The 115343-nt window shown below is 44.2% G+C and carries 101 protein-coding genes, 2 tRNA genes, 1 riboswitch and 4 other annotated features (1 of these 108 cut by a window edge); of the genes, 94 read left to right on the plus strand and 9 right to left on the minus strand.

Going from position 1 to position 115343, the window contains the following annotated elements; all coding sequences use genetic code 11:
* Positions 1 to 59 precede the first annotated feature (59 nt).
* The 5 genes from accD (at position 60) to ACSQ2E_RS07070 (ending at position 5571) form a co-directional block, all read left to right on the plus strand.
* Complete coding sequence (gene accD, locus ACSQ2E_RS07050) at positions 60 to 935, plus strand: acetyl-CoA carboxylase, carboxyltransferase subunit beta (RefSeq protein WP_034756926.1); 876 nt, start codon at positions 60 to 62, stop codon at positions 933 to 935.
* Positions 929 to 1909: an acetyl-CoA carboxylase carboxyl transferase subunit alpha gene (gene accA, locus ACSQ2E_RS07055; protein ID WP_435989902.1), complete on the plus strand. Its 981-nt coding sequence runs from the start codon at positions 929 to 931 to the stop codon at positions 1907 to 1909. The genes accD and accA overlap by 7 nt, the downstream gene beginning before the upstream one ends.
* A 330-nt stretch (positions 1910 to 2239) precedes the next feature.
* On the plus strand, positions 2240 to 3199 hold the full coding sequence (pfkA, locus tag ACSQ2E_RS07060; protein ID WP_435989903.1) for a 6-phosphofructokinase: 960 nt from the start codon (positions 2240 to 2242) through the stop codon (positions 3197 to 3199).
* 30 nt (positions 3200 to 3229) lie between these two features.
* Positions 3230 to 4990, plus strand: coding sequence for a pyruvate kinase (gene pyk / locus ACSQ2E_RS07065; RefSeq protein WP_435989904.1), 1761 nt, complete (start codon positions 3230 to 3232; stop codon positions 4988 to 4990).
* 194 nt (positions 4991 to 5184) lie between these two features.
* A complete protein-coding gene (locus ACSQ2E_RS07070) occupies positions 5185 to 5571 on the plus strand; it encodes an FxsA family protein (protein ID WP_435989905.1) in 387 nt (128 codons plus the stop codon).
* 34 nt (positions 5572 to 5605) lie between these two features.
* Here the strand turns inward: ACSQ2E_RS07070 and ytvI are convergent, their stop codons facing one another.
* On the minus strand, positions 5606 to 6712 hold the full coding sequence (gene ytvI, locus ACSQ2E_RS07075) for a sporulation integral membrane protein YtvI (protein ID WP_435989906.1): 1107 nt from the start codon (positions 6710 to 6712) through the stop codon (positions 5606 to 5608).
* Between the two features lie 158 nt (positions 6713 to 6870).
* Between ytvI and ACSQ2E_RS07080 the strand changes: the two genes are divergently transcribed.
* From ACSQ2E_RS07080 to ACSQ2E_RS07205, 26 genes are all read left to right on the plus strand, one after another.
* The gene (locus ACSQ2E_RS07080) at positions 6871 to 7329 is read left to right on the plus strand and encodes a DUF441 domain-containing protein (protein WP_435989907.1); all 459 of its coding nucleotides are present in this window, start codon (positions 6871 to 6873) and stop codon (positions 7327 to 7329) included.
* 326 nt (positions 7330 to 7655) lie between these two features.
* Positions 7656 to 8774, plus strand: coding sequence for a citrate synthase (gene citZ, locus ACSQ2E_RS07085; protein ID WP_435989908.1), 1119 nt, complete (start codon positions 7656 to 7658; stop codon positions 8772 to 8774).
* A 116-nt stretch (positions 8775 to 8890) separates the two neighbouring features.
* Complete coding sequence (icd, locus tag ACSQ2E_RS07090) at positions 8891 to 10165, plus strand: NADP-dependent isocitrate dehydrogenase (RefSeq protein WP_435989909.1); 1275 nt, start codon at positions 8891 to 8893, stop codon at positions 10163 to 10165.
* Positions 10166 to 10243: 78 nt separating this feature from the next.
* The gene (gene mdh, locus ACSQ2E_RS07095) at positions 10244 to 11182 is read left to right on the plus strand and encodes a malate dehydrogenase (protein ID WP_435989910.1); all 939 of its coding nucleotides are present in this window, start codon (positions 10244 to 10246) and stop codon (positions 11180 to 11182) included.
* 570 nt (positions 11183 to 11752) lie between these two features.
* Positions 11753 to 12229: a MaoC family dehydratase gene (locus ACSQ2E_RS07100; protein ID WP_060671058.1), complete on the plus strand. Its 477-nt coding sequence runs from the start codon at positions 11753 to 11755 to the stop codon at positions 12227 to 12229.
* Positions 12230 to 12451: 222 nt separating this feature from the next.
* The gene (locus ACSQ2E_RS07105; protein ID WP_435989911.1) at positions 12452 to 13171 is read left to right on the plus strand and encodes a response regulator transcription factor; all 720 of its coding nucleotides are present in this window, start codon (positions 12452 to 12454) and stop codon (positions 13169 to 13171) included.
* A complete protein-coding gene (gene pnpS, locus ACSQ2E_RS07110; protein ID WP_435989912.1) occupies positions 13168 to 14967 on the plus strand; it encodes a two-component system histidine kinase PnpS in 1800 nt (599 codons plus the stop codon). Before ACSQ2E_RS07105 ends, pnpS begins: the two co-directional genes overlap by 4 nt.
* 271 nt (positions 14968 to 15238) lie before the next feature.
* A complete protein-coding gene (hflK, locus tag ACSQ2E_RS07115; protein WP_435989913.1) occupies positions 15239 to 16201 on the plus strand; it encodes an FtsH protease activity modulator HflK in 963 nt (320 codons plus the stop codon).
* Complete coding sequence (hflC, locus tag ACSQ2E_RS07120; RefSeq protein WP_435989914.1) at positions 16194 to 17129, plus strand: protease modulator HflC; 936 nt, start codon at positions 16194 to 16196, stop codon at positions 17127 to 17129. Before hflK ends, hflC begins: the two co-directional genes overlap by 8 nt.
* Before the next feature lie 139 nt (positions 17130 to 17268).
* Positions 17269 to 19899, plus strand: coding sequence for a DNA polymerase I (gene polA / locus ACSQ2E_RS07125; protein ID WP_435989915.1), 2631 nt, complete (start codon positions 17269 to 17271; stop codon positions 19897 to 19899).
* 24 nt (positions 19900 to 19923) lie between these two features.
* A complete protein-coding gene (mutM, locus tag ACSQ2E_RS07130; RefSeq protein ID WP_435989916.1) occupies positions 19924 to 20748 on the plus strand; it encodes a DNA-formamidopyrimidine glycosylase in 825 nt (274 codons plus the stop codon).
* Between the two features lie 68 nt (positions 20749 to 20816).
* Complete coding sequence (ytaF, locus tag ACSQ2E_RS07135) at positions 20817 to 21449, plus strand: sporulation membrane protein YtaF (RefSeq protein ID WP_435989917.1); 633 nt, start codon at positions 20817 to 20819, stop codon at positions 21447 to 21449.
* A gap of 30 nt (positions 21450 to 21479) precedes the next feature.
* A complete protein-coding gene (gene coaE / locus ACSQ2E_RS07140; protein WP_435989918.1) occupies positions 21480 to 22085 on the plus strand; it encodes a dephospho-CoA kinase in 606 nt (201 codons plus the stop codon).
* Between the two features lie 459 nt (positions 22086 to 22544).
* Positions 22545 to 23573, plus strand: coding sequence for a glyceraldehyde-3-phosphate dehydrogenase (locus ACSQ2E_RS07145; RefSeq protein ID WP_435989919.1), 1029 nt, complete (start codon positions 22545 to 22547; stop codon positions 23571 to 23573).
* 653 nt (positions 23574 to 24226) lie between these two features.
* Positions 24227 to 24607, plus strand: a complete 381-nt coding sequence (gene speD / locus ACSQ2E_RS07150; RefSeq protein ID WP_034756998.1) for an adenosylmethionine decarboxylase — start codon at positions 24227 to 24229, stop codon at positions 24605 to 24607.
* A 133-nt stretch (positions 24608 to 24740) separates the two neighbouring features.
* On the plus strand, positions 24741 to 25121 hold the full coding sequence (locus ACSQ2E_RS07155; protein ID WP_435989920.1) for a cytosolic protein: 381 nt from the start codon (positions 24741 to 24743) through the stop codon (positions 25119 to 25121).
* Positions 25122 to 25203: 82 nt separating this feature from the next.
* On the plus strand, positions 25204 to 25659 hold the full coding sequence (gene nrdR, locus ACSQ2E_RS07160; RefSeq protein WP_034757001.1) for a transcriptional regulator NrdR: 456 nt from the start codon (positions 25204 to 25206) through the stop codon (positions 25657 to 25659).
* Positions 25660 to 25726: 67 nt separating this feature from the next.
* Positions 25727 to 27115, plus strand: coding sequence for a replication initiation and membrane attachment family protein (locus ACSQ2E_RS07165; RefSeq protein ID WP_435989921.1), 1389 nt, complete (start codon positions 25727 to 25729; stop codon positions 27113 to 27115).
* 12 nt (positions 27116 to 27127) lie between these two features.
* On the plus strand, positions 27128 to 28060 hold the full coding sequence (gene dnaI, locus ACSQ2E_RS07170; protein WP_435989922.1) for a primosomal protein DnaI: 933 nt from the start codon (positions 27128 to 27130) through the stop codon (positions 28058 to 28060).
* 136 nt (positions 28061 to 28196) lie between these two features.
* The gene (locus ACSQ2E_RS07175) at positions 28197 to 29063 is read left to right on the plus strand and encodes a putative sporulation protein YtxC (RefSeq protein ID WP_435989923.1); all 867 of its coding nucleotides are present in this window, start codon (positions 28197 to 28199) and stop codon (positions 29061 to 29063) included.
* Positions 29064 to 29115: 52 nt separating this feature from the next.
* Positions 29116 to 29368, plus strand: a binding site (T-box leader).
* 59 nt (positions 29369 to 29427) lie between these two features.
* Positions 29428 to 31359 carry a threonine--tRNA ligase gene (gene thrS, locus ACSQ2E_RS07180; RefSeq protein ID WP_435989924.1) on the plus strand — a complete coding sequence of 644 codons (1932 nt, stop codon included), beginning with the start codon at positions 29428 to 29430 and terminating at the stop codon, positions 31357 to 31359.
* Positions 31360 to 31565: 206 nt separating this feature from the next.
* Positions 31566 to 31705, plus strand: a sequence feature (ribosomal protein L20 leader region).
* Between the two features lie 89 nt (positions 31706 to 31794).
* The gene (gene infC, locus ACSQ2E_RS07185) at positions 31795 to 32298 is read left to right on the plus strand and encodes a translation initiation factor IF-3 (RefSeq protein ID WP_060671022.1); all 504 of its coding nucleotides are present in this window, start codon (positions 31795 to 31797) and stop codon (positions 32296 to 32298) included.
* A 24-nt stretch (positions 32299 to 32322) separates the two neighbouring features.
* On the plus strand, positions 32323 to 32523 hold the full coding sequence (gene rpmI / locus ACSQ2E_RS07190; RefSeq protein WP_032087387.1) for a 50S ribosomal protein L35: 201 nt from the start codon (positions 32323 to 32325) through the stop codon (positions 32521 to 32523).
* A gap of 28 nt (positions 32524 to 32551) precedes the next feature.
* On the plus strand, positions 32552 to 32911 hold the full coding sequence (gene rplT / locus ACSQ2E_RS07195) for a 50S ribosomal protein L20 (protein WP_034757014.1): 360 nt from the start codon (positions 32552 to 32554) through the stop codon (positions 32909 to 32911).
* A 90-nt stretch (positions 32912 to 33001) separates the two neighbouring features.
* Positions 33002 to 33280, plus strand: a complete 279-nt coding sequence (locus ACSQ2E_RS07200; protein WP_435989925.1) for a DUF1294 domain-containing protein — start codon at positions 33002 to 33004, stop codon at positions 33278 to 33280.
* A 96-nt stretch (positions 33281 to 33376) separates the two neighbouring features.
* Entirely contained in the window at positions 33377 to 33946 is a 570-nt protein-coding gene (locus tag ACSQ2E_RS07205; protein WP_435989926.1) for a TVP38/TMEM64 family protein, read from the plus strand.
* Positions 33947 to 33968: 22 nt separating this feature from the next.
* On the opposite strand, the gene ACSQ2E_RS07210 is transcribed toward ACSQ2E_RS07205, so the two are convergent.
* Positions 33969 to 34367 carry a sigma-w pathway protein ysdB gene (locus ACSQ2E_RS07210; RefSeq protein WP_430340398.1) on the minus strand — a complete coding sequence of 133 codons (399 nt, stop codon included), beginning with the start codon at positions 34365 to 34367 and terminating at the stop codon, positions 33969 to 33971.
* Positions 34368 to 34514: 147 nt separating this feature from the next.
* Between ACSQ2E_RS07210 and ACSQ2E_RS07215 the strand changes: the two genes are divergently transcribed.
* A complete protein-coding gene (locus tag ACSQ2E_RS07215; protein WP_435989927.1) occupies positions 34515 to 35003 on the plus strand; it encodes a dUTP diphosphatase in 489 nt (162 codons plus the stop codon).
* A 106-nt stretch (positions 35004 to 35109) separates the two neighbouring features.
* Positions 35110 to 36195 carry a M42 family metallopeptidase gene (locus ACSQ2E_RS07220; RefSeq protein WP_435989928.1) on the plus strand — a complete coding sequence of 362 codons (1086 nt, stop codon included), beginning with the start codon at positions 35110 to 35112 and terminating at the stop codon, positions 36193 to 36195.
* A 46-nt stretch (positions 36196 to 36241) separates the two neighbouring features.
* On the opposite strand, the gene ACSQ2E_RS07225 is transcribed toward ACSQ2E_RS07220, so the two are convergent.
* A complete protein-coding gene (locus ACSQ2E_RS07225) occupies positions 36242 to 36787 on the minus strand; it encodes a cysteine hydrolase family protein (protein ID WP_435989929.1) in 546 nt (181 codons plus the stop codon).
* Positions 36788 to 36922: 135 nt separating this feature from the next.
* The gene (gene sspI, locus ACSQ2E_RS07230; protein WP_435989930.1) at positions 36923 to 37147 is read right to left on the minus strand and encodes a small acid-soluble spore protein SspI; all 225 of its coding nucleotides are present in this window, start codon (positions 37145 to 37147) and stop codon (positions 36923 to 36925) included.
* Between the two features lie 124 nt (positions 37148 to 37271).
* Here sspI and ACSQ2E_RS07235 point away from each other — a divergent pair, with 124 nt between their 5' ends.
* The 3 genes from ACSQ2E_RS07235 to pheT all read left to right on the plus strand — a co-directional run bounded on the left by ACSQ2E_RS07235 (position 37272) and on the right by pheT (position 42075).
* On the plus strand, positions 37272 to 38033 hold the full coding sequence (locus tag ACSQ2E_RS07235; RefSeq protein WP_435989931.1) for a TrmH family RNA methyltransferase: 762 nt from the start codon (positions 37272 to 37274) through the stop codon (positions 38031 to 38033).
* A gap of 59 nt (positions 38034 to 38092) precedes the next feature.
* Positions 38093 to 38332 (plus strand) — a binding site (T-box leader).
* A gap of 263 nt (positions 38333 to 38595) precedes the next feature.
* Entirely contained in the window at positions 38596 to 39633 is a 1038-nt protein-coding gene (gene pheS, locus ACSQ2E_RS07240) for a phenylalanine--tRNA ligase subunit alpha (protein WP_435989932.1), read from the plus strand.
* Positions 39634 to 39660: 27 nt separating this feature from the next.
* Positions 39661 to 42075, plus strand: a complete 2415-nt coding sequence (pheT, locus tag ACSQ2E_RS07245; RefSeq protein ID WP_435989933.1) for a phenylalanine--tRNA ligase subunit beta — start codon at positions 39661 to 39663, stop codon at positions 42073 to 42075.
* Between the two features lie 257 nt (positions 42076 to 42332).
* Here the strand turns inward: pheT and rnhC are convergent, their stop codons facing one another.
* Complete coding sequence (gene rnhC / locus ACSQ2E_RS07250; RefSeq protein WP_435989934.1) at positions 42333 to 43256, minus strand: ribonuclease HIII; 924 nt, start codon at positions 43254 to 43256, stop codon at positions 42333 to 42335.
* 132 nt (positions 43257 to 43388) lie between these two features.
* Here rnhC and zapA point away from each other — a divergent pair, with 132 nt between their 5' ends.
* From zapA to ACSQ2E_RS07360, 22 genes are all read left to right on the plus strand, one after another.
* Complete coding sequence (gene zapA / locus ACSQ2E_RS07255) at positions 43389 to 43649, plus strand: cell division protein ZapA (protein WP_435989935.1); 261 nt, start codon at positions 43389 to 43391, stop codon at positions 43647 to 43649.
* 6 nt (positions 43650 to 43655) lie between these two features.
* Positions 43656 to 44195, plus strand: a complete 540-nt coding sequence (locus ACSQ2E_RS07260) for a CvpA family protein (protein ID WP_034757049.1) — start codon at positions 43656 to 43658, stop codon at positions 44193 to 44195.
* Between the two features lie 182 nt (positions 44196 to 44377).
* Positions 44378 to 46087 (plus strand): DNA polymerase/3'-5' exonuclease PolX, encoded by a 1710-nt coding sequence (gene polX / locus ACSQ2E_RS07265; protein ID WP_435989936.1) that lies wholly within the window; start codon positions 44378 to 44380, stop codon positions 46085 to 46087.
* Between the two features lie 20 nt (positions 46088 to 46107).
* Positions 46108 to 48462 (plus strand): endonuclease MutS2, encoded by a 2355-nt coding sequence (locus ACSQ2E_RS07270; protein ID WP_435989937.1) that lies wholly within the window; start codon positions 46108 to 46110, stop codon positions 48460 to 48462.
* A 21-nt stretch (positions 48463 to 48483) separates the two neighbouring features.
* Positions 48484 to 48891 (plus strand): DUF350 domain-containing protein, encoded by a 408-nt coding sequence (locus tag ACSQ2E_RS07275; protein WP_098439680.1) that lies wholly within the window; start codon positions 48484 to 48486, stop codon positions 48889 to 48891.
* Between the two features lie 330 nt (positions 48892 to 49221).
* Positions 49222 to 50919: an AMP-binding protein gene (locus ACSQ2E_RS07280; RefSeq protein ID WP_435989938.1), complete on the plus strand. Its 1698-nt coding sequence runs from the start codon at positions 49222 to 49224 to the stop codon at positions 50917 to 50919.
* Positions 50920 to 51054: 135 nt separating this feature from the next.
* Entirely contained in the window at positions 51055 to 51642 is a 588-nt protein-coding gene (locus ACSQ2E_RS07285) for a TetR/AcrR family transcriptional regulator (RefSeq protein WP_435989939.1), read from the plus strand.
* A gap of 21 nt (positions 51643 to 51663) precedes the next feature.
* Positions 51664 to 52434 (plus strand): enoyl-CoA hydratase, encoded by a 771-nt coding sequence (locus ACSQ2E_RS07290; protein WP_435989940.1) that lies wholly within the window; start codon positions 51664 to 51666, stop codon positions 52432 to 52434.
* Between the two features lie 133 nt (positions 52435 to 52567).
* Positions 52568 to 53341 carry an electron transfer flavoprotein subunit beta/FixA family protein gene (locus ACSQ2E_RS07295; protein WP_034757067.1) on the plus strand — a complete coding sequence of 258 codons (774 nt, stop codon included), beginning with the start codon at positions 52568 to 52570 and terminating at the stop codon, positions 53339 to 53341.
* Between the two features lie 43 nt (positions 53342 to 53384).
* Positions 53385 to 54365 (plus strand): electron transfer flavoprotein subunit alpha/FixB family protein, encoded by a 981-nt coding sequence (locus ACSQ2E_RS07300; protein ID WP_435989941.1) that lies wholly within the window; start codon positions 53385 to 53387, stop codon positions 54363 to 54365.
* 223 nt (positions 54366 to 54588) lie between these two features.
* Positions 54589 to 54903 carry a thioredoxin gene (gene trxA, locus ACSQ2E_RS07305; RefSeq protein WP_435989942.1) on the plus strand — a complete coding sequence of 105 codons (315 nt, stop codon included), beginning with the start codon at positions 54589 to 54591 and terminating at the stop codon, positions 54901 to 54903.
* Between the two features lie 677 nt (positions 54904 to 55580).
* The gene (gene ltrA, locus ACSQ2E_RS07310) at positions 55581 to 57017 is read left to right on the plus strand and encodes a group II intron reverse transcriptase/maturase (protein ID WP_435989184.1); all 1437 of its coding nucleotides are present in this window, start codon (positions 55581 to 55583) and stop codon (positions 57015 to 57017) included.
* 247 nt (positions 57018 to 57264) lie between these two features.
* Positions 57265 to 58452, plus strand: a complete 1188-nt coding sequence (locus ACSQ2E_RS07315) for a hypothetical protein (protein WP_435989943.1) — start codon at positions 57265 to 57267, stop codon at positions 58450 to 58452.
* A gap of 160 nt (positions 58453 to 58612) precedes the next feature.
* On the plus strand, positions 58613 to 59566 hold the full coding sequence (locus tag ACSQ2E_RS07320) for an NAD-dependent epimerase/dehydratase family protein (protein ID WP_435989944.1): 954 nt from the start codon (positions 58613 to 58615) through the stop codon (positions 59564 to 59566).
* Positions 59547 to 60479 (plus strand): lysylphosphatidylglycerol synthase transmembrane domain-containing protein, encoded by a 933-nt coding sequence (locus ACSQ2E_RS07325; RefSeq protein WP_435989945.1) that lies wholly within the window; start codon positions 59547 to 59549, stop codon positions 60477 to 60479. Before ACSQ2E_RS07320 ends, ACSQ2E_RS07325 begins: the two co-directional genes overlap by 20 nt.
* Positions 60480 to 60485: 6 nt before the next feature.
* The gene (locus ACSQ2E_RS07330) at positions 60486 to 61946 is read left to right on the plus strand and encodes an alkaline phosphatase family protein (RefSeq protein WP_435994440.1); all 1461 of its coding nucleotides are present in this window, start codon (positions 60486 to 60488) and stop codon (positions 61944 to 61946) included.
* On the plus strand, positions 61939 to 62706 hold the full coding sequence (locus ACSQ2E_RS07335) for a glycosyltransferase family 2 protein (RefSeq protein WP_435989946.1): 768 nt from the start codon (positions 61939 to 61941) through the stop codon (positions 62704 to 62706). The genes ACSQ2E_RS07330 and ACSQ2E_RS07335 overlap by 8 nt, the downstream gene beginning before the upstream one ends.
* A gap of 119 nt (positions 62707 to 62825) precedes the next feature.
* On the plus strand, positions 62826 to 63575 hold the full coding sequence (locus ACSQ2E_RS07340; RefSeq protein WP_435989947.1) for a hypothetical protein: 750 nt from the start codon (positions 62826 to 62828) through the stop codon (positions 63573 to 63575).
* A 44-nt stretch (positions 63576 to 63619) separates the two neighbouring features.
* Positions 63620 to 64540 (plus strand): FTR1 family iron permease, encoded by a 921-nt coding sequence (locus ACSQ2E_RS07345; RefSeq protein WP_435989948.1) that lies wholly within the window; start codon positions 63620 to 63622, stop codon positions 64538 to 64540.
* A gap of 134 nt (positions 64541 to 64674) precedes the next feature.
* A complete protein-coding gene (locus tag ACSQ2E_RS07350) occupies positions 64675 to 66153 on the plus strand; it encodes a hypothetical protein (protein ID WP_435989949.1) in 1479 nt (492 codons plus the stop codon).
* Positions 66150 to 67919: an excinuclease ABC subunit UvrC gene (gene uvrC, locus ACSQ2E_RS07355; protein ID WP_435989950.1), complete on the plus strand. Its 1770-nt coding sequence runs from the start codon at positions 66150 to 66152 to the stop codon at positions 67917 to 67919. The genes ACSQ2E_RS07350 and uvrC overlap by 4 nt, the downstream gene beginning before the upstream one ends.
* A 100-nt stretch (positions 67920 to 68019) precedes the next feature.
* Positions 68020 to 68198, plus strand: a riboswitch (Lysine riboswitch).
* 187 nt (positions 68199 to 68385) lie between these two features.
* Positions 68386 to 69624, plus strand: a complete 1239-nt coding sequence (locus ACSQ2E_RS07360; protein ID WP_435989951.1) for an aspartate kinase — start codon at positions 68386 to 68388, stop codon at positions 69622 to 69624.
* 59 nt (positions 69625 to 69683) lie between these two features.
* On the opposite strand, the gene ACSQ2E_RS07365 is transcribed toward ACSQ2E_RS07360, so the two are convergent.
* On the minus strand, positions 69684 to 70121 hold the full coding sequence (locus ACSQ2E_RS07365) for a YslB family protein (protein ID WP_435989952.1): 438 nt from the start codon (positions 70119 to 70121) through the stop codon (positions 69684 to 69686).
* A 351-nt stretch (positions 70122 to 70472) separates the two neighbouring features.
* On the opposite strand from ACSQ2E_RS07365, the gene ACSQ2E_RS07370 reads away from it, so the two are divergent.
* The 24 genes from ACSQ2E_RS07370 (at position 70473) to ACSQ2E_RS07485 (ending at position 94476) form a co-directional block, all read left to right on the plus strand.
* On the plus strand, positions 70473 to 71081 hold the full coding sequence (locus ACSQ2E_RS07370) for a succinate dehydrogenase cytochrome b558 subunit (RefSeq protein ID WP_098439694.1): 609 nt from the start codon (positions 70473 to 70475) through the stop codon (positions 71079 to 71081).
* 73 nt (positions 71082 to 71154) lie between these two features.
* The gene (sdhA, locus tag ACSQ2E_RS07375; RefSeq protein ID WP_435989953.1) at positions 71155 to 72918 is read left to right on the plus strand and encodes a succinate dehydrogenase flavoprotein subunit; all 1764 of its coding nucleotides are present in this window, start codon (positions 71155 to 71157) and stop codon (positions 72916 to 72918) included.
* The gene (gene sdhB, locus ACSQ2E_RS07380) at positions 72918 to 73685 is read left to right on the plus strand and encodes a succinate dehydrogenase iron-sulfur subunit (RefSeq protein ID WP_060671328.1); all 768 of its coding nucleotides are present in this window, start codon (positions 72918 to 72920) and stop codon (positions 73683 to 73685) included. The genes sdhA and sdhB overlap by 1 nt, the downstream gene beginning before the upstream one ends.
* A 112-nt stretch (positions 73686 to 73797) precedes the next feature.
* Entirely contained in the window at positions 73798 to 75393 is a 1596-nt protein-coding gene (locus ACSQ2E_RS07385; RefSeq protein WP_435989954.1) for a bifunctional metallophosphatase/5'-nucleotidase, read from the plus strand.
* 136 nt (positions 75394 to 75529) lie between these two features.
* Positions 75530 to 76000, plus strand: coding sequence for an acyl-CoA thioesterase (locus ACSQ2E_RS07390; protein ID WP_435989955.1), 471 nt, complete (start codon positions 75530 to 75532; stop codon positions 75998 to 76000).
* A 146-nt stretch (positions 76001 to 76146) separates the two neighbouring features.
* Positions 76147 to 76371: a helix-turn-helix domain-containing protein gene (locus tag ACSQ2E_RS07395; RefSeq protein WP_032087424.1), complete on the plus strand. Its 225-nt coding sequence runs from the start codon at positions 76147 to 76149 to the stop codon at positions 76369 to 76371.
* 259 nt (positions 76372 to 76630) lie between these two features.
* Complete coding sequence (locus tag ACSQ2E_RS07400) at positions 76631 to 77089, plus strand: MarR family winged helix-turn-helix transcriptional regulator (protein ID WP_435989956.1); 459 nt, start codon at positions 76631 to 76633, stop codon at positions 77087 to 77089.
* Between the two features lie 9 nt (positions 77090 to 77098).
* Positions 77099 to 77899 (plus strand): glutamate racemase, encoded by an 801-nt coding sequence (gene racE, locus ACSQ2E_RS07405; protein ID WP_435989957.1) that lies wholly within the window; start codon positions 77099 to 77101, stop codon positions 77897 to 77899.
* A gap of 118 nt (positions 77900 to 78017) precedes the next feature.
* Positions 78018 to 79094, plus strand: coding sequence for a GerMN domain-containing protein (locus ACSQ2E_RS07410; protein ID WP_435989958.1), 1077 nt, complete (start codon positions 78018 to 78020; stop codon positions 79092 to 79094).
* A 122-nt stretch (positions 79095 to 79216) separates the two neighbouring features.
* Entirely contained in the window at positions 79217 to 79954 is a 738-nt protein-coding gene (rph, locus tag ACSQ2E_RS07415; RefSeq protein ID WP_435989959.1) for a ribonuclease PH, read from the plus strand.
* A gap of 16 nt (positions 79955 to 79970) precedes the next feature.
* Positions 79971 to 80567, plus strand: a complete 597-nt coding sequence (locus tag ACSQ2E_RS07420) for an XTP/dITP diphosphatase (protein ID WP_435989960.1) — start codon at positions 79971 to 79973, stop codon at positions 80565 to 80567.
* 13 nt (positions 80568 to 80580) lie between these two features.
* Positions 80581 to 81090 carry a metallophosphoesterase gene (locus ACSQ2E_RS07425; protein ID WP_435989961.1) on the plus strand — a complete coding sequence of 170 codons (510 nt, stop codon included), beginning with the start codon at positions 80581 to 80583 and terminating at the stop codon, positions 81088 to 81090.
* A 165-nt stretch (positions 81091 to 81255) separates the two neighbouring features.
* Positions 81256 to 81332, plus strand: a tRNA-Arg gene (locus ACSQ2E_RS07430).
* 134 nt (positions 81333 to 81466) lie between these two features.
* Positions 81467 to 81543: transfer RNA gene (locus ACSQ2E_RS07435), tRNA-Arg, on the plus strand.
* Between the two features lie 108 nt (positions 81544 to 81651).
* Positions 81652 to 82656, plus strand: a complete 1005-nt coding sequence (locus tag ACSQ2E_RS07440; protein WP_435989962.1) for a tetratricopeptide repeat protein — start codon at positions 81652 to 81654, stop codon at positions 82654 to 82656.
* A 160-nt stretch (positions 82657 to 82816) separates the two neighbouring features.
* Positions 82817 to 84103 carry a trigger factor gene (gene tig, locus ACSQ2E_RS07445; protein WP_435989963.1) on the plus strand — a complete coding sequence of 429 codons (1287 nt, stop codon included), beginning with the start codon at positions 82817 to 82819 and terminating at the stop codon, positions 84101 to 84103.
* A gap of 552 nt (positions 84104 to 84655) precedes the next feature.
* Positions 84656 to 85927 (plus strand): ATP-dependent protease ATP-binding subunit ClpX, encoded by a 1272-nt coding sequence (gene clpX / locus ACSQ2E_RS07450; protein WP_435989964.1) that lies wholly within the window; start codon positions 84656 to 84658, stop codon positions 85925 to 85927.
* 77 nt (positions 85928 to 86004) lie between these two features.
* A complete protein-coding gene (locus ACSQ2E_RS07455) occupies positions 86005 to 86721 on the plus strand; it encodes a diphthine--ammonia ligase (protein WP_435989965.1) in 717 nt (238 codons plus the stop codon).
* A gap of 445 nt (positions 86722 to 87166) precedes the next feature.
* Positions 87167 to 88819 (plus strand): ATP-dependent protease LonB, encoded by a 1653-nt coding sequence (gene lonB, locus ACSQ2E_RS07460; protein ID WP_435989966.1) that lies wholly within the window; start codon positions 87167 to 87169, stop codon positions 88817 to 88819.
* A gap of 172 nt (positions 88820 to 88991) precedes the next feature.
* A complete protein-coding gene (gene lon / locus ACSQ2E_RS07465) occupies positions 88992 to 91313 on the plus strand; it encodes an endopeptidase La (protein WP_435989967.1) in 2322 nt (773 codons plus the stop codon).
* Complete coding sequence (gene yihA / locus ACSQ2E_RS07470; RefSeq protein WP_224519403.1) at positions 91313 to 91897, plus strand: ribosome biogenesis GTP-binding protein YihA/YsxC; 585 nt, start codon at positions 91313 to 91315, stop codon at positions 91895 to 91897. The genes lon and yihA overlap by 1 nt, the downstream gene beginning before the upstream one ends.
* A gap of 307 nt (positions 91898 to 92204) precedes the next feature.
* Positions 92205 to 92987 (plus strand): transporter substrate-binding domain-containing protein, encoded by a 783-nt coding sequence (locus ACSQ2E_RS07475; protein ID WP_435989968.1) that lies wholly within the window; start codon positions 92205 to 92207, stop codon positions 92985 to 92987.
* A gap of 84 nt (positions 92988 to 93071) precedes the next feature.
* Entirely contained in the window at positions 93072 to 93719 is a 648-nt protein-coding gene (locus ACSQ2E_RS07480; protein WP_034757145.1) for an amino acid ABC transporter permease, read from the plus strand.
* 16 nt (positions 93720 to 93735) lie between these two features.
* Positions 93736 to 94476, plus strand: a complete 741-nt coding sequence (locus ACSQ2E_RS07485) for an amino acid ABC transporter ATP-binding protein (RefSeq protein ID WP_435989969.1) — start codon at positions 93736 to 93738, stop codon at positions 94474 to 94476.
* Between the two features lie 43 nt (positions 94477 to 94519).
* Here the strand turns inward: ACSQ2E_RS07485 and ACSQ2E_RS07490 are convergent, their stop codons facing one another.
* Positions 94520 to 95005, minus strand: coding sequence for a LiaI-LiaF-like domain-containing protein (locus tag ACSQ2E_RS07490; protein WP_435989970.1), 486 nt, complete (start codon positions 95003 to 95005; stop codon positions 94520 to 94522).
* Positions 95006 to 95403: 398 nt separating this feature from the next.
* Between ACSQ2E_RS07490 and hemA the strand changes: the two genes are divergently transcribed.
* From hemA to ysxE, 8 genes are all read left to right on the plus strand, one after another.
* Positions 95404 to 96756: a glutamyl-tRNA reductase gene (gene hemA, locus ACSQ2E_RS07495; RefSeq protein WP_435989971.1), complete on the plus strand. Its 1353-nt coding sequence runs from the start codon at positions 95404 to 95406 to the stop codon at positions 96754 to 96756.
* A 15-nt stretch (positions 96757 to 96771) separates the two neighbouring features.
* Positions 96772 to 97605 carry a cytochrome c biogenesis protein gene (ccsA, locus tag ACSQ2E_RS07500; RefSeq protein ID WP_060670925.1) on the plus strand — a complete coding sequence of 278 codons (834 nt, stop codon included), beginning with the start codon at positions 96772 to 96774 and terminating at the stop codon, positions 97603 to 97605.
* Positions 97606 to 97622: 17 nt separating this feature from the next.
* The gene (gene hemC, locus ACSQ2E_RS07505) at positions 97623 to 98555 is read left to right on the plus strand and encodes a hydroxymethylbilane synthase (protein WP_435989972.1); all 933 of its coding nucleotides are present in this window, start codon (positions 97623 to 97625) and stop codon (positions 98553 to 98555) included.
* Positions 98555 to 99337 carry a uroporphyrinogen-III synthase gene (locus ACSQ2E_RS07510; RefSeq protein WP_435989973.1) on the plus strand — a complete coding sequence of 261 codons (783 nt, stop codon included), beginning with the start codon at positions 98555 to 98557 and terminating at the stop codon, positions 99335 to 99337. Before hemC ends, ACSQ2E_RS07510 begins: the two co-directional genes overlap by 1 nt.
* A gap of 26 nt (positions 99338 to 99363) precedes the next feature.
* Complete coding sequence (gene hemB / locus ACSQ2E_RS07515) at positions 99364 to 100338, plus strand: porphobilinogen synthase (RefSeq protein WP_435989974.1); 975 nt, start codon at positions 99364 to 99366, stop codon at positions 100336 to 100338.
* Positions 100339 to 100393: 55 nt separating this feature from the next.
* Positions 100394 to 101686, plus strand: a complete 1293-nt coding sequence (hemL, locus tag ACSQ2E_RS07520) for a glutamate-1-semialdehyde 2,1-aminomutase (protein ID WP_435989975.1) — start codon at positions 100394 to 100396, stop codon at positions 101684 to 101686.
* A 136-nt stretch (positions 101687 to 101822) separates the two neighbouring features.
* Entirely contained in the window at positions 101823 to 103031 is a 1209-nt protein-coding gene (spoVID, locus tag ACSQ2E_RS07525) for a stage VI sporulation protein D (RefSeq protein WP_435989976.1), read from the plus strand.
* A 138-nt stretch (positions 103032 to 103169) separates the two neighbouring features.
* Positions 103170 to 104198, plus strand: a complete 1029-nt coding sequence (gene ysxE / locus ACSQ2E_RS07530; RefSeq protein ID WP_435989977.1) for a spore coat protein YsxE — start codon at positions 103170 to 103172, stop codon at positions 104196 to 104198.
* A gap of 35 nt (positions 104199 to 104233) precedes the next feature.
* On the opposite strand, the gene ACSQ2E_RS07535 is transcribed toward ysxE, so the two are convergent.
* The gene (locus ACSQ2E_RS07535) at positions 104234 to 104422 is read right to left on the minus strand and encodes a hypothetical protein (RefSeq protein WP_034760497.1); all 189 of its coding nucleotides are present in this window, start codon (positions 104420 to 104422) and stop codon (positions 104234 to 104236) included.
* 164 nt (positions 104423 to 104586) lie between these two features.
* Positions 104587 to 104813, plus strand: a binding site (T-box leader).
* A gap of 53 nt (positions 104814 to 104866) precedes the next feature.
* On the opposite strand from ACSQ2E_RS07535, the gene ACSQ2E_RS07540 reads away from it, so the two are divergent.
* The 4 genes from ACSQ2E_RS07540 (at position 104867) to ACSQ2E_RS07555 (ending at position 113800) form a co-directional block, all read left to right on the plus strand.
* Positions 104867 to 107518, plus strand: a complete 2652-nt coding sequence (locus ACSQ2E_RS07540) for a valine--tRNA ligase (RefSeq protein ID WP_435989978.1) — start codon at positions 104867 to 104869, stop codon at positions 107516 to 107518.
* 130 nt (positions 107519 to 107648) lie between these two features.
* Positions 107649 to 108959 carry a bifunctional folylpolyglutamate synthase/dihydrofolate synthase gene (locus tag ACSQ2E_RS07545; RefSeq protein WP_435989979.1) on the plus strand — a complete coding sequence of 437 codons (1311 nt, stop codon included), beginning with the start codon at positions 107649 to 107651 and terminating at the stop codon, positions 108957 to 108959.
* A 109-nt stretch (positions 108960 to 109068) separates the two neighbouring features.
* A complete protein-coding gene (locus ACSQ2E_RS07550; RefSeq protein ID WP_435989980.1) occupies positions 109069 to 110781 on the plus strand; it encodes a sensor domain-containing diguanylate cyclase in 1713 nt (570 codons plus the stop codon).
* 136 nt (positions 110782 to 110917) lie between these two features.
* On the plus strand, positions 110918 to 113800 hold the full coding sequence (locus ACSQ2E_RS07555) for a vWA domain-containing protein (protein WP_435989981.1): 2883 nt from the start codon (positions 110918 to 110920) through the stop codon (positions 113798 to 113800).
* A 40-nt stretch (positions 113801 to 113840) separates the two neighbouring features.
* Here the strand turns inward: ACSQ2E_RS07555 and ACSQ2E_RS07560 are convergent, their stop codons facing one another.
* A protein-coding gene (locus ACSQ2E_RS07560) for a polymer-forming cytoskeletal protein (RefSeq protein WP_435989982.1) crosses the window boundary here: on the minus strand, positions 113841 to 115343 show its 3' portion. Its footprint extends 378 nt past the window's final position; only the last 1503 of its 1881 coding nucleotides appear in the window; the start codon falls outside the window, past its right edge — the gene reads right to left on this strand; its stop codon occupies positions 113841 to 113843.

A 115343-nucleotide genomic window follows, 5' to 3' on the forward strand; every position in this document is an offset into this window, starting at 1 on the left:
TGTAAGGGAATATTTCCCCGCTGAAGCAAGCTAGTGTCATTCGGTAAGGAGGTTTCACCTTGCTAAAGGAACTTTTTAACAAATCAAAAAAAGAAAAGAAAAAATATGCAACGATTCCTTCTGAAGCGGCCAAACATGACGTTCCGGAAGGCATCATGACAAAATGTCCTGATTGCAAAAAAATCATGTACACGAAAGAACTTCAAAAAAACTTAAAGGTGTGCATCCATTGTGGATACCATCATGGCATGAGCTCACCAGAGAGAGTCGATAGTTTTATAGATGAGGGCACGTTCAAGGAGCTCGATCATGACCTGACTTCAGGTAACCCCCTGAACTTTCCTGATTATGAAAGTAAAGTGGAAAAGGACCGTAAGAAGACGGGCATGAATGAAGCCGTCCTGACAGGTTCAGGAAAGGTTAATGGAGTGGAAGTCGTGACAGCCATCATGGATTCCCGTTTCCGGATGGGAAGCATGGGATCGGTGGTCGGAGAAAAAATCACGAGAGCCATTGAAGAAGCAGATAAACGGAAGGTACCATTCATCATTTTCACGGCTTCAGGCGGAGCGCGTATGCAGGAAGGTGTCCTTTCCTTGATGCAGATGGCGAAGACCAGTGTAGCGTTGAAACGTCTGAGCGATAACGGTGGGCTCTTCATCTCGATCATGACCCACCCTACGACAGGCGGAGTATCCGCGAGTTTCGCATCCGTCGGGGATTATAACTTTGCGGAGCCGGGAGCACTGATTGGATTTGCAGGCAGAAGGATCATCGAGCAGACGATCCGTGAAGACCTGCCGGAGGACTTCCAGACATCCGAATTTTTATTAAAGCATGGACAACTTGACGGAGTCATCTCGAGACTCGAGTTGAAAGAGAAAATCGGGACAATACTTGATATACATCAGTGGGACGGTGATCTGCCATGGTAAATGAGATGGAATTTGAAAAGCCTGTATACGAACTCAAGAAGAAAATTGCCGAACTGAAGGAGTTCACCCAGAAGTCGGACGTCGATTTATCGAAGGAAATCGAGAAGCTTGAGAACCGTCTCACAAAGCTTCAAAATGATATCTACGAAAACATGAAGCCATGGGAAAGGGTCCAGGTGGCCCGTCATCCGGAGCGTCCGACGACTCTGGATTATATCAAATATCTCTTTACGGACTTCATTGAAATGCACGGAGACCGTCTGTATGGGGATGACGAAGCGATTGTTTCAGGCGTCGGGAAGTTTCACGATGTCCCTGTGACGATCATCGGTCACCAAAGAGGGAAAGATACGAAAGAAAACATCCGCCGGAACTTCGGGATGCCTCATCCTGAAGGGTACCGAAAAGCACTCCGCTTGATGAAGCAGGCGGACAAGTTCAATCGGCCGATCATCTGCTTCATCGATACAAAGGGTGCGTATCCCGGGAAAGCGGCAGAAGAACGCGGTCAGAGTGAAGCCATTGCACGGAATCTTGTGGAGATGGCCGGACTCACGGTTCCCGTCATCTGCATCGTCATCGGTGAAGGCGGAAGCGGCGGTGCATTGGCCCTTGGAGTGGGAAATCATATTCATATGCTTGAAAACTCCACCTACTCCGTCATCTCACCTGAAGGGGCAGCGGCCATCCTCTGGAAAGATTCCACCCAGGCGAAACGCGCGGCTGAATCCATGAAGATCACGGCTCCCGATCTTAAGGAGCTTGGGATCATCGATGACATCATCACGGAAGTAAAAGGTGGAGCCCATAAAGATGTAGAGGAACAGGCGAAGTATATCAACGACGTCCTTAAGAGCTCATTGAAAGAGTTGGTTCCGATGAAAAAGGAAGAGCTAATCCAACATCGTTATGAAAAATTCAAGGCGATGGGTGAATATTCGGTTTTAAATGATCTTATCGGGGTAAAATCATAACAAACGATGGACTGACAAATAGGAGATACCATTTGTCAGTCTTTTTCATTCAAACGTTAAAAATAAACGGTTTGTGACGATATTTTGAAGGTTTTAACAATTAAAACGCTTCCATTTAATAGATTATTTCGTCTTTTGCTTTTCCTCCTAGTAACTTGTTGAGAACCTTGAACCTTCGTGTTATTTTAGAAATAATCCAAAGTCTATTGGTCCATAATAATGTAATGAATGAAACCTGTAATTTTCCTTTTCTTTGATTTATGTGAAACGATTAACAAGTAGTCCCATTCATTTACATATAAAGGCATATTTCTTAATGAGGTGATCGTAGTGAAAAAGATTGGTGTATTGACGAGTGGTGGAGATTCACCCGGTATGAATGCAGCCGTCCGTGCAGTTGTGCGTAAAGCCATTTTCATGGATATAGAGGTATACGGTATATATCAAGGGTATAATGGATTAATCAACGGGAACATCAAGAAGCTTGAGCTTGGTTCTGTCGGTGATATCATCCATCGTGGCGGAACAATGCTTTATACAGCCCGCTGTGAAGAATTCAAAACAAAAGAAGGCCAGAAAAAAGGGATCGAGCAATTAGAAAAACACGGCATTGAAGGACTTGTTGTCATCGGTGGGGACGGTTCTTACCAAGGGGCAAAAGCCTTGACGGAATGGGGATACCCATGTGTCGGTGTACCGGGAACGATTGATAATGATATTCCCGGGACTGAGTATACAATCGGTTTCGATACAGCGCTGAATACGGTTATCGATGCGATCGATAAAATCCGTGATACGGCTACATCCCATGAGCGGACGTTCATCATTGAAGTAATGGGACGCAACGCGGGGGACATCGCTCTATGGTCAGGTCTTGCCGGTGGAGCTGAAACGATCCTGATCCCTGAGGAGAAATTCGATCTTGATGACGTTGTCGGTCGTTTGAAAAAAGGACAGGAACGCGGAAAGAAACATAGTGTGATCATTGTTGCAGAAGGTGTCATGTCTGCAAATGAATTTGCGAACCGCTTCACAGAAGAAACAGGAATGGATACGCGTGTCTCCGTCCTTGGTCATATTCAGCGCGGTGGAACACCGACAGCTGCAGACCGTGTCCTTGCAAGCCGCTTAGGGGCTCATGCCGTTGAGCTATTGGCCCAGGGTAAAGGCGGAAGAGCGGTAGGAATTGAGAAAAATCAATTAGTTGATTACGATATCATTGAAGCACTTGCCAAGCCACATCAAATTGATTTAAACATGTACAGACTTTCCAAAGAGCTTTCAATCTAAATTGTTGTAAGATTTCAGGAGGTAAAGAAAATGAGAAAAACGAAAATAGTATGTACGATCGGTCCTGCCAGTGAAACTGTAGAAAAGTTATCACAACTGATCGAAGCCGGAATGAACGTTTCCCGCTTGAACTTTTCACATGGTGACCACGATGAGCACGGACAGCGTATCATCAATATCCGCGAAGCAGCAGAAAAAGCCGGTAAAACAGTCGGGATCCTGCTTGATACAAAAGGTCCGGAAATCCGCACAAACAATATGCAGGACGGAGCTATCGAATTAACACAAGGATCCAACATCATCGTTTCCATGAAAGAAGTACTGGGAACAACTGAGAAATTCTCCGTTACATACGAAGGATTGATCGATGATGTTCATGTCGGTTCCAAAATTCTTCTTGATGACGGTTTAATCGGTTTGGAAGTGACGGAAATCGACAAAGCGAACGGCGAAATCCATACACATGTTGCCAACAGCGGCACCCTTAAAAATAAAAAGGGTGTAAACGTACCGGGCGTATCTGTGAACCTGCCGGGAATCACTGATAAAGATGCCAGCGATATCGTATTCGGTATTGGACAAGGCGTTGACTTTATCGCAGCATCATTCGTACGTCGTGCATCCGATGTACTTGAGATCCGTCAATTATTGGAAGAGCACAATGCTTCACATATTCAAATCATCCCTAAGATCGAAAACCAAGAGGGTGTAGACAACATCGATGAAATCCTTGAAGTATCTGACGGATTGATGGTTGCACGTGGAGACCTTGGTGTGGAAATCCCTGCTGAGGAAGTACCACTTGTGCAGAAAATGCTGATCAAGAAATGTAATTCTCTTGGTAAGCCTGTCATCACAGCGACTCAAATGCTTGATTCTATGCAGCGCAACCCAAGACCGACAAGAGCCGAAGCAAGTGACGTAGCCAACGCCATATTTGATGGTACAGATGCGATCATGCTTTCTGGTGAAACGGCAGCAGGTACTTACCCTGTAGAAGCGGTTCAAACGATGCATAACATCGCGTCGAGAGCAGAAACGGCGCTAGATTACAACGCGATCCTATCTTCTCGCAGCAAAGACAGCGAGCACAATATGACGGATGCCATCGGTCAATCCGTTGCCTATACAGCTCTAAATCTTGATGTGAATGCCATTGTCGCTCCGACTGAGAGTGGCCACACGGCACGCATGATCTCTAAATACCGTCCGAAAGCACCAATCGTAGCCGTGACTGGTACAGACTCTGTATCACGCCGCCTGGCACTTGTATGGGGCGTATACCCTACAGTCGGCCGCAAAGTGACGACAACCGATGAAATGCTTGATATGGCAGTAGAAGAGAGCGTCAACTCAGGTATGACGAAGCACGGAGACCGCATCGTCATCACAGCGGGTGTTCCGATTGGTGAATCCGGAACGACGAACCTGATGAAAATCCACGTAGTGGGCGATGTCGTTGCAAAAGGTCAAGGAATCGGACGTAGATCTGCATACGGTAAAGCAGTCGTTGCCACATCAGCTGAAGAAGCTGTGAAGAACATGACTGACGGTGCCGTCCTTGTCACAATCGGCACGGATAAAGAAATGATGCCTGCCCTTGAAAAATGTTCAGCACTGATCGTTGAAGAAGGCGGTCTGACAAGTCATGCAGCCGTAGTCGGAATCAACCTTGGAATTCCTGTCGTGGTCGGAGTCGATCATGCCACCTCATTATTCAAGAATGGCCAGGAAATCACGGTGGATGCGACTCATGGCGTGATTTATAATGGGTATGCGAGCGTATTGTAAGTAGATATTTATGGGGAAACCAGAGTCTTTATAAGGGCTCTGGTTTTTTGTATTAGGTGGAGTGTTGTGGAGGCAACACTTCAAAAGCACCGTAACAAGGATAACCCGTACGCACTCAACCAACATAAAACACAACTTCCCTAATATGCTATAATAAATACCAGCAAGTACTAAACCAAGTGGAGGAATCCATCATGAGATATATGCTTTTACTATTGATTATCATACCTGCGCTTGAAATTGGATTATTGGTCCTTTCCGGACAGGCCATTGGTCTGGTCCCGACCGTGTTATTGATTATTACGACAGGGATCCTCGGAGCGTACCTGGCCAAGAAGCAGGGGATCGAGACGATAAGAAAAGCGCAGCGGGACATGCAGTATGGGCAGATGCCTGGGGAGGCCATCATGGATGGTTTGTGTATCCTTGTGGGAGGTATCCTCCTGTTGACTCCGGGATTCGTTACCGATGCCTTTGGATTTTTATTATTACTCCCACCTACTAGAAGAATGTTCAAGCCATACTTTTTCCGGTTATTCAAACGTTGGATCAATAAAGGGAACGTTATTATATATCGATAATGAAGAAAGCACTGCTCACGAGCAGTGCTTTTCCCTATTTTACACCCATAATGAATTTCCACGTATCTTCAAACACTCCTGCCCGCTTCAAAGTGGATAGGATCACGAGTACAACAGGGCCGACGATCAGTCCGAGAAAACCGATAAGCTTAAACCCGACGAATAGAGCGATCAGGGTAGCGAGGGGATCGAGACCGATGCTTGAAGACAATACTTTCGGCTCCATGATCTGCCGTTGGACGACAACGACCAGGTACAGGACCGACAGGCCGATCCCCAATCCTGTATTGCCCGTAATGAATTCATAGATGATCCAAGGCACGAATACTGCCCCTGTCCCGAGATAAGGGAGGATATCCACGAGACCAGTCACGAGTGCAATGGTGATAGCGTAATCTACTCTGAGGATGATCAACCCGATCAACACGATGATGGCCGTGATGGAGATGAGAGTGAATTGAGCACGGATGAACCCGAACAGTGCCCGTTTTAAGTCGAAGAACACTTTCCTTCCACTGCTCATTGCCTTACCCGGAATGATTTTCTCCGCTTTGGAGGATAATGTATACCAATCCTTGCTGATGAAGAATGTGGCGAGTGCCGCGAAGATCAGGACCGATGCGGCATTTGGGATCCACGAGATCAGCTGCGGCAGTTTGGTAAAAAAGTTCTGCAGGAAATCACCAGCCGACGTCGCGATTTTCGTTCCGGCTGTCTGGACATTTTCAAGTATCGTATCCTGCTGACCGGCTTCAAGATTTTTAAATAATCCGGCAAGCTGATTGTAGAGGGGGATAACGTGTTCCACGATGATATCCTCTGCATATGAAACAAGAGTTTGAACATGCTTAGGCAGCTCTTCTGCTAAATAATTGGCTCCGGAGACGATCTCCGCAATCAATAACGTGATGAGCCCTGCAAAAATGGCGACGATCAAGATGAGGGACACAGTGACGGCCCATATCCTTGGCAGCCATTTCTCCAGCCCGTTCACCAGGGGATTGATCAACAAGGCGATGGCAACGGCGATAATGAATGGATAAGCAAGTTTCCATATGTAATAGAGTGAAATCAATGAGAAAATGATGATCGAGAGAACGATCAGAAAGCGGATCGTTCGATAAACATAATCTAAATTCAAGGGTTTCCCTCCTACCGGGTCTAGTACTTCTATTTTATAGGAGACAGGAAATGAAAGGAAGATATATTTGCAGTGGTTGGAGCATTTTATGAATGAAGTGAAAAGTTGATATGGTAGGATAATGATTGGAGTACATAAAGGAGAGGCAGGGGAATGATATGATTCAGCCATTCATGTTTTTACTGCTTTTATTGGGAATCGGGCTGATGGCGAAAAATCAATCCATCATTATAGCCGTAGCATTTCTAATTGTACTAAAGCTGATTGGGCTTGATGAGAAAATTTTCGCGACGATCCAGTCGAAAGGCATTAACTGGGGGGTGACGATCATTACGATTGCCGTACTCGCACCGATTGCGACCGGGGAAATCGGCTTTAAGGATCTCGTTGATTCGTTGAGGTCCCCTTATGCCTGGATTGCACTCGCCTCCGGGATGGCAGTGGCATTGATTGCGAAGAATGGGTTGATTCTATTGGAAGATGACCCCCACCTGACGACGGCCCTCGTCCTTGGTACAGTGTTAGCCGTCGCTCTCTTTAAAGGGGTGGCAGTCGGGCCGTTGATCGGAGCCGGTATCGCGTATCTTGCTATGAAACTGTACGAATTATTTCTGTAAACATGAATGGGGGTGATCCTCCGGTTCGATCCTCTTTTTTTTAATGGTTTATTTTTCTAGAAAAATAATTTTTATAGAAATTGGTGCGTTTCCGTTCACAAAAGTCAGATAATTGTTTATAATAGGAAATGTAAGCGCATCCCAAGCTCTCATGATATTATAGGAAGAGCCGGGAATCATTTTTTGTATAGGAATTGAGCAATCGCTCAGCGTTTTTTTACGTTCTTTTTAAACAAGCCTACTAGACTTGATAGATCGTTCTGTAGGGTTTTATACTCATATGAAAATGGGTAAAAGAGAAATATATAACTAAAGGAGAGGTTATTATGACAGCAACTCGCGGATTAGAAGGAGTTGTAGCGACGACATCGTCCATCAGTTCGATCATTGACGATACCCTTACATATGTTGGCTACAACATTGATGATTTAGCAAATAATGCAAGCTTCGAAGAGGTAATTTACCTATTATGGCATCTGAAACTGCCTAATGCATCAGAACTTAAGGAATTTACAGAGCTGTTAGCAGCTAACGCTGAATTGCCTAAGGAAGTCATCGAGCATTTCAAGATGTACAACATCAAGGAAGTCCACCCAATGGCCGCTTTACGTTCAGCTGTATCCCTACTTGGATTGTATGATGATAAAGCAGACGTGATGGAAGAGAAGGAAAACTATCTGAAAGCCGTTCGCCTTCAAGCGAAGATCCCGACGATCGTCACGAGCTTTGCACGTATCCGCAACGGTCAGGAACCGATTGCACCACGCCAGGATTTAGGTTTTGCAGCTAACTTCCTATACATGCTGACAGGGAAAGATCCTGAGCCTGTTGAAGTCGAAGCATTCAATAAAGCACTTGTCCTTCATGCGGACCATGAGTTAAACGCTTCCACGTTCACAGCACGTGTGTGCGTTGCGACTCTATCTGACGTCTATTCAGGTGTTACCGCTGCGATCGGTGCCTTAAAAGGACCGCTTCACGGTGGGGCAAATGAGCAGGTTATGAAGATGCTTACTGAAATTGGTTCTGTTGATAAAGCAGAAGAGTACATCCTCGATAAATTAGAGAAGAAAGAAAAAATCATGGGCTTCGGTCACCGCGTTTATCGTCAGGGAGATCCACGTGCCAAGCATCTGAAAGAAATGTCCAAGAAATTAACTGAATTAACGGGACAAAGTAAATACTACGAAATGTCCGTTAAGGTTGAAGATGTATTCACATCAAATAAAGGTCTACCGCCAAATGTTGATTTCTACTCAGCATCTGTCTACCACAGCTTAGGCATCGATCATGATCTATTCACGCCGATCTTTGCAGTAAGCCGTGTATCCGGCTGGTTGGCACATATCCTTGAACAATATTCCAACAACCGCCTGATCCGCCCTCGTGCTGATTATGTAGGGCCTGGCAAGCAGGAATATGTACCTGTTGATCAAAGAGGTTAATCATCAATATTTACAAACAGTAAAAATATTGGTGTAATAATAAGAGAAGGGGAATGACTCAACATGCTTAACAAATGGGTCATCCCCTTTGATAATGAAAAAATGGAGGTTACATAATGACACAAGGTGAAAAAATTACAAACGAGAATGGCCAACTTAATGTGCCTAACAATCCAATCGTCCCATTCATTGAAGGTGACGGAACGGGTCCAGATATTTGGGCATCAGCGAAGCGCGTCCTGGATGCTTCTGTAGAGAAAGCATACAAAGGCGAACGCAAGATTTCATGGAAAGAAGTATATGCTGGGGAAAAGGCATTCAACAAAACAGGCGAATGGCTTCCAAACGATACGCTTGAAGCAATCCGTGAATACTTCATCGCGATCAAAGGTCCACTTACGACTCCTGTCGGCGGCGGAATCCGTTCATTGAACGTTGCGCTCCGCCAGGAATTGGATCTTTTCACATGCCTGCGTCCAGTACGCTACTTCGAAGGTGTTCCTTCACCGGTTAAGCGCCCTGAAGACACTGACATGGTCATCTTCCGTGAAAACACTGAGGATATCTATGCAGGTATTGAGTACGCAAAAGGTTCTGATGAAGTGAAAAAATTAATCACTTTCCTTCAAGATGAAATGGGTGCTAACAAAATCCGTTTCCCAGAAACATCCGGTATCGGAATCAAGCCTGTTTCTGAAGAAGGGACAAATCGTCTTGTGCGTGCAGCGATCAATTACGCGATCACAGAAGGCCGTAAATCAGTAACGCTTGTTCACAAAGGGAACATCATGAAGTTCACTGAAGGAGCTTTCAAAAACTGGGGTTACGAGCTTGCTGAGAAAGAATTCGGCGATAAAGTATTCACTTGGGCTCAATATGACAAGATCAAAGATGCTGACGGATTGGAAGCAGCGAACAAAGCTCAATCTGATGCTGAAGCAGCTGGTAAGATTATCGTGAAAGATTCAATCGCTGATATCTTCTTACAACAAATCCTTACTCGTCCTGCTGAGTTCGATGTTGTCGCAACAATGAACTTAAACGGGGATTACATCTCTGATGCACTGGCTGCTCAAGTAGGTGGAATCGGTATTGCTCCTGGAGCAAATATCAACTACGAATCAGGACATGCGATCTTTGAGGCAACTCACGGAACGGCTCCTAAATATGCAGGTATGGATAAAGTGAATCCTTCATCTGTCATCCTTTCAGGTGTACTTATGCTTGAACACCTTGGTTGGACAGAAGCTGCTAACCTGATCACAAAATCAATGGAAAAAACAATCGCTTCTAAAGTGGTAACATATGACTTCGCCCGTCTGATGGATGGAGCGACAGAAGTGAAATGCTCTGAGTTCGGTTCTGCGTTAATCGATAACATGGAAGCATAATAATTAGACATAAGGTTGGGGTGCTTCGTATAGGAGCACTCCTTCCTTTACATAATGAGACGAATAGGAGGAATCATGATGGCAATTAAACGTAGAAAAGTATCTGTGATCGGTGGGGGTTTCACCGGGGCGACAACGGCATTGATGCTCGCCCAGAAAGAGCTTGGAGATGTTGTATTGGTTGATATTCCGCAAAACGAGGATCCAACGAAAGGGAAAGCACTGGATATGCTTGAGGCAAGTCCTGTACAGGGGTTTGATTCAACCATCATCGGTACGTCCAATTATGAAGATACTAAGGGTTCAGATATCGTTGTCATCACTGCAGGGATTGCCCGTAAACCAGGTATGAGCCGTGATGATCTGGTTCAGACCAATCAAAAGGTCATGAAATCAGTGACTCAGCAAATCGTGAAGCATTCACCTGACTGTTACATCATCGTCCTGACCAATCCCGTGGATGCCATGACCTATACAGTGTTCAAGGAATCCGGTTTCCCGAAAGAGAGAGTGATCGGTCAATCAGGAGTCCTGGATACAGCCCGCTTCCGGACGTTTGTCGCACAGGAATTAAACCTGTCCGTAAAGGATATAACAGGCTTCGTCCTGGGTGGTCATGGTGATGACATGGTTCCTCTTATTCGTTACTCATACGCTGGAGGAATCCCTCTGGAGACATTGATCCCTAAAGAACGCCTGGACTCAATCGTTGAGCGCACCCGTAAAGGCGGAGGCGAAATTGTCGGGCTACTCGGGAACGGAAGTGCCTACTACGCCCCGGCCGCTTCCCTCGTCCAAATGGTCGAAGCCATCCTTAAAGACCAGCGACGCGTCATCCCGGCCATCGCCTACCTCGAAGGCGAATACGGATTCGAAGGCATCTACCTCGGCGTCCCAACCATCCTAGGTGGAAACGGCCTCGAGAAAATCATCGAACTCGAACTCACAGAAGACGAAAAAGCAGCACTATCCAATTCAGCTGACGCAGTTAAAAACGTCATGGCTTCATTGGCTTAACGACATAACTAAAAACTGACTTCCATTACGGGGGTCAGTTTTTTTATTGTTTTAACTCTATTTAAGACTGCGTTTATTTTAGGATTATTAGAAGGGGACTAGATTATAATAGATTTTGAAGTAGTATAAACATATGCCCCGATAGTTGATTGAAGCGGAAGGTGTTCGACTCCTGCGGGGAACAACGAAAAGCGGAGGCGGCTTGCTCAGCCCCGACAAGCATAAGATGAATGAGCCGGGAAGGCGTTTTTTGCCTTCATGGACCATTTAGCTTATGACCTCGAGGGGCTAGCCGCCGTAGCTGGACAAGGTAGGACACCACTTGCAGCCGAGGAGGCTCACCGCCAGCCCCGCGGAAAGCGAGCACCTGCAGCGGAAATCAACCAGCACATGCTCCGTATAATTTCACAAAAAAATATCAGCCATTCAGAGAACATGAATTTCCCACACCCACGCGTAAAAATTCTTTGTATGGTAACCCTAAAAATGATAAAATACTAATAGACAGACAATAAAAACAATTTTTATTATTTAAAATTGTAATCGTTTACATACTTGGAGGTGCTTCTTATGTTATTAGGGAAAAAGAGAAAACTGGGAAGGAAAATCGACGAAATGACGGTCGGTGAAAAACTGACCCTCACAGAAAAAATTGAAGACAATGAACTTCTTCTATACCTTGGGCTCACAAATGATGCCAATCCATTATATATCCAGCACGACTATGCGTCACAAACGCCGTTTAAAAAGCCGATCGTTCCATCAATCATGCTGACGGGGATCATTACATCGGCCGTATCCAAATATCTGCCGGGGCCGGGCTCCCATATCGTGGAGCAAACCATTGAATTTCCAAAACCGGTCTATCATTACGCAACGGTTCAATTCCTTTTTGAAGTGACAGAAGTAAATCCACATAATCATCTGGTTACCATCCAGGTATCGGCCACGAACGAGGAAGATGAAAAGGTGATTAACGGAACCATCAAAGTTTGCCCGCCTCACCGCCTGGAAAAAATGAATAGTCATGCATTGGAAAACTTCTAATGCCGGGAAGGAGCTATGACACATAGCTCTTTTTTTTTATGCATGAAAAATGATAAAGAAAATGATCGAAGTGCATCCTATAAATAAGTAAAATGAAAAACTAAAAAGGATTAAATCTCTCTAAATGATGGTAAGCCCCGAGAATTATATTATAATGAGGATACAATTACATAAACAGTTTGGATGTTGGGGTTAATTTTCTTTGGTATGGAGGCACAACAAATGAGCAAAAAAATCTTGGTAGTCGACGATGAACAGTCCATTGCAACACTCTTGAAGTACAATCTGGAGCAATCCGGATATTCGGTGACAACGGCACATGACGGAGCAGAGGGAAGGGACCTGGCGATTGAACAGTCCCCGGACCTGATCGTCCTTGACCTGATGCTTCCGTCCATGGATGGCATCGAGGTATGCAAAGAACTGCGTCAGCGAAAAATCAATATCCCGATTCTGATGTTAACGGCTAAGGATGATGAATTTGATAAAGTCCTAGGCTTGGAGCTTGGAGCTGACGACTATATGACAAAGCCGTTCAGCCCCCGTGAAGTGGTTGCGAGGGTGAAGGCGATCCTGAGACGCAGCCAGGCCATTCGGGAAACGGCAGAAGCGGCTGCCGAGGAACCTACCGATTATAAGGAAGTCGGGGAACTAAAGGTGTATCCTGAACAATATGAGGCGTATTTTCAGGGGGAATTACTAGAACTGACACCGAAGGAATTCGAGCTTTTATTATATTTGACGGATAATAAAGGAAGAGTTCTGACAAGAGATCAGCTACTGAGTGCTGTATGGAACTATGATTTTGCCGGAGATACGAGAATCGTGGATGTGCATATCAGCCATCTGCGTGAAAAGATCGAATCCAATACGAAAAAACCTATTTATATCAAAACCATCCGTGGTCTCGGGTATAAATTGGAGGAGCCTAAAAATCGATGACCAAATTTAGAACAAAGCTCCTATTTGCTCTAATTACTCTGATCATCGCTGTCTTAATAGGGCTGGGTCTGCTTTTGGGCCAGATTTTCAAGAACTTCTATTTAGATACCTTTAACTCCAGGATTCAAAAGGAGGCCAGGTTACTGGCGAGCTCCATTGAAGAAAACGGAGCACCGAAAGAAATCAATCCCGATATGATTAAAGAATTGAGCGACATACTGGATGTCCGGATTACGGTACTTGACAAGGCCGGTGATGTGGTCCACGACACGGACACGTCTGATTCACTGGTCGGTCCCCAGCAAAAGAGGATCGTACAGGAAATCCAAAAGAACTGGGATGTGAAAGAGAAGCATAAAAAACTTGTCACGTCGGGAAATGAATACCGATATTATTGGTATCCATTAAAAAATACCAATGATGAAATGATGGGTCTTCTCATTATGGGCACGGAAGTAGAAGCCTTGCAAAAAGGGAACCAGCAAATCTGGTTTGTCTTATCCGTTTCATTGGGCCTTGCCCTGGTCCTCATCATCATCCTGGGTTCACGGATTACGGTGAGATACACAAAGCCCATCGAATCAGCGACCAATGTGGCCATGGAGCTTGCCAAGGGGAATTACCGTGCGAGGACATACGAGGATCGTCTGGATGAAACGAGTATGCTCAGTACTTCCATCAATATTCTGGCGAGAAACCTTCAGGAAATGGTGAATGCCCAGGAAATGCAGCAAGACCGCTTAACGACTTTGATTGAAAATATGGGGAGTGCTCTCCTATTGATCGATCACCGGGGTTTTGTCGTCTTAACGAACAGGACGTTCAGGGAATTCTTTAACCTGGAGGAAAGCCAACTGAAAAAAGTACGGTATCATGAGGTGATTCACTATTCGGAAGTGAATAAGCTCGTAGAGGAAATCTTTATGACGGAGGAGCGATTGCGAAAGCAGATTCTCCTTCCGTACAAGCTTGATCGAAAGCACTATGAAGTGTATGGTGCACCTATTATCGGCAACAATGACGTGTGGAAAGGGATCGTCGTCGTATTCCATGACATAACGGAGCTAAAAAAGCTTGAACAGATGCGTAAAGATTTTGTGGCGAACGTGTCACACGAATTAAAAACGCCAATCACCTCGATCAAAGGATTCTCAGAAACACTATTGGACGGAGCAATGCAGGAGCCTGAAACGCTGAAATCTTTTTTAGACATCATTCTAAAAGAAAGTGACAGGCTGCAATCCCTCATTCAGGATTTGCTGGAGTTGTCTAAAATAGAGAAGCAGGGATTCCAGCTATTTATTGAAGAGGTTGAAGTGGCAGGGCTGATAGAAGATGTGATCCCTATTTTAAAAGAAAAAGCGAAGCCGAAGGACATTTCACTTCAAGCCGATTTCAAATCAAGGGGAATGGCAGATGTGGATTCATACCGGTTAAAGCAGGTCTTCATCAACCTGATCAGCAATGCGATCGTGTATACTCCAAAAGGCGGAAATGTGTCGGTCACGGTAAAGGAAGATCAGGATATGGTCTATGTACAAGTAAAGGATAACGGAATGGGAATCAGCCAGGAAGAGCTCCCCCGCATCTTTGAACGTTTTTACCGGGTGGATAAAGCGAGAAGTCGCAATTCAGGTGGAACCGGTTTGGGCTTGGCCATTGTCAAGCACATCATTGAAGCTCATGAAGGTGATATTGAAGTGGAAAGCGAACCGGATAAAGGAACGACTTTCACTGTCACATTGAATAAACGATCTTCATCCATCGCTCACCGTGGAAATCAAGGAAAACCTTAGTCGTTTTTCACCTTATTTACATTGTTTTTACAATAGCTTTAAATTCAATTAACAATGGGGTGGTACGATACTAAGTGAAACCCCTTCATCCAAGGTGTTACGAAAAGACGAGAACCAACCCCGTTCTCGTCTTTTCGCTATTAAATTATGAAAGCGCTTTCTTATTATCTCTTGTCATCTTCTCTTAATATTCTTGAAACCTTTTTGTCTTACGCCCGTATATCTTAGTAAGCAGAAAATAAGATATAGAGATGGAAAAGGGAGGGTGCATATGAGCTTGAAGCGTGTTTATACTCTTGCAGGAATGGTGCTCACAGCCATTATTTTAATTGTTGTCCTACTGACATCGTGGTATACCGTCGACGAATCAGAACAGGCACTGGTGTTGACGTTCGGGGATGCAGGCGAACCGGTTGTCGAGCCTGGACTGCATTTCAAGGTGCCGTGGCCGGTACAGTCAGTGGAAGTCTTGTCGAAAGAAACCTTCAGTCTTCAATTTGGATATGAAGAAAAAGACGGGAAAATCAAGGACTTTCCAAAAGAAACAAAGATGATCACGGGGGATGAGTACATTGTGCTGGCTGATCTTGTGGTTCAGTGGAAAATCACGGATCCTGAAGGTTATTTATTCAACTCGGATAATCCTAAAGAAATCCTGTACGATGCAACTTCATCTTCGTTAAGAAGCATTATCGGAAGCTCCTTGATCGATGATGCCTTAACGTCAGGAAAAGCCGAAATCGAGGCAGATGTAAGGGATTTATTGACTGAGTTGATCGATGATTACGATATTGGAATCTCCATTCTTGCGGTGAAGCTGCAGGATGTTGAGTTGCCGAATGCAGAGGTCCGCTCGGCGTTTACAGCCGTAACGGATGCAAGGGAAACGATGAATACGAAAATCAATGAAGCCAAGAAATACCGAAATCAGCGGACTAACGAAGCCCAGGGTGAAAAGGATGCCATCATATCAAGAGCCAAAGGGGATAAAATTGCACGTGTGGAGCAGGCGCGTGGAGATGTAGCGGTATTTGATAAATTGTACAATGAGTATAAGTCAAATCCCGAGATTACAAGAAAGCGTCTCGTGTTGGAAACACTTGAAAATGTCCTGCCGAATGCAGAAATCTACATTATGAAAGACAGCGGGGACACATTGAAATATTTCCCGATCCGTCAAATGGAGAATCAGACTCCTCCGGCGAAACAGGAAGGAAGTGATGAGAATGAGTGATCAAAACGTATTTGATATCAACACAAAGAAAAAAGAACCGATCGAGTGGAAACGTTATACGAAATTAGGTATCTTTTTCGTGATTCTCATCGCTGTCCTCCTTATCCTGTTTACGAGTCTCTTCATTGTCAAAGAAGGAGAATACAAAGTCGTCCGTCAATTTGGGGAAGTGGTACGAATCGATAAGGAACCGGGTATGAAATATAAGATCCCCTTCATCCAATCCGTCACTACCTTACCGAAGCATCAAATGACGTATGACGTGACAGAAGCAGAGATCAATACGAAAGATAAAAAGCGGATGCTCATCGACAATTATGCCGTGTGGCGCATTGAAGACCCTCTTAAAATGATCAAAAATGCCAGAACGGTGATCAATGCAGAGACAAAGATGGAAGAATTCATCTATTCCGTTGTCCGCTCAGAGCTTGGTCGATTGGAATATGATGAAATCATCAATGATGAGAAGTCTTCAAGAGGAAGCTTAAACGATAAAGTGACAGACAAGGTGAATGAGCTGTTGCAGCGGGACAATTATGGAATCGTCGTTCAGGATGTTCGCATGAAGCGGACGGATCTTCCTGAAGCGAATGAAAACTCCGTCTATACCCGTATGATCTCGGAACGTGACTCCAAAGCACAGGAATACCTGTCCATGGGGGATGCCGAGAAACAAAGGGTGACAGCTGAGACCGATCGTGAAGTAAAAGAGCTGCTTGCAAAAGCCGGTGCCGAAGCCAATGTAATCCGGGCGGAAGGAGAATCAGAAGCGGCGCAAATTTATAACAAATCCTTCTCGAAGGATCCGAGCTTCTATGACCTTTATAAAACGCTCGAAACCTATAAGAAAACCGTGGATGATAAAACCGTCATCATTTTACCATCGGATTCACCGTATGCACGGCTGTTGATGGGGTATACGGAATAACGTGAAGAAACTCTTGGGATGGGTAGTTTACCTGATTTCCGAGAGTTTTTTTCTTGGATAAGGTCCCCGTTTTTCCTTTCATTCCTCAACATGATAGAATGACTATATAGAAACAGAAGCCTTTACAGGAGGTACTTATATGTCCAAAAAATTAGTCCTGATTGACGGTAACAGTATTGCTTACCGTGCATTCTTTGCCCTGCCTTTATTGAATAACGACAAGGGTGTACATACAAATGCAGTGTACGGCTTTACCACCATGCTGCAGAAAATATTAGAAGATGAAAAGCCGTCTCATATCCTGGTGGCCTTTGATGCGGGAAAAACGACTTTCCGTCATAAGACATTCACGGAATACAAAGGCGGCAGGCAGAAGACCCCGCCTGAGTTGTCCGAGCAATTCCCTTATATTCGGGAACTGTTGGATGCTTACGGGATCAAACGGTATGAAAAAGAAAACTATGAAGCGGACGATATTATCGGAACCCTCTCCCTTCAGGCTGAGTCCGACGGGTTCGAAGTGAAAGTGTATTCAGGGGATAAGGATTTAACCCAGTTGAGTTCCAAAGATACCACGGTGTGCATCACGAGAAAAGGAATCACGGATATCGAGGTGTATACACCCCAGCACATTAAAGAAAAATGGGAGATCACCCCTGACCGGATCATTGATATGAAAGGCTTGATGGGGGACAGCTCTGATAATATCCCTGGTGTACCCGGTGTCGGTGAGAAAACGGCGATTAAGCTCTTGAAGGAATTCGATTCCCTTGAAAAACTTCTGGAGTCGATCGACAAAGTGAGCGGTAAGAAACTGAAAGAGAAGCTTGAAGAAAATAAAGATCAGGCGATCATGAGTAAAGAACTGGCAACGATTCTGAGAGAAGCTCCCATCGAAGTCACGGTTGAAGAACTGAATTATGATGGATGGGATGAAGTGAAACTGAAGGAAGTGTATCGGGACCTTGGATTCAACTCCCTTCTTGAGAAAATGGGTGAATCCGTTCAAGAGGAGCCCCAGGAGCTGGACGATATCTCCTATGAAGTGGTGGAAACCATTACAGAAGAGCAGCTTTCAAGTGAGAGCTACCTATACATCGAAATGCTTGAAGAGAATTATCATCTTGGTAAAGTCATCGGCATGAGTCTTCATAATGATAATGGGACGATTTTCTTTACCCTTGAAACGGCATTGAATTCAGAAGCCTTTAAAAAATGGGCAGAAGACGAATCGAAGTCGAAGAACGTCTACAACTCGAAAGAGACCGTCGTTGCCCTGAAACGCCAAGGGATCGACATCAAGGGGATCGAATTTGACCTGCTGCTTGCGTCTTATATCATCAATCCTTCTGAATCGAGTGAAGACTTTGCCTCCATTGCGAAAGGGCATGGTCAGCCATCCATCGAATCGGATGAAGCGGTGTATGGAAAAGGGGCCAAGCAGAAAGTCCCTTCCACGGACGTATTATCCGAGCATCTGGCAAGAAAGGCCTTCATCCTTCAAGACTTGAAGGACACATGCATAAAAGAGCTGGAAGAAAATGATCTCTATGATTTATACATGAATCTGGAATTGCCTCTTGCCCTTATCCTGGCCGAGATGGAATTCACCGGTGTAAAAGTGGATCAGGAACGTTTGATGACCATGAAGGAAGAGCTTGCCCTCCGACTGGAAGAATTGGAAAAGAACATTCATGAACTGGCAGGGGAGAGTTTCAACATCAATTCACCGAAGCAGCTCGGCGTGATCCTTTTTGAAAAACTGGGTCTACCGGTTGTGAAGAAAACGAAGACTGGTTACTCCACTTCTGCTGACGTATTGGAAAAACTGCAGTCCAAGCATGAAATCATTGACCATATCCTTCATTACCGTCAGTTAGGAAAGCTGCAATCCACTTATCTGGAAGGGTTATTGAAGGTCGTTCATAAAGATTCAAGCAAGATCCATACGCGGTTCAACCAGGCCCTTACCCAAACAGGCCGGCTAAGCTCAACGGATCCGAACCTGCAAAACATTCCGATCCGCCTTGAAGAAGGCAGGAAGATCCGTCAGGCGTTCATTCCTTCTGAAAAGGGATGGGTCATGTTCGCAGCCGATTATTCCCAGATCGAACTTCGGGTACTCGCCCATATAGCGGGGGATGAGAAATTGGTGGAAGCCTTCCGTAATGATATGGACATCCATACGAAAACGGCCATGGACGTCTTTGGAGTGGAGAAGGGCGAGGTCACGTCCAATATGAGAAGGCATGCGAAAGCCGTTAACTTCGGGATCGTGTATGGAATCAGTGACTACGGACTGTCACAAAGCCTTGATATAACACGAAAAGAAGCAGGGGAATTCATTAAGAAGTACTTAGAAAGCTTCCCCGGCGTGAAAGAATATATGGATGATATCGTACAGGATGCGAAACAGAAGGGGTATGTGACAACACTAATGAACCGACGCCGTTACCTTCCTGAAATCACAAGCCGTAATTTCAATTTACGGAGCTTTGCAGAACGTACAGCGATGAACACACCGATCCAGGGAAGTGCAGCAGATATCATCAAGAAAGCTATGATCGATATGGCGGCCCGTTTAAAGGAAGAGAAACTTCAAACACGGATGCTCTTACAGGTGCACGATGAATTGATCTTCGAAGCTCCTGAGGATGAAATCGAAACATTGAAGAAAATTGTTCCTGAAGTGATGGAAAACGCAATGGAGCTCGAAGTTCCATTAAAGGTTGATTACTCTTACGGACAAACATGGTATGACGCGAAGTAGTTTTATGAAGAAGGAGGTGGCCTCATGCCAGAGCTGCCTGAAGTAGAAACGGTCAGAAGGACATTGGAGCTTCTTGTATCAGGGAAGAAAATAAAGGATGTCAGTGTGTTTTGGCCAAAAATGATCAAGAATCCACTTGAAACGGATGAATTCATCCATAGCTTGAGAGGTCAGGAAATTCATGAAATGAGAAGAAGAGGGAAGTTCTTGATCTTCTATTGTGATGATGTTGCCCTCGTTTCCCATTTAAGAATGGAAGGGAAGTATAATCTGGCTGAACAGGGGAATCCCATTGAAAAACACACCCATGTTATCTTCCACTTTACGGATGGAACGGAACTCAGATACCGTGATGTCCGGAAGTTTGGAACGATGCATCTGTTTAAGAAGGGGGAAGAACTACTCCACCTTCCCCTCCTTCAGTTGGGGCCGGAGCCGTTTCTATCGGAGTTTACACCAGACTATCTGGCTGAAAAGCTCAGCAGGACGGAGAGAATCGTGAAGGCCACCTTATTGGATCAAACGGTGTTGGTGGGCCTTGGAAATATCTATGTAGATGAAGCTCTATTCCGTGCAGGCATACATCCCGACCGGAAATCAAAGTCCCTGTCACAGGAAGAAATCGAACGGCTCCACAGTGAAATCATCCACACGTTGACAGAAGCGGTGGAAATGGGTGGCAGCACGATCCGGTCTTACGTGAATTCTCAGGGACAGATGGGAATGTTCCAACAGAACCTTTATGTTTACAGCAGGAAAGAAGAGCCGTGCCGGAACTGCGGTACAGCCATCGAGAAGAAAGTAACGGCTGGGCGGGGGACCCATTATTGCCCTCGCTGTCAGCGGTAGAAAGAACGTTTAACATTTGATAAGCCCTTACCATATAGTATTGTAATGATTTTCGGGGGGGCTATTAGATGAGTGAAACAATCTCCTTATTACTGCTGGCGTTCGCTGTAAGTCTCGATAGTTTTAGTACCGGTTTAACTTATGGATTGCGAAAAGTGAAAATCCCTACAAAATCAATCAGCATCATATCGATCTGTTCAGCGAGCTCTTTATTGCTTGCGATGTTACTCGGTCAAACCATCGGGTCCATCATCACCCCGGTCTGGGCAGGAAGAATCGGCGGACTGATCCTTGTCGTGATTGGCGCAGCCGTTCTTTATCAGTTCTTCAGGCCGCAAAAAGAAACGGTACTGTCACATGAAAAAACATTGATCAATTTTGAAATTAAATCCATAGGTTTAGTGATTCAAATATTAAGAAGACCGCTCACGGCGGACTTTGATAAATCGGGCACGATTACCGGAATCGAGGCATTCATGCTTGGAATCGCCTTGTCACTGGATGCCTTTGGTGCCGGAATCGGTGCCGCATTATTACATTTCTCGCCACTACTACTGACCCTGGCGATTTTTATGATGAGCTTTGCGTTCTTATTTTCCGGATTAAAGATGGGGGAATTCTTCTCTCACCTGCGCTGGATTCACCGCGTTTCATTTCTTCCGGGCGTTCTGCTCATCCTGATCGGGATCCTGAGGTTCTAGTGCCCGGCGAGTATTGGAAAGGACACGATCATGGCACGTATTATAGGATTAACAGGTGGAATTGCAAGTGGTAAAAGTACAATCTCAACCATGTTACATGAAAAAGGATATACTATAATCGACGCAGACCTCGCAGCCCGTATGGTGGTCGAGGTGGGGCAGCCTGCATATCTTGCGATAGTCGAAGAATTTGGTGAAGGCATCCTCCACGAAAACGACGCGACCATCAATCGCGAAAAACTCGGTCAAATCATCTTCAACTCTGAAGAGAAAAGGAACGTGCTGAACAGCATCGTGCACCCTGCCGTCAGAAGCATGATGCTCCAGCATAAAGACGAAGCTATCGCATCCGGCAAGAACACCATATTCATGGATATTCCCTTGCTATTCGAAAGCGACCTCACGTGGATGGTAGAACGTACCCTCCTCGTTTACGTAAACGAAAAAACCCAGCTATCACGCTTAATGGAACGCAATCACTTAAAACGTGAAGATGCAGAAGCGAGGATCGCGTCCCAATTCCCACTAAAAGACAAAGTCAACCTCGCCGACGCAGTCATCGACAACAACGGAACCCTGAGTGAAACAAAACAGCAGCTTGAATCCCTATTAACAGAATGGGACCTGCACCCATAACATCACAAATGACCGACAAGAAACCCTTGTCGGTTTTTTAATGTTGTAATATATGTATTAATGAATATTAAATCTTTCTTTCAATGATCCTATACCTAAAAAGAAATTAACTGTTGTTTAATCTTCTTACATGTTGACCTTTGATAGAAATAAAGAGTGGATTGGAGCGGAAGGCACTTCCTCCCCGCGGAAAGGAAGTGCCTGGAGCGAAAAGGAACGGTCGATTATTCACACCCAGTCCCATTTATAATTAACATTCATGACATGAAATGTTAGGGATGGTTACAAATCAAGTATGTTTCCAAACCACAAAAATATACATACAATAAGCCTATTTGTCAGAATAATAAAACATTTAAAATCCGCAAAATACTTATTAACTAATTCTCTAAATATGTTATACTATTTTTAGCAAATAAACATATAAGTATAACATTAATATAGAGGGGAGCCGGATTTATGAAGGCGAAAATTGCAATCAATGGTTTTGGACGTATTGGAAGAATGGTTTTCAGAAAAGCAATATTAGAGGAAAACTTAGAGGTTGTAGCCATTAACGCAAGCTACCCGGCTGAAACATTAGCCCATTTAATAAAGTATGACACAAATCATGGTACATTCCAGGCAGATGTAGTGGTGGAAGATCATGCACTCATCGTCAACGGAAAACGTGTCCTACTATTAAGCAATCGTGATCCTAAAGCGTTACCTTGGAATGAACTGAACATCGATATCGTCATCGAAGCGACGGGGAAATTCAATTCAAAAGATAAAGCGAGCCTTCACTTGGAAGCGGGAGCGAAAAAAGTCATCCTGACGGCCCCTGGTAAAAATGAAGACGTTACCATTGTGATGGGCGTAAATGAAAGCGCATTAAATATAGAAGAACACAGCGTTATCTCGAATGCTTCCTGCACGACGAACTGTCTGGCTCCTGTAGCGAAAGTGCTGGATGAGCAGTTCGGAATTGAAAACGGTCTCATGACGACCGTGCATGCTTACACGAATGATCAGAAAAATATCGACAATCCACATAAAGATCTAAGAAGAGCAAGAGCATGCGGACAATCGATCATCCCGACGACAACGGGTGCTGCGAAAGCATTATCATTAGTACTTCCTCAATTAAACGGGAAGCTTCATGGCATGGCGCTGCGCGTACCGACTCCGAACGTTTCATTAGTGGATCTGGTCGTGGATGTGAAAAGGGACGTAACCGTTGAAGAAATCAACGAAGCATTCGTCACGGCATCCCTTGGTTCCCTGCACGGAGTCCTGGAATATACGACAGAACCACTGGTCTCAATCGATTTTAATACGAACCCTCATTCTGCCATCATCGACGGCTTGTCCACCATGGTCATGGGCAACCGAAAAGTGAAAGTCCTTGCCTGGTACGACAACGAATGGGGCTACTCATGCCGCGTCGTCGACCTGGCAAAATTCGTCGCCAGCAAATTGAACGCCAAACAAGAAGTCAACGTTTGAAAGAACCAACATAAATCATAAAGCAAAACCTTAGAACGTACCTTTTTCAGGTGCGTTCTTTTCTTTTTATAAATGGACAGAGTAAGTTTTCTTAAAAATGAAGGAATCTAGAGGCTATCGTGTAATGTCTGTTTGTAAGTTTTAAAAAGAGTTGATTTCCACTATCTGTAAAAATGTAAAGCTAGTGTAGTACCACAGAGTGGAATGAAGCGGAAGGCACACGACTCCTGCGGGAATAGCGGGACAGTTCGAAATGCGGAGGCGGCTCGCTCAGCCCCGACAAGCATAAGATGAATGGACTAAGAAGGCGTTCTTTTGCCTTCTTGGGCCATTTAGCTTATGACCTCGAGGGGCTCACCGCCAGCCCCGCGGAAAGCAAGTGCCTGCAGCGGAAAGGAACGGTCATGGTTTTTACACCATAGCCAAATCAGATAACCTACCCATATAAAAAACTTTATAAAAATTTATTGCAAAAGAGTTTTAAACAAAGTATACTATTTTTCGTGAACTTCTTATTAGCAAATGAATACTGATTTAACTACTTAAAGGGTTAGGACCTCTTCGGACTAACTTTCCCCCGTGGTAGTTAAGATTTTGCCAAAGGATACGTTCATTTTGACGAAAAAAATTATGTCAAAGGGGGAAATACGAAAATGGAAACAATGGGTCGTCATGTAATCTCAGAATTATGGGGTTGCGATTTTGAAAAATTAAACGATGTAGTAGGAATTGAGAAAACATTCGTAGATGCTGCGCTTAAGTCAGGTGCAGAAGTGCGTGAGGTAGCTTTTCATAAGTTTGCGCCTCAAGGTGTTAGTGGAGTAGTGATTATCTCAGAATCACACTTAACGATCCACAGTTTTCCTGAACATGGTTATGCCAGTATTGATGTATATACTTGCGGTGATTTAGATCCTAATATCGCAGCTGAATATATTGCAGATGCTCTTGGTGCTGACACACGCGAAACAATTGAATTGCCGCGTGGAATGGGTCCTGTACAAGTGAAGAAGTCCCAGGCTCAAGCCCTTTAATCGATAATAACTCAGAAGAGATGCGTGATTCATGCATCTCTTCTTTTTTTTCGCGCGTTCCGACGTGCACTTATGGGTTTTTCAATCGTGCCTTTTCGTGTAAAATAAGGGTAACTAAAGGGAGGAACTTGATATGAGTGGAATACGTACCCTGTTAAAGCGATTTCAATCGGAGTGTGAAACGTCCGATCAGCATGAAGATAAGGAACTGCAATCACGCTATTATAAATCCATGCATCAAGGTGCATTTAATGCAGTACTGGGGTTATTCTCATCGTCAGAATATGACGTGATCTCCCAGTCCAAGGACAGAGGGGAAATTACGGTCCGGAAAAACGGCACGCCTCAATTATTTATCGTTGCCACGGTCATTACCGTGCGGCCGCTTGAAACGGCAGTCGATTTCAAGGTCAGTGCGGATAAAGGGAAGATCTTTGGTACATATACCGTTTTAAAAGCGCAAATCAACCATTATTATCACCAGCTTGATAGCGAATTAAAAAAGGTGAAATAACGCTAAATCCTATAGAAGCTTGTGTAAGTGACAGCTTTTTTATATGATGAAGGTAATAGTATGTAATTACGGAGCTGATATTATGAAATGCCCGTCTTGCCAGCATAATGGTACACGAGTGGTGGACTCACGACCTGCTGATGAAGGACGTTCCATCAGGAGAAGAAGAGAATGTGAAGAATGTACGTTTCGCTTCACGACCTTTGAGAAGGTTGAAGAGCTTCCTTTAATTGTGGTGAAAAAAGAAGGGGTAAGAGAAGAGTTTAGTCGAGAAAAGATTTTGAGGGGACTGATCAAGGCTTGTGAGAAGCGGCCGGTACCTCTTGAGAGATTAGAAAAGATCTCAACAGATATTGAAAAAGACCTGCGGAATCAAGGGGCTTCTGAAGTAGAATCTGTGAAGATCGGTGAGATGGTCATGGATCACCTTGCGAAAGTTGATGAAGTGGCATATGTCCGTTTTGCATCCGTATATCGACAATTTAAGGATATTAATGTATTTATAGACGAATTAAAAGAATTAATAAAAAAAGAGTAGAAGAATGAGCTGAAGATGGAATTCTTTGGCTCTTTTCTCTTTATTTATTGAAAGGTAGAATCCAACTATGATGAAGAAGCATTGGAATGAAATACAGCCGATCGATCACTACACGGTAGGGACACATGGAATGCTTCAGGAATATGACCGGAAAATCATTACGTTTCTATACCAGCCTTTAATCGGTTCCATTTGCTACAGCCTCTATATGAGTTTATGGGGGGAAGTGGAGGAAAATCGGCTCTGGTCGACGGATTCGACCCATTATCACTTGATGAACGTCCTGTCCGTCAATCTTCAGGACGTCTACGAAGCAAGGATGAAGCTTGAAGGGATCGGATTGTTGAAGGTTTATGAAAAAAGGGATGATGAAGACCGCCGTTTTCTTTATGAACTGCAGCCCCCCCTCTCCCCTCAGGAATTCTTTCATGATGGTATGCTGAATGTGTATTTGTACCGTAAGATCGGCCGGACCCATTATTTGCGTTTGAAGAAATTTTTTACGGATGTGTCAGCTGATAAAAGTCAGTACACAGCCATTACCCGATCATTCCAAGATGTTTTCACGTCTGAACCGATTAATTTTCTCCACCATGATGCGAATGTGGATTCGGAAACCGGGTCAGGTGAACAATATATGAAATACGGTAAGAATGATGGACTTGCACTGGACGAAATCGATTTTGATTTTTCGCTGCTGCTAGCCGGGTTATCGGAATCCATGGTCCCGCGCAAAGCCTTTACGCCGAAAGTGAAGGAAACGGTATTGAAGCTGAGCTATCTGTACGGGATCGATCCTCTTCAAATGAAGAATATCGTCTTAAGCTCATTGGATGCGGATGATACGATCGATATCGAATTGCTGCGTAAAACGGCCCGTGACTGGTATGGTATGCAAACAGGTGATCAACTGCCTGATTTGACGACCAGAGTGGAAACGAAGAAGCCTGTAGAACGGGATAAACCACTTTCCCAGGAGGAAGAGCTCATCGACTACCTGGAAACGACCTCACCAAAGGACGTATTATCGGATATATCCAATGGCGGATCCCCCTCAAAAGCTGATCTGCAAGCTGTAGAGGAAGTCCTCATGTCGCAGAAGCTGCCGATTGGCGTCATGAATGTACTGATCCAATATGTGTTGTTAAAAACAGACATGAAGCTCACGAAGGGTTATATGGAGAAAATTGCATCACACTGGTCCAGGAAAAAAGTGACGTCGGCAAGTGAAGCGATAGATCTCGCGAAAAAGGAACACAAGCAGTATCTTGAGTGGGCTGAAGGCAAGAAGGATACCAAAACGAACAGGCGGAGAAAACCGATCCGTACCGAGAAGCTTCCGGAATGGTTCAAGGAAGACGAATCATCGGAAGAATCCGAAACCACTGTGGAAGGATACGACTTCGAAGCAGAAAAGAAAAAACTCGAAGAAGAGCTTAAAAATTTTCGGAAGTAGGTGAACAAAACGATGGAGAGAATCAATAATACCTTAAAGAGGCTTGCGACTTCCGGGTCGTTTCAACAGCGATATGAACAAATGAAAAAAGAGATTTTAGAAAATAATGATGTAAAAGATTTTATCCGCAGGAATGAAGGACGGGTAACTGGTGAAATGGTCAATGAAAGCCTGATGAAGCTGTATGAGTACATCTCTCAAAGCAAGGAATGCCGTTACTGCCCTTCTTTGCAGGAATGCAAGAATATGATGGAAGGGTATGATCCTCATTTGGTAATCAGGGGGAATACGATCGACATCGATTATCATCGCTGCCCACGGAAGGTCATCCATGATGAAAGAACGAGTGCCCAGCGTCTGATCAAAAGTCTTTACGTACCAAAGGATATTTTACAGGCCTCCTTCCAGACCCTCGATCTTGATTCGAAGAGCCGTCTGGAAGCAGTGCGCCTTGCGAAGAATTTCGTGGAGACGTATACAGAAGGGAGCAAAATGAAAGGTCTTTATTTTTACGGGAAGTTCGGAGTGGGCAAGTCCTATCTGTTAGGTGCCATGGCCAATGAACTCGCTGAGAAAAGAATCGGATCCCTTATCGTATACGTTCCCGAGTTTTTCAGGGAGATCAAACAATCACTCGGTGATAATACGGTGAATGAAAAGCTTGAGATGGTCAAGTCAGCGCCGATCCTCATGCTTGATGACATCGGAGCGGAAACCATGTCGAGCTGGGGAAGGGATGAAATTCTTGGCACCATCCTCCAGTACCGGATGCTTGAAAACTTGCCGACATTCTTCACCTCCAACTTCAACTTCAATGAACTGACCCACCATTTAACGTACAGTCAGCGCGGGGAAGAAGAAAAACTGAAGGCTGCGAGGATCATGGAGCGGATTAAATATTTATCTAAGCCTGTGTTGATTGACGGGAAAAATAGAAGAGAATAGTTTGATGGAGAGGGAATCGCGTGCGGTTCCCTTTCTTTTTTTGATCACCCAAAAGAATTTCCCTCATCAACTTCTAATTTATACATGCCTCCCATATATATAAATCAGGGAATTGGGTTTAAGGAGGCGAGAAAGTTTGATTGAATTTATTTTCAAGCAAAAAAATGATGCGGTTAAGCTTCAAGAATACCTTAATAAAGAGTTCATCCAATCATGGTTTCATGAAACGCTCTTTCAACATACAACTCACTATAATCTGACGATAGAGGTTTCCCCCTTCTTCAAGGAGCGGGAAAAGCTTTTCAACGGGGTTTCCAAATTCGTCATGAATGATAAATGCATGGACTGGTCCGAATCAGCCCTGAGAGAAAATTACCTGTATGAAGATAGTGATGAGATCAATCAAATATTAGAAATCGTATCAGAGATGAGGATGGGGGAGCGGCCTGAGCTGATGGAGCTGGTGGGTGAATGGGACGAGGCTGCATATGTACATGCGGGCCTTGAGCTGCTGATGGAAGGGAAGGCCCCCATATCATTCGACTCCTTCAGCAAGTTCAGACTGAAGAAGCTTCAGGAGAGACTCTTGCTGATGCTGGATCTGGCCATAGACGAATATAAGATGGAGCAGGAATATCAGATGTTCGTGCATATGCTGAGGGAATATCTCTCATCAAGGGAACAGAAAATGCGCACGGTCCATCTTTATTCGACGGGCTATGGCTTTCGTTTCTTTGATGAAGACATGAAAGAAGTGACCCGGCAGGAGCTGACGAAAGCAATCGATAAACGGCTGCTCACCAATCACCCTTTGTACGTTGATTCATTCACGATTGCCCCGTTATTGTCCCTTGCCCCTGAGAAGATACTTGTCTATGGAAATAGTGATCATCAATTGATCAGGACACTTCAGAATATTTTTGAAGAACGGATCGATCTCCTGCCGCTGAGTTATTTCCCCGATACACTTCTTTATCCTTCGTGGGATATAGCGAATGAATAGACTTGCTTTTCAAAACATAACCGATTATAATACCTACATAATAAGTCAATAAATAAAGGTTATGATGAGGACAACAATATTTCTATTCATTCACAGAGAGGGAAGTCACAGGGCTGCAAGCTTCCTAATTCGGTAGTGATATTTACCACCTCGGAACTTCAATCATGAACGGGACCTTATTCGGTTCATAATAATGATTGACGGCTAAATGTCGTTATTCGTTTTCAATGAAGTCATTGTCTTTAAACTAAGACAATGAGAAGTTGGGTGGAACCACGAGTTTACTTATTAACCTCGTCCCTTCAAACGTGAAGGGGCGGGGTTTTTTTATGTTTCATAAAGATATTTTAAGGAGTGAAATCACATGTCACAAGTAGTGAAAATGCAGTTCCCGGATGGAAATGTCAAGGAGTTTCCTAAAGGAACGACGACAGAAGAGATTGCTGCGTCCATCAGTCCGGGACTGAAGAAGAAGGCGCTCGCTGGAAAAATAAATGGTGGAATGATTGACCTTCGTACAGGGATTCAGGAAGATGGGGCGATTGAAATTGTGACGGCTCCTTCAGCAGATGCCCTTGAAGTCCTTCGTCACAGTACGGCCCATTTAATGGCACAGGCCATCAAACGTTTATACCCTGAAACGAAGCTTGGGATCGGTCCGGTCATTGAAGGCGGATTCTATTACGATATCGATTCAGAGCATACCTTCACTCCGGAAGATCTTCCTGAGATCGAGAAGGAAATGAAGAAGATCACAGGTGAAAATCTTGAAGTGGTCCGTAAAGAAGTAAGCCGCGATGAAGCGCAGAAAATGTATGAGGAAATCGGGGATGAGTACAAGCTTGAACTGCTTGAAGCCATTCCTGAAGGGGAACAGGTTTCCATTTACGAGCAAGGTGAATTCTTCGACCTTTGCCGTGGGGTCCACATCCCGTCAACAAATAAAATCAAGGAATTCAAGCTGTTAAGCATTGCCGGCGCATACTGGCGTGGAAACAGTGATAATAAAATGCTACAACGGATTTACGGTACGGCTTTCTTCAAGAAGGAAGACCTTGCAGAGCACCTTCGTCTTTTAGAAGAAGCGAAAGAGCGTGATCACCGTAAAATCGGTAAAGAATTGAATTTATTCATGAACTCACAAAAAGTGGGACAAGGCTTGCCGATGTGGCTGCCTAAAGGTGCGACGATCCGCCGCATCATCGAGCGTTATATCGTCGATAAAGAAGAGCGTCTCGGTTACGACCACGTCTATACACCTATCATGGGGAGCGTGGAATTGTACAAAACAAGCGGTCACTGGGATCACTATCAGGAAAACATGTTCCCGGTCATGGAAATGGATAATGAAGATCTTGTTCTCCGCCCGATGAACTGTCCTCATCATATGATGATTTACAAAAACGGTATCCACAGCTACCGTGAGCTTCCGATTCGTATCGCCGAGCTTGGTACGATGCACCGTTATGAATTATCAGGTGCCCTGTCAGGACTTCAGCGTGTACGCGGGATGACTCTGAATGATGCCCATATCTTCGTGCGCCCGGATCAAATCAAGGAAGAATTCAAGCGCGTCGTACGCCTTGTTCAGGAAGTGTACAAAGACTTTGATCTGAATGATTATTCTTTCCGTCTTTCTTATCGTGATCCTGAAGATACGGAGAAGTACTTTGATGATGATGAGATGTGGAACCGTGCTCAAGGCATGATCAAGGAAGCGATGGACGAACTGGATGTCGAGTACTTCGAAGCAGAAGGGGAAGCGGCATTCTACGGCCCTAAACTGGATGTTCAAGTGAAAACGGCCCTTGGTAAGGAAGAAACGTTATCCACTGTTCAATTGGACTTCTTACTTCCAGAGCGTTTTGACTTAACATACGTAGGGGAAGACGGGAAGCAGCACCGTCCTGTCGTTATCCACCGCGGAGTCGTATCCACTATGGAACGCTTTGTGGCCTTCCTGATCGAGGAATATAAAGGAGCTTTCCCGACATGGCTTGCTCCAACGCAGGTTCAAGTGATCCCGGTTTCTCCGGATGTCCACTTCGACTACGCGAAAGAAGTGAAAGAAAAGCTTCAGGCTGAAGGGCTTCGTGTCGATATTGATGACCGTAATGAAAAAATCGGCTATAAGATCCGTGAAGCACAAATGAGCAAAGTCCCTTACATGCTTGTAGTGGGAGACAATGAAATCAAGGAAACGGCCGTCAACGTCCGTAAATACGGAGAGCAGAAATCCGAAACCATTTCCCTTGACGAATTCATCGCCCACATCACAAAAGAAGCGAATCGCTAATAGGGGAAGAGGGACGGACCTCCAAATGGTCATTACGGTTTACAATAATGTTTCCGTTGGAGGTCCGTCCCTCCCGCTTTAATTTCAAAAAAACTGTTGCACTCTCCTTAGATGTCTGATATTATGAAATACGTTGTGATATTAAATGATTATTTGACAGCGGTATTGTCATGTGATATATTATCTAAGGTGAATTGAATACAGTTTGGTACAAGTAGGAGCTACCCGCTTCTCACCTGAATAACGCGTTAAAGCTGTTACCAGGTATGTGATTGACTATTAAAGCCGTTTATATATGCTTAATGATCAGGTGCGGGTGTTTCGACACTCGCATCTTTTTTTGTGTCCTGGACATGGAAAAGGGAAGCGGGTGCGTCGGCCAAAGCCGTGTATTCTTTTAATAAACCTTGGAGGTGGCTAATTATTAGCAAAGACATGATTTTAAACGAAACGATTCGTGCCCGTGAAGTACGTCTTATCGATCAAAACGGTGAGCAACTTGGGATTAAAACCAAGAATGAAGCTCTTGAAATCGCTGAACGTGTAAATCTTGATCTTGTTCTGGTTGCTCCAAATGCAAAACCACCCGTTGCTCGTATCATGGACTACGGTAAGTTTAAGTTTGAACAACAGAAGAAAGACAAAGAAGCACGTAAGAATCAGAAGATCATCAATCTTAAAGAGGTGCGTTTAAGCCCGACGATTGATGAGCATGATTTCAACACCAAGCTTCGTAACGCTCGTAAGTTCCTTGAAAAAGGAGACAAAGTAAAAGCGTCAATCCGATTTAAAGGTCGTGCGATTACGCACAAAGAAATTGGTCAACGCGTTCTGGATCGCTTCAGTGATGAGTGTAAAGATGTAGCAACCGTTGAATCAAAACCGAAAATGGATGGTCGCAGTATGTTCTTGGTGCTTGCACCAGTTAACGAAAAATAAGAGGACCCGAGGAGGAAAAGCATCATGCCAAAAATGAAAACTCACCGCGGCTCAGCTAAGCGTTTCAAGAAAACAGGTTCTGGTAAACTTAAACGTTCACACGCTTACACAAGCCACTTATTCGCAAACAAATCTACTAAAGCAAAGCGTAAGCTACGTAAAGCGGCTGTTGTCTCTAAAGGAGATTTCAAACGCATTCGTCATATGCTTGACAACCTAAAATAAGAAGTAATAGAAACAGGAGGGAATTATTATGCCACGCGTAAAAGGCGGAACAGTAACACGCAGACGTCGTAAAAAAGTTCTTAAATTAGCCAAAGGTTATTTCGGTTCAAAACATACTTTATATAAAGTAGCCAATCAACAAGTCATGAAATCATACATGTATGCTTATCGTGACCGTCGCCAAAAGAAACGTGATTTCCGTAAACTATGGATCACACGTATCAATGCGGCTGCACGTATGAACGGTCTTTCTTACAGCCGTTTAATGCACGGATTAAAGCTTGCTGGTATCGAAGTAAACCGCAAAATGCTTGCTGAGCTTGCGATTTCTGACGAAAAAGCATTCAACCAATTAGCTGACGCTGCTAAAGCTCAACTAAACAAATAAGTTACTACTGACTCAGTCAGTAGATAAAAAAGGACTGGCCCCTGGCCGGTCCTTTCTTCTATCATTCACATTAGAAAGCAGGTAGAAATCATGGATGCATTAACAGGGATCTTATATCTATATGTCGTCATCATCAATATCATCGGCTTTACGGTCATGGGGAGAGATAAACGGAAGGCTGAGCGGCATGAATACCGTATCAGCGAGCGGGTGCTGTGGCAGGTGGCCATTGTGGGAGGCAGTGTCGGGGCGTATATGGGTATGAAGGTGTTCAGGCATAAAACGAAGCACAAAGCGTTTGCCATCGGCTTCCCATTGCTTGTCATTATACATTGTGTGTTGTTCATCTGGCTGAATGCGAATCTGTGACCTCAAGTTTTCATTCTTTAACCCGTCTCTATCACATACTATATAAAGAGGGTTTGTAGAAACAGCTTAGAATAGCAGAAGGAGGTCGCATAAGCCATGGACGAACGGTTGGTTGCTGCATTCGCCCTGATGGAAGCAAGTGGATATATGGCTCCTGTTCTGTTTATCTTATTTCACATCCTGAGGCAGTTTCTGTTCATTCCCGTCGCCCTTGTCTGTATGGCGGGAGGGGTTCTGTTCGGGAGTCTCTTCGGCACTCTGTATTCGTTGATCGGATTAACGCTCTTATCTGTCACTTTTTATTTTGTCATTAAAAGTTTCAAATCGTTTTATGAAAAGCTCCTGAGGCTGAAAGAAAAGTGGTTCGGCCGGAATGCCACCCTCACCACGGGTCAGATTGCGGTGCTCAGGCTGATTCCCTTTGTCCATTACCAGCTCTTGAATCTTTGCCTGCTCGAGCGGAAGAAGGAGCTCAAGCCCTTCATACGTGCATCCGTCCTTTCCAACATTCCCCTTGCGTTTTTCTACACGGTATTCGGCCAATATATCAAACAATTTTCCCCGCCCATTCTCGTCATGATCTTCATCGCGCTCATCGTCCTATTTTACCTCCTGAGGGAAAAAGTCAGAGTCATTCAATGGAGAGAATTTTTTCCAGGTAAATAAAAATAAAAAACGACCAGCTCTGCTAGTCGTTTTTTTGTTGGGATTTTTGAAGGAATTCGTGAATCGGACTTTTCCAGTCGAGTTTGGCATTCGGGTATCTTTCTTTGATTTCGTTCTGGAGGTATTCAAAATCCTCCCGGGTAAGCCCTTTTAATGAGGAAACATGTTTGGTCCATACGAATATGGAAACCACGTCGAATGACTTCTCAGTTGCACCAAGATATTTTTCCCCTTCAAATCGTACACCCTTGTACGTTATGTGAAAATTCTTCCGGACATTTTCCTGATCATCGAGAAAATAGAAACGTTTCTGCTCCTGGGCAAGCTCCAGTTTTCGCTTTGGGTTGATAATGTATTTCACGCTGCTGTATAAAAGATAAAGAATAAGGATGAAAAGCACTAACCGAATTAGCCAAAGCATAACCATTACCTCCATAGGCATATTTCTTCCACTACTATTTACGGTCAAAACAGAAAAAGGTTTCATATTATTATAAATTTGTTTAAAAATTTGTCATACTAAGAGGGTGTGCAAGAAGAAATAAAGGCATCAAAGGAGAGATATCACATGAATATTGAAAAATTAATGGACATGCAGAAGAAACTTGATCAGCATATCGAAGAGGAACACGGTCTGGAACAAGAAGATCTGATCGACAAAAAAATCCTTGCCCTCCTGGTTGAGGTAGGAGAACTGGCCAATGAAACGAGAAGCTTTAAGTTCTGGAGTACGAAACCTTCTTCATCAAAGGAAGTGATCCTTGAAGAGTTTGTGGATGGGGTCCATTTCATCTTGTCACTGGGAATCGAAATCGGCATTCAACAATTCGATATAGGGGAGACGAATTATACGAATGAAGATGTGACAAAGCAATTCATGGAAGTATTCAAATATGCCAACCACTTTGCGGTAGAGCGTTCAGTTGAACATTTCCAGGAATTATTCAGGCACTACGTGTACCTTGGCGAACTGCTCGGATTCACTCATGAAGAAGTGTTCGATGCATATGTGAAGAAAAATGAAGTGAATTATGATCGTCAAAAGGAAGGATATTAATCCAAGAATCTTCATTACGATAATAAAGAAGATTCAGGAAATTTTGATGAATCACACAGGTTTTAGTATAATGAAAAGGTAAAACAATATTTAGGGGGTCGAAACAATGGCGAAATTAGATGAAACATTGACAATGCTCAAAGACTTAACCGATGCCAAAGGTGTACCGGGTAATGAGAGAGAAGTACGTGAAGTCATGAAAAAATACATAGAGCCATTTGCAGACGAAGTGACGACAGATAATCTGGGGAGTCTGATCGCGAAAAAGGTGGGCGATGAAAACGGTCCTAAGATCATGGTGGCGGGACATCTTGATGAAGTTGGATTCATGATCACCCAGATCGACAGCAAAGGATTCCTTCGCTTTCAAACTGTAGGAGGCTGGTGGTCTCAAGTTATGCTCGCACAGCGGGTGACGATCGTGACGAGCCAAGGGGAAGTGACAGGTGTGATCGGTTCCAAGCCGCCGCATATTCTGCCTCCGGAATCACGTAAAAAACCGGTCGATATTAAAGATATGTTCATTGATATCGGTGCATCAAGCCGTGAAGAAGTACAGGAATGGGGTGTGAAACCGGGAGATATGGTGGTCCCTCATTTCGAATTCACGGTGATGAACAACGAGAAGATGCTCCTTGCGAAAGCATGGGATAACCGCATCGGCTGTGCGATTGCCATCGATGTACTAAGAAACCTGAAGGACGAAAGTCATCCGAACATTGTATATGGAGTCGGTACCGTACAGGAAGAGGTTGGTCTCCGTGGAGCGAGAACGGCTGCTGCCAAGATTCAGCCTGATATCGGCTTTGGTGTGGATGTTGGAATCGCCGGGGACACACCTGGTATTTCTGATAAGGAAGCTTCAAGTAAGATGGGTGAAGGTCCACAGATCATTTTATATGATGCGTCAATGGTTTCTCACAAGGGACTTCGCGATTTTGTGACGGATACAGCGGATGAGCATAACATTCCGTATCAATTCGATGCCATCGCAGGAGGTGGGACGGATTCAGGTGCGATCCATTTGACAGCCAATGGAGTTCCGGCCTTATCCATCACCATTGCCACACGCTATATCCACTCACATGCAGCGATGTTGCATCGTGATGATTACGAAAACGCCGTTAAATTGATTACAGAAGTGATCAAGAAGCTCGATAAAGATATGGTTGCGAAGATTACGTTTGATTGATTGGAGTGAAAGAGACCCTTCTGAATGAGGGTCTCTTTATATGTCTTTATTTGAATGTCATTTCTTTGGCAGAGGTCATATCGGCGTCAATCGTCTTTTTGATGATACGAATCGCGCTTTCATTATCCTCATCGGTTTCTGATGCCATGCAGTCCTGTGGTATCGATATATCATATTCCCTCATATAGGCATCATTGGCGGTGTAAAGCACGCAAATGTCACCTGCGATCCCTGTTAAGATCAGATGCTTCACATCAAGCTGATGAAGCAGGATATCAAGCTGTGTCCCGAAAAAACAGGAGTGCTTCGGCTTGATGATGAAATAATCGTCTGTATCGGGGTGGAGTTCTTCGATCACGTCTTTTCCTTTCCCTTTTTTGCACTCCTTTATGATGTCATTCATATTGTCCTGCCAAAGACCGTAGTTGTCATTCACATAAATGACCGGCATCCCGGCTTCCTTCGCTTTCTTCTTCAAATCCCGAATGTTTCCGACGATGTTCATGGTGTTTTCGTATAATTCCTCTCCACCTTGGAAATCAAACGTATTAATCATATCGATGATCAATAATGCACTTTTCTCTTGACTCATACATTCGTCTCCCCTTTCGTTTCCTTATGTAGGTTTTAATACCACTGATAGGATTAGACTAAAACCACTCAGGTGAATATTAGTTCGGATTTTCCAATAAACAAGGGCAACCCCTATTCAGGATTGCCCATGCCTTTACTGTTGCATCTGTTGCTGCTGCAATGATTCCTCTAATGTTTCAAGGACCATTTTCTGTTCCTGTGGATCTGCGTTTTGCCAGAAGACTTCAAGGAGTACACCGAGACCTGGAAGGGTTTTTTCTTCCCCTCCCTGGATGGCATCGACAATGGTGTCTCTCAATTCGTCCTGGTTGTTTCCAGATACGTTGTGTATGACCGCTTTTCGTAAGTTGAGATTCATCAAGCATTTCTCCTTTTTGCTAGGATGAGGAATTCATTGTTATCTTGTCTCAAATTGAATTTATTATGTATGAAAGTTAAGGTATAATGAGACCTTGAATAGTAATCAAAAGGAGCGGATACGATTGAAGTATATTCAATCCTCGAAAAATCCTGTTGTGAAACAGTGGAAGAAATTATTGACGAAAAAAGAACGGGATCTCACCCTTACATATATTATTGAAGGATTCCACCTTGTGGAAGAAGCATTGAAGCAGGAGGATACGGTCCTTGAGCTGATCCTGGTGGAAGGAATCGATATCCCCCAGAAATGGACGGTTGACTCGGTTCCCATCACCATGGTATCGGAAGAAGTAGGGAAAACCCTCGCTGATACCGAGACTTCTCAAGGGATTTTTGCGATTTGCAGGCAAAAGGAAGATGAGTATGACCCCGATAAGGCAGCCACATTCATGTTGCTAGACGGTCTTCAGGACCCGGGCAATATCGGCACGATCATCCGCACAGCCGATGCAGCCGGAATCGACATGGTCGTGTTAGGTAAAGGGACGGTTGACCCTTATAATCCGAAAGTATTACGCTCGGCACAGGGAAGTCATTTTCATATTCCAATCGTCAGAAAAGAACTGCCTGAAACCATTTCAGCCCTGAAAGAGCGCAGCATCCCCGTTTACGGGACGGCGCTTGAAAATGGAGTGGAGTACACATCAATCAACCCGCAATCTTCTTATGCCTTAATCGTAGGGAATGAGGGGAAAGGCATGTCGAAAGACCTTTTAAAGGAAACCGACCAGAACCTCTACATCCCCATCTACGGTAAGAGTGAATCATTGAATGTGGCCATTGCGGCAGGCATTTTATTGTACTATTTTAAAAATGGGCAGTGAATTTCGTGAAAAGGTTTGAATTATGCCGTGAAATTCACTATAATAATGCACATATAACTTAAAAAACGTTGAAAGAGGAAAGTAACACATGACCTTCTTCAAGGGAGAGAATGCCCTGGACTGTAAGCATTCTTAAGAAAACATAGTGTGAACATTTCACCTCTCGAGTTGGCATCGGGACCATTCCACATGTGAATGTAAAGATGCTCCGGCATAAGCCGTTATCCGAATGAAGTGAGTATATCCACCTGTGGATATGCTTATAAGGGTGGTACCGCGATATAAACCTCGTCCCTTTTTGGGAAGGGGTTTTTTTATTTGTCTTTAGGTTTTTTTGTAGAGCTTCCTATAAGGTGTTATACCACATAAACTCTACGTTGATTGAAGCGGAAGGCACTCGACTCCTGCGGGAAATGTGGGACAGGTGAGACCCCACAGGCGCTTTTCGCCGAGGAGGCTCACCGCCCACCCCGCGGAAAGCGAGTGCCTGGAGCGGAAATCAGCTACACCTGAACCCATCTACACGACTATTCGGACGATATACATTAAAGGAGGAAGAAAAATGGAGGACAAATTACGATCCCTTCAACAAGAAGCCATCGAAAAAGTGAACGTAGCACAAGATTTGAAAGAACTGAACAACATCCGCGTTGCTTATTTAGGCAAAAAAGGACCTGTCACCGAAGCCTTAAAAGGAATGGGGAAACTTTCAGCAGAAGAGCGTCCTAAAATGGGGGCACTTGCCAATGAAGTACGTGGAGCGATCACAGAAACAATTGAAGCAAAGCAGGCTGTTCTTGAAAAAGAAGCGGTCGAAAAGAAACTTCAATCTGAAACGATCGACGTGACGTTACCCGGCCGTCCTGTAAAAAAAGGAAATCACCACCCCCTGACGATGATCGTGGAAGAAATCGAAGACCTCTTCATCGGTATGGGCTACACGGTTGCTGAAGGACCGGAAGTGGAGAAGGACTATTATAACTTCGAAGCCCTGAATCTCCCTAAAGGACACCCGGCACGTGATATGCAGGATTCTTTCTATATTACGGAAGAAACCCTTCTGCGTACCCACACATCACCGGTTCAGGCAAGAACGATGGAACTGGCCAAAGGAAAGGGACCCATCAAGATCATCTGTCCCGGGAAAGTGTACCGACGTGATACGGATGACGCGACACATTCACATCAATTCACCCAGATCGAGGGTCTTGTCATCGACGAAAACATCCGGATGAGTGATTTGAAAGGGACGCTGAATGTGTTTGCCAAGAAAATGTTCGGTGAAGACCGTGAAATCCGCTTGCGCCCGAGCTTCTTCCCATTCACAGAGCCATCTGTCGAGATGGATATTTCATGTAAGATCTGTGGAGGGAAAGGATGTCGTGTATGTAAAGGGACGGGCTGGATCGAAATCCTTGGAGCAGGGATGGTTCATCCGAATGTCCTTGAAATGGCTGGATTCGATTCGAAGAAATATACAGGTTTCGCCTTCGGTATGGGACCAGAGCGTATCGCCATGCTGAAATACGGCATCGATGATATCCGTCATTTCTACACAAACGATACTCGCTTTGTGACACAGTTCGGAACGCAAGAGTAAAGAAAAACGATAGGGAGGTACTAACACATGTTTGTTTCATATAAATGGTTAGAAAATTATGTAGACTTGTCAGGTGTCACACCTGAAGAGTTGGCAGAGAAGATTACAAGAAGCGGGATTGAAGTCGAAGGTGTCGAACGGATCGGCGAAGAAATCAAAAATGTAGTCGTCGGGCATGTCCTGCAATGTGAACCGCATCCCGATGCAGATAAATTAAATAAATGCCTTGTGGACATAGGGGAAGAAGAGCCTGTCCAGATCATTTGCGGGGCACCGAACGTGGCAAAAGGCCAGAAAGTGGCTGTCGCGAAAGTAGGGGCGGTCCTTCCTGGTAACTTCAAAATCAAAAAAGCCAAACTTCGCGGCGAAGCCTCCCACGGGATGATCTGCTCCCTGCAAGAGCTTGGAGTCGAAGGAAAGCTCGTACCGAAAGAGCATGCAGAAGGAATCTATGTATTCTCTGATGATGCCGAGGTAGGCAGAAATGCTGTTGAATTATTAAATCTGGATGATGCGATCCTCGAACTAGGATTGACACCCAATCGTTCGGATTGCTTAAGTATGCTGGGAGTGGCGTATGAAGTGGCAGCCATCCTGGACCGTGACGTAAAGCTCCCGACAACCGAGGTTTCAGAAGGCAACGGTAAAGCATCGGATTATGTATCGGTAAAAGTGGAAGCGAAAGAAGATAACCCTCTTTACGGTGCTAAAATCATCAAAAATGTCAAAATCGGACCATCTCCACTTTGGATGCAGAATGCACTGATTTCAGCCGGGATCCGTCCACATAATAACGTAGTCGACATTACAAACTACGTGCTATTGGAATACGGTCAGCCTCTTCACGCTTTCGACTACGACCGCGTCGGTTCAAAGGAAATCCTTGTGCGCCGGGCAAACGACGGCGAAACATTCGTGACCCTAGATGATGCGGAGAGAACGTTGTCAAAGAGTCAGCTTGTGATTACGAACGGGACTGAACCCGTTGCCCTTGCCGGAGTGATGGGGGGAGCGAATTCAGAAGTCCAGAACGATACGACCACTGTCCTTCTTGAAGCAGCTTACTTCACCGGTGCCATTGTCAGAGGTGCATCGAAAGACCACGGACTCAGAAGCGAAGCGAGCACCCGTTATGAAAAAGGCGTGGATCCGAATCGTGTCCTGAAAGCAGGAGAAAGAGCGGCTGGTCTGATGGCTGAATATGCAGGTGGAGAAGTTCTCGAAGGCACTGTTTTATTTAATGAATTGGATGTTGAACCGGTCAAGGTTGAAATCTCCCTTGAAAAAATCAATTCTTCACTTGGAACAGCCATTTCCGTTGAAACAGTGGAAGATATCTTCCGCCGACTTCAATTTGATGCAGAAGTAAATGGCGAAACGTTTGTCGTAACAGCTCCGACAAGAAGAGGGGATATCACCATCCCTGAAGATTTACTGGAAGAAGTGGCCCGCCTCTATGGGTATGACAATCTTCCAATGACACTTCCAGAAGGAGAGGCAACACCTGGTGGCCTTTCGAATCATCAGCTGAAGCGCCGTACGGTCCGCCGTTATCTGGAAGGAGCGGGACTTCTGCAGGCGATCACGTATTCATTGACAAACGACAAGAAAGCAAGCCTTTATGCACTGGACGCAAGGGAGCCTGTCCGCTTATTGATGCCGATGAGTGAAGAACGCAGCAACCTTCGTTTAAGCATCATTCCACAGATTCTTGAAGTGGTTTCATATAACAAAGCCCGTCAAAATGATTCGCTTGCCTTTTATGAAGTAGGATCCGTATTCCTAACGGAAACAGGCGAAGAACTTCCCCGGGAAGAAGAGCATATTGCAGGAGCGCTTACTGGCCTGTGGCACCAGCACCCTTGGCAAGGCGAGAAAAAGCCTGTCGACTTCTATGTAGCCAAAGGGATCCTAGAGGGCATGTTCGAAGAAATCGGCGTATCAGAAGCCGTCTCATTCCGTCAGGCAACCGTAGATGGCATGCACCCAGGACGTACGGCCGAGATCCTGCTGGACAACGAAGTGATCGGTTTCGTCGGTGCGATCCATCCGGAAGCGGAAAAAGAATTGGATCTTAACGAAACGTATGTATTCGAACTGAAGGCATCACCTGTCTTCCATTATGAAAAGCCGGCATTGAGCTACACGCCGATCCCTCGCCATCCATCGATCACACGGGATATCGCCCTTGTAGTGAACAAGGATGTGAAAGCCGGGGACCTTGCATCCATCATCAAAGAAGCAGGAGGAAAACTTCTGAAAGAAGTGTCCGTCTTCGATCTGTATGAAGGCGAGCATATGGAAGCAGGCAAGAAATCACTTGCATTCTCCTTGAAATACTTCGATCCGGCGAAAACATTGACCGATGAAGAAGTTGTGAAAGTGCATGATGGAGTACTTGCAGCCGTAAAAGAAAAAGCAGGAGCCGAATTGAGAGGATAATTCGACTTGTGAAGAGAGGTGTCAGACATTGGTCTGGCATCTTTTTTTGTGGTGGGAGAGGGTGTGTTTGCTCGTTTGCCTGTTAAAATAACCCCAACATTCAACAGGTAAAATAACGGCAAAATTCACCTGCTGAAAAACCAAGAAAAATCAGCAGCTGATTCCTAACGAAAATTCACCTTCTGAACAAAAACCATCCCACCACCCCAAAAAAACACAAACAAAAAACCCCACCGGCATAACCAGTGGGGCCTTCCTCATTTCCTCGCCAACCTCATCGCCTTCTCACTATTCGCGAAATGCCATTTCGTCATCGACTTCAATTCCTCGATCCCTTTTCGTTTGATGATCTTCGCGGCGGCCACATCCACGTGTTTTCCGGCGCCTTTCGGAATTTCCACCCCGGCTTTCGCACTCAGCTTGTCCATTTCTTTTAAGAAGGCGTAGCGGGCAATGATCGATGCCGCTGCGACGGCCAGATGGATGCTTTCTCCTTTTGTACTGAAGTATACGCGTTCCCGCTGGATTTCCGTTTGGGCAGCGATGTGTTTGAAATATGTATTCTTTTCGACGAACTGATCGATCAAGATGCCTTCAGGTTGTTCCGGTGCCATCTTTTCCAGCAGGTTCAGTATGGCTTTGTTATGGAGGAGTGCTTTCATTTTCCCCTGGGTCATTCCTTTTGCCTGCATCTCATTGTATTTCGGGTTGTGCAGGATGAGCAGTGAATAGGGAATGGTGGAAATCAGATCCCTTGCAATACTGATGATCTGAGGGTCGGATAAGTTTTTGGAATCCTTGACCCCGAGCTCTTTCATGAGTGGGATCTGCTCTTTCTTTACGTAAGCGCTCACCACGGTGATCGGGCCGAAGAAGTCTCCTGTCCCTACTTCGTCAGAACCGATGACGGACCAATTCGCGAAATTTTCGGGGAGGTTGGCAGTCCCTTTGGAAGGGGATTTCGCCTTGGTTGGGGCGCTGCTTCCCCACTGGCTTGCTTCTCCTTCACCGTTTGCTCCCTGAAACATCACTTTACCGGATTTATAGGCGGTGATCGTGCATCCTGATGGCTTTGCCACAAAGACTGCCCCCGGCGGAAGTTTTTCAATCAATGCATGTTTGTAATGGCTTTTCATTTTTTCGATTGTATCTTTCGTTGTTTGTATGACGGTATTGGCCAAGTTTCTCTCTCCTTATGACAAATATCTTGAATTTAATAAAAAATGTGAGCGTATATGACAAATTCCTTCCATAATCAAAAGACTTCATGGTATGATTATGTGTAGGATTCTTATGAATGGGGGGCTTTCAGGTTGTCTGATGAACAAAAAAATCGCACCACGGTGGACATATATGGTCAACAATATACGATTGTTGGGACTGAATCAACAAGTCAAATCCGATACGTTTGTTCTAAAGTGGATGACAAAATGAGAGATATCAACTCCATGAATCCATCTCTCGACACAAGCAGGCTTGCGGTCTTGACAGCTGTTAATGCCGTGAATGATTATCTCAAACTTCAGGAAAAGTTTGAAGAGCTTGAACGGGAAATTAAACGATTAAAGGATTGAATAAAGATGTTGGACTTAGCTTTGTTGGTCATCCTGGTGATAGGGTTTTTAATAGGTTTAAAACGTGGATTCATACTGCAGGTCATCCACATTTTTGGATTTATCGTTTCTTTCATTGTAGCATACATATATTATGATCAGCTTGCACCGAAGCTGACTTTATGGATTCCTTATCCTGTATTGGACGAGCAATCCACGTTGAATATGATATTTGAATCCACCCATCTGGATCAGGCATATTACCGTGTAATCGCGTTTGCAATGATTTTCTTCGCAGTACGCATCATTCTTCAAATCATCGGATCGATGCTTGACTTTGTCGCCCATCTTCCACTATTGAAGCAGCTGAATGTTCTTGGCGGTGGGATACTCGGTTTTGTTGAATCCTATTTAATGATATTCATACTCTTGTATATTGCGGTATTATTGCCGATCGAGTCGGTTCAGACATTCATCAATAACTCATTCATTGCACAGGCGATGGTGAAACATACTCCTGTTTTCTCCGATATGGTGAAATCCTGGTGGATTGAATATGTAGCCTGAAAAAGGGCTGACTATAAGTATGCAACTCAAATTCGTTAGGGAAGCCATTAACGATTGGTTCATCTTATAAGTCAGTCTTTTTTCTTTTTCTGCCAGTTTTGCTACTATATAAATGGAGACGTTCTGGATTTCTGGATGAACGTGAATCTTGAAGGTTAATTCTATGATTGTAGGTGAATCCCTTGAATAAAAAAGATATTATAAAATTATTAGAAAACATTGCGATATATATGGAATTGAAAGGCGAGAATTCGTTTAAAACATCTGCCTACCGAAAAGCGGCAGCGGCACTTGAGAATGATGACAGGAGCCTGCAGGAAATCAGCGACTTCACGAAGCTCGCCGGGATCGGCAAAGGGACGGCCTCCGTTATTGAAGAGTACATAAATGAAGGAACATCTTCTGTACTGGAAGAGCTGAAGGAAGAAGTTCCGAAGGGGTTGATCCCTCTTTTGCAATTGCCGGGTCTTGGTGGGAAGAAAATCGCGAAGCTATACAGTGAGCTTGGGGTCGAGAGTATAGAGGACCTGGAAGAAGCGTGTAAAGAGAGCAGAGTACAGGCGCTTGCAGGCTTCGGGAAAAAGACAGAAGAAAAGATCCTTGCTTCCATTGAACAGGTCGGGAAGAGACCGGACCGACTTCCAATCGGCTTTATGATGGGTATAGCGGAAGAAATAGAAGGCTTTCTTTCTGAAATCGACAGTATTGGAACGTATTCGAGAGCCGGAAGCTTAAGAAGGATGAGAGAAACCATTAAAGATCTGGATTTCATCGTTTCGACAGAGCATCCCGACAAGGTGAAGGAAGGGCTTCTGAAGTTGCCGAATATCGTTGAAACGATTGCTGCCGGCGATACGAAGGTGTCATTGACCCTTGCGTACCATTGGGATGTGAGCATCGATTTTCGCATCGTGAAGCCTGAAGAATTCGCGACGACCCTGCATCATTTCACGGGATCGAAGGATCATAACGTCCGTATGCGCCAGCTTGCTAAAGAACGCGGAGAGAAAATCAGTGAATATGGCGTCGAGAATAGTGAAACAGGGGAAGTGAAAACATTCGATTCTGAAGAAGCTTTTTATCATCACTTCGACCTTCCCTTGATCCCGCCTGAACTCCGCGAAGATGGAAAAGAAGTGGAGGAATTCAAGAGGGATTACCCGCTCCTTACCCTGAAAGACATAAAGGGCGACCTTCACATGCACTCCACCTGGTCCGACGGGGCCTATTCCATAGAAGAAATGGTGGAGGCTTGCCGTGCCAAGGGGTATCACTATATGGCCATCACAGACCATTCCCGGTATTTACGGGTGGCGAACGGCCTCACTCCCGAGCGGTTAGTGAAACAGATCGATGAAATAAAAGAACTGAATAAGAAGTATGATGATATAGAAATCCTTTCAGGGATCGAGATGGATATCCTTCCTGATGGTACCCTGGACTATGATGATGACCTTCTTGAGAGAGTGGATCTCATCATTGCGTCCATTCATTCAAGCTTTTCACAGCCCCGTGAAAAAATCATGGAGAGACTGAAGACCGCATTGAAAAGTGCCCATGTGGATATCATCGCCCATCCTACGGGCAGGATCATCGGGAGGCGGGTAGGGTATGACGTTGATATGGATCTTCTTATCCAATTGGCGAAAGAAACCGGTACGGCTCTTGAACTGAATGCCAATCCGAATCGTCTGGATCTGTCTGCTGAAAACATCCGGAAAGCACAGGAGCAGGGTGTGAAAATCGTTATCAACACGGACGCTCACAGTATCGATCACCTGGAGTTTATGGAAGTGGGTGTCGGTACGGCACGTAAAGGATGGATCAAGAAAGATGCGGTCATCAATACATGGGATAAAGATGAGTTCATACAATACATTAAGCGAAACTGATAAAAGGTGGAATACATTCCGTGAATTCTAAAGTATTAAAAACGTTAGAGTTTGATAAAATCAAAGAATTATTAAAGCAATTTGCTGCGTCTGCCCTTGGTCATGCAAGGGTATCCTCCCTCATGCCGTCGGTCGATTATGAAGAGATCACTGCCCTTCATGAAGAGACGGATGAAGCCATGACGATTCTCAGGTTGAAAGGACATGCTCCACTTGGCGGGATTTTTGATATACGTCCTCACGTGAAGCGTGCCCAAATCGGCGGTATGCTTTCGCCGTCTGAATTCGTCCAGGTGGCAAGTACGATCCGGGCAAGCCGGAAGCTGACCCTTTTTGTAGAAGAGCTCTTGGAGGAAGAGGTGGAGATTCCCCTCTTACAAGGAAAGATGAGTACGGTCATCCCGCTACCCCATTTAGAGCAGGATATACGTAAAGTGGTGGATGACAACGGTGAAATATTGGACACAGCGAGTGAAACGCTCCGGACGATCCGTACGCAGCTGCGTGCCAACGAAGGGCGGATCCGGGAGAAGCTGGAGCGGATGATCCGTTCATCCAACGCTCAGAAGATGTTATCCGATGCGATCGTCACCATCCGGAATGATCGGTACGTCATCCCGGTCAAACAAGAGTACAGGGGGCAATATGGCGGGATCATCCATGATCAATCTTCTTCCGGGCAGACGTTATTCATCGAGCCTGAAGCGATTGTCCAGCTGAATAACCAGCTGCGTGAGCTCCGTTTAAAAGAGCAGACGGAAATAGAGAAGATTCTTCTGGAACTGTCTGAAAGTGTACAAGAATCGGGAGAAGAACTGCTTCTGATCGTCAACGTCCTGTCAGACGTGGATTTCATGTTTACGAAAGCAAAATTCGGACGATCCATCAAAGGGTCTAAACCGACGATCAATAATGAACGCCGGGTGAAGCTGAATAAAGCACGTCATCCCCTCTTGCCCATCGATGAGGCAGTAGCGAATGATATCGAACTAGGGAATGAATTTTCTTCCATCGTCATCACCGGTCCGAATACCGGGGGTAAAACTGTCACATTAAAAACACTGGGCTTAACAAGCTTGATGGCACAGGCCGGTCTTCCAATCCCGGCACTCGATGGTTCCGAGGTGGGTGTATTCCGGACGATTTACGCTGATATAGGGGATGAGCAATCGATTGAACAAAGTTTGAGTACCTTCTCTTCCCATATGGTGAACATAGTCGACATCTTGAAAAAAGTCGATCATGAGAGTCTGGTGCTGTTCGATGAGCTTGGTGCCGGTACAGATCCTCAGGAAGGGGCGGCATTGGCGATTTCCATCCTTGATGAAGTCCATGGAACTGGGGCGAGGGTCATAGCGACCACTCACTATCCCGAGTTGAAGGCGTATGGGTACAATCGTGAAGGAGTCGTGAATGCCAGTGTGGAATTTAATGTAGAGACATTAAGTCCTACGTATAAGCTATTGCTTGGGGTCCCGGGAAGAAGTAATGCCTTTGACATTTCCAAACGTCTTGGATTGTCAGATGGTGTCATCCAACGGGCGAAGTCCCATATCGGAACCGATAGCAAAGAAGTCGAGAATATGATCGCTTCACTTGAAGACAACAGACGTCAGGGTGAACGGGAGCTCGAGGAAGCCCACGAGCTTCTAAGACAGGCTGAGAAGATGCATAAAGACATGCAGAAGCAAATGATGGAGTATTACGAGAAGAAGGATATCCTTTACGAAAAGGCACAGCAAAAAGCCAGTGAGGTCGTTGAAAAAGCGAAGGCGGAAGCTGATCAGGTCATCAAGGATCTGCGGAAAATGCAGCATGAAAAGTCAGCCCAGATCAAAGAACATGAATTGATCCAGGCGAAAAAGCAGCTTGAAGATGCGACTCCTAAGCTGAAAACGGGTCAAAAGAAGAAAGCGACTGGATCTAAGCATGAATTGAAGGCCGGGGACGAAGTCAAAGTACTGAGCTTTGATCAAAAGGGTCATTTGATCGAGCGGGTATCGGCGAAGGAATGGCAGGTCCAGATGGGCATCATGAAGATGAAAGTGAAGGAAACGGATCTTGAATTCATTCAATCTCAACAAAAGGTCGAAACGAAACCCCTTGCTACGGTGAAAGGGAAAGACTTTCATGTCAGCCTCGAACTTGACTTGCGCGGAGAGCGTTTTGAAAATGCCTTATCGAGGGTTGAGAAGTACATTGATGACGCTCTGCTTGCAGGCTACCCACGCGTTTCCATCATCCACGGAAAAGGAACGGGAGCGCTAAGACAGGGAGTACAGGAGTACTTGAAGAATCACCGGTCGGTCAAGAGCATCCGTTTCGGGGATGCAGGTGAAGGTGGCACGGGCGTAACGGTCGTTCAATTTAAATAACAAGGTAAAGGGAGCTTTACGATGGAGAACTTTTGGGAAAATGAATTTGTTCAAACGGCTGGGAATTACAGTGTGGTCATCCTTTGTCTGGTGTTGTTCTTAGCGATCTTTGAACTGGTGACGAAATATCGGAACTGGGAAGAAATCAAAAAAGGAAATATGGCCGTCGCCATGGCAACGGGAGGGAAAATATTCGGAATCGCGAATATTTTCCGGCATTCCATCAGTCATAACGATACCATCCTCACGACGATTGGATGGGGTGTGTTTGGCTTTTTCCTGCTGTTGATCGGGTATTTCATTTATGAATTCCTGACACCGAAATTCAGGATTGATGAGGAAATTGAAAATGATAACCGGGCGGTAGGCTTCATATCACTGGTCATTTCAGTCGGATTATCCTATGTCATAGGAGCCGGTATATCGTAAGGAGAGGGAATATGGAAACATTGGCGAAAGTTCTGCTCACCCTGTGCGGCGGCTTTATAGTCGTCGGCATCATCTATATGCTGTTCTTTACTTGATTGTGGAGACTCAGGGGGAAAACGCAATCCCAAAATAATAATATTGTACAAACAGACTGTCATATGGTTGAATAGGCAGTCTTTTTTCTTTTGAAAAAAGTTCTGTAAGATAGGTCAAGCTTCATAGATAGGAAGAAAGTATGGTCAGCGATTTTTTCAAATTGTAACTGAAGTCCCCTTATATTATAATAATGAATAGAATAAATTTTCTAACTATTCAGAAGGAGGGATTACAATGAACCAACCATGGCTTGCTGAATACCCGGCGGAAATACCAAAGGAGCTCAACCTTGTTGAAAAACCTTTGCAGTCCTATTTGACCGAAGCTGCTTCACTGTATGGAGATAAAGCAGCGATTCATTTCATGGGCAAAGAGATAGGATACAACGAACTATACGAATCGGCTCTCAAGTTCGCCGGCTACCTTAAAACACTGGGGATCAACAAAGGCGATCGGGTGGCGATCATGCTTCCCAATACCCCCCAATCCGTCATTGCCTATTACGGCATCCTTTATGCAGGCGGTGTGGTGGTGCAAACCAATCCATTATATATGGAAAGGGAAATCGAATATCAAATGAAAGACTCCGGAGCCAAGGTGATCCTTACATTGGACATTCTGTATCCAAGAGTATCGAAAGTGATGAAAAACACCGATCTTGAGCACATCATTGTAACCGCTATCAAAGACTATCTTCCATTCCCTAAGAATCTCATTTACCCATTCATCCAGAAGAAACAATATGGTATCGTCGTGAAGGTGGACCATAGAGGTCAGAATCATTTATTCACGGAAATCATGAAAACGGCGGTGGCTGAAGCGATATCCCAGGAAGGATTCGATTTTGAAAATGATCTGGCCCTGCTCCAATACACAGGCGGTACGACAGGTTTCCCTAAAGGTGTCATGCTGACCCATAAGAATCTGGTGGCCAATGCCTCCATGTGCGATGCCTGGCTGTATAAGTGTAAAAAAGGGGAAGAAAGAATGCTCGGGATCCTTCCATTCTTTCATGTGTATGGCATGACTGCCGTGCTGATTCTCTCCGTCATGCAGGGATATAAGATGATCCTGCTTCCTAAATTTGATGCAGAAACAACATTGAAGACGATACAGAAGCTGAAGCCTACCCTGTTTCCAGGAGCTCCGACGATCTATATCGGACTCTTGAATCACCCGGATTTAAAGAAATATGACTTATCATCCATCGATTCATGTCTTAGTGGAAGTGCGCCATTACCGGTTGAGGTGCAGCAGCAGTTCGAGGAAGTCACGGGTGGGAAGCTCGTCGAAGGATACGGATTGACCGAATCATCCCCCGTCACTCATTCCAATTTCCTTTGGGATAAAGCGAGGATAAAGGGAAGTATCGGTGTCCCATGGCCGGGTACGGACAGTGCCGTGTTTTCAATGGAAACGGGAGAACCCCTGCCTCCAAATGAGATGGGTGAGATCGTCGTCAAAGGTCCACAGGTGATGAAAGGATACTGGAACCGGCCTGAGGAAACGGAACAAACGTTAAAGGACGGATGGCTGTTGACGGGAGATATAGGGTATATGGATGAAAAGGGCTATTTTTACGTAGTGGATCGTAAGAAGGATATGATCATTGCCGGCGGCTTTAATATCTATCCCCGGGAAATTGAAGAAGTCCTGTACGAACATCCAGCGATTCAGGAAGTTGTCGCAGCAGGGGTTCCAGATCCGTATAGAGGGGAAACCGTCAAGGCATACGTTGTCTTGAAAGAAGGAGAGTCCCTGACTGAGGAGGAACTGAATGAATACTCCCGTAAATACCTGGCTGCCTATAAAGTGCCGAGGATTTATGAATTCAGGAAGGAACTGCCTAAAACAGCTGTAGGGAAAATCCTCAGAAGGGCCCTCGTGGATGAGGAGCGGAAAAAGATCGAGGATGAGCAGAAAACAAGTTAGATGATCACCCACTTGAGCTTTTTCTTTTTGATTGGAAGTGGGACAGGGATCCTTCTTGACAATCAATGAGAAACCTTTTATTATTGAAATATGAATGAACGGTCATTCATATTTTGTTAAGGCAGGTCTAAACTTATGAAACGAAATAAACCAAAATACATGCAAATAATCGATGCTGCTGTTATTGTGATAGCAGAAAACGGGTACCACCAGGCACAGGTGTCAAAGATTGCCAAACAGGCAGGTGTGGCTGACGGAACCATCTATCTTTATTTTAAAAACAAAGAAGATATCCTGATTTCGTTGTTTAAAGAAAAAATGGTTCTCTTTGTCGAAAAAATTGAAGAAGTTGTTGCAGGAAAACAGACAGTTTCAGAGAAATTATTAGTGATGATTGAAAATCATTGTAGGATACTGTCGGATGATCATCATCTCGCCATCGTCACACAATTGGAGCTTAGACAATCGAATAAAGATATCCGATTGAAAATAAATGATGTGTTAAAGGGCTATCTGGAATTAGTCGATAAGATCCTGATCAGCGGGATCGAATCAGGCGAGTTCTCAAGTGATCTTAATGTTCGCCTCGCCCGCCAGATGATCTTTGGTACTCTGGATGAAATGGCGACAACATGGGTGATGAACGATCAAAAATACGACTTAGTCGAACAAGTCCCTGCTATTCATAAGCTATTGCTTCATGGATGCGGAGGCAGGAACTAAACTAGTTTAGGGGGATTAGAGATGGAAAGTTTATCATGGGTCTTAGAGGGACAGGTTGCAACGGTCCTGATTCAAAGACCTCCCGCAAATGCACTCGCAAGTGGACTCATCAAGGAAATCGACGCGGTTCTTGATGAACTTGAAACCAATTCGGATGTCCGGGTGATCTTACTGAAAGGTGAAGGACGCTTCTTCTCGGCTGGTGCCGATATCAAGGAATTCACGACGATCGAAACTGGTGAGGAATTCTCCAAGCTTGCGAAAAAAGGTCAGGACGTCTTTGAACGGATGGAGAACTTCCCGAAACCGATCATTGCAGCCATTCATGGTGCCGCTTTAGGTGGCGGACTGGAACTCGCAATGGGCTGTCATATCCGATTGGTGAGTGAAAATGCCAAACTAGGCTTACCGGAACTTCAACTCGGGCTGGTTCCCGGATTTGCAGGATCCCAGCGCCTTCCGAAACTGGTTGGACGGGCGAAAGCGGCAGAAATGCTGTTGACGAGTGACCCGATCAGCGGAACAGAAGCGGTTCAGTGGGGTCTTGCCAATAAGGCGTACCCTGAGGACGAGCTTTTCGATAAGGCGAAAGAAATGGCCGATAAGATTGCGAAGAAGAGCCCGGGAGCCATGAAGGCTGCCATTGAACTATTAAGTTATACAAAAGATGACCGGTTCTATGAAGGTGTTATGAGAGAATCGGATCTGTTTGGTGAAATATTTGTGTCCGCGGATGCCAAGGAAGGTATTTCGGCGTTCGTTGAAAAGAGAGAACCACACTTTAAAGGCTAGAATACATTCTAGTAATATAGTAAACTCTAATTGAGGGGCAGTGTTGAATGTCAATGCTGCCCATTCAAAGGGGTTGAATTGTCGAAATCTTTTTAAGGGAAAGAATGTTTACATTATTAGGAGGGACTTACGAATGAACATCTATGTACTTTTGAAAAGAACGTTTGATACTGAGGAGAAAATTTCGATCCAAAACGGTCAAATTGCCGAAGACGGGGCTGAATTTATCATAAATCCTTACGATGAATATGCAGTCGAAGAAGCAATTCAAGTCCGTGATGCACATGGCGGCGAAGTGACAGTGGTGACTGTCGGAGGGGAAGAAAGCGAAAAGCAATTGAGAACCGCTTTAGCAATGGGTGCTGATAAAGCAGTCCTTATCAATACAGAGGATGATCTTGATCATGGAGATCAATTCACAACAGCCAAGATCCTTGCTCACTATTTAAAAGAGCAGGAAGTAGATTTGATCCTTGCAGGTAATGTAGCCATTGACGGTGGATCTGGACAAGTCGGCCCACGTGTGGCAGAACAGCTTGATATTCCTTATGTAACGACGATCACGAAACTGGAAATCGATGGTGAAACGGTAACGGTCACGCGTGACGTTGAAGGGGATTCAGAAGTCATCGAAACGTCCCTTCCACTCTTAGTGACAGCTCAACAAGGATTGAACGAACCTCGTTACCCATCCCTTCCTGGAATCATGAAGGCAAAGAAGAAGCCTTTGGATGAAGTGGAATTGGACGATATCGATTTAGACGAAGATGATGTAGAAGCGAAGACCAAGACAATTGAAATCTACCTTCCACCGAAGAAGGAAGCCGGTAAAGTATTAGAAGGCGAATTGGACGCTCAAGTATCAGAGCTTGTTTCCCTTCTTCGCAATGAAGCGAAAGTTATATAAGCGGGAATCACAGGAATAACTAACATTCAGGGGGTATTTTAACATGGCGAGAAAAGTATTAGTACTTGGAGAAGTTCGGGACGGATCATTACGTAATGTTTCCTTTGAAGCGATTGCAGGAGGTAAGACAGTATCTGAAGGCGGAGAAGTTGTGGGCGTTTTAATCGGCAAAAGTGTAAGCGCTTTAGGAAACGAAATGATTCAATATGGTGCCGATAAAGTAGTGGTAGTTGAAGATGATAAACTGGAACAGTACACCTCAGATGGCTATTCACAGGCGATTCTGTCAGTCATTGATGAAGAGAAGCCTGAAGGAATCATTTTCGGCCATACAGCACTTGGAAAAGACCTGTCTCCTAAAGTGGCAAGCAAACTCAGCACAGGATTGATTTCGGATGCAACGGATCTTGAGGAAGCAGGCGGTAACCTCGTCTTTACAAGACCGATCTATTCAGGAAAAGCATTTGAAAAGAAAATCGTGACTGACGGTGTAATCTTTGCGACGATTCGTCCAAATAACATCGAGCCTTTGGCGAAGGATGAGTCACGTACAGGAGAAGTTACCTCCCTTTCTGTCGATATTAAAGACTTACGTACGATCATTAAAGAAGTCGTTCGCAAAGCAAGCGAAGGGGTGGATCTTTCTGAAGCGAAAGTCATCATCGCCGGCGGTCGCGGAGTGAAGAGTGAAGATGGATTCAATCCTCTTCAGGAACTTGCTGACGTGCTTGGTGGAGCTGTCGGAGCTTCCCGTGGTGCGTGTGACGCTGACTACTGCGACTACTCATTACAAATTGGTCAAACAGGTAAAGTCGTAACGCCTGATCTGTACATTGCATGTGGTATTTCAGGAGCTATCCAGCATTTAGCGGGTATGTCCAACTCCAAGGTCATCGTTGCGATCAATAAAGATCCTGAAGCGAATATCTTTAACGTAGCGGATTACGGAATCGTTGGAGACCTGTTTGAAGTGGTACCGATGTTAACGGAAGAATTCAAGAAATTAAAAGTATCTTCTTCTTAATCCGTTTAATCCGTCCATACGTTTACAGGAACGATTAAGGGGTATGAGAATAATATGAATACAAATAAGGACGTAGCTGAATCACGGGCTGCGCCTTATTTTTTCTCCCCCGAGTATATTCCATATTCAAACGGGAATATTACCTACGAGCAGAAAGATAGCATCCATAAAAAAACGGTGATATACTTACGTTACATTCAAAGATTTTAGGAGGCGCATATATATGGCTATTACACATGCAACTGATCAATCATTCACAACGGATACAAACTCTGGACTGGTACTTGCAGATTTCTGGGCTCCTTGGTGTGGACCTTGTAAAATGATCGCTCCCGTACTGGAAGAGCTTGATAGCGAAATGGGCGACAAAGTGAAAATCGTCAAAGTAGACGTTGATGAAAACCAGGAAACAGCAGGTAAATACGGGGTTATGAGTATCCCGACTTTAGTTGTCCTTAAAGACGGCGAAGTGGTAGACAAAGTAATCGGTTTCCAACCTAAGGAAGCACTTGCTGAATTATTAAACAAACACGCATAAGAAATGTCGATGGAAGACCGGGGCTGAATTTCAGCTCCGGTTTTTTGTGCGACGGGCAGTCGCACCTTGAGTGTTCCACACTCAAGATGAATTGTTAAGGGTTGGAGTACGATACGTAGTATAAACGGCTCCCGAATCCCGGAAGATTCATCGTCTCGAAGGTGAAAGTCCTTCCGTTAGAGTGCTGATACAACTAACGAAGACTAATCTAGGGCATAATTGTGAGATTGTGTTCGGAGGAGATGCGGATAATCGAGAGACCCGTAGTCGGATGTGCAGACCCAAATGCAAAAAGTGTGAAGCACGGCGGCTGGGTAAGTTGGCGACCATGCGAAAATAATGGGAAGTCTTAAAGGTGTTCATTCAAAGAATCAGCCGAATGAGCTCAACTTATCAAGTGATGGTGCTGGGTATGTACAGAAGGAAAGTGCGATGACCCCGTGAGATCTCTATCTTACCGTCAGGGCATTGTCCTATAAGGAATTCCGAAATGGATAATGTGGATAGAGAAGTCAGACGTTCTCATAGTACGGAAGTAGCCAGATGACAAAACATCTGGTGAACGGAAGGGGAACGACCTTGTGACTCTACACAAGTAAAGGTGTGTAATGACAACAGACCACGATACTTCGGTATAAACGAACTGAATGTACACAATGAAAGGTGTGGAATACGTAGTGAATCAAGAATTAAAGCTTAAATGGCATAGTGTATACGGACAACTACTGTTTGACCGTAAATTGAAAAGTGCGTGGGAGAAAGTAAAAGCCAACAAAGGTTCAGGTGGAATCGACGAAGTAACTCTTGAAAAGTATGAGGAGAACCTGGATGAAAATCTAGATAATCTACTCGGCAAACTGAGAGCGAAAGAATATGAGCCTACTCCTGTCAGACGCTCCTATATACGCAAGAAGAATGGAAAACAGAGACCTCTCGGTATTCCTACGGTCGAAGATCGGATTGTTCAACAATCTCTGCGAAACGTATTAGAACCAAAATTCGATGACCATATCTTTCATAATTGGTCATGTGGGTATCGTCAAAATCGCGGAGCCAAACGAGTTGTACAAATTATAATGTGGAATATTGAACAAGGATACAATCACATTTATGATTGCGATATCAAAGGCTTCTTTGACAATATCCCGCACAAGAAACTGATGAAGGTCCTAAACAAATATGTAGCGGACGGTACAGTCCTAGACATGATTTGGAAATGGCTAAAAGCTGGATACATGGAAGAAGGGACCTACCATCGCTCAGATTCAGGTACTCCTCAAGGTGGAGTGATTTCTCCACTTTTAGCGAATATCTATCTGAACGAACTGGATTGGACACTTGATTTACACGGCATTCGATTTGTACGGTATGCCGATGACTTCCTCCTTTTCGCCAAATCCAAAGAGGACATTAAGAAAGCCGAACAAATCACAAAAGAGAAACTCGATGAACTAGGTCTGGAAATTTCTATCGAGAAGACTAAAATTGTCGATTTCAATCATGATGATTTCGACTTTATTGGTTTTACGTTCCAACACTGGAGAAAACGTAAGAAGGATGGTAAACCTTACTATTTAGCCAAACCAAAAGATGAGACCTGGAAAGACTTTCGAATGAAAATTAAGAGAGCCACCAGGAAAACACTCACCTTAAGCAGAGAAGCGTGGTACCAACGCGTAAACTCCATCATTCAAGGAAAGGTAAACTTCTATCTAACCTTGTGGAAAGCGATTGAAGAATTCAAAGAGAAGGGATATCGACTGAACTGTTGTTTCAACATATTCAGAGATGAACTACTGGCAATAGATTCTTACACTCGCCGAAGGCTGAGAGTCGCTATGCTTCACAAACATCCTTCACAACGAAAAGGATGGGTGATGAGTACGAAATGGAACATTGAATTCTTTGCGTGTACAGGTCTTAAATCTGCTTTTCAAATATATTACGGAAAACAGTATGGAGATGGTATTGAATACTACCTCCAATACATGAAAGATAAGCAAAAGAAGAAATACAAAAGAAGTCTGGAGAGAGCAAAAGAAAAGGGAGAGGAATACTTTTCTTCACAACGACTTTCTAAAATACACTGTGCGAATAAGTTTGCATCATCTTGAACTAAGCGGAATCACATTGGTAAGCCGTATGCCTTAATAGGGCACGTACGGTTTGATGAGGGGGTGGCCTTGAGAAAGGTCACCCTACTCTATTGTTGTTTTACCCCCCCAATACACTGCAACGAACTCCCTAAAGTGTTCCCCGCCAATAAATTTTCAAAAACTCGTTGACTATGAGAATCGTTCTCGATATAATTTAAATGGAATTGAAAATCATTATCAATTAAACAGTCGGAGGTTTATACATATGAGAAAGAGAGATTTAACGAAGATTTTTGCAGCATTCTTATTAACAGGTTCCGTTTTGGCGGGTTGTGGAACAGATGAGAAGAGCAGTGAGGACAAAACGTCTGCTTCAAATGATTCAAAACAGGTTGAAAAAGAAGATGAAGCTGAACAAGCGGACATTGATTTCTCTGCCTCATTTGAAGAAGCAAAGGCTGAACTTTCAAAAGCGAAAGAAGACAAAGAAGTCGATTATGATAAAGTGACGTCCATTTATAAGGATGACTTACAGGAGCTTGTGCAAAAACGTGATCAGGAAACTGAAGGTAAAGTGGATGAACATATTTCCACAGCTCTTGAAGCAGGTAAGGATGGTTCCCTCGATCAAGTGGTGGTAGCACAGATTTTTGATAAATTAATGCAAAAAGTTTTCTATACATCGATGAAGCATGAATTTACGGAAGTAGCGGAAAACTGGGGAAATAAAGAAGAAGTGAATGAAGAAATAGCAGAAGCGAAAGAGTTCTATGACATTCTTGAGCCAACTGTTCAAAAGCGTGACCAGGCTTATGATACGAAAATGATTGATGCGATAAATGGTGGATTCAGTGAAATGGAGAAGGCGGTCGAAGAGGATGATGAGCTCGGCTTCCAACTGGGCAAACAAGTTGTGGATAAGACGCTCATGAAGACATTTTATCTTGCAGCAGGTGCCCTTCCGAACGGTTATGCGATGAAAGCCTCTGAAGAAGCGAAGGAAAATGCTGAAGCTGCAAAAGCAGAGCAGGCAGAAGGCTGGGCATTCTATCAATCTCTTGATAGTTATCTATCAGGGAATGCTCCTGAAGAAGCAGAAATGATTAACAAACAATTCGATCTGCAAACCGATGTGACATCCATCGACCCTGAAGCAGTGAACCATGCATTTGTTCGCGGTTTCTCTAAAATCGCCATACACGAATATGAGGAAAGTGGAGAGAACTGGGGCGAAGATAAAGCGGCAATCACAGCCTTGGAAGGTGCACTGTTCATTGACCTTATCTCATCAGATCTAAAGAGTCTCATGGGAGAAGAAGAATATGAATCTCTATCAAGCGATGCTCAAAGCTACTTAGAAGCTGTTAAGTCACAGGATAAAGAGAAAGCAGAAACGCTCAGAACGGACATTCAGAACGTATTGAATGATGTGGTGGCGAAAGCGAATAAATAGTTTATTGGGTTGACCCTGAATAGTGTGTAAAGTCCATCCTTCAAGTTCTGCTTGGGGGATGGCGCTTTTTTGCACATTGGGGTCAACCCTTTTTCACTTTCTCACTTATGTGAGGTACAATATAGAAATGATTAAATCGTAATGTACGAGGTGTAAGGAATTGAAGATTATTGTTACAGGCGGTGCCGGGTTCATCGGATCCCATCTATCCAGAAAGCTCATTGAAGAGAAACACGAGCTGTTGATCATAGACAGCTTTCATCCCTATTATTCACCTGAAAGAAAAAAGAGGCAGTTGTCCTTTGTGAGGGAAATGGGTTCATTCCGCTTCGTCCAAAAAGATTTACTACTAGATGAACAGGAATTACAAGAAGTATTTCATGATTTTAAAGCCGATTGCGTCGTCCACCTGGCGGCCATTCCAGGCGTTTCCCATTCCTTGCGTGTGCCGAATGAATATGTCGATTACGACATCAAGGCGACCATCAACACGCTGCGGATAGCGGGGGAGAGCGGCATCAGGAAATTTGTCTTCGCTTCTTCTTCATCCGTTTATGGAAATACCGGTCACAAACCATCAAAAGAAGATGACGCAACGGGTGAGGTAGTGTCTCCATATGCCGCTGCAAAGTACAGTGCCGAATCGTTCTGTAAAGCCTATGCGTCCATTTATGGAATGGACTTGACGATCCTTCGTTTCTTTACGGTTTATGGGCCATGGGGCAGACCCGACATGGCTATTTATTCGTTTATCAAAAAGCTGATGAATGGTCAGGAAATCCCGATATATGGACTGGAAAATAAGAGGGATTATACATACATAGATGATATCGTGGATGGTACATATAAGGCGGTCAGAAGTGAAGCGTCGGGAACATTTAACCTCGGCAATGGTTCGCCGGCTTCTATGGAGGACCTGATAAGTGAACTGAGAACACACTTCCCCTCTCTTGAGCTCTGCGTCACGGATAGAAGAGTCGGGGATGTCACGACAACATATGCAGATAGTATGAAAGCAAAAGAGATCCTCGGCTATTCTCCTTCTGTCTCATTTGAAGAAGGTATAAAAAGAACGGTTCAATGGATGAAAGAACATGAACAAAACGTATTATAATTTCGCAAAAAATGCTGTTAGATTAGTATTACTGGGACTGTTTTTCATCCTGGTCACCTTCTATTTTGACAAAGAGTTTATGATGGAAGCCATCGGGCAGATGGTTGAACACCCTTTTATCCTATTCAGTGTTCTGGGAATCTATTTTTTATCTTTTTTACTGAAGGGGATGGCGTGGAAAATCTACCTGAATGAACATGTGCGATTATCAAGCTGTTTAATCGGATTGTTTTACAGTTTGTTGTTCAATCATGTGTTTCCGTTGAAGGTAGGAGACGGGCTGCGGGTCATGGTGATGAATCAGCGTGAAAAGCAAATCAGTGTTGCACGCTCGTTTCATTCTGTATTTGTCTTGAGAGTGATGGACATTTTATTTCTCATGATTCTGGCAGGAATCGGGCTGCTCTTTATTCCGCTGCCACTAAAACTGCCGGGTTTATACTCGATTGGATTGGTCGTGGGTTCTGTATTGATAGGGGTACTTCTACTAAGGTACGTCGCTTCCGACTTTCTCTGCATGCAGTTCAGTATGCTGAAAGCTGCCTTATCAGGCGGCAGGGGGCTCCTGGTCATCACCCTCGTATTCATGAGCTGGATATTGGAAGGGGCCATTCTTTATGGAGTTTCCATAATCATGCTTGAACCCCTATCTATGGGTAAGGCGGTTTGGGTCAATAGTGTGACGATCATCGGCCAGTTATTTCAATTTGCCCCTGGAGGAATTGGTACGTATGAATCGGTCATGAGCTATACATTGCTTACTGCCGGTATCCCACTTGGCATTGGTCTTTCCATGGCGATCGTGAGTCATGGGTTAAAGTTTATATTCTCCTTTATAGCAGGAGGAATCGTAATTGCTGTATGCCCCGTTTCCATCAAAAATGTGAAACGGTGGAGCAGGATGAAAGGATGAATGAAATTGAAGAGCGCATCAAAATTTGAAAAAACGGCGGCCAGATGCTGGAACCTGCTGAATGAAGGGAAACCATTCACCCCTATTTTTGTCATAGGGACCATGACACTCTTTCATTTACAAGGGTTGCTGCAAGGGGAATGGTTTCCATTCCTCATAAGCTTGCTGTTTACCCTACCCCTATTTATTTTGTATTTCTATTATGATTTTCCGTTGTTCCTGAGAAACTATTTATGGATTCCGATCATCGGCTATCTGTTATTCTTTGAATCACCCAATTTAGCTCTGTGGGGCTTCGGGATTGGTCTTTATTTCTTTTTTACCGTCTTTTTCTGGGGAACATTTTATTACCATCTCCGGATCGGGACGGATTGGCTGAATTTCACCCGTTTTTGGAAACTGGTGTTGAAGAACAGTGACTCAACGAGCGGAAATGCCCAGGAACAGCTTCCGAAATTCCTGCTGCTGCTAGCGGTGTGGGATGGAATGATGACGAATCTAGCCACAGGGGAACTGCTTCCGGCCACTCATTATTTCGTATTCTGCGGTGCAGTATTCGCTTTAGCGTTCATTCTTCACCATTTCCTTTTTGACTGGAAGCCGAAGCAGTATGACTCCTTTACAACCGGTGAGGCGATTGACGAGGAGCTGATGAATGAAAAAGTGGTTGTCATCGTGATCGACGGTATGAGGAAAGAACGCTTCTATGAAGCGAATACGCCATATCTTGATTCATTGATGGAACAGGGGACCGAGTATTTGAATATGGAAACCGTCTATCCTGCAAGAACGGTTGTCTGCTTTTCGTCCATGTTCACAGGCACTTATCCGAAGGAACACGGCATGAAATCCAATATGGTCTGGAAGCTTGGGATCAAGGTGGAAAGCATCTTTGATTCTCTACGGAAAGTAGGGAAAAAAGGGAAGATGCTGGGGATTGCCCATCTGGTGGATTCCTTCGGCAAAGATGTTGAGACGGTCACTGCCGTGATGCATAAAGACAAAGCAGATCGAAATATTATCAATAAAGCGAAAGTCATCATGGAAGAACAGGACCCTGATCTATTCATTGTCCAATTGATCGGTACAGATCAAATCGGGCACAGCAGGGGCGTCCTATATGATGAATACATCGAAAAGATTGAAGAGGCGGATCGCCTGATACAAGAATACGTCAAGTGGCTCGAAACGGAAGGGAAGATGGAGAACACGACCCTTATGATATGTGCGGATCACGGACAGGCAGATGGAATCGGCGGACATGGTCATCTGGATGAAGGGGAAAGATACGTCCCATTCTTTATGGTCGGCCCGGGGATCAAACAGGGAGAGAAAGTCCAGGAGAAGCACAGTCTCGTTTCCATGGCCTCTACCATCGCCCATTTATTAGGGGCGCCATTTCCGAGTCACAGCAGGGGACCTGTCCTCAACGAGGCGTTAAAGGAGCGTTGGAAGCAACATGAATAAACAGAAAGTCATTGTGTTTATGCCGGCCCATAATGAAGAAGAGTCGATCGGGGATGTCATTAAGCGGGTGCCCCGCTCCTTCCATCCTTCCGTAGATGTGGAAGTATTGGTCATCAATGACGGGTCAACGGATCGAACGGTTGAAGTGGCTAAAAGGTCTGGTGCCGATCACATCATAACATTTGAGAATAATCGGGGCCTGGGTGCCGCGGTGAGAGAAGGACTGCGTGCTTCCTTTGACCTCCATGCTCACATCGGGGTCATGATTGATGCGGATGGAGAGTACCCGCCAGAACAAATACCCGAACTATTGCAGCCGATTTTTAAAGGGGAAGCAGATTATACCATGGGGTCTAGATTCTTGGGTACCATCAATGGGATGAAGCTTCACCGCCGGTTGGGCAACTATTGTTTTACCCTTCTTCAATGCGTCCTTCTCAGAAAGTGGATCTACGATGGGCAGTCCGGTATGAGGGCGTTCTCGAGACAGGCCATGGAACATGCAGAAATCATACATGATTACAATTATGCTCAAGTGTTAACCTTGAACCTTATCCGTAAAGGATTTCGGGTGAAGGAAATCCCGATTTTGTATTATGTGAGAACGACGGGCCGGTCCTTCATTAAGTTCAAAGCCTATATGTCTTCTGTTCTTCCCGCCATTATACAAGAGATGAAAAAACCGGTGGAGAAGGTATATGTGGAAGAGCAGGCTCATTACATCCCTTCAGATGAAGGAACGAACCATTTTGCAAAATAACAACATAAAACCTCATCTTTAACAAAAAATAAGTACTCCGGCTCCTATGCTTGAGTACTTATTTTTTATTGACAATACGAATGATAATCATTATCATTGAAAATAGGAGGGAATCATACATGAAAAAATCGTTCATAACCACCGTACTACTGTTTTTATTAGGAAGTATCATGCTGTCTTCACAGGCATCCGCCTATTCATACGGCGACCCGAGTGAGGAGAAAATAGCAGAAGCATATAAAGAAATCATGATCAAGCTTGATGAAGACCCTCCGAATTATTCAGAGTCCAAAAAGATTTATGAAACGGTTCGAGAAGAAGTGGATCAGCATATGGGTGAAGAACCTTCGAAGATCATCCTTCAGAACCTTGATAACAAAGAAAAGAAAGAGGCAATTGAAAACCTGGATGAACTCCTTGTCCTCAATATTGCCAGAAGACTTGAAAGCATTGATAAAAACTTCTCGGAATATGATACGAGTAAGCGATTACTCGCAAAAGGATTTGCTACATATAAAACGTTATCCCCGAAAGTAGAAGGGGAAAACCCTGAATTGGATCAAAAGATCAGGACTGAATTCGATCAAGCGCTCTCATCCCTCGGGAACCCGGGGTTGTTCGGAGTCGGAACAAAGGAATCCGATCAGGACGCTTTTAAAGAAAGTAAAACAGTCATAGTGGATTCGCTGCAAAAAGAATTCGACATTAAAAGTCTTGAAGTCGGACATTTTTCTGAAAGTGCCACTGAGGAATCAAGCGGGAAACAGGAGTGGACGGATATTTCCAACCTGAAGAACTGGTTACCCATCATCATTATCGTGGGGGTTCTTGCTGCAGCGATTGTGTATGCCGTCAGAAAACGTAAATAAGGTCACTATAGAAATAGTCTTTAAGCAAGTAAGGGGGAACTAATGTGGAATTACAAGCTTTACTGATCACCTTTCGTGAAGTCCTGGAAGCGTTACTGATCATCGGGATCATCACTACCTATCTGAAGAAAACGAATCATGGCCGGTTTACAAAGTTTGTCTGGCTGGGTGCAGGATTAGCGATAATAGCCAGTGTAGGCGTAGCGATGCTCTTTCAGGTCGTCTTTACGGGATTTGCCGCCATGGGAAGCGAGATGTACCTGAAGATCGGCATCATGCTGGTCTCCTCCGTCCTTCTTACCCAGATGGTCTTTTGGATGGCGAAGCACAGCCGTGATCTTAAAGGAAACATGGAAGGGAAAATGAAGCATTTTATTTCGACAGGTAATATCGTCGGGATGGTGATCCACTCGTTCCTCGTTGTGCTCCGCGAAGGTGTGGAAACCGTATTCTTTTTCGCCGCCATCACAGGTGGGGATATCGGAGCGGCCATGCAGGGCTGGGGAGCGATTACGGGAGTCGTCATCGGTTGTGTCGTAGCTTACTTCTTCTTTAAAGGCACAATGAGAATTTCATTAAAGAGCTTCTTTAAAGTGACCGGTGCATTCATTATCCTCATATCTGCAGGACTTCTTGTACAGGCGATTTCCATGATGCAGGATATAGGGTTGATCGGCAGTGTGATTCCACATCTTTACGACCTGACCTGGTTACTGCCTGAGCATCCGATCGATTACGCCCATTACTTGCGTGATACGGGAACTGCCCCGTTGTTATCCGGTGATGTAGGCATTTTCCTTAAAGCGTTGTTCGGATATTCTTCCATGCCGTCCATCGAAGAAGTGATTTCGTATATCGGCTATTTCGTAGCGATTTACTTCCTGACTGCACCGAAGCGGGAGTCGGTGAAAGCAAAGGAAGAGGTCAAAGGCGGAGTGAAGGATTTGAGTCCACAAGCTAAATAAATTGTATCAGTGCCAAACCTCATTACCCTTAAAGATTGAACACCCTTTTCGAAAGGTGTACACTCTTTAAAGGAATGTATGTTTGGTGCTTTTTTTAATGGTTGAGAGTCTAACAAAGTATGAGGGTGAAGTCGTTGAGAGTGAAGAGTGGGGAGTTTATGAGTTGGCCGAATGTGGCAGGGGCATTTGCTGTGATGGCTATTTTTGTTCTTCAGGTGATGTGGATCCCATCCTACGCGGCTACTTGGGATATGGTGGATTTTGCACTGGGTGTCCTGCATTTTGATATGTATCAGATGCAGCCCCATTTCCCAGGATATCCTTATTTCATCTTGGGAGGCAAGGTCCTTCATCTGATGGTGGGAGATCCCGTCCAAGCCCTGACCCTATTTAATATCATCCTATATGGAAGTGCGATCATCCCTCTTTTTCTGTTGATGAAACGAATCGTGCGACCGGCTTATGCAGGGATGGCAGCGGCGATCGTTTATACGAGCAGCTTCACAGTCCTGATGGTGAATCAGCCGATGTCCGAGGGAGCGGCAGTCGGGGTGATGTGGTGGTACATATGGAGTTTGGTTTTCGCCAATGAGAGAACTCATAACGGATTTCTCATCCTTCCCCTGTTCCTATTCAGCCTGCTTCTTGGAATCAGATTATCCTATCTGGTCTTTGGAATCGGGATCCTGATGGTCCTGTACAGAAAGTGGAAGGAAGGCATGGTAACATTTCTGGATACCTTCGTTTACCTCCTCATTGCAATCCTGTTCCAGCTCCTCTGGGTAGCGGGCATCAGCATGTCAGAAGGGGGATATGAAAGCTTCCTCCGATTGGGCCTCTCCTTCACGAACGGACATTTTCAAGAATGGGGGGGAACGATCCGCGCCTCAGGTCTAAGCCTCTTGGACAGAATCGTGAAACTGATCTTTGTCAACACGATTTGGGTTGGGGGTGTAGGTGAATCCCTGCTCCTTCTCATTCTAATGGTGGTCGGTTTGGCTGCAGTAAGGAAGGATTCGCATGGGAATCGTTATATGACAAGCCTGATGCTGATGCTAATGGGAAGTTATTTTCTTTGGGCCCTTTTTGCCCAGAATGTGATGAAGCCCCGTCATGCTTTGCCTTTGATCGGGATCGCTTTGTTCCTTGGAGCGGGAAAGCTGCTTTCACAACGACTTTCCCGGGCAGGTTTCAAACTTGTCCTCTCATTCCTTCTGCTTCAGGTTTACCATACAAGTACGTTATTATATAAACATGCATCGGACGTTCCGGCTGTCTATCAAATGGCCGATTATTTAGAGAGTGAAGGGAAAGGAAAGCCTCTCGTCGTATATACATGGGAAGAGTCCAGGGTACTCGAGTATCTTGACGTCCCTTTTATTCATAAGAAAGTACAAACGTACGAAGTGTTTACCACTGACGCAGGGTATTACCCTGAACGGGATATTTATCTGACAGATAAAGTAGTCGAAGGGTTTAAAAAACAGGGGATCCAGGTGGATGGATTCGTTAAAGTCGAGAAGCATTTCCATTCCAGTGAGCTCATCGATCCCATCTATCACGACCTGACATTATATAAATGGGAGAAACAGAGGGAGGAGGAAGAAGGATGAATCAGAATATCACGAATAAATTAGCGCTGCTTCCCGACCAACCGGGCTGTTATTTAATGAAAGACAGGCAGGGTACGATCATCTATGTGGGAAAGGCCAAAGTATTGAAAAACCGGGTGCGTTCCTATTTCACCGGCTCCCATGATGCGAAAACCCAGCGGCTGGTAGGGGAGATCGAGGATTTCGAGTACATCATGACGTCATCTGACCTGGAAGCCCTTGTCCTCGAAATGAATTTGATCAAAAAGTATGACCCTAAATACAATGTCATGTTGAAGGATGATAAAAGCTATCCGTTCATTAAGTTAACGAATGAACGCCACCCGAGACTCATTACCACAAGAAAGGTCCAACGGGGAAAGGGAAAGTATTTCGGTCCCTATCCTAATGTCGGGGCGGCAAATGAAACGAAAAAACTTCTCGACCGCTTGTATCCTTTACGGAAATGCTCGAATCTTCCCGACCGTGCCTGCCTTTACTATCATATCGGCCAATGCCTTGCTCCCTGTATTAAAGAAGTGAGCAAAGACACATACCGTGACATGACAGATGAAATAACCCGATTCTTGAACGGCGGATACAAGGAAATCAAGAACCAGCTGACGGTGAAAATGAATGAAGCCTCGGAAAATCTGGAATTTGAAAGAGCGAAGGAATTCCGCGATCAGATTCTTCATATCGAAGCGACCATGGAAAAGCAGAAAATGACGATGACCGATTTCACGGATCGTGATGTGTTCGGATATTTCGTTGATAAGGGCTGGATGTGTGTTCAGGTATTCTTCGTCCGGCAAGGTAAGCTCATTGAGCGGGATGTGTCATTATTCCCTCTCTATAATGAACCTGAGGATGAGTTTCTCACGTTTTTAGGTCAGTTCTACTCCAAATCCAACCACTTTAAGCCGAAAGAGATCTTTCTGCCTGAAGCGATTGACATCGATCTCGCGGAAAAACTTCTGGAGGTAAAAATGACCCGGCCGAAACGTGGAAAGAAGAAAGAGCTTGTGAAGCTTGCAGAGAAAAATGCCAAGCAGGCACTTGGAGAAAAATTCGCACTGATCGAGAGAGATGAAGAGCGGACGATTAAAGCCATTGAGCGCCTGGGGGATCATATGGGCATTTATACGCCTTTCCGGATTGAAGCCTTTGATAACTCAAATATTCAAGGAAGTGATCCTGTTTCGGCGATGATCGTCTTCTTGGACGGGAAACCTGCCAAGAACGAATACCGCAAGTACAAGATTAAAACCGTCAAGGGGCCAGATGATTATGATTCCATGAGGGAGGTTGTCCGGAGGAGATATACGAGAGTGTTGAAAGACGGACTTCCTTTACCGGATCTCATCATCATCGATGGAGGAAAAGGTCAGATCGAAGCGGCAAGGGATGTGATTGAGAATGAATTGGGTCTCGACATCCCGATCGGTGGCCTTGCGAAAGACGACAAGCATCAGACGTCGGAACTGCTTTACGGAAACCCGTTGCAGATCGTCCCCCTCGAAAAGCGCAGCCAGGAATTTTATCTCCTGCAGCGGATCCAGGATGAAGTTCACCGGTTCGCCATCACCTTCCACCGTCAACTTCGAGGAAAGAGCGCATTCCAGTCGACCCTTGACGACATCGACGGCATCGGTCCAAAACGGAAAAAACAGCTTCTTAAACACTTTGGTTCAATGAAAAAGATGAAAGAAGCGACAGTGGAGGAATTTACAGAAATCGGAATTCCAGAAGCCGTGGCAAAGATATTGGTGGAGAAGTTGAAGTAGCAGCTGAATAAATGAATTCAATTTATTTAAAAATTGTGCATTGAATCACAATTTTTTATGTGCTATACTTAACAAAAATTTATAACATTATCACTTTTTAAGTGGTGATAGAGGTGCGAACTTCAAAAGTACAGGTAAAGAGGGGGATGAGCCCCGCCGACATGCCTGGAAAGGGGAGAATCGCCGAAGTGGTTATAGTCTCATGCTATATCTGCTGGTCCTGCGTTTAAGAAATGCAGGATTGTCAAGATGATTCAATCTTGGAGAGCTATCTCACAATGCCGATGAACCTATTTGTATGTTCTGCTGTATGTTCATAAAGCAATGAGATATTATTCTCATTGCTTTTTTTATTATCAGCGCAGGATTTTGTTATAAAGATCCTGTCCTATGAACGTTTAGGATGATTGTGATTGTACTCTTCATCATGAAAAAGAGCGGCGACGCTCAGAAAGAGGGAGAAGTCGTGAGTATTATTATTCAAAAATTCGGTGGCACTTCAGTAGGGTCTGTGGAAAGAATTCAAAATGTTGCGTCTAGGATCATTGAAGAAAAAGAAAGAGGGAATGATGTGGTCGTCGTCGTATCTGCCATGGGAAAAACGACGGATACACTTGTTGGTCTTGCAAGGGAGATCACGTCCCAACCGAGCAAAAGAGAAATGGATATGCTGCTCTCAACCGGGGAACAGGTGACCATTTCACTCCTTACGATGGCCCTTATCCAATCGGGACATGATGCCATTTCATTCACGGGCTGGCAGGCTGGCATCGAAACGGAATCTGTCCACAGCAATGCAAGGATTACAAATATTCATACCGATAAAATGACGACTCACCTTCAGAAAGGAAGAGTGGTCATCGTGGCGGGATTCCAGGGCATGACAAATTCGGGTGAAATCACAACACTTGGCAGGGGCGGGTCGGATACAACGGCCGTTGCGATTGCAGCTGCCCTGAAAGCGGAGCGCTGTGACATCTATACAGACGTAGACGGGGTTTACACGACAGACCCCCGCTATATAAAAGGAGCAAGGAAGTTACCGTCGATTTCCTATGATGAAATGCTCGAACTTGCAAACCTCGGGGCGGGGGTCCTGCATCCAAGGGCTGTGGAGTTTGCCAAGAATTATCAAATTCCTTTAGAAGTCAGATCCAGTATTGAACGAGTGGAAGGAACGTATATTGAGGAGGAAGCAAGCATGGAACAGAACTTAATCGTACGAGGGGTAGCCTTTGAGAATGAAATTACACGCGTCACTGTATTTGGACTGCGAAATGCTTTAACAGGACTATCATCTGTGTTCACAACGTTGGCCGAAAATCATTTGAACGTAGATATCATCATTCAGACCCAGACGGATCAGAAAACGACCAATCTATCTTTCTCCATCAAGGAGCACGATCTCGATGAAACCCTCGCTGTTCTGGAACGAAATAAAGAGCAGTTGAATTTCACACACGTCGAGCATGAGAGTGGGCTTGCGAAAGTTTCCATCGTCGGTTCGGGGATGATTTCAAACCCGGGTGTGGCCGCGGAAATGTTTGAAGTACTGGCTCAAAATGACATTGTGGTGAAAATGGTCAGCACTTCTGAAATTAAAGTGTCGACAGTAGTGGATGGCGAGAATATGCAAAAGGCGGCAGGTGTCTTACATACGGCCTTTCATCTGGATGCCGTGAAGATGGAAGAAGTCACGCTGTAAGATCATCATGAAAAAGGGTTGTCCTGAATGATCAGGGCAACCCTTTACTAGGAGATTGACTACTCAATCCGGTCTTTGTCGTCCCATCTTACAACCACTTTGACCGATTGACTCCGTTTATGTAATTCGTCAGCAGCTTCTGCCACACATTTTCTTAGAAGCTGAATTTGTTCGGCAATAAAGCCCGTTTCCAGTTTGAAGTTCACATCCGTTTTCAGTGACAGACGCCGTTCGATTACAGGTCCATTCAATTCAAATGTCATCTCATTTCTTTTTTGTTCCAGAAGTGTAAGGGTGCCCCATCCTGCTTCCTCGAAAAAGGAAGATATTTCTTCCGTTGACTGAAGGGGGAATTTCCTCGAGAGCTGCTTTCCTCCCCAGTACAGGATATCGGGTGTGTGCTTTCCTAATATGTCTGGAATCAAGATGTCGCGTAACATTTCATATCCGAAGATTGGAACGGACGGCTGATGTACTTCTTCTTTTTTCTGTTCCAAGTAAATCCCCTCTTTCTATAAAACTATTATATACATGAAAGAGGTAATTATCATCCCATACCTTGAAAAAATGACCTTGGGATATTTTGGTGCTATAATATTTATTGTTTATTTATTAGAATTTTCGAACATTTAATCAGGCAAAACCTCATGTTTTTCGTTGTTGATATATTGAAAATATTTTTGCGATATTGTCGAATTTATGTATACGTTTTCTTGACGCTTCCACTCCTTGGGAGTAAAATGAACATGTCACATTATTGTTACAATATAAAATATGTATCGTTGTCTAATCATTAGTAAAAGGTATTAGAAAACGAATTCATATTTTATCATTAAGGGGGGTAAATCATGGCTGGAAATCGAGAATTTAATTATCGCAGGCTTCATTCATTGCTAGGTGTTATTCCAGTTGGATTATTTTTAACACAACATTTAGTCGTGAACCATTTTGCCACTGGTGGGGAAGAATCATTTAACCAGGCGGCACATTTTATGGAAAGTCTTCCTTTCCGTTATTTCCTTGAAATCTTTATCATCTTCCTTCCATTGTATTTCCATGCAATTTACGGAATTTACATTGCATTCACTTCCAAGAATAATGCAAGCAGGTTTGGTTATTTCCGTAACTGGATGTTTTTACTTCAACGCGTATCTGGAGTGATCACATTTATTTTCGTAACATGGCATATTTGGGAAACAAGGGTCGCTGCAGCGTTCGGCGCTGAAGTGAATTTCCAGATGATGGAAAATATTTTATCCAATCCGTTGATGTTAGGATTTTACGTGCTAGGTGTTCTTTCAACGATTTTCCACTTTGCAAATGGATTATGGTCATTCTGCGTTAGCTGGGGACTTACGGTTACACCTCGTTCTCAATTAATTGCTACATATGTTACGATCGGGATTTTTGTTGCGTTATCGATTGTCGGTATGCGTGCAATCTTTGCCTTCGTATAAGCAGAAAAAATATACGAGTCTGATAGATAGGTAAGTGCTCTTAGAAGTATGGTAGGAAAAGGAGTGAGTCACGATGAGTAAAGGCAAAATCATTATTGTCGGTGGCGGTTTAGCCGGCTTGATGGCCACAATTAAAGCAGCAGAAAAAGGAACGCAAGTCGATTTATTCTCACTGGTACCCGTTAAGCGTTCTCACTCTGTTTGCGCGCAAGGCGGTATTAATGGAGCCGTTAACACAAAGGGAGAAGGGGATTCTCCTTGGGTGCATTTTGATGATACCATTTATGGTGGGGATTTCTTAGCGAATCAACCGCCTGTTAAGGCAATGACGGAAGCAGCACCCGGGATCATTCATTTGCTGGATCGTATGGGTGTCATGTTTAATCGTACACCGGAAGGATTACTGGATTTCCGTCGATTCGGTGGCACGCAGCATCATAGAACTGCTTTCGCCGGTGCAACGACTGGTCAGCAATTATTATATGCATTGGACGAGCAGGTTCGCCGTCATGAAGTGGCCGGGTTAGTAAGCAAGTTCGAAGGTTGGGAATTCCTTGGAGTCGTCATTGATGACGATGGAGTCGCAAGAGGGATCGTTGCCCAGAACCTTCAAACGATGGAGATCAAATCATTTGCAGCAGATGCCGTAATCATGGCTTCCGGTGGACCGGGGATCATCTTCGGTAAGTCTACAAACTCTGTCATCAATACGGGTTCAGCTGCATCAATCGTCTATCAACAAGGTGCGTATTATGCAAATGGTGAGTTCATTCAAATTCACCCGACAGCCATTCCTGGTGACGATAAACTTCGTCTTATGAGTGAATCGGCGCGTGGTGAAGGTGGACGTGTATGGACATACAAAGACGGTAAGCCATGGTACTTCCTTGAAGAGAAGTATCCTGCATATGGTAACCTTGTACCCCGTGATATCGCCACACGTGAAATCTTTGATGTGTGCGTAAACCAAAAGCTTGGTATCAATGGCGAGAACATGGTTTACCTCGATCTGTCTCATAAAGATTCAAAAGAGCTTGATATCAAGCTTGGCGGAATCATTGAAATCTATGAAAAGTTCATGGGCGATGATCCACGTAAAGTCCCAATGAAAATCTTCCCTGCCGTTCACTATTCAATGGGTGGACTATGGGTCGATTATGATCAAATGACGAATATCCCTGGTTTATTCGCAGCAGGTGAATGTGATTATTCTCAGCACGGTGGTAACCGCTTAGGTGCTAACTCATTACTATCCGCTATCTATGGCGGTATGGTTGCAGGTCCTAATGCGATTAAGTATATTGAAGGACTTGAGAAAACGGTAGAATCTGTCCCATCTTCATTATTCGACCGCTATGTGAAACAGGAAGAAGAAAAATGGAACAACATTATGTCTCTGAATGGCACTGAGAATGCTTATGTCATCCATAAAGAGCTTGGGGAATGGATGACGGATAACGTAACGGTCGTACGTCATAATGACAAGCTTCAACAAACGGATGAAAAGATCCAGGAATTGATGGAACGTTACCAAAATATCAACATCAATGACACGGCTAAATGGAGCAACCAAGGGGCGACATTCACACGTCAATTGTGGAACATGCTGCAACTTGCCCGCGTCATCACAATCGGTGCATTAAATCGTAACGAAAGCCGCGGAGCCCATTACAAACCTGACTTCCCGGACCGTAATGATGAGGAATTCCTGAAAACGACGATGGCAAAATACAATGCCGCGACGAACACTCCTGAATTCCATTATGAAGATGTAGATACATCACTGATTGCACCGCGTAAGCGTGACTATTCTAAGAATAAAGGGGGAAGTAAATGATGAGTGAAAATAAAAAAGTCCGTTTTATCATAACTCGTCAAGAAAGCCCGGAAACAGCCCCTTTCCAAGAAGAGTTCGAACTTGATTACAGACCGAATATGAACGTCATTTCCGCCTTGATGGAAATCCGTCGTAATCCGGTCAATGCAAAAGGGGAACACACAACTCCGATTAACTGGGACATGAACTGTCTAGAAGAAGTGTGTGGAGCTTGTTCAATGGTCATCAACGGTAAACCGAGACAGTCTTGTACGGCTTTGGTCGACCAACTCGAACAGCCGATCCGTCTTGAGCCTATGCGCACATTCCCTGTTGTCCGTGACCTGCAGGTAGACCGCAGCCGCATGTTTGACAGCTTGAAGAAAGTGAAAGCATGGATTCCGATTGATGGGACGTATGATCTTGGTCCTGGACCGCGTATGCCTGAGAAGAAGCGTCAGTGGGCATATGAATTATCGAAATGCATGACTTGTGGTGTATGTCTGGAAGCCTGTCCGAACGTAAACAGTAAGTCAGACTTCATCGGACCAGCACCATTATCTCAAGTGCGCTTGTTCAATGCGCATCCAACAGGTGCCATGAACCAGGATGAACGCCTTGAGTCAATCATGGGCGACGGTGGACTTGCCAACTGTGGGAACTCACAAAACTGTGTTCAATCCTGTCCAAAAGGAATTCCTTTGACGACTTCGATTGCGGCACTAAACCGTGAAACCACGTTCCAAATGTTCAAAAACTTCTTCGGAAGCGACCATATGGTTGATTAATACTTTCTAATGAAAAGCACTTTCCTTCGGGGGAGTGCTTTTTTGTTATGGCTCATAAAATGAAGTCAATTGTCGCATAGTAGACTACAAATGAGCATATGGAGTGATGAGTGTGAAGCGAATCGGATTGATATTCGTCATCTTGTTATCCAATCTATCCCCTGTTTACCTGGATGAGGTGAAAGCAAAGGAAGAGGAAGATGGGGGATCTTTCCGTCTGACGATCCTGCATACGAATGATGTTCACTCTCATTTGGAAAATGTTCCGTATTTGCATACAGCAATTAAAGAAGAGCGTAAAAAGGATAGGGAAGCCCTTTTGCTGGATGCGGGGGATGTGTTTTCGGGTACGTTGTTTTTTAATGAATATCTGGGACAGGCTGATGCTGGATTCATGAATGAAATTGGCTATGACGCCATGACGCTGGGAAATCATGAATTCGATAAGGGAAGTGAGGTGCTCGCGAACTTTATTAAGAAATTATCCTTTCCCGTGGTGAGCAGCAATGTGGATGTCCGTCTTGATCCTAATCTTGCTCCTTTAATGAAAAGTAATATTCCGGAACAGTCAGAAGGTGGAAAGATTTACCCTTTTATCATTCAAACTGTCAAGGGAGTGAAGATTGGCATCATCGGACTCACAACCGAAAATACGGCTTTCCTTTCTGCTCCAGATAAGAAGATAGTCTTTCTTGATGCCGAAAAGAAAGTGCGTGAAGAGATGACAAAACTTCAGGCAAGGGGCGTGAATCACATCATCCTGCTGTCTCATCTGGGAGTTCGACAAGACAAAGTGTTGGCTCAAAAGGTGAAAGGAATCGATATCATTGTCGGCGGCCATTCTCATACACGATTAGAATCCCCGCTTGTGTACAATTTGAATTCGGAACCGACTCTGATTGTACAGGCGGATGAGTATGGAAAGTCACTTGGTAAATTAATGGTTGTATTTTCCGAAAAAGGGGTACTGACCGGGTGGAATGGTGAGCTGCTGGATGTGTTGGCCAAAGATCAAATAGGGAATGACGTTTATCCTCCTGATCATTGGGCAGAAAAGAGATTGGCACAATTGCGGAAGCCCATTGAAAAGGTAGTAAAGACCATGGATGTTGGTGTAACCAACATCCCATTAAACGGGAATCGTCAGGACGTTCGGACCAAGGAGACCAATCTAGGCAACCTCATTACAGATGCCATGCTGGAAAAAGCGAATCAATATGCCCCGACCCAAATCGCATTTCAAAATGGTGGTGGAATCAGAAATTCTATCGGTACGGGGAACATTACCTTGGGAGATGTGTTGGAGGTGCTGCCATTTGGGAATACCCTTGTCACATTGAACCTGACGGGTGAGGAGATCCTTCTCGCCTTGGAACACAGTGTAGCGAACCTGGACGGGGAGACAGGTCAATTTCTTCAAGTATCGGGCATGACATTTCGCTTTGATCCCTCAAAGCCCATTGGCAATAGAATAACGGAAGTGAAAATACAAGGGGCTCCTCTTGACCATTCCAAGAGGTACGGGGTCGCAGTCAATGCATTCCTTGCAGATGGAGGGGATGGTTTCACGGTATTGAGACAAGCGAAGGAAAACGGCAGGATATCCGAGTTGCACCTCAATCTGTATGAGGTGATGAGTGAGTATCTGACCAGGCATTCCCCTGTTTCCCCGCAAGTGGAGGGAAGAATCGTGGAACGAAAAGAATAGGTAGGAAAGAGCCGGTTTTTCTTGCCGGCTCCATTTTATGCATATAGGTTTCTTATTTTTCAGAAAAGGGGTATAATAAAAATGAATGATCATTCATTTTTTATTTCCATTTTCGTTTACTAAAGGAGGAGCCAATTTGAAACATTTTACATACATTGAAGATATAGAAACATGGCAACAAGAATTTTCATTTTCTATCCATATTAAGGTCCGGTTTTCTGAGACTGATATGTTTGGACACATGAATAACACCGTTCCATTCACGTATTTTGAAGAAGCCAGGATCGAATATTTAAAGCACATTGGATTTATGCAAAACTGGGTTAAACCCGAGCATGATACGATCCCTGTCGTTGCAGATTTACAATGTGATTTTGTAAAACAAGTATTCTTCGACGAGACGTTGAAGGTATATGTGAAGGCAGATCGTGTTGGTCGCTCTTCAGTAGATTTACATTACATGGGTCTGAATGAAGAAGAACAGGTTTGCTTTACTGGTAGAGGAACCATGGTGCAAATATCAAAGGAAACTGGAAAAGGTGTCCCTTGGACGGGAGAAATGAAGGCGAAGCTCCACAGCGAAAAGGTGGTCTCGAGCCCGGTTTAGGTTGTGAAAGAAACCGCTGCCTATTTTTTCATCTAACTTCCTTCTCTATGTCACTCTAAACCCTACCTTCACATATGATATTCTGACGACCAACAATACCCATCCCCGCGGTTTAAAGCTGGCGAAGGCAAGGAGGGTTACCATAATTGAAGGACAATGATTTTACACACAAACCGTTGCTCACCAAAAGAGAAAAAGAAGTATTCGAACTGTTGGTTCAAGACAAAACAACTAAAGAAATTGCTAGTGATCTATTTATTAGCGAGAAAACAGTTCGAAATCATATTTCCAACGCCATGCAAAAGCTTGGAGTGAAGGGGCGATCTCAAGCTGTTGTAGAGCTTCTTCGCATGGGGGAACTCAAGCTTTAAATGTAAGGGACTGATTCTGATGCCGAACAATTAACAGGTTTCTAAACATGATACCTATTAATGTTTGAATGAGGGTCAGTCTCTTTTAGTTCTGTTCCCTTTTGAGAACTTGTCTTGAATTTTTCCACGAAAAAGGCGAAAATGCTAGTAAGGGGAATACGTGCTTGACCAATTATGGATATACGGAGCTAAAACTAAAGCGTTCCGGGTTATCAAAAGGAGTAAATGTCCGGTTTCTGAATGTAAAAGGAGAGAAATAATGACGAATTCTAATGAGCAATCCACTGAAGATATACAAGTTGTGGCAGATATTGAGAAAGACCTGCGATACATATCATCAATCATTAAGCAAAAAGGAAGAGAGATATTAAGTCAGTACACCATCACGCCTCCACAGTTCATCGCGCTGCAATGGCTATTCGAATATGGGGATATGACAATTGGAGATCTTTCAAATAAAATGTACCTTGCTTGCAGTACTACGACGGATCTTGTTGATAGAATGGAAAAAAACCAGTTAGTGGAGCGGGTCAAGGATGAGAATGACCGTCGCGTCGTGCGCATTCATATGTTAAAAGAGGGCGAAAGAATTATTGAAGAAGTAATCAAGAAAAGGCAGAATTATTTACAGAGTGCCTTAACGGATTTCTCTGACCAGGAAGTGCTATTATTAAAAGATCATTTAGCAAAACTTCATCAAGAAATTAAACCAGAATGAGGGAATAATGTGATTCAACCAATCGGCATCATTGATTCTGGGGTAGGGGGGCTCACCGTCGCAAGAGAAGTGATGCGTCAGCTGCCGAAAGAGACCATCTATTATTTAGGTGATACAGCCCGTTGTCCCTACGGACCCAGATCAGCACAAGAAGTAAAAGCTTTCACGTGGGAAATGACTCAATATCTCATGCAATATGATATCAAAATGCTGATCATTGCCTGCAATACAGCCACTGCGGTTGTGCTGGATGAAATTCAGACACACTTGGACATCCCGGTGATAGGGGTCATTCATCCTGGGGCCCGTGCTGCGATCAAGCATACTCATAATAGGAAGATCGGTGTCCTTGGAACCGTGGGGACGATTAATAGCGGCGCCTATGTGGAGGCCCTTCACTCCCTACACGGTAGTCTGGACGTCACGTCACTCGCCTGTCCGAAGTTTGTTCCGTTAGTGGAAAGTGGAGAGTACGACAGTTCCATGGCGGCTGATATTGTAGGGGAGACGCTTCATCCCCTTAAAGAGTCCGGGATTGATACGTTGATCCTGGGGTGTACCCATTATCCATTGCTGCAGCCGAAGATACAGGCTTATGTGGGCCCTGAGATCAGTGTCATAAGTTCCGGGGACGAAACCGCCCGGGAAGTCAGTACGATCCTTGATTATTACAACCTCCTGTACAGGGGAGTCTTTCAGCCGGAACACCGCTTTTTCAACACAGGATCTTCGGCGATTTTTTCACGGATCGCCTCCGATTGGCTGACAGTGGGGGAAGTAAAAGCAGAAACCATCCGTTTACAAGAGTAGGATCTTGTGGTCGGGTGGTTTTTTTATATTGTTGTCCTTATTATGAAAAGTTTCGGTCTATTTTTTGGACGGGGCTCGTATATATGTTAGTACAAACTGTCTTTTAGGAGGTTTCCCAATGGCAAAAAAAGCGAAGGTGTCAATTGCTGTAACGGTTTTAGCTTCTTCTGTATATCTTTCCGGTTGTGGATTACTCAGTTTCGGTGATGACAAGGAGAAGATCGATCCTCCTCAAGACTTATCCTACTTAAAAGAAGGGGAGAAAGTCGATACTGCTAAGAATGAGGATTCAGAGAAAAAGGTGAGCAAAGAAAAAGCGGGTGCAGAAACCGTCATGACGGAATTGTATTTAATCGATAAAAACGGCTATGTCGTTTCCCAGTCCATCCCCCTACCCAATCAGGAAAGCGTGGCCAAACAGGCCGTGGAATACCTTGTGAAGAATGGTCCGGTAGAAAACATCCTGCCTAACGGATTCAGGGCTGTATTGCCGGCAGATACACAAGTGACGGTCGATATTAAAGACGGAAAGGCGATAGCGGATTTTTCTCCGGAATTCAATAATTATCAGCCTGAAGATGAACAGAAAATCCTGCAGTCCGTTACTTGGACATTGACCCAGTTTGATTCGGTTGAAAAAGTCGAGCTTCGAGTGAACGGGTATCCTCTGACGGAGATGCCGGTGAATGGTACGCCGATCGACGAAAATGGACTAACGAGAAAAGTCGGAATCAATGTGGATACTTCAGGTGTTGTAGATCCGACCAGCACGAAACCGCTTACGGTGTATTATGTGTCGCAATCCGATGATAAAACCTATTATGTTCCTGTGACGAAACGCGTCAGTACCAAATCAGTGGATGAAGTCAAGGCAGTGGTGAATGAGCTGATCGAAGGACCGGGTTATTCTTCTTCCCTGGCAAGTGACTTTACGGGGGCGAAGCTGTTGGATGATCCGAAGCTGGAGGATGGAACCGTGACACTGAACTTCAATGAAGCGGTGTATGGAAGCCTTGAAGAAAAAATGGTTTCTGAGCATATGCTGAATTCCCTCGTCCTTTCCTTAACAGAGCAAAAGGGCATCAAAGGGGTCTCAGTACTCGTAAATGGTGAAGCGACCACCGTATCTAAAGACGGGGAAACGGTGACTGAACCGGTGACAAGACCAGAAAATGTGAATGCAATTAGTTTTTAAATCACGATTTTTTGATATACTATGAATAGAATCACCTGAAAAGAGGTTGGCAGATTGCCACCTCTTCTATTTTTGAACAGGCCATTTTTTACATAAGACACCAATAAACAGGAGGGAATTATATGAGAACAGACGGCAGAGAAAAGGATCAATTGCGTCATATTGAAATCGAGACAGGTTACGTCAAACATCCGGAAGGTTCAGTATTGATAACGGTTGGTGAAACGAAGGTCATTTGCAATGCGAGTATCGAAGAGCGGGTGCCGCCATTTATGAGAAACAGTGGAAAAGGGTGGATCACAGCCGAATATTCCATGCTGCCAAGAGCGACGGAAACGAGAAATATCCGTGAATCGTCCAAAGGGAAAATTTCCGGCAGAACGATGGAAATTCAACGTTTGATTGGACGTGCCCTGAGAGCGGTCGTTGACTTGGATGCTTTGGGAGAGCGCACGATCTGGATCGATTGTGATGTCATTCAAGCTGATGGCGGGACAAGAACGGCTTCCATCACAGGGGCATTCGTTGCCATGGCCATCGCCCTTGCAAAGCTTCAGGATAGTAAAAAGATTTCTTCATTCCCACTCAAGAGCTTTCTTGCAGCGACAAGTGTCGGGATTGTAGAAGAACACGGAGCGGTCCTTGATTTGAACTATATTGAAGACAGCAGCGCATTGGTGGATATGAACATCATCATGACGGGTGAGGGTGAATTTGTGGAGCTTCAGGGAACTGGTGAAGAAGCTACATTTACAATGGATCAATTACATCAATTATTGAAGCTTGGACAAGGTGGGATTCACGAATTATTCCAAATCCAGCAGCAATCATTAGGCGATATCGTAAAGAGATTTCAATAAAGGGATGAGAGAACCGATGACAAAACGAGTGATCATAGCCACAAAGAACAGGGGAAAAGCAAAAGAATTCCAACATATGTTTGCACCTTACGGGTATGAGGTACAAACATTACTAGACCTTCCTCATATTGAGGATGTGGAAGAAACAGGCGTAACCTTTGAAGAGAATGCGATTCTAAAAGCGGAAACCGTAGCCAGGGAATTAGGGGAACTTGTGATTGCCGATGATTCCGGACTCTCCATCGATGCCCTTGAAGGTCGTCCAGGCGTGTATTCCGCGCGCTATGCCGGGGAAGAGAAAAGCGACGAAGCGAATATGGCGAAAGTATTAGAGGAGCTTGAGTCAGTGGAAGAATCCGACCGAACGGCCCGTTTTTACTGTGTGCTTGCCATTGCCGGCCCTGACATGGAAACGAAAACGGTGACAGGAAGTTGTGAAGGGATGATCCTGCGTGATAAGAGGGGGACGAACGGGTTTGGCTACGATCCGATCTTCTTCGTGCCTTCCCTTGGAAAGACCATGGCCGAATTGACACAAGATGAAAAGAGTCAGATCAGTCATCGCGGCCATGCACTAAAAAAGCTCGGAAATATGATTTCAGACTTAGTTTAAAGGGTGAATCTGAATGAAATTATTAGTTGTAAGTGACAGTCATGGATCCAAAGATGAATTGTTGAATCTATCAGAGAAGTACAAGTCCAGTGTCGACGCTATGATCCACTGTGGTGACTCGGAGTTGAGTGCAGATGATCCTGCATTGTCATCTTATCTGATTGTCCGGGGGAACTGTGACATGGATGCACGATTGCCTGACGACTTGGTAGAGAAGGTAGACGGGCAAACCATCATGGTGACTCATGGGCATCACTATGGAATCAAGATGTCATTGATGAAACTCCGCTACAGAGCGGAAGAGATCGGGGCGCAGTTTGTGTTCTTTGGTCATTCACACACCCTGGCGGCAGAATTGATTAACGGCACATTATTCCTGAACCCTGGAAGCATCCTGCTGCCACGGGGGAGAAGTGAACGTACTTACGCATTGGTAGATACTAAAGATCAAGAAATAAACGTCACATTCCTGACCCACGATCATGTAGTGATGGATGAATTGACGCAAACATTTAACTTGTAAAATACAGTGTGGGAACCCATGTAGTACGGGTTCCCATATTGATTTTAGGTAGTAAAAACAAAGGTGAAAAATAAAATGAAACTTTTTTTGAAAACCTGTTGACTTATTTATGCTATGTGAATATAATAAATATTGTCCTTGAAAAACAAATAACGAAAAAAACACGTCCCAGTAGCTCAGCTGGATAGAGCAACGCCCTTCTAAGGCGTCGGTCGGGAGTTCGAATCTCTCCTGGGACGCCATAATCATTACATACGAACCTTGATACCGGGGTTTTGACTAACAAGGGGTACTGACACAGTAAACTGTGAGGTATCTCTTTTTTTATCCGATACATGGTGCAATGCTTTTTGAGTCAAATTGCTATTTTTAATGTGTCCCAGTAGCTCAGCAGGATAGAGCAACAGTTTCCTAAACTGTAGGTCGGGAGTTCGAATCTCTTCTGGGACGCCATAAACTCTACATACGCTAAGCTTACCCCAATGAGGTAGGCTTTTTTTGTTATCCAAATGATATCGTGCTAAACTAATACAAACTAAACAGTATAGGCGGGTACGTTTTATGAATAAGGGAAACCAAGAAGGAAAAGGAAAGATCGTACAGTTTCCAGGATTGAAGGACCGGCTGCTGGAAAAAGGGGTGCAGGCTTTGGAAAAAGGGGAAGTCCACGAATCTTCCCAACTCCTCGCACAAGCATATGAACTCGAACCGGATAATCCGGATATCAATACGGCACTCGTATTATCGCTCTATGAAAGCAAACAATACGATCAGGCCGGATCCATATGTAAAGAGATGCTCCTCGAAGGAATCGGTGACTATTTCGAGGTCGTTGATATGTACTTAATGATTCTTATACAGCTTCACAAGCACAGTGAAGTAATCGATACAATCAATGCCCTTTTTGATGAAAGGGAAGTACCCTTTGAAAAGGAAGAGCACTTCAGGAAGCTTCTCCATTTCAGTGAAAAGGTAGTGAACGGGAAAGCGGCTGTTCCTCATAATGAAGAGCAGACGGAAGAACAACCGTCCATCTTGTCAGGAAAAAGCCTCGAGGAACAGACGCTTATCGTGGCAGAGCTCGTTCATCGTAATATTCACCCGTTTATCGATGAACTGCAAGGGGTTTTACAGGATCCCGATGCCCATCCATTTTTACAAACGATGATTTTAAATGTTTTAAAAGAGCATGGAATGGATAAAGAAGTAGTTGTGGTGAAGTTAGGAATGGAAGAGCGGGTTTCTCCTGCAGCGTTGGAAGACGTTTTCGAGTCGGATTTCTTCATCGGGGCAACACATGCCCTGGATGATCTTCTGGCACAAACGAATCCTACTCTATTTCAGCATGCACAGGAATTACTGAAACGTCATGCCTTTCTTCTCTATCCTTTTACACTTAAGGAAGAACCGGAAGAAATCGCTGCAGTATATGCCTACTACATCGCAGGGATGTTTGCCGATGCGATCCTTGAAGAAGAGTTAAAAGAACAGGTTGAAACGATTCAAGCCAGAGGGATTCTATCAAGACTTGCGGAACTAGAGGAAATTTCCTCTCCGAATATTTAAACCCCCTCTGTTGAAAGACAGTGGCTGTATGTTATAATGTAATGGTTGTAATGTAAAAGTTTTTCATATATTTACGATGATAGTGCTAGATTCACACGGGACTATCTACTACTATGCGTAAAAAAATAAGATCAACTATAGATTTGTTGGAGGGAACAGTATGTCTGCAAAATGGGAAAAGCAAGAAGGAAATCAAGGAGTACTTACAATTGAAGTAGAAGCTGCAAAAGTAAACGAAGGTTTGGACGCAGCATTCAAAAAAGTTGTGAAACAAGTGAACGTACCAGGATTCCGTAAAGGGAAAATGCCTCGCGGAATGTTCGAAAAACGTTTTGGTGTAGAATCACTTTACCAAGATGCATTGGATTTCATCTTACCTGAAGCATATGCGAAAGCAATCGAAGAAACAGGAATCGATCCGATCGACCGTCCTGAAATCGATGTCGAGCAAATGGAAAAAGGAAAAGAGCTGATCTTCACTGCTAAAGTACAAGTGAAACCAGAAGTGAAACTTGGCGACTACAAAGGTCTTGAAGTAGAAAAAATGGAAACAGAAGTAACAGCTGAAGACGTTGAAACAGAACTTACTTCACTTCAAGAGAAACAAGCTGAGCTTGCTGTTAAAGAAGATGGAAAAGCTGAAGAAGGCGACACAGTGACAATGGATTTCGAAGGATTCGTTGACGGTGAAGCATTCGAAGGCGGTCAGGCTGAGAACTACTCACTTGAATTAGGTTCTGGTCAATTCATCCCAGGCTTCGAAGAGCAATTAGTCGGGGTTGCATCAGGAGAAGAGAAAGAAGTTGAAGTAAACTTCCCTGAGGAATACCACGCAGCTGAACTTGCTGGCAAGCCTGCTACATTCAAAGTGAAAGTACACGAAATCAAAGCGAAAGAACTTCCGGCACTTGATGATGAGTTCGCAAAAGACGCTGACGAAGAAGTTGAAACGCTTGCTGAACTAAAAGAAAAAATCGAAAAACGCCTTCAAGAGTCTAAAAAGAACGAAGCTGAAACAGCGGTTCGTGAAACTCTTGTAAATAAAGCTTCTGATAATGCTGAAGTTGAAATTCCAGACGTAATGGTGAAAGCTGAAGTAGACCGTATGATGCAGGAATTCGAACAACGTCTGCAAATGCAAGGTATGAACCTTGATCTTTACTTCCAATTCTCTGGTCAAACAGAAGAAGATCTTCGCGGTCAAATGACAGAAGACGCTGGCAAACGCGTTCGCACAAACCTGACACTTGAAGCAATCGCGGCAGCGGAAAATCTTGAAGTAACCGACGAAGAAGCAGAAGAAGAAGTAAACAAAATGGCTGAACAATACAATATGACTGCTGACAACATCAAACAAGCACTAGGCGGCCTTGACACACTTAAAGCTGACCTTAAAGTTCGTAAAGCAGTAGAATTCCTTGTTGAAAACAGCAAAACTGTAGCATAATAAAAATAGAAACAAGGCGCGAATCATTCGTGCCTTGTTTTGTACAATGAACGGTCTTTATTACACCTTATTTTGGCTCATTCGTGTGAAACGAACGTTTCACACGCTTTTCAGCAGAGCTGAAAAGTTGCCACCGAAACAAAAAGCGAATGAGCAAACGAGCTTGCTCCAGGCGTTTTTTGTTTCGTTGGCAAAATGAGCCAAAATACTATACTCTATTGACTAAGAAACTTTCTCCATCAATTAAGAATAAGAACCACTATTTTTGGAAAAAGCTTATGAAACGGGGTTACTTTTCAGCATGAACATACATAATAAGATTCCTTACATCACCTGACTTCAATTGGACAAAATAAACTTAAGCAATGTAAAAGATTTGCTAAAATGCACGATACATAATAAGATGATTCTTAAGAATCGTATCCATTTCTTTACGAACATATAATATGATAAAATGCAGTACATAACTTTAGGTAATAGGGATGTAAGGAATCGTTCGTTTGATGAAACAGAGCACGATTTTATGAAGTTTTAACGAAGGGGTGAAAATCATTGTTTAAATTTAATGATGAAAAAGGGCAATTAAAATGTTCTTTTTGCGGAAAAACACAAGATCAAGTTCGTAAACTAGTGGCTGGACCAGGTGTGTATATTTGTGATGAGTGCATCGAGCTTTGCACAGAAATCGTAGAAGAAGAGCTGGGTACAGAAGAAGAAGTAGAATTTAAAGACGTACCGAAACCTCGTGAAATCCGGGAAATCCTGGACGAATACGTCATCGGACAGGACCAGGCGAAGAAATCACTCGCAGTAGCTGTCTACAATCACTACAAGCGTATCAACTCCAGCAGTAAAGTCGATGACGTTGAATTGTCTAAGAGTAATATTGCCATGATTGGACCAACTGGTAGCGGGAAAACCCTCCTTGCCCAAACGCTGGCTCGTATTCTTAACGTTCCTTTCGCCATCGCGGACGCGACTTCTTTAACAGAAGCCGGTTACGTTGGGGAAGATGTAGAGAATATCTTACTTAAACTGATCCAGGCAGCTGACTACGATGTAGAAAAAGCTGAAAAGGGAATCATCTACATCGATGAAATCGATAAAGTGGCAAGGAAATCCGAAAATCCATCCATCACGAGAGACGTTTCAGGTGAAGGGGTTCAACAAGCCCTCTTGAAAATTCTTGAAGGTACGGTAGCAAGTGTTCCACCACAAGGCGGACGCAAGCATCCTCATCAGGAGTTCATTCAGATCGATACGTCCAATGTCCTATTCATTTGCGGTGGAGCATTCGACGGTATTGAACAAATCATCAAACGCCGTTTAGGTCAAAAGATAATCGGATTCGGTTCTGATCCTAAAAACGCTGAAGTGAAAGAAGATAAGTCGCTACTTTCTAAAGTTCTTCCTGAAGACTTATTGAAGTTCGGATTAATTCCGGAGTTCATCGGTCGTCTACCGGTCATTTCAAGCCTTGAGCCTCTTGATGAAGAAGCACTGGTTGAAATCCTGACTAAACCTAAAAACGCATTGGTAAAACAATACCAAAAAATGCTTGAATTGGATGAGGTCGAGCTTGAGTTCACAGAAGATGCCCTGCTTGAAATCTCTAAAAAAGCGATTGAGCGTAAAACAGGTGCACGTGGACTGCGATCCATCATCGAAACAATGATGCTCGATGTGATGTTCGATCTTCCTTCCCGTGATGATATTAAGAAATGTATCATTACGAAAGAGACGATCCTTGATGATGCGGCTCCTCATTTAATGCTTGAGGATGGCACCATGATCGATCCAAACGAAGAAAAGACATCAGCTTAATAGCTCAAAAAAAAGCCAAGAATGATCATTCATTCTTGGCTTTTTTTACGGCTGAACATATAGAGGAGATGGGACAATTGGACAATAAGAAAACCAAGGTGGCAATTAGCTGGAGTGGGGGGAAAGACGGGTGTCTGGCTTTGTATCGTACGTTAAAAAATGAACATGAAGTAGTGTGCCTTGTATCCATGGTTTCTGAAAAACATGAACGGAATCATGCCCATGGTCTGCGGTTGGAAATCGTGAAACAGCAGGCAAAAGCATTGGGAATTCCTCTCGTATTGGTGAATTCGGGTGATGATTATGAACATGCCCTCATTCAGGCATTAACGGAATTAAAGCAGGATAAAGGGGTAGAAGAAATAGTCTTCGGGAGCTTATATGCTGAAGACGACAGAAAATGGAATGAAGAAGTGACATTGAGAGCGGGGTTGAAACCCTCATTCCCCGTATGGGTATCGGAGGGTGAAAGTAGTCAATTGTTGAAAGAATTCATCACCCTTGGATTCTCCGCAGTCATATGCAGGGCTTCCGACAAAATATTTGACCACTCATGGGCAGGGAGGATGCTCGATCAGGAATTTTATAAGGATATCCACCATATGAAAAGCTGCTGCGTCATGGGAGAAGCAGGTGAATACCACACCTTCGTCCTGGACGGTCCCATCTTCTCTAAAAAAGTACATATAGTGCAATCAGGAGTCGTCTTGAACTCCGGACTATGGTCTTTGGATATAGAGGATTGTCGATTAGTAGAGAAGAAAGATGGAATTGAGCTTATTAATCGACTCTAGGGATACTTGAGATTTACATAGAAGTGTAAGGACAAATAGGAAAATGAAAAAATTTTAAATACACTTAATTTGAAGACCGGGTGTTGATTGTAGCGGAAGGTGCTCGACTCCTGCGGGAAACAACGAAAAGCGGAGGCGGCTTGCTCAGCCCCGACAAGCATAAGATGAATGGGCCGGGAAGGCGTTTTTTGCCTTCTTGGACCATTTAGCTTATGACCTCGAGGGGCTAGCCGCCGGAGCTGGACAAAGTCAGACACCACTTGCAGCCGGGAAAGCGAGCACCTGCAGCGGAAATCAACCAGCACACGCTAGGTAACGGATTAAAAGGACTATCCATTTTTTTATCCCTTTTTAAACCAGCCACTCACCGAAATTTTTTGTTTATTCCCATAAGGTCAAGGAGATACTAACCGATAACAACTTGTATCTACTTGGAGGGAGACGTATGAGCTTTACGAGCATCGCTTTATTCATCCAATTATTCTTCGGAATCATCATTGGATTGTACTTCTGGAACCTGTTAAAAAATCAGCGAACGCAAAAAGTTTCCATTGACCGTGAATCAAAAAAAGAGATGGAAGAACTCAGAAAGATGAGATCCATTTCATTAACCGAGCCCCTTGCTGAAAAAGTAAGACCCTCAAGCTTTGAAGATATTGTCGGCCAGGAAGATGGAATTAAAGCATTAAAAGCAGCGATATGCAGTCCGAATCCCCAACATGTCATCATTTATGGACCGCCCGGTGTCGGGAAAACGGCAGCAGCCCGTTTGGTCCTCGAGGAAGCTAAGAAAAATATGAAATCTCCATTTAGATCTTCTGCTGTTTTTGTTGAACTGGATGCCACAACGGCACGATTCGATGAACGGGGAATTGCCGATCCTCTGATTGGTTCCGTTCATGACCCCATTTATCAAGGGGCAGGAGCCATGGGACAGGCCGGGATCCCACAGCCAAAACAAGGGGCTGTGACGAATGCCCATGGAGGCGTATTGTTCATTGATGAAATCGGGGAATTGCACCCCATTCAATTGAATAAGCTATTAAAAGTGTTAGAAGATCGCAGAGTGTTCCTTGAAAGCGCGTACTACAATGAAGAAAATCATCAAATTCCCACCCATATCCATGATATTTTCAAAAATGGCCTACCGGCAGATTTCCGCTTGATCGGTGCCACAACCCGTACACCGAATGAACTTCCTCCGGCGATCCGCTCCAGGTGCATGGAAGTTTTTTTCAGGGAGCTTGAACATGATGAAGTGAAAAAAGTAGCGGCAGGTGCTGTTGAGAAAGTAGAAATGACGCTCAGTGACAAAGGGCTTGAAACCCTTGCATCTTATGCACGTAACGGACGTGAAGCAGTCAATATGGTTCAGATTGCTGCCGGTGTCGCCATCACAGAAAATAGAAAAGAAATTTATGATCATGAACTCGAGTGGATCATTCAATCCAGTCAGCTGTCCCCGCGCTATCAGAAAAAAATCAATGAAGAAGCAGCGATTGGTCTGGTCAATGGGTTAGCCGTGACAGGACCCAATACCGGCTCTCTCCTTGAAATTGAAGTGAACGTGATTCCAGCTGCCGATAAGGGTACTATCAATGTGACGGGAATCGTGGAAGAAGAAAGCATCGGTGATCGGAGTAAATCCATCAGAAGAAAAAGTATGGCGAAAGGCTCGATCGAAAATGTGATCACCGTCCTTCGTTCCATGGGAGTACCTGCCGATCAGTATGATATACATGTGAACTTTCCGGGCGGAGTGCCGGTCGACGGACCTTCTGCGGGAATTGCCATGGCTCTTGGGATCTACTCGGCCATTTACCGGATACCAATCAAGCATACGATTGCTGTTACAGGGGAGATCAGTATTCATGGATTCGTAAAACCTGTCGGCGGCGTGTATCCTAAAGTCAAGGGTGCAAAACTCGCCGGGGCGACCATGGCCATCATTCCTTACGACAACCAACAGGCAATGTTGAGAGAGATTGAGGGAATTGAAGTGGTTCCGGTCAAACAACTTAAGGAAGTGCTTGACCTTGCCTTGATGAAGGACCAAGTTCCCCAGAGCGTTCCTGAACAAAATAAGAAAAGTGTATAGACTATTGACCGATTCGGGTCTATCCGAATCGGTTTGTTTTTGAATAGGGTGGGAAAGGGAATAAGCGAGACCCCTTTCGAATAAAGTTGTAAATACCTATTTGATAGACACTACCTAGTAAATAAGTTAGAATTGTACAAAGACTCATGAGCAAAATTCGGAGGTGTTATATGTGGCAAAGCAAAATAATTTAACGGTTCCCCTCCTTCCATTGAGAGGCTTACTTGTGTATCCAACAATGGTCTTGCATTTAGATGTTGGACGTGAGCGCTCCGTTCAGGCTTTAGAAAAAGCCATGATGGATGATCATTTAATTTTCTTAACGACTCAAAGAGATATGAATATAGATGAGCCAACACAGGAAGATTTCTACGAGATGGGAACCCTGACGAAAGTCAAGCAGATGCTCAAACTGCCTAACGGGACCATCAGGGTGCTGGTCGAGGGAATGAACCGTGCGTCGATTACTTCATTCACCGGGCAAAAGGATTTCTATGAAGTAACGGTGAAGGAATTCCATGATTCTGCAGATAAGGAATCGGAAACAGACGCCTTGATGAGGACGTTATTGAACTATTTCGAACAATACATAAAGCTATCAAAAAAAGTTTCAGCCGAAACGTATTCAACCGTTTCGGATATTGAAGAACCGGGAAGGCTCGCGGATATCGTGGCATCCCATCTCCCCCTCAAAATGAAGGAAAAGCAAAATGTCCTGGAAACACTCGATATTAAGAAGCGGCTTCAAATGGTAATCGAAACGATCAACAATGAAAAAGAAGTGCTGAGCTTAGAGAAAAAAATCGGGCAGCGTGTTAAACGATCAATGGAAAGAACCCAAAAAGAGTATTATCTTCGTGAGCAAATGAAAGCCATTCAAAAAGAGTTGGGTGACAAAGAAGGTAAAACGGGTGAAATTGAAGATTTAACCGCAAAGATCGAACAGGCCAATATGCCGGAAGAGGTGGAACTTACGGCATTAAAGGAACTCGCCCGCTATGAGAAAGTGCCTTCAAGCTCTGCTGAAAGCTCTGTGATCCGAAATTACATCGAGTGGCTCGTTTCTTTACCATGGTCCACCGAAACGGAAGATCAATTGGACATCAAGCGTTCTGAACAGATTTTAAACCGGGATCATTATGGTCTGGAAAAAGTTAAGGAAAGAGTGCTCGAATATCTTGCCGTTCAGCAATTGACCCAATCTCTGAAAGGACCGATCCTGTGTCTCGCAGGACCTCCAGGAGTCGGGAAAACGAGCTTGGCCCGTTCCGTTGCTGAATCACTGGGGCGGAATTTTGTCCGCATTTCCCTTGGAGGCGTTCGTGATGAATCCGAAATCAGGGGTCATAGACGTACGTATGTAGGAGCCATGCCCGGAAGGATCATTCGCGGGATGAAAAAGGCAGGTACGATCAACCCTGTGTTCCTTCTCGATGAAATCGATAAAATGTCCAGTGATTTCAGGGGGGATCCTTCTTCTGCGATGCTTGAGGTACTGGATCCTGAACAAAATTCAAACTTCAGTGATCACTATATTGAAGAGACATACGACTTATCAAAAGTCATGTTCATCGCAACGGCAAATGACCTTTCAACCATTCCGGGACCACTCCGGGACAGGATGGAAATCATTACGATAGCGGGTTACACTGAACTTGAAAAGTTAAACATCGCGAAGCATCATTTACTGGAAAAGCAGATCAAAGATCACGGTTTATCCAAATCGAAGCTTCAAGTGAGAGATGAAGCAATCGTTGATATCGTCCGCTATTATACCAGGGAAGCCGGTGTAAGGAGCCTGGAGCGCCAGCTGGCCGCTCTTTGCAGAAAGACGGCGAAGATCATCGTTTCGGGGGATAAGAAGCGAGTTGTGATCACTTCAAGCAATATAGAAGAGTTCCTTGGGAAGAGAAAATTCCGTTACGGCCAGGCAGAAATTGAAAATCAGATCGGTGTATCAACTGGTCTTGCCTATACGACGGTGGGCGGAGATACCCTTCAAATTGAAGTATCCCTTGCACCGGGTAAAGGGAAGCTTGTCCTGACTGGGAAACTGGGAGATGTCATGAAGGAGTCTGCTCAAACAGCCTTCAGCTACGTACGTTCGAAGGCGGGGGAACTTGGGATTGATGAGAATTTCCACGAGAAACACGATATTCATATCCACGTTCCCGAAGGAGCAGTCCCGAAAGATGGTCCTTCAGCCGGGATCACGATCACGACAGCACTCGTATCAGCCTTGACAGGGAAATACGTGAACCGTGAAGTCGGGATGACAGGTGAAATGACCCTGAGAGGAAGAGTCCTTCCGATCGGGGGAGTGAAAGAAAAAACATTAAGCGCACATCGTGCCGGGATTAAAACGATTATCCTTCCGAAAGATAATGAAAAGGATATAGATGATATTCCTGAAAGTGTAAGGGGAGAATTAACGTTCATCCTTGTATCCCACATCGATGAAGTCTTAGAGAAAGCATTAGTAGGTGAAAAGTAGTGAAAGTAAATCAAGTTGAGTTAGTCATCAGTGCGGTCAGGCCAGAACAATACCCTGGCGATATCCTTCCTGAGTTTGCCTTAGCGGGGCGCTCAAACGTAGGGAAATCCTCATTCATCAATAAAATGATCGGCAGGAAGAGCATGGCGAGGATTTCATCCAAGCCTGGTAAAACCCAGACGCTGAACTTTTATAAAATAGAAGAAACCCTCTATTATGTAGATGTGCCCGGTTACGGTTTTGCCAAAGTATCCAAAACAGAGCGGGAAGCATGGGGGAAGATGATTGAAACCTATATCACTTCCCGTGAGCAGCTAAGGGCGGTCATCCTGATCGTGGACCTGCGCCATGCCCCGACCAAAGACGATGTGATGATGTATGATTTCCTCAAGCATCACGGACTTCCATGTATCGTCATTGCCACCAAAGCGGACAAGATCCCCAAAGGCAAATGGCAGAAGCACCTGAAAGTCACAAGAGAGACCCTCAATATGGACAGTGAAGACGACCTTATCATGTTCTCTTCCGAAACAGGCCTTGGAAAAGACAAAGCCTGGGACGCCATCAAGTCGTACTATAAATAATCTCAGAAAGAACCGATTTCCATATGTGGAGATCGGTTCTTTTTTTGCTATAGCTGAAAAGTAGTAATAAAGAAGGTCTACCGAAGTCCGTATAAGGTTTTTTGGCCTATAGGGTCAAAGCATATGAAAGGAAATGAAAGGATAGGGACGCATATGTATCTGTAATCAAGCTGAATCATCTTCATCCACCAAAATGGATAATTATAAGCTGTGGAAGCTATATTTGAATTTTGAGAATTTTCTCTTTTGTTGATAAAATTATGAAAGATTAAAAATATTACAAGCTACATAAGGGGGACTCTAGACAGTGAAGAATTGGAAAAGCCTAATCTTGTTAGTACTTGCTGCACTTCTTCTATCCGCATGCGGAGACAAAGCTACAACAAAGAGTGGTGCGAAGTTAGTGGAGAAAGGCAAATTGGTTTATGCAGCTTCAGGTGAATTCAAGCCATTCAGTGTGACGAATAATGATGGAACCATGTCAGGTTTCGATATTGATGTGGCAGATGCAGTTGCAAAGGAAATGGGTCTTGAACCCGAGCAGAAGAAATTTAAATTTGCAGGGATTGTAGAAGGGGTTAAATCCGGACGTTTCGACGTGGCGGTTGCCAGTCATACAATCACGGAGGACCGTTTGAAAGAAGTAGACTTCTCAACTCCTTATTATTATTCAGGTCCCCAGATTTTCGTCCGCAAAGACAGCGATGTTGAAACCCTGGATGATTTGAAGGACAAGGAAATTGCCGTATCCAAAGGGTCCACTTATTCAGATACTGCCAAAGAAGTAACCGATAAAATTCAGGCGTATGATAGTGACGTTGTCGCACTCGAAGCGTTAAACAAAGGAAAACATGATGCCGTCATTACAGACTTCATCACAGGTAAAGAAGCGATTGCTGCGGGCCTCGACATCGAAGCGCGTGAACTGATCGGACGCAGTGAACAGGCGATTGCCGTCAGTAAAGATAATGAAAAACTATTGAAAGAAGTCAATAAAGCTCTAGAAGCATTAAGAGAAGACGGTACATTAAAGAAAATCAGTGAAAAATATTTCAAAACAGACATTACATCAGATCCTGAGAAAGAGTAAGAGCAGCATGACACAGAGCGAATGTGCTTCTATGCGCATTCGCTTTTTGTCTTAATGGGAAATAAATAGAACGGAGGGAAGTCCATGCACTTTTTAGAAACCTTTGCCGGTACATATGATGTTTTTCTTAAAGGGATGTTGCTGACATTCCAATTAACCTTTGTATCTGTCCTGATTGCGATTGTAATCGGTTTGTTTTTCGCTTTCCTTAAGATATCAGGGATCAAACCTTTGTCCCTCATTGCGGATTTATACATTTTCGTTGTAAGGGGTACACCATTAATCGTTCAAATCTTCATTTTCTATTTCGGGTTGACTTCATTGAATATTTCAGGCTTCTGGTCTGTCGTCATGGGTCTTGCATTCCATAATGGAGCGTATATCGCAGAAATCTTCCGGGGGGCCATTCAATCCATCGACAAAGGGCAAATGGAAGCGGGACGTTCCCTTGGAATGTCACTTGGCCTGTCCATGAGAAGGATCATCCTTCCTCAGGCATTCAGGCGTGCCTTGCCGCCCCTTGGAAATCAATTCATCATTGCATTGAAGGATTCATCCCTTGCTTCCTTCATAGGGATGTTTGAATTGTTCAGCGTGGCGACGACACTCGGTTCGAATAACTTTGATTATATGACGTATCTGCTCGTTGTAGCGATCTATTACCTCGTTCTGGTATTACTATTCTCAACGATCGTCAATGTAATTGAAAAACGAATGTCTATCAGTGATTAAGAATGAAGTGGGAGGGATGAGTGTGAGTCAGGAAATGATTAAAGTAGAAAAATTAAATAAATCCTTTGGTGATTTGCATGTATTGAAGGATATTGATATCAACGTAAGGGAAAGTGACGTGGTTTGCCTCATTGGAGCCAGTGGATCAGGGAAGAGTACATTGCTTCGCTGCTTAAACTTCCTCGAACTGAAAGATAACGGGAAGGTTGTCATCGAAGGGGATGAAGTCAACCAGGATACCCATGATTTGAATAAAATCCGTCAGAAGGTAGGAATGGTCTTCCAACATTTCTATCTCTTCCCCCACAAAACCGTACTGGAAAATGTAATGGAGGCACCAGTGTATGTAAAGGGTGTCTCTAAAGCGGAAGCAAGGAAGGATGCCAAAGCGCTGTTAAAGAAAGTCGGCCTGGGGGATAAAGAAGATGTCTATCCGTCCAAGCTTTCAGGAGGACAGAAGCAGCGTGTTGCCATCGCGAGGGCCCTTGCTATGAAACCGGATATCATGCTGTTCGATGAGCCCACTTCGGCACTGGATCCGGAATTGGTCGGTGAGGTACTCGCTACCATGAAGGAGCTTGCTTTAGAAGGAATGACGATGGTCGTCGTGACCCATGAAATGGGATTTGCCCGTGAAGTGGCCGATTGGGTCGTCTATATGCATGATGGCCGTATCGTTGAAGTGGGGCCTCCACAGGAATTGTTCCATTCTCCAAAAGAGCAGAGGACGAAAGAATTCTTGGACTCGGTTCTCTAATAAACGTGAAAAAGCCCGGATGCCAATCCGGGCTTTTTCGTGCCTACTTTTTTCTTGCAAATAATAAATAGACACCGATCCCGATAATGACGATGGGCCAGAATTCCCAGGCGCTTCCCACGCTTCCTTCAATGAAACCGAACCATCGCACCACTTTATCAGAGAATAGAAGAATGATAGAGAGTGTCAAAAAGAGCACTCCTTGAAATAAGCCTGCACGTGTCTTCTGATATCTTAGAAGAAATCCGAGAGCAATGATGAGAATGAAAGTTCCCATATGATCCGGCCAAACGTCAAGCTTATTGACCACATGGAAATGCAAGCCGAATCCAACCAGGATTGTACCGGGGAGGATGGCTTCATAATCCCTTCCTCCATATCCCTGACCGAGAAAAGCCAGTCCGACAATGATAAGCAAGGTGGGCCAGGTGAAAAATTCCTGAAACAATACAATGTTTGCCTGCTGTAAATAAAAGTAAGCGCCAAAGCCAATTAAGATGATTCCGGGGAATATCCGCTGCTGTTTCATACTTTTCCTCCTGAAAATTAGTAAAATGACGGTTTTAATTCCTATTATTTAAGGGAAAATGGCACATAATATGAAAAATAAATCCCTATGTCCCGTTGAATAGTGAGAAACCTTTCCATTACTTGATTCTTTAGGCTTGTTTTGGTACTCTACATGAGTAGGGAAATGTCGAAATTTAAAAGATTTACGAAGAATTGAAAATGCTTTCATGTTTATTTCTTTCTTCTTTATAAATGTACTGATGAAATGAATGTTTAGCAAGTCCCGGAAGAAGCATTAGGTTCTACCCCTTAAATGTAGCACAGGTTTCAATTTCTGTTCACATTTCAGGGCCTGAGGACTTATTTGGACATGTTATAATAACAGTAATGATTTTACTTGGGGGTGTAGTGCATAGCATGTATACAATAGTCGTTGGTTTAAATTATAAAACGGCCCCTGTAGAGATTCGTGAGCGTTTATCTTTCAACGAAACTGATCTTCCTTCAGCAATGAAAGCATTAAAGGAAAAGAAAAGCATCCTTGAAAATGTGATTGTTTCTACATGTAATAGAACGGAAGTTTATGCGGTAGTGGATCAGCTTCATACAGGTCGTTATTATATTAAAGATTTTTTATCTCAATGGTTTGATATAGATAAAGAGGAGTTCACGCCTTATCTGTTCATTTATGAACAAGAAGGAGCGGTCGAACACCTGTTTAAGGTTGCCTGTGGATTGAACTCTATGGTACTCGGGGAAACCCAGATCCTTGGTCAAATCCGTTCAAGCTTCCTGAATGCACAGGAATCGGGAGCGACGGGTACCGTATTTAATCACCTGTTCAAGCAGGCGGTCACTGTTGCCAAGAAGGGTCACTCGGAAACAGAGATTGGTTCCAATGCGGTATCAGTCAGCTATGCGGCTGTTGAATTAGCTAAAAAGGTATTCGGCAGTCTGGAAGGTAAGCATGTCCTCATACTTGGGGCCGGGAAAATGGGGGAACTTGCCATCAAGAATCTCCATGGCAGCGGAGCCACCAAGGTGACCGTGATCAACCGCACATATGAGAAAGCCCAAAGCCTTGCAGAGCGTTTCAGCGGGAATGCGAAAACGATGCAGGAGCTTCAATGCGCCCTTGTAGAAGCCGATATCATGATCAGTTCTACGGGAGCAAAGGATTTTGTCATCACGAAAGAAATGATGTCCCATGTGGAAAGCATGAGGAAGGGCCGTCCCCTATTCATGGTGGACATTGCGGTACCGAGGGATTTAGATCCGGCAATCGGGCAGATCGAGAGTGTATTCCTTTATGATATCGATGATTTGGAAGGCATCGTCCAGGCGAATCTGGCGGAACGCAAAAAAGCGGCTGAACAAATCGAAATCATGATTGAAGCAGAAATTATTGCGTTTAAAGAATGGTTGAGCATGCTCGGTGTGGTACCTGTCATTTCCGCTCTCAGACAGAAAGCACTTGCCATACAGGCAGATACGATGGAAAGTATCGAACGGAAAATGCCTGACCTCTCAGACAGGGAACGCAAAGTATTGAATAAACACACGAAGAGTATCATTAATCAGCTATTAAAAGATCCGATCCTCCAGGCGAAGGAATTTGCCGGTCTTCCGGATGCAGAAGATAAATTGAATCTATTCATCAATATTTTTAACATTGAACAACAAGTGTTAGAGCAGAAACAAGTGAAAGCAGCCAACGAAAAGACTGAGAGCGATCATAGCTTTACACCACAACCCTCTTTTCAAGCGTAAGTGAGGTTAATGTCGATGTTTGAACAAACGATGACCAGGCTGCACGAACTTATGATTGTTCTGTATGCTATTAGTATTCTCTTCTATTTTATAGATTTCTTAAACAAAAACCGGAAGGCGAATCTGTTTGCCTTCTGGTTACTTGCGATTGTTTGGGTCCTTCAAACAATCTTTTTATTTCTATACATGATGAATACAGGCAGGTTTCCGGTCCTCACCATCTTTGAGGGACTTTATTTTTATGCCTGGGTACTCATCACCCTGTCCCTTATCATCAACCGATTGCTAAGGGTGGACTTCACTGTCTTTTTTACAAATGTTCTCGGATTCATCATCATGGCGATCCATACTTTCGCACCGGTACAGGTGGAGTCCCAGGCGATGGCAGAGCAGATGGTATCGGAGTTATTACTGATTCACATTACGATGGCCATCCTATCATACGGGGCCTTCAGTCTTTCCTTTGTGTTTTCCCTTCTCTATCTTCTCCAGTTTAAATTATTGAAGGAGAAAAAATGGGGGCAGAGGTTATGGAGGATCAGTGATTTGTCCAAGCTTGAGAAGATATCCTATATCTCTAATTCCATCGGGGTTGCGATGCTTCTGTTGAGCCTGATTTTAGGGTTGCAGTGGGCATATATCAAGCTTCCTGAGTTTCTATGGTATGATCCAAAGATAATAGGATCATTCATTCTATTAATTTTATATAGCAGTTATTTATACCTTCGCATTAAAAAGAATGTCTTTGGTAAATCATTAGCATTTCTTAATGTGGCAGCCTTCTTGATTATATTAATCAACTTTTTCTTAGCTAGTCGGTTGTCTTCATTTCATTTCTGGTATTCATAAGTTTTCAGGAGGTCATTATGAGAAAAATCATTGTTGGTTCAAGACGAAGTAAATTAGCCCTTACCCAAACCAATTGGGTGATCGATCAGTTGAAGGCCCTCGATCCTTCTTACGATTTCGAAGTGAAGGAGATTGTGACGAAAGGGGATCAGATCCTGGATGTCACCTTATCCAAAGTGGGCGGTAAAGGCTTGTTTGTAAAAGAAATCGAGCAGGCGATGCTGGATAAAGAAATCGACATGGCCGTTCACAGTATGAAAGATATGCCGGCGGTTTTGCCAGAAGGACTGACCATCGGAAGCATCCCGGTTCGTGAGGATCACCGTGACGCATTTATCAGTAAGAATCATGTTGCCCTTAAAGATCTCCCTGGCGGAGCGATCGTCGGAACGAGCAGTCTCAGGAGAGGGGCTCAGATCCTGTCTGTGAGACCGGATCTTGAAATCAAATGGATCCGCGGCAACATCGATACACGCCTTTCTAAACTGCAAAATGAAGATTACGATGCCATCATCCTGGCAGCGGCGGGACTATCACGCATGGGATGGACGTCGGATGTCGTAACGGAATTCCTTGATCCGGACCTTTGCTTGCCGGCAGTCGGTCAAGGGGCCCTTTCGATCGAGTGCAGAAATGATGACGACGAAGTCCTCGAACTGCTTGAGAAGTTCGCGTGTGAGGAAACGACGAGTACCGTGACGGCTGAACGGGCTTTCCTTCATAAAATGGAAGGTGGCTGTCAGGTGCCGATTGCAGGATTTGCCGAGTTGAAAGACAATGGAGATATTGCATTGACCGGACTTGTCGCTTCCCCTGACGGACATACGATCTACAAAGAATACATGACGGGTCAGGATCCGAATGAAGTTGGAGAAAAAGTGGCTGAAAGTTTAACAAATCAAGGTGCAAAAGCCTTGATTGACCAGGTGAAAGAGGAGCTGGATCAATAATGAAGGGTAAGAGGCCTTTAGAACAAGTAAAGGTTTTGATTACTCGTGGCAATGAGGGATCCAGTGAAACCGGGTCTCTCATTGAAAACGAGGGAGGGGTACCCATCTTGGTACCGCTCCTTCATTTTCATCCACATATAGATCCATTTGAAGCATCGCTTCACACTACCCTACATACATACGAATGGATCATTTTCACCAGTAAAAATGGGGTGAAGTTCTTCTTGGAAGCATTAAAAAGACAGGGGATCCCTTTACCCTCTTATACGGGGAAATTCGCTGCCGTCGGGACCAAGACAGAGCAGTATTGTTATAAATACGGAATACCGATTTCATTTGTTCCGGAAAATTTCACCGGAGATGACTTCGCCGAGGAATTCATTTCTAAAGTGAAGACTGACGGTCAGGTGCTGATTCCAAAAGGGAACCTGGCAAGGAATGTGATTGCAACGGAATTAGCCTCAGCAGGAGTCAGCTGTCAGGAATGGATCGTCTATGAAACGGTCCTTCCAGAGAACAGCATCGTGCAGTTGAAAACGATCATTGAAAAGGAACAAGTGGATATCATTACATTTACGAGTTCATCGACGGTCCATCATTTTATGAAGGTCATCCGTCACTATTCTCTCTATGATCAGATCAGGGATATTCCCATTGCGTGCATCGGACCGATCACAAAAAAAACTGCTGAGCAATACGGATTACATGTAAAAATCTGTCCAAGCGTTTATACTGTAAATGAAATGGTGAATGAGATGAAAGAGTTCATCTCTGCCTGTTAGCTATCAAACATTAGGAGGCTTTTATTATGAAAGACCTGCAATTTAATCGACACCGCCGCTTACGTCAATCGGAAACGATGCGTGCCCTCGTGCGGGAAACACATCTAAGAAAAGAAGATTTAATTTACCCGTTGTTTGTCGTGGAAGGGGAAAACATCAAGAATGTCGTTCCGTCCATGCCAGGTGTTTACCATATTTCACTCGATAATTTACAAGCTGAAATGGATGAAGTGGTTTCACTCGGGATCAAGTCCATCATTCTTTTCGGTGTTCCAGCTGAAAAAGACGAGTTGGGGAAACAGGCGTATCATGACCATGGAATCGTCCAGGAGGCGACACGTTTTGTGAAGGAACGTTATCCGGACCTCGTTGTCGTTGCCGATACATGTCTTTGTCAGTATACAAGTCACGGTCACTGTGGAATCGTCAAAGATGGGAAAGTCCTGAATGACGAGACCCTTGATCTGTTGGCTAAAACAGCGGTCAGCCAGGCTGAAGCGGGAGCGGACATCATCGCACCGTCGAACATGATGGATGGCTTCGTAGCAGCAATCCGTCACGGTCTCGACGAAGCAGGCTATCATGATGTGCCGATCATGTCATACGCTGTGAAATATTCATCAAGCTTCTATGGTCCTTTCCGTGATGCGGCTCATTCAACACCTCAATTCGGAGATCGCAGAACGTACCAAATGGACCCTGCGAATCGCTTGGAAGCCTTAAGGGAAGCCCAGTCTGATATGGAAGAGGGTGCCGACTTCCTTATCGTGAAACCGGCCCTTTCGTATCTGGATATCATGCGTGAAGTGAAAGACCGTTTCAATGCACCGGTTGTCGCTTATAACGTAAGTGGAGAGTACAGCATGGTGAAAGCAGCGGCTCAAAACGGATGGGTAAACGAACAGGAAATCGTCATGGAGAAACTGACCAGCATGAAACGTGCAGGGGCAGACCTCATCATTACGTATTTTGCAAAAGACGTAGCAAACTGGTTATCCTAATTGGTGAAGAATTCCTGTCAGGATGACTGAAAGATCACTAAAGGAGGAACCGATATTGCGTTCATATGAGAAATCGAAACAAGCATTCAAGGAAGCAGTAAACCTGATGCCCGGCGGAGTGAACAGTCCCGTCCGTGCGTTTAAATCAGTCAACATGGATCCGATTTTCATGGAAAGAGGAAAAGGATCGAAAATCTATGATATCGATGGGAATGAGTACATCGACTATGTCCTGTCATGGGGTCCGCTTATTCTAGGTCACAGCAATGACCGGGTCGTGGAATCCATTAAAAAAGTGGCTGAAAACGGGACGAGCTTCGGTGCTCCTACAGAAATTGAAAACAAACTGGCCCAACTGGTGATTGACCGGGTGCCAAGCATCGAGATCGTCCGCATGGTGTCTTCAGGTACAGAAGCGACGATGAGTGCACTGCGTTTAGCCCGTGGATACACAGGCCGCAATAAGATCATCAAGTTCGAAGGCTGTTACCACGGTCATGGAGACTCTTTATTAATTAAAGCGGGCTCCGGTGTCGCGACCCTCGGTTTACCGGACAGTCCCGGTGTTCCTGAAGGAGTGGCAAAGAATACGATCACGGTACCTTACAATGATCTGGAAAGCATCCGCTATGCCTTCGAACAATACGGTGATGACATAGCAGGTGTGATCGTCGAACCTGTTGCAGGGAATATGGGTGTCGTGCCTCCTCAACCCGGCTTCCTTGAAGGTTTGCGTGAAGTAACGGAAAACCACGGTGCCCTTCTGATATTCGATGAAGTCATGACAGGCTTCCGTGTTGGTTACGGCTGTGCCCAAGGCTTCTACAACGTGACGCCTGACTTAACATGTTTAGGGAAAGTCATCGGCGGGGGACTTCCTGTCGGGGCATACGGCGGGAAAGCTGAAATCATGGAAAGGATCGCGCCGAGCGGTCCGATCTATCAAGCCGGAACTCTTTCAGGTAACCCGTTAGCCATGACGGCTGGATACGAAACACTGAGCCAGCTGACTCCTGAAACATATACCGAGTTTACACGTAAAGCAGATCTACTGGAGGAAGGCTTAAAGAAAGCCGCGGAAAAATACAACATTCCTCACAGAATCAACCGTGCAGGCTCCATGATCGGGATCTTCTTCACAAACGAAGAAGTATCGAACTACGAAGGTGCCAAGTCTTCGGATCTTGAGATGTTTGCCGACTATTACCGTGAAATGGCCCACGAAGGGGTATTCCTGCCACCTTCTCAATTTGAAGGACTTTTCTTATCGACAGCCCATACGGATGATGATATCGAAAAGACCCTTCAGGCAGCTGAAAAAGCGTTTGAGAAAATCAGTAAGAAGTAATAAAGATAGCCGATCCTTTTTGGGGGATCGGCTATTTATATTCGTTTTCCTATCATATTCCTCCTTTCTGGTTCATAAAGTGATAATGGCATTGTTTACTATTTCTTTGTTTGGAACCTGAAAGGAGGAATTTTCTTTGTCACAAGAACAACAATCGTGCTTACGATTTTCTTTGGAAGAATCAATTTGGTTCAAAAAAGGACAGGAAGTTGAAGAATTGCTATCTATCTCCTTAGATCCTCATATAACGATACAAGAACAAGAGCAATACGTACTTATCAGGGGAAGCCTCGATTTAACCGGTGAGTATTTACCGACATCATTTAGAGAAGTGGAGGAAGATGAGTTCGAAGCAGGCGGGAAGTTCGTGCAGACCGTTGAAAAGAGGGAGAGGGGTGAATATGAATTTGTCCATCGATTCCCGGTGGACGTCACGATCCCGAAAAATCGAATCGCAAATTTAGGGGATATTGATGTATATGTCGAGTCCTTTGACTACATCGTCCCTGAAAATGCCTGTTTAAAGCTAAACGCAGACTTGACCATCACCGGCATCTATGGTGAACAGCAGGCTCACACTCCTCTTGAAGCAGAGTATGAGAGAGAAGAGGAATTCGAGCCCCTTTACCGTTCAAGTGCCGTAGCCCAAGCAGAAGAAATGGAAGAGGCAGAAGAAGAGGTGGAAACCGAAGAAGAAGAAAGAGAAGAAGTGTACGAATACGAAAACTATAATGAAGAAATCACGGGTTATGTTGAAGAAGATGAGGAAGAAGATCCTGACGACGAGTATCAGCCGTTTAATCTGGAGGGAAGGACTCCACCGGCTGAACAGGAAGATGAAATTCCTGTCCAGATTCAATACGATACACAACCGCCTCCTTCCTATGAGGAAGTCGACTACCGGAAAGAAAATGTATTCCAGCTTCCCCAGCATGAGCTGAGTGAGTCGTCTGAGGAGCAGCATGCTGAACCGAAGGCCGCTTATACGCCGCCTCCAGCACCTAAGTACAAGGAGCAGGAGATGGAAGAAGAAGAGTCCTCCTCCTCATCAGCCGTAGAAGCAGAGATGGAAGAGGAAGAAAAGGAAGAAAAGAAAAAGACGAAGGGCAAAAAGAAGTATGAATCCATTTCATTGACTGATTTCTTTGCCCGGAAAGAAGAGGAAAGGGGAGCGACTCTTCGGGTATGCATCGTCCAGGAGGGAGAAAACCTGGATTATATTGCTGAAAAATATGATTTGACCATTCCACAGCTATTAAGGGTGAATCAACTCGAAGCGAATCAGGACGTATATGCCGGTCAGGTTCTATATATCCCGAACAGCGAATTCGTTTTCAAGGGATAAAGGAAAATAGCAAGGTCACTCCCATCAGAGGACCATAGAAGAGAGTCAAAGTATCATAGTGGAAATGACGGGGCTGACACCAAATTCATTGGAGTTGGTCCGTTTTTTTTAGAAAAGTAATCGTAGAAGGTGAGAGAAATGGCGCAAACGCTGGAGGGATTGAAGCCTGTCTTGCAACCTTATGGGGTCGAACCTCATTTTGTTGAAAGCTACGGAAGGATTTCGAAAGTATTTTCAAATAAAGGCACTCTGGCCGTCAAACAGCTTCCAGCCCAAAATGGCGTGGACTTCGTCCGGAATGTACAAATGCTGTTTCAGCGGGGCTATAATCGTATCGTCCCGATTTATCCCACCCTGGATGGCCGCTATGCTGTGTGGAATCAGGGGGATTTATATTATGTCATGCCGTGGCTGATGAACCAGGAAAGAGAAGATCAGTTTGAAAAGCACCAAAAGATGTTCAGGGAATTGGCGAGGCTCCACACTCTTTCCTCCCACGAAGTGAAAATCGATAAGGAAGAGAGAGAATCCCATTATGAGCAGCTCACGTCGAGATGGGATAAAGAGCAGGCGTTCCTTGATGAATACGTGGAAGCATGTGAAAAGACCACCTACATGTCCCCTTTTCAATTTCATTATTGCATGTATTACAAGGACGCTTCACAAGCGTTGAAGTTTTCCCGTAAAATGCTGGATGAATGGTATGAGGACACGAAGGAGCTTGAAAAGGTAAGGACCGTGATCACCCATGGAAAGGTTTCGACGGAGCATTTTTTATTCGATGAAAGGGGTTTGGGGTATTTTCATAACTTTGAGAACTCAAAGATGGCGTCCCCATTTCATGATCTACTCCCGTTCTTGTCGAGAACATTGAAGACCTATCCTAAATACTACGAGGAATGTATTGAATGGCTCACCACCTATTTTCAGCATTTTACCGTCCGGAATGAAGAAAGGCTTCTGTTCATGAGCTACCTGGCATATCCGAGCTCCGTCATTGCAGTTGTGGAAAAATACTTCCATACCCCGAAGGATAAGCGGAATGAACGGAAGTCACTAAAGAAGTTGCAGCGTCACTATTGGTTACTGAAAAATACCGAATATGTGGTCATGCGACTGGATGAAATGGAAAAGCAGAAGAAAGAGCAGGCCGAGCAGGCTGAATAAAAAAAGGACTGACGAATCCACCTTTCGTCAGTCCCTTAAATCCAATCGAAGTAAATGGCAAGACCGATACCGATAAACAGGGTTAACAGAAGAACATCAAAAGTGGTTGGTAAGAGAATCGTGCGGATGCCTTGAAAGATGGTAAAAGGTATGATGAATTGCTTACATATTAATCGGGCGTTGCCCATCCATTTCTGTAAGGTGTACTGGTTGATTTTTTTCATCATCATCCACTCACTTTCCTGGGTATATTCACTACTTTATCTTATGAATCTGATATGGAATGGTGCCTATGTATGGGCAAAATGAATATTTTTCAATGAAAATGCCAATAATGATTGACGAAAGTTTATCTTATCCTATACTATAATGAGTAAATAAATAATCATGAAAAGCAATGAACAGGAAGAGTACATTGGTCCTTACTTTCAGAGAGGAAAATCGTTTGCTGAGAGATTTTCTACGTTAAGACAATGGAAGGTCGCCTGAAGAGCTGCTTCTATGAATGTCAGTAGTAGAAGCCGGTTAAAAGCCGTTATAATCGTCGAGAGTTCAGGAGGTTTCTTACTCCTGAGAAAAAAGGTGGTACCGCGAATGGAATCCTTCGTCCTTTTCACAGGACGGGGGATTTTTTTATTTTTTTTTAGAACGATATAGGAGGAAATCACATGGAAACTCAAGATCAACAATTATCAATGCCGACAAAATATGATCCGAATGCCATTGAACAGGGCCGGTACAAATGGTGGCTTGAAGGGAAATTCTTCGAAGCGACAAACGATAAGGAAAAGGAACCGTACACTATCGTCATCCCGCCGCCGAACGTAACGGGGAAACTTCATCTTGGTCATGCCTGGGACACAGCGCTGCAGGACATCCTGACAAGAATGAAACGCATGCAAGGGTACGACGTACTATGGCTGCCTGGTATGGACCATGCTGGAATTGCCACTCAGGCGAAAGTAGATGAAAAACTCCGCAGCCAGGGGATTTCACGCTATGATCTCGGTCGTGAGAAATTCGTGGAAGAAACGTGGAAATGGAAAGAAGAATATGCCGAGCACATCCGCCAGCAGTGGGCGAAAGTCGGACTGGGACTGGATTACAGCCGTGAGCGCTTCACACTTGATGAAGGCCTGTCCGATGCCGTTCAGAAAGTATTCATCGATCTTTATAATAAAGGCTTAATCTACCGCGGGGAATATATCATCAACTGGGATCCTGCGACGAAGACGGCACTATCCGATATCGAGGTTATTCATAAAGATGTACAGGGTGCATTTTATCATATGAGATATCCACTTGCTGATGGAAGCGGCCACATTGAAATCGCGACAACCCGTCCGGAAACGATGTTAGGAGATACAGCGGTTGCGGTACATCCGGAAGACGACCGATACAAGCACCTGATCGGGAAGAAAGTCATCCTCCCAATCGTAGGGCGTGAGATCCCGATCGTCGGTGATGATTATGTGGATATGGAATTCGGTTCCGGCGCGGTGAAAATCACACCTGCCCATGACCCGAATGACTTTGAAATCGGTAACCGTCATAATCTTGAACGCATCCTGGTGATGAATGAAGATGGTACGATGAACGAAATGGCTGATAAATATAACGGTATGGACCGTTTTGACTGCCGTAAGCAAATTGTGAAGGACCTTCAGGACTCCGGTGTATTATTCAAGATTGAAGAGCATATGCATTCGGTTGGGCATTCGGAGCGAAGCGGGGCAGTGGTTGAACCTTATCTTTCAACCCAATGGTTCGTTAAGATGGATCCATTAGCTGAAGAAGCAGTTAAACTTCAAGAAAGTGAAAAGAAGATTAACTTTGTACCTGACCGATTTGAAACTTCTTACTTACGCTGGATGGAAAACACACGTGACTGGTGTATTTCACGTCAATTATGGTGGGGGCACAGAATCCCGGCATGGTACCACAATGAAACTGGAGAAATATACGTAGGAAAAGATGCTCCAAAAGACATTGAAAACTGGACACAGGAAGAAGACGTACTAGATACTTGGTTTAGTTCAGCACTATGGCCATTCTCAACAATGGGCTGGCCGGATGTGAATGCAGAGGACTTTAAGCGTTACTACCCAACCAATACGCTTGTGACAGGGTACGATATTATCGGATTCTGGGTATCACGAATGATATTCCAAGGCTTGGAGTTTACTGGTGAAAGACCATTTAAAGACGTACTCATTCATGGGTTAGTGCGTGATGCCGATGGCCGTAAGATGAGTAAATCATTAGGAAACGGTGTAGACCCGATGGATGTCATCGAAAAATACGGTTCCGATTCCCTTCGTTACTTCCTGACAACTGGAAGCTCACCGGGACAGGATCTGCGCTTCTCATTTGAAAAGGTTGAGTCGGTTTGGAATTTTGCGAACAAGATCTGGAACGCATCCCGTTTTGCACTGATGAACATGGATGGCATGACATACGACGAAATCGATTTATCAGGTGAAAAGTCCGTAGCCGATAAATGGATCCTCACCCGATTAAATGAAACGATTGAAACGGTGACACGACTGGCAGATCGTTATGAATTCGGTGAAGTTGGACGCTTATTATACAACTTCATCTGGGATGATTTCTGTGACTGGTACATTGAAATGGCTAAACTGCCTCTATACGGTGAAGACGAAGCTGCGAAGAAGACGACCCGTTCAATTCTGGCTTATGTCCTCGACAACACCATGAGACTCCTGCACCCATTCATGCCGTTTATTACCGAGGAAATATGGCAGAACTTGCCGCATCAAGGCGAATCGATCACTGTAGCGGCTTGGCCGACGGTTGACGATAAGCTGACAGACAAAGCGGCTGCAGAAGAGATGAAGCTCCTGGTTGATATCATCCGTGCCGTACGGAATGTTCGTGCCGAGGTGAACACGCCGATGAGTAAACAAATCAACCTGATGCTGAAAGCCAAAGACGCACATACCCTGAAGATCATGGAAAAGAATCAATCGTATATCGAGAAATTCTGTAATCCGGAAAAGCTTGAGATGGGTACGGATTTAGAAGCACCGGAAAAAGCGATGACGGCAGTCGTGACAGGCGTTGATCTGTACCTTCCATTAGAAGGGCTGATCAATATCGAAGAAGAAATTGCGCGACTTCAAAAGGAACTGGAAAAATGGACGAAGGAAGTATCCCGTGTCCAAGGCAAGCTTAACAATGAAAAGTTTGTAAGCAAAGCCCCTCAGAAAGTAGTGGACGAGGAAAAAGAGAAAGAAAAAGATTATTTAGAGAAACAAGCGACTGTGAAAGCGAGAATCGAAGAGCTTAAATCGGTTTAATGTGTCTGAATAAATAGAAGGTAAGGAAGAGGGCTTTAGAATCGGGTCTGATAGATAGGGGGATCCCTCCTCAATCAGGCCTGATTGGGGCCCTTTTTCTAATGAAGCCTATGTGGGAGTGAAAAAATTGATGAATTATGAACAAGCTGTCGCATGGATCCACTCAAGACTCAGACTTGGGATCAAGCCGGGGTTGATGAGAATGAATTATCTGTTGGAGGAACTCGGGAACCCTCATCAAAAGCTGAAAACTGTCCATATTGGCGGTACGAATGGAAAAGGGTCCACCGTTACCTATTTGAGGAATGTGTTACAGGAATCAGGATATACAGTCGGAACGTTTACCTCTCCATACTTTGAACGTTTCAATGAACGGATCAGCATGAATGGAGATCCTGTCAGCGATGAGGATTTGACGCGTCTTGTCGAGAAGGTTAAGCCTATCGCGGAAAAGATGGAACAATTGGAGTGGGGTACTCCCTCTGAATTTGAAGTCATTACGGCCATGAGCTTTTATTATTTTGCCGAATTGGAACCCGTCGACCTGGTGCTCTATGAGGTTGGGCTCGGGGGAAGACTGGATTCGACGAATGTCATCATCCCCATGGTTTCCGTGATCACGAGCATCGGAATGGACCATATGCAGTTTCTTGGAAATAGATTGGAAGATATCGCATTTGAGAAAGCGGGAATCATTAAACACAATGTACCTGTCATTTCAGGGGTCCAACAGCCTGAAGCAAGGAACGTTATCAAAGAAAAAGCCCTTGAAAGGGAAAGTGATGTATTTCAACTTGAGCAGGATTTTACTGTCGAGCGTCTCGCCTTATTGGAAAAGGGGGAAAGATTCGAGTATAGGTCTCCCCTGCAATATGACATATTCGAACTTTCCATGATTGGAGCCCATCAAATCAATAATGCAGCCCTCGCCATCAAAGTCGTCGAGCTCCTTGTGAAAAACCAGGAGATGAAAATAGAAGCGGAGCACATCAAGAGAGGATTAAAGAAGGCATCATGGCCGGGGAGAATGGAGGCATTATCCGCTACACGTGAGATATACATTGATGGTGCCCATAATCCAGAAGGAGTGGATGCCCTCGTGAAGACGGTCAAGGAACGCTTCCTTCATAAAAAAGTGACCGTTCTTTTCTCGGCACTTCACGATAAAGAGTTAAGGCCGATGATCTCTCAATTGGAAGAAGCAGTGGATGACATCGGGTTTACGAGCTTTGATTTTCCGAGAGTGGCATCAGTTGAAGAACTGTACGAGGCTTCTTCACACCCAAATAAGGCAGAAGTCCATGATTGGAAAAAGTATCTTGAAGAGAAAATCGCCGTCATGGAAGAAGATGATGTCCTGCTCATAACCGGATCCTTATACTTTTTATCTGAAGTAAAACCATATTTACTTCCTTTATTGGAAAATTACAGAAAAAAGTAAGTGACTTTATTCAGATGCTTTGATAAAATATTCTTAAACTTGTGACTATTTAACTAGTATAGTATGATCAGACTATATTAAATTCATGGAAAACCTATGGGGGATAGATATGACGTTACCATTGAAGAAAAAGCTATACATATTGCTGGCATGGTTTGCGGTTGTACCGGCAGGTTTGTATTTTACATATCAATACTATCCCCCTGAAAATATTGCGGGTAATGAGCTTGAGTTTATTACATTAGTGGCATTTGCGACTTTTATCCCACTCATGCCCATCGTGATCAACGGTGCGACCATCTTCTTCATCCAGTGGGTGACACTCGTCGGTTTCATCAAGTATGGCCTATTTATTGAGATTGTACTTATGCAGTTCTCGATCATCCCCTTACTCATAAGGCTCCGGGTGACGAAGAACGACTGGCACAGGATCCCATTAAATTCGTTGATGTTCTTTTTGGTTTCATGCATCAGTGGTTTAATCTATTTTATGGTGGGAGGGGAAATCGCCGAAAGGGAACTCGGTCAGCTGATCTTACCGATCCTTTGTTACCAGATCGTATCCATTATGATCAATCAGGTCCTCCTCCTTCTCTATCATCATTATGTGGCTAACAATGACGTGCGTTTTTACAGTAAGGACTTTGTGTGGGATTTCACCGCCAATATGATCATGTTCCCTCTTTCACTCTCACTCTATTATTTGACATTTGAACTGGGGGCGTTTGCCTCGTTGCTGATTGGAGTCCCGTTCGTCAGTCTCTCCATCATCTTAAAGCTCTATAATTCATCCGAGAATATCAATGAATACCTTCAAAAAGCAGGGGAAATCGGGCATCAACTAACAGAGAGCCTAAAGGTCAAAGAAGTCCTGGATATTTTCATCGAGAAGATCATCGAGACGCTGCCCGTCGAATATGCGTATATACTCGACTGCCATGAAGAGGGGTTGGTGCTGCTTAGACGGTTTGAAAATGGAGAAATGAAATCGAATAATCTTCGTCCCCTCAAGAAAAACCAGGGGATCAGCGGAGTGGTCTGGGAAACGGGGAAGTCCGTCCTGTATACTTCCCGGTCGGAATGGACCGACATCGCCGAAGGCTATATGCCGGAGGATGTGGAAAGCGTACTATGTGTGCCCATCGTCAGAAGCCAGAAGGTGAGAGGGATCCTTCTTCTCGCTTCCTCTAAAAAGAAAGCGTATGAGAAATTCCAATTGATGATCGTCGATATCCTATGCTCCTATTTTGGGATTGCCATTGCCAATGCAAGGCACCATGAACGTACGAAACAGAACAGTGAACGATGCGCTCTTACAGGTCTCTACAATTACCGCTACTTCGAGGATCTGCTTTCCATGGAATATAGCCATCTCGAGGCAGGGAAGAGAAAGAATCTGTCCCTCATCATGCTGGATCTTGACCACTTCAAAGTGATCAATGATAACTACGGTCACCAGAGCGGTAACGAAATCCTCATACAACTGGCCGAACGCCTCCGTGCATTAATTTCCACTAAAGGAACCGTGGCAAGATACGGCGGAGAGGAATTTGTGATCCTCCTTCCCGACACGGAACGGGAAGAGGCACTCCGCATCGCAGAATACGTCAGGGGCACGATTGCCAATCAGCCGTTCACGCTCCATGACAGCCTGGACGAATCCAACAAACAGATGATGGTCAGGGTCACGGCGAGCATCGGCTTATCGACCGCACCCGAAGACGCAGACGATACCATGGCACTCATTCGTCATGCCGACCGCGCCCTGTATACGGGAGCGAAGCAGGCAGGGAGGAACCGGGTAGCGCAGTATGTGAAATAAGGAAAAGGATGTCTAAAGGAATCGTGGACATCCTTTTTTTAATGAATATACTATCATGTGAGTATTAAGTCCTATTAAAATAGTTTCAAGATTGATATAATACATGTATTATAGGATAGCCAAAATGAGGGATATTATGAGAATGCAACCAAAAATTCCATTACTATTCATCCTGTTTCTTACACTACTAATGAATTCGTCCATAACATATGCTAAAGGGAATGCTGATTTAAATGTGGATTTTAATGTAACACCGTCTCAAAGTGTGATCGTGAAACTGGCAGAAGGGAATGCAAAAGCGTCATTAGACTTCAATATTATTCCGGCAGGAGAAGTGAAGGAGGCAAAGCGTCCCCCTATTGATGTCGTCTTTATCTTTGATAAATCAGGCTCGATGAATAGCACGAAGGATAAAATGCAAAATGCAAAAGACGGACTGACCAGTGCCGTTCAATTCTTTGAAAAAAACAAGCAGGAGAATGACCGCTTTTCTCTCATTACCTTTTCATCCGAGATTGAAACAATCCTTCCCCTAAGCAATGACCTCGATGCTATTAAAACATCTATGTTCCATACAACGGCTTATGGTGGCACAAATTACACAGATCCTATGCGTGCTGCAAAACACATGCTGAGAGATTCCAAAAATGAAAAGTATATTGTTTTCCTGACTGACGGACAGCCCATGATTGCAACGGCCGTTGAAAAAGTAAAAAGAGAAGAATGTACAAGACCATTTTGGTTTATTTGTGGTGAAACAGATATTGTCGAGAGTGATCAACAAGTGATATATGACTTTCAAAACAGATATTATTATAATAGATGGCTTCATAAAATATATTCCCCGGATAGTAGTAAGTTGAGATCATTATACATTCCTTCCGCATTTTCGATGGATGGAACTTCTTTTCAATCGGGTTGGTACAATCCAGGAGATTTGGAAATAAACAGTCAACAAATGCAGGCTCTGATTAAACAAAAAGGCCTTGAAGTTTCCAAAGAATTATACAACTCCAACATCACCCTGCACACGCTCGGATACGGGGAAGGCAACCTTGATGACCGATACCTTCAAATACTGGCCGAGCAGACTTCCGGCAGCTTCATTAAAGCAGGTGAGGGAAGTGTCTCGGGTGCATTTGAAAAGCTGGCGAATAAGATAAACTCCGTTAAATTGGAAGGGGAAGCAGTCGTACCTTTGCCTGCAAACACAGTAGTTGACCGTAATCAATATAAAGTGGTCAATAATTCGGTATATTTACCGTTTTCTACCGTGTATGAAGTGGGCCAGGGAGCACCATCACCCATTACCCTATCATTACCGGTTGAATTTACGACAAAGGGCTCATACACATTTAATCATTTAAAAATACAATACAAAACAGCAGAAGAAACTTCATGGAGATATACCGAAAATAAATCGGTGACGATCCAGGTGAAGGATGATGCACCTGCATCCGTTACAGGTAAGCTTGAACTGAATAAGATCAATCAAGAATTGTTCAATTTAATTATTGAGCAAGGAAAAGATACCAACTCATTTACGGGTAAGTATCAGCTGGAATTCGGTGGCCTGGTAAATCCAAATGCCAAGGGGAACTTAAGTGATATCACCATCTACCAGCCGTTACCTGAAGGGGTGGAAGTGGAAGCTGGCAATAACCTTACAGTAGAAAATATGAATGGCCAACGAACCGCTGTCATGAGATTGACTCAAAGGGTGAATTTTGAGAACGGGAAATTTTCTCAACCCGCGCTTTCCGCCAATATGAAAATAAAGGCTATATGGGCCATCAATAATGTAAAGATGCCTCAGCCGAAGGTTTCTTACGTTGATTCGAGATATGGTACAGCAGTGGTCAGTAATTTGAACCCAGATCAAAGTGAATTAAGTGCAAAAGTAAGAACTCGGAAGTATCATAATCAAAAAGAATATGCTTATGACGGTTTTGCTAACGGAACATTAAAAAAGGTATTGATCTCAGGCGAGGGGGAAACGACTGTCTCTGTTCTAGAGCCGGGCGTGAGTAGCGGTCTCCCGAATAAAGCCGTAAAGGAATTAGTGGCTGATTCAACTCAATTAACGATCACATATAAAGATGGATCAACATCTGTATTATCATTTATCCCTGCTCTGACGGTAAAGGATGCCGTTACCAAAAAAGTATTGGATGACGGGTCTTCGATATCGAATCAAGCAGAATTTTATCTATCTACCGGAGTTCCCGGAAATGATGTGAAGTATCAATATCGAATTTTGAATGAGGATGAACCGATAGAAGAATGGAAAGACATCAACCTTCAGGAAATGAAAACTCTCGACATGTTCGGGAAGAATGAAGTCCAGGTGAAAGCAAGCGGAGGATTTGCTGTCGATGATTATATTATTAGGAAAACCGTCTGGATCGAAGGGGACGATTTAATACGTGTTCCTTCCCTAATCGAATTATATGTCGGTGAAACGAAGTCATTCGCTATCGATATATTTCCTTTTGGGAAACCAAATAATAATTATAATGTCCAGGTGACTGAAGGAAATGATGGGGTCATCAACTCTGAATATACTCAAGTCCGTTCTATCAAGGAAAATAGAATGACAGGTTTATCCCCTGGTGAGGATACCGTTGTAGTAGAAACGAAAAATGGAAAGTTCAAAAAGAATATCCGTGTAATTGTGAAGTCTAAGTTCGTAGATCTTGAAAGTATGGATTTCACCAAATCGAAATACACACTGCTCCTAGAGGGGAATGATTTCGACATTTACTCAAACTTGATCTTTAATCCTCATGATGCCACCAATAAAAATATTAAGACTGTCACCGATACAGGGAATGGGATAGTAGAGATAACGAGGGAAAATGACGTATGGAAAATAACCCCGAAGAGTAAAGGTGTGACAACCATCACTGTAACATCCGATGAAGACCCGGATATTAAAGCCATGGCCATTTTTGAGGTGGTTTCAGAAGAAGGTGGAAATCCGGGTACAGATAATGGAAGCATTGATGGCAGGTGGTAAAATGAAAAGCGAAGCTATGAGCAATCATAGCTTCGCTTTTTTACTCCACAATTATTTCATCACTAATGAGGGAGAGGGCGTCTACCTTGGGAAGATCATCTAATTTGGAGAGCAGTACATCTTTATTATAATGAACGATGAATCGGGATAATTTCTTTTCCTGGTTAGAAAAAAGATCCCTTTGTATCGTATCCATGCTGTCAACATTCCCACGGACGGCGTTTACAGTCAGGTTTCCCTTCGAAAAGACGCCACCGTTCACATAAAAGAGGGAGCCGACGCCATATAATGTTGCGTCACTATCGGTGTATAAGAAAGCCTGAAGTGGTTTAATATTTTCTGATGCATCAGGCAGAAGGTCAGCCTCTCTCTTCTCTTCTTCATCCGTGTAATATTGGAATTCATTCATCCTTGTGACCAATAGTTCTCCTTTTGAAAGTAAAATCAATTGACCCCGTTGATTGGAATTACCGGGACTATTTTTACCGGTGATATTCAAATTCGAAATACTTGTCTTTCCTTTTGCGTAAATGACAGAATCAAATTTAATTTCATCGTTCTCGTCATCCGGATCATTGGCGTCACCCTGTATCGTTAGGTTACGTCCGGAGTAGATGTTCCCTTCAATAGAAGATGTAGAGTTTTGGGACTGGAATAAAACATCATCAAAACTGACTATGTTTTCTTTCAAAATCACTGGTGCATTGGCTTCGATCGATACCTTGCCGGCTGCAACAATATTTCGGATTGACATCTCCCCTGTTGCGTTCGAAATGGTTACATTTCCGGTAGAGATGATATTCCCAATATCCATTGTGGAATTTGCAAGGATGTTTACATCTCCTTGGACAATCAGATCCACGCCGGGATGTCGTAACCCTTTTACTGTGATACTTTGATCCGCTTTTACAGTCCCCTGTACATTTTCACTCAATATACCATTTACCAGAGGGGAGAAGAGAGGACTATTGGATAGATAGTTGGCAGTAATCGTATTCCTTATATTAGCCTTAGTCAACGCCTGATCAAGTGAAATCCCAAGAGCGTCCAATACTTTCCCAACCTCCTCCTCATATGTTTGATCAAAGGAGATGTCGGTAAATTGACTGTCCTGCAATATGTCTGGTATTGGGAGGTGCGGGTAAAACTGCCGGGTGTCCACCAGGGATTTCATATGGTCATAATTCACTTTGTTATAGCTGGTATACAAATCTCCGATGATGGATGGAAATGGTGCGCTCACTTTCTTATCATCTAGATTGGACAATTGATAGTTTGCATCTTCACTGATGCCGAGTGAATGAGCATATACATTTCCGACCAGATGGGGTGAACCGTTCAACTGCAGCTGTTCCCGGGAACCTAACGTATATTTCAGGAAGCTTGGAATTGGAGAAAGGATGATTCTCTTCCGGACGATTTTCTCAACTTTTCCTTCTTCGGAATCAGGATTTTTCGTATGGACGATAATCTCATATACCCTTGTAAGGTTCGTATCTATGAAATCCAATCCGAACGTGTGATATTGAAGGATATTGGCTCT

This window comes from Rossellomorea sp. LjRoot5 (genome assembly GCF_964253455.1).
Taxonomy (GTDB): domain Bacteria; phylum Bacillota; class Bacilli; order Bacillales; family Bacillaceae_B; genus Rossellomorea.

Excerpts from the sequence above, each read along its gene's own strand:
- ACSQ2E_RS07285 (WP_435989939.1), top strand. The coding sequence starts at position 51,055 with ATGAAACGAAATAAACCAAAATACATGCAAATAATCGATGCTGCTGTT.
- ACSQ2E_RS07425 (WP_435989961.1), top strand. The coding sequence starts at position 80,581 with ATGAAATTATTAGTTGTAAGTGACAGTCATGGATCCAAAGATGAATTG.
- ACSQ2E_RS07555 (WP_435989981.1), top strand. The coding sequence starts at position 110,918 with ATGAGAATGCAACCAAAAATTCCATTACTATTCATCCTGTTTCTTACA.
- nrdR (WP_034757001.1), top strand. The coding sequence starts at position 25,204 with ATGAAATGCCCGTCTTGCCAGCATAATGGTACACGAGTGGTGGACTCA.
- lonB (WP_435989966.1), top strand. The coding sequence starts at position 87,167 with ATGAGCTTTACGAGCATCGCTTTATTCATCCAATTATTCTTCGGAATC.
- ACSQ2E_RS07420 (WP_435989960.1), top strand. The coding sequence starts at position 79,971 with ATGACAAAACGAGTGATCATAGCCACAAAGAACAGGGGAAAAGCAAAA.
- thrS (WP_435989924.1), top strand. The coding sequence starts at position 29,428 with ATGTCACAAGTAGTGAAAATGCAGTTCCCGGATGGAAATGTCAAGGAG.
- pheS (WP_435989932.1), top strand. The coding sequence starts at position 38,596 with ATGGAGGACAAATTACGATCCCTTCAACAAGAAGCCATCGAAAAAGTG.
- rplT (WP_034757014.1), top strand. The coding sequence starts at position 32,552 with ATGCCACGCGTAAAAGGCGGAACAGTAACACGCAGACGTCGTAAAAAA.
- ytaF (WP_435989917.1), top strand. The coding sequence starts at position 20,817 with ATGAGTGAAACAATCTCCTTATTACTGCTGGCGTTCGCTGTAAGTCTC.
- sdhB (WP_060671328.1), top strand. The coding sequence starts at position 72,918 with ATGAGTGAAAATAAAAAAGTCCGTTTTATCATAACTCGTCAAGAAAGC.
- ACSQ2E_RS07225 (WP_435989929.1), bottom strand. The coding sequence starts at position 36,787 with ATGAGTCAAGAGAAAAGTGCATTATTGATCATCGATATGATTAATACG.
- ACSQ2E_RS07485 (WP_435989969.1), top strand. The coding sequence starts at position 93,736 with ATGAGTGTGAGTCAGGAAATGATTAAAGTAGAAAAATTAAATAAATCC.
- rph (WP_435989959.1), top strand. The coding sequence starts at position 79,217 with ATGAGAACAGACGGCAGAGAAAAGGATCAATTGCGTCATATTGAAATC.
- ACSQ2E_RS07155 (WP_435989920.1), top strand. The coding sequence starts at position 24,741 with ATGAGTGGAATACGTACCCTGTTAAAGCGATTTCAATCGGAGTGTGAA.
- ACSQ2E_RS07550 (WP_435989980.1), top strand. The coding sequence starts at position 109,069 with ATGACGTTACCATTGAAGAAAAAGCTATACATATTGCTGGCATGGTTT.
- icd (WP_435989909.1), top strand. The coding sequence starts at position 8,891 with ATGACACAAGGTGAAAAAATTACAAACGAGAATGGCCAACTTAATGTG.
- ACSQ2E_RS07370 (WP_098439694.1), top strand. The coding sequence starts at position 70,473 with ATGGCTGGAAATCGAGAATTTAATTATCGCAGGCTTCATTCATTGCTA.
- ACSQ2E_RS07105 (WP_435989911.1), top strand. The coding sequence starts at position 12,452 with ATGAGCAAAAAAATCTTGGTAGTCGACGATGAACAGTCCATTGCAACA.
- trxA (WP_435989942.1), top strand. The coding sequence starts at position 54,589 with ATGGCTATTACACATGCAACTGATCAATCATTCACAACGGATACAAAC.
- ACSQ2E_RS07275 (WP_098439680.1), top strand. The coding sequence starts at position 48,484 with ATGGAGAACTTTTGGGAAAATGAATTTGTTCAAACGGCTGGGAATTAC.
- ACSQ2E_RS07280 (WP_435989938.1), top strand. The coding sequence starts at position 49,222 with ATGAACCAACCATGGCTTGCTGAATACCCGGCGGAAATACCAAAGGAG.
- ACSQ2E_RS07215 (WP_435989927.1), top strand. The coding sequence starts at position 34,515 with ATGAATATTGAAAAATTAATGGACATGCAGAAGAAACTTGATCAGCAT.
- hflC (WP_435989914.1), top strand. The coding sequence starts at position 16,194 with ATGAGTGATCAAAACGTATTTGATATCAACACAAAGAAAAAAGAACCG.
- ccsA (WP_060670925.1), top strand. The coding sequence starts at position 96,772 with ATGTTTGAACAAACGATGACCAGGCTGCACGAACTTATGATTGTTCTG.
- dnaI (WP_435989922.1), top strand. The coding sequence starts at position 27,128 with ATGGAGAGAATCAATAATACCTTAAAGAGGCTTGCGACTTCCGGGTCG.
- mdh (WP_435989910.1), top strand. The coding sequence starts at position 10,244 with ATGGCAATTAAACGTAGAAAAGTATCTGTGATCGGTGGGGGTTTCACC.
- ACSQ2E_RS07290 (WP_435989940.1), top strand. The coding sequence starts at position 51,664 with ATGGAAAGTTTATCATGGGTCTTAGAGGGACAGGTTGCAACGGTCCTG.
- ACSQ2E_RS07490 (WP_435989970.1), bottom strand. The coding sequence starts at position 95,005 with ATGAAACAGCAGCGGATATTCCCCGGAATCATCTTAATTGGCTTTGGC.
- ACSQ2E_RS07335 (WP_435989946.1), top strand. The coding sequence starts at position 61,939 with ATGAATAAACAGAAAGTCATTGTGTTTATGCCGGCCCATAATGAAGAA.
- ACSQ2E_RS07300 (WP_435989941.1), top strand. The coding sequence starts at position 53,385 with ATGGCGAGAAAAGTATTAGTACTTGGAGAAGTTCGGGACGGATCATTA.
- speD (WP_034756998.1), top strand. The coding sequence starts at position 24,227 with ATGGAAACAATGGGTCGTCATGTAATCTCAGAATTATGGGGTTGCGAT.
- ACSQ2E_RS07205 (WP_435989926.1), top strand. The coding sequence starts at position 33,377 with ATGGACGAACGGTTGGTTGCTGCATTCGCCCTGATGGAAGCAAGTGGA.
- ACSQ2E_RS07220 (WP_435989928.1), top strand. The coding sequence starts at position 35,110 with ATGGCGAAATTAGATGAAACATTGACAATGCTCAAAGACTTAACCGAT.
- ACSQ2E_RS07325 (WP_435989945.1), top strand. The coding sequence starts at position 59,547 with ATGAACAAAACGTATTATAATTTCGCAAAAAATGCTGTTAGATTAGTA.
- ACSQ2E_RS07535 (WP_034760497.1), bottom strand. The coding sequence starts at position 104,422 with ATGAAAAAAATCAACCAGTACACCTTACAGAAATGGATGGGCAACGCC.
- ACSQ2E_RS07510 (WP_435989973.1), top strand. The coding sequence starts at position 98,555 with ATGAAGGGTAAGAGGCCTTTAGAACAAGTAAAGGTTTTGATTACTCGT.
- sspI (WP_435989930.1), bottom strand. The coding sequence starts at position 37,147 with ATGAATCTCAACTTACGAAAAGCGGTCATACACAACGTATCTGGAAAC.
- sdhA (WP_435989953.1), top strand. The coding sequence starts at position 71,155 with ATGAGTAAAGGCAAAATCATTATTGTCGGTGGCGGTTTAGCCGGCTTG.
- ACSQ2E_RS07480 (WP_034757145.1), top strand. The coding sequence starts at position 93,072 with ATGCACTTTTTAGAAACCTTTGCCGGTACATATGATGTTTTTCTTAAA.
- ACSQ2E_RS07165 (WP_435989921.1), top strand. The coding sequence starts at position 25,727 with ATGATGAAGAAGCATTGGAATGAAATACAGCCGATCGATCACTACACG.
- ACSQ2E_RS07315 (WP_435989943.1), top strand. The coding sequence starts at position 57,265 with ATGAGAAAGAGAGATTTAACGAAGATTTTTGCAGCATTCTTATTAACA.
- ACSQ2E_RS07295 (WP_034757067.1), top strand. The coding sequence starts at position 52,568 with ATGAACATCTATGTACTTTTGAAAAGAACGTTTGATACTGAGGAGAAA.
- accA (WP_435989902.1), top strand. The coding sequence starts at position 929 with ATGGTAAATGAGATGGAATTTGAAAAGCCTGTATACGAACTCAAGAAG.
- tig (WP_435989963.1), top strand. The coding sequence starts at position 82,817 with ATGTCTGCAAAATGGGAAAAGCAAGAAGGAAATCAAGGAGTACTTACA.
- mutM (WP_435989916.1), top strand. The coding sequence starts at position 19,924 with ATGCCAGAGCTGCCTGAAGTAGAAACGGTCAGAAGGACATTGGAGCTT.
- ACSQ2E_RS07100 (WP_060671058.1), top strand. The coding sequence starts at position 11,753 with ATGTTATTAGGGAAAAAGAGAAAACTGGGAAGGAAAATCGACGAAATG.
- polA (WP_435989915.1), top strand. The coding sequence starts at position 17,269 with ATGTCCAAAAAATTAGTCCTGATTGACGGTAACAGTATTGCTTACCGT.
- ACSQ2E_RS07070 (WP_435989905.1), top strand. The coding sequence starts at position 5,185 with ATGAGATATATGCTTTTACTATTGATTATCATACCTGCGCTTGAAATT.
- infC (WP_060671022.1), top strand. The coding sequence starts at position 31,795 with ATGATTTTAAACGAAACGATTCGTGCCCGTGAAGTACGTCTTATCGAT.
- citZ (WP_435989908.1), top strand. The coding sequence starts at position 7,656 with ATGACAGCAACTCGCGGATTAGAAGGAGTTGTAGCGACGACATCGTCC.
- hemA (WP_435989971.1), top strand. The coding sequence starts at position 95,404 with ATGTATACAATAGTCGTTGGTTTAAATTATAAAACGGCCCCTGTAGAG.
- pheT (WP_435989933.1), top strand. The coding sequence starts at position 39,661 with ATGTTTGTTTCATATAAATGGTTAGAAAATTATGTAGACTTGTCAGGT.
- ACSQ2E_RS07340 (WP_435989947.1), top strand. The coding sequence starts at position 62,826 with ATGAAAAAATCGTTCATAACCACCGTACTACTGTTTTTATTAGGAAGT.
- ACSQ2E_RS07410 (WP_435989958.1), top strand. The coding sequence starts at position 78,018 with ATGGCAAAAAAAGCGAAGGTGTCAATTGCTGTAACGGTTTTAGCTTCT.
- hemB (WP_435989974.1), top strand. The coding sequence starts at position 99,364 with ATGAAAGACCTGCAATTTAATCGACACCGCCGCTTACGTCAATCGGAA.
- ACSQ2E_RS07260 (WP_034757049.1), top strand. The coding sequence starts at position 43,656 with ATGTTGGACTTAGCTTTGTTGGTCATCCTGGTGATAGGGTTTTTAATA.
- hemC (WP_435989972.1), top strand. The coding sequence starts at position 97,623 with ATGAGAAAAATCATTGTTGGTTCAAGACGAAGTAAATTAGCCCTTACC.
- ACSQ2E_RS07200 (WP_435989925.1), top strand. The coding sequence starts at position 33,002 with ATGGATGCATTAACAGGGATCTTATATCTATATGTCGTCATCATCAAT.
- hflK (WP_435989913.1), top strand. The coding sequence starts at position 15,239 with ATGAGCTTGAAGCGTGTTTATACTCTTGCAGGAATGGTGCTCACAGCC.
- pyk (WP_435989904.1), top strand. The coding sequence starts at position 3,230 with ATGAGAAAAACGAAAATAGTATGTACGATCGGTCCTGCCAGTGAAACT.
- ysxE (WP_435989977.1), top strand. The coding sequence starts at position 103,170 with ATGGCGCAAACGCTGGAGGGATTGAAGCCTGTCTTGCAACCTTATGGG.
- pnpS (WP_435989912.1), top strand. The coding sequence starts at position 13,168 with ATGACCAAATTTAGAACAAAGCTCCTATTTGCTCTAATTACTCTGATC.
- coaE (WP_435989918.1), top strand. The coding sequence starts at position 21,480 with ATGGCACGTATTATAGGATTAACAGGTGGAATTGCAAGTGGTAAAAGT.
- ACSQ2E_RS07440 (WP_435989962.1), top strand. The coding sequence starts at position 81,652 with ATGAATAAGGGAAACCAAGAAGGAAAAGGAAAGATCGTACAGTTTCCA.
- uvrC (WP_435989950.1), top strand. The coding sequence starts at position 66,150 with ATGAATCAGAATATCACGAATAAATTAGCGCTGCTTCCCGACCAACCG.
- ACSQ2E_RS07145 (WP_435989919.1), top strand. The coding sequence starts at position 22,545 with ATGAAGGCGAAAATTGCAATCAATGGTTTTGGACGTATTGGAAGAATG.
- ACSQ2E_RS07080 (WP_435989907.1), top strand. The coding sequence starts at position 6,871 with ATGATTCAGCCATTCATGTTTTTACTGCTTTTATTGGGAATCGGGCTG.
- ACSQ2E_RS07540 (WP_435989978.1), top strand. The coding sequence starts at position 104,867 with ATGGAAACTCAAGATCAACAATTATCAATGCCGACAAAATATGATCCG.
- ACSQ2E_RS07400 (WP_435989956.1), top strand. The coding sequence starts at position 76,631 with ATGACGAATTCTAATGAGCAATCCACTGAAGATATACAAGTTGTGGCA.
- rpmI (WP_032087387.1), top strand. The coding sequence starts at position 32,323 with ATGCCAAAAATGAAAACTCACCGCGGCTCAGCTAAGCGTTTCAAGAAA.
- ACSQ2E_RS07545 (WP_435989979.1), top strand. The coding sequence starts at position 107,649 with ATGAATTATGAACAAGCTGTCGCATGGATCCACTCAAGACTCAGACTT.
- ACSQ2E_RS07210 (WP_430340398.1), bottom strand. The coding sequence starts at position 34,367 with ATGCTTTGGCTAATTCGGTTAGTGCTTTTCATCCTTATTCTTTATCTT.